We start from the raw sequence: 115,343 nt of genomic DNA on the forward strand, positions 1-115,343 counted from the left end.
ACACCCAACCCGGCGACCTGAGCCAGGACGTGCTCCAACTCGGCCAGGCCCTCGCCGACGTCGCCACCATCGGCATCCTGCAACAACGCGCCATCAAGCACGCCGACCAGCTCAGCGGCCAACTCCAGACGGCGCTCGGCAGCAGGGTCGTGATCGAGCAGGCCAAGGGAATCCTCGCCGCGACCGGGAACATCCCGCTCGACGCGGCGTTCGAACGGCTGCGCGGCTACGCGCGCGCGCACCACCACCGCCTCACCGACCTGGCCCACGCCGTGGCGGCGGGCACGGCGGACACGGCGGCGATCCTGGCCAGGGGACGTCGCTGACCTCCCGTCCGGGCGGAGGCGCCGGGGCCGCGAGGCGGTGGGGCCCCGCGGGTTGTGCGGACGGCCGCGCGGCGGGGGCGGCGCGTGGTGGCGCGTCGACGAGCGGCAGGCTCACCTGGTGGCGTGGAGCCAGCGCGCCGGCTTGCCGAACATCCCGTTCAGCCTGCCCGCCGGCCGCTGCTGCTCGTCCACGAGCGCGGCGAGCGCGCAGATGCCGCCGGTGAGGAGCGGGATCAGCCACTGGCAGGTGTCCAGCTGGCGCCGGAGGCGCCCGGTCTCCCCCGGTGCGGACCGGGCGGGGACGACGCCCTCGACCACCGCGCCGTTCCCGACGGCGGTCAGCTTCCTGCCGAGCGACCGGCTGTAGCCGGTCACGGCCAGCGCGGCGCCGGTGAGGACGAACTTGCCGATGGTCTGCGCGGCCACCCCGCGCCGACCGGCCGCGCGATCCCGGTTGACCGGCAGCAGCATCATCCCGCCCAGCAGGTGCGCCCCGATGGCGACGGCGCAGACCGGCGCCCAGGAGCCCCACCCGGCGTTGAGGCCGGGGACGGCGGGGTCGGCGCCGAGGGCGGGGTCGGCGGCGGTCACCGCCTCGGCGAGCGAGCCGCCGAACCAGGCGGCGAGGCCGATGTCGTGAAGGGCGCGGACAGCGGTGGTGCGCTCGGGCATGGTGTTCCTCCGGTTCCGGGGTCCGCGCGGGCGGGTCGTGCCCTCGCCGCTCGGGCGGCGCGCCACGCGGTCTCGTGCCACGGCTGTCACGACGCGGTCGCCACGACGCGGCGGTCACGGGTGCGGGGGGAGGGAGCGCGATCGCCGTCCCCCGCGCGCCTCGGCCACGCGCCGCCCGTCTCCGGGGCGTGTCGTCGTGCTGGACTGGGCGCACCGGGGGTCCTGGGCGCGGTGGTGGGGCCTGCGGGCCCCGTGCCGGGTGTTCCCGTGGCGTGGCGGTCGAAACACCGCGCCGGGCCCGCCCCGGCGCGGAGCGTGCCCGGCTCGGCACGCTCCGCGCTGTGAGCAACCGCACCAACCGTATCGGTCGGCCTACCGACCGATACGGTTGGTAGGCGGGTACCGTCGACGACGTGGCACGAGAAACGCGGCACGAGGCGGACGTGCGTCTGCTCGACCGGGCGGCGGCGCTGTTCGCCCGGCACGGGTTCGACCACACCTCGATCAAGGACGTCGCCGACGCCGTCGGGCTGTCCAAGGCGGGGCTGCTGCACCACTACCCCACCAAGGACGCCCTGTTCACGGCAGCGGCCGAACTGGGTCGCGGGAAGGCCCACGAGGTCGCCGGGCAGGCGATGCGGCTGCCCGCGGGGCCCGAGCGCGACCGGGCGGCCATCGAGCTGATGACCGACCTCGCGCTGGAGCACCCCGGTCTGATCTCCATGGCCGCCGGGGTGATCACCGAGATGGGCTCGGACAGCGCCCACCCGCTGCTCGTGCCCGACAGCGACGAGCTGTCGATGTTCGCCGTGTTCGACGTCGACCCGCGCGACGTCGACAGCGAGCGCCTCGTGCGCGTGATCGGCGCGCTGAGCGCGCTGGCCGTGCTCAGCCTGGCCGCCAACCACGTCGACCGGAAGTCGGTGTGGCGGCGGCACATCGTGGCCACCTGCCTGGCCGCGCTCGGCCACCCCTCCCCTTGACCCAACCCACACCTCTGAGGCCTGAACGCTCATGGCACGTCTCCTCTACCGGCTCGGCGTCGGCTCGCACCGACGACGGCTCGCCGTAGTCCTGTTGTGGCTGGTGGTGCTGCTCGGCACCGGCGCGGGCGCGCTGACCCTCTCGGGCACCACCGCCAACTCGTTCTCCATCCCGGGCCAGGAGTCCACGACCGCGCTGGACAAGATCTCCGAGGAGTTCGGCTCCAGCGGGGGCGCGACCGCGCGCGTCGTGGTCAAGGCCCCGGGCGGCCAGACGCTGACCACGCCGGAGAACGCGCAGCTGATCGCGGGTCTGGTGCAGAAGCTGTCCGAACTGGACGGTGTGGCCTCGGCGAGCAACCCGCTCGACCCGCAGGCGCCTGCGGTGAACCAGCAGCAGAACACCGCGTACAGCACGGTCACCTACAGCGCCAAGGTCGGTGACATCACCCAGGAGCAGAAGGACGCGCTGTTCAAGGCGGTCGAGGACGGTCGCACGGGCGGGCTGACCGTGGAGGCCGCCGGTGAGGCCACCCAGTCGCCGCCGCACATCGGCGGTGTGGCCGAGGCGCTCGGCGTGATCATCGCGCTGGTGATCCTGGCCATCACGTACGGGTCCCTCGTCACGGCGGGGATGAACCTGCTCACCGCCGCCGTCGGCGTGGGCATCGGCGCGCTCGGCGTCATGATCGCCACCGGGTTCATGGACCTGCAGTCCACCACCCCGATCCTGGCGTCGATGCTGGGCCTGGCCGTGGGCATCGACTACGCGCTGTTCATCATCAACCGCTACCGGCAGGAGCTGCGGCACGGGCGCGACGTCGGCGAGGCCATCGGCATCGCCGTGGGCACCGCCGGTTCCGCCGTGGTCACGGCGGGCATCACGGTCGTGATCGCGCTCGCGGGCCTGGCCGTCGCGGGCATCCCGTTCCTGACCCAGATGGGCGTGGCCGCCGCCGCGACGATCGTGGTGTCGGTGCTGATCGCGATCACGCTGGTGCCCGCCGTGCTGAGCTTCCTGGGGCTGAAGGCGTTGCCGCGCAAGCAGCGCGAGGCCGTGCAGCGCGGTGAGGTCGGCGACGCCGAGGAGCACCACGAGCGCGGGTTCTTCCGGGGCTGGATCAACGGCGTCACCAAGCAGCGGGTCGCCGCGCTGCTGCTGGCCGTGATCGGACTCGGCCTGGTGTCGGTGCCCGCCGCGTCGATGACCACGACGCTGGTGCCGCGCCCGGTGGTCGACTCGACCCAGGAGCGCGCCGAGAAGATCCTGGCCGACGGGTTCGGCGCGGGCTTCAACGGGCCGCTGATCGTGCTGTTCGAGGGCGGGAACCCGGCGCAGGCCGCCGCTGCCGCCGTCGCGGACATCCAGGGGCTGGACGACGTCGCGATGGTGGCGCCGCCGATCCCCGACGCCGACGGCACGGCGGCGATGCTGACCGTGATCCCGAAGTCCGGGCCCGCGTCGCAGGAGACCGAGAAGCTCGTCGAGGACCTGCGGGCGCAGCTCGCGGACGTCGAGGGCAGCACGACCTACGTGACCGGGTCGACGGCGGTGAGCGTGGACGTGGCGGTGACGCTGGACAAGGCGCTGCCGGTGTACCTGGTGCTCGTGGTGGGCCTGGCGCTGGTGCTGCTGGTGCTGGTGTTCCGGTCGATCCTGGTGCCGCTGGTGGGCGTGCTGGGCTTCCTGCTCACGATCGGCGCGTCCCTGGGCGCGACGGTCGCGGTGTTCGAGTGGGGCTGGCTCGCGGACGCGGTCAACCTGGACGGCACCGGGCCGCTGATCAGCCTCACGCCGATCATCGTGATCGGCATCCTGTTCGGGCTCGCGATGGACTACCAGGTGTTCCTGGTGTCGCGGATGCACGAGGCGCACGCGCACGGCATCGCCCCGCGCGACGCGATCCGCACCGGCTTCCGCCAGGCCGCGCCGGTGGTCGTGGCCGCCGCGCTGATCATGTTCTCGGTGTTCGCCGGGTTCGTGCCCTCGGGTGACGCGACGATGAAGTCGATCGCGTTCGCGCTGGCGATCGGCATCGCGGTGGACGCGTTCGTGGTGCGGATGGTGCTGGTCCCGGCGGCGCTGGCGCTGCTGGGCAAGGCCGCCTGGTGGCTGCCGTCGTGGCTGCGGTGGCTGCCGGAGCTGGACGTGGAGGGCGCGGGGCTGGAGCGGGACGGGAAGCTGGAGCCGGAGAAGCCGCTGGCCGACGTGGCGGGCTGACCCTGCTCGACCTGCTCGACCGACGCCGCCGTCCGGGTTTCCGGGCGGCGGCGTCGTCGTTTTCGGGGCTGTTCACGCCGTGAACAGCGCAGGCACGGCCACATCACCGATCGACAACAGCTCAGCTCCCCTGCAGCGCCTTGCGGAGTCGGACCAGGGCGCGGTGCTGGGCCACCCGGATCGCGCCAGGAGTGGAGCCCACCGCGACGGCCACCTCCTCAGCCGACAGCCCGACCACAACACGCAGCAGCAGGATCTCCCGCTGCTTCTCCGGAAGGACCCCAAGCAGCACGGCGATTCCGTGCACGAACGCGAGAAGTCGCTTCGCCCAACAGCGAGTTCAGCTCGATCCGGTCACGGGACAGCGCCGCCGCAGAGAGCGGTTCGACGGGCCTGGTGGTCTGCGCGCGCACAGCGCGCTCCACCAGCGCGGCGATGGACGACGCAGGCACCCGCTCCACAAACCCTCCGGTCTTCGAGGCGCTGACCGAGGAGCGCTGCACGACCCCTGGAACTCGCCCGTCACCCGCTTCCTGGGAGAGCCTGCGGTGCAGGCCCGTCGACAGATCAGTCATGGGCGGCATAGCGAATCCCCTTCCTGGAACGACGTGCGGGCTGCCAACCGGGCGCGGCGCAGTCGTCCTTCCAGTCGCGCCTGCTCCGCCGCCACCTCCGGCACACGTTGGGAAAGCTCAGAACGCACGCGTTCTCGAAGTACTTGAGCAGCGACAGACCGCTCTCGGGCGTCCACTGCCTGCCGACGATCCCGAGCCGGGTGAACAGCTCGAAGCCCTCGTGCACGGCATCCGCCGCCATTTCCTCGGCGTCTGCGGGGAGACGGGACACGTCGTCGGGTAATGCGGTGCCCTCCAGATCTGGATCCGGAGGGTCGACAGCCGATCCCTCCATGCGGTGTCCTTCGCGTCGGCGGTGGGTGATGCCCCTTCAACCACCTCCATGTCATTGCGCAGGCGGCATCCCACGGGGCATTTCGCGGAAATTTGTCGGCCTGCGACCCCGGAGCGACCGGCGTAGCCCTCACCTGCGCGCAGGCGCCGTGGTGATGCGGTCCAGGTCCTGGCGCAGGGCTCACCTCAGATCGGTTGCGCCAGGTCCTCGCGGAGCCGGGCGAGCGCCTGGTGCTGGGCCAGCCTGACGGCTCCCGGCGTGGAGCCGACGGCGGTGGCGGTCTCCTCCACGGACAGGCCGACCGCGACGCGCAGCACGACGATCTCGCGCTGGCGCTCGGGCAGCACGCGCAGCAGCGCGGCCATCCGCTCGGTCGGTTCCCCTTGTGCCGCCGGGGTTTCCTCCCCGGCCGGGACGTGCGGCGCGACCTCGCGGGAGGCGATGCGGTGCACGAGGGCCAGCAGGGGGCGGTCCCGGTGGGTGGGCAGGGCGGCGAGCACGGCGAGGCACACCTGCCCCGCGACGTGGTCGGCCGAGGCGAACGACGAGCCGCGCTGGCCGATCCTGGCCCGGCAGTACCGCACGGCCAGGGGGCGGACGGAGGCGATGACCGCGTCCGGATCGCCTGGGTTCGGCCGGGGATCTGCGGCGGCGCACGGGCTGCTCGGTGGACGGTTTGTCCCCTCCATGCGACGCGTCCTCCAGACCTGCGACGGGTGCTTCCCGTCCCATGTCACCGCAGCCGTCCCGCGAACACCCGGTGTTTCACCGAAATCCGGGAGGATCGCCGCGCGCGCCACCCGAGTGGACCAGCACCAGGGCGCAATGCTGCGGAGAGCGGTTTCCCTGCGGGGTCGGGTGGGGAGGGTCGGGTTGGGAGGGTCAGACGGGCATCGCGGTGACGCGGTCGAGCACGTCGGCCATGAGGTCCTTGAGGTGGCTCAGGATCTCCGGGGACTCGCCGGGGAACGAGCGGATCTCCACGAACGCGCAGTCCGGGCCGACCGGCTTGCCGGAGACCAGCACCAGCACGGCCTCGTTGCCCAGGTAGTAGTAGGCGCCGCTGCCCAGGTCGTCGACCGCGATCGCGTTGCGCTCGGGGTGTTCGAGCGGGTAGTTGTCGAGCACGACCTCCTCGGTGCCCGCGCCGCCGACGGAGAAGTTCACCGTGATCTGGGCGGTGGGCTGGGAGGCGGGCTGGGCGAACACGGCCGAGTAGGACTTGCCGCCCACCGCGTTCGGGGCGTCCCCCTGCGGGGTGCAGCTGAGGTCGGACAGGGCGTAGGTCGCGGAGAGCACGGACAGGTCCACGCTGTCGCAGGCGGTGTAGGGGGCCGGTGGCGCGCTCGACGCGGGGGCGGAGGAGCCGGACGCGGCGGCCTGGCCGTCACCGCCCGTGCACGCCGAGAGCAGCGCACCGGCCGCCGCGAGCACCACTGCGAACATCTTGCGCGTCATCTGCTGGGCCCCTTGCCGGAAGTGAAACTGCGTGACGGTACCAACCGGGGGATGATCCGGAACAGGGCTCGGGAAGAATGCGGGGGCTGGTTAGGGGTTCTGCGAGCGGGGGTGGAGGCGGAGCGTGACCGACGAGGAACTGCTGGTGGAGGTGGCGCTGGCCCGGCTCGACCACCCTGGGCTGGAGCTTGAGGAGATCGCGGCGCTGGTGGTGCGGCGGTTGGGGAGCGCGGTGGAGCTGGAGTTCGCGGCGGAGAACCTGACCGAGCGCGGCGAGCTGCGCGGGGCGCGGTTCGAGTCGGCGGTGGAGCACGTGCTGCGGGTGGTGCTGACGCTGCGGGGGCCTGCGGACTGAGTGGGTTTCGGGCGAGCATGCGGTAACGGAGAGGTCACGATGGCTGGCACTCCACACGCTGCCGGAAGTGCGGTTCCAAGATCATGAACTGTGAAGATCAGGGCAGACGCGCTGCTGGAAAACGTGCTCGACGAGACTCGCGGGCTGTGCCAGGACGAGCGCTCCCGAACTGCGGTGGCCGCAGCGCTGAGCCACATGAACAGCAAACCCCCGAATCGCCGGGGTGGTCGCGCCCTGGTCGAACTGATGGAGACCGCGGTCACCACAGCGACCTCGGCGGCAGAGAGCACCGAGGTCGTCAACAGGCTTGAGGACTGCGTCAACTACGCGGAAAGGAACCTGGCCGCTCCGGACTTCGAGGCGCTGTACCTCGCGGAGAGGAATGTCCGGCTGGACGGGCAGATGGGTTTGGCGCTGCGAACCGTGGAGATCTCAGCGGACTTCTGGATCGCCAAGATTGAGGAGTTCCTCACCGAGTCACCTACGGCAACCGCAGCGGAGGCCTTGGACTGGATGCGGGTCCTCCAGCGTGAACTGCCCTATGCGGAAAGGACGGAAGACCGACCAGCCCGGTACCGCCTGACCGTGGGACGTGCCGAGATGGCGCGCTGGATCAGCGAGGTGCTTTTCGAGCGGCTCGACATCGCGCACCTCGACGAGTCCGTGCGCAGGATCGTGACCAGCCCCGAAGCGCTGGAGGCGCTCGCGGCCGACGAGACCGGCGAGGTGGCCTTGCGCGCGGTGCAACTGCGGCGTCGGCACGAAGGGCTGAGCAAGCTCAGGGAGGTCATCGAGGACGCCGACTCGACAGAGCCTCAGATCCACGAGGAGCTGGAGAAGCACCTGTGGATCTTCGGGGGGCACTACGCGGGAAAGGCCGGTAGACGTCGGTTCGTCGAGGGTGACGAGGTGGACATCCCGTTGCTCCGACCAGACGGGTCGTTGTGCGTGGTGGAGTTGAAGCAGGCGAACGTTCAAGTGCTGACCCGGTACCGGAACTCCCCGATCGTCACGCGGAGGGTCCAGAAGGCAGTCAGTCAGGCGGTCAACTACCTGGTCGGGCTGGACGAGAACCGCAAAGAGATCCTGGGCGATCAAGCAGTGGACACTCGCCGAGCCAACGCGATCGTGCTGATCGGCCACTCGAAGTTCGAACGACCTGCCTACGTCAAGGACCTGAACTCGACCCTGCGCCTGTACAACTCGCACCTGAACCGGGTCGAGGTGCTGACCTACGACCAGCTCCTCGACGCCGCCGAGCGCTCGCTCGCGATGAGCTCTTGACCCGGCCTCCGAGGGGCGGCGGCCTTCCCGCCGCCCCTCCCCCGCCCGCTACAGCTGGATCGACACCGTCTTCTCCTCCGTGTAGGCCAGCAGCGCGTCCGGCCCGTGCTCGCGCCCAAGCCCGGACTGCTTGAACCCGCCGAACGGCACCGGGCCGGGTTCGATGCCGCCCCAGGTGTTCACCCACACCGTGCCCGCCTGGAGCTCCGCCGCGAAGCGGTGGGCCGTTGACAGGTCCTTCGTCCACACCGACGCCGACAGGCCGTAGGTGGTGTCGTTCGCCTGCCTCAGGACGTCCTCCTCGTCGGTGTAGCCGAGCAGCGCGGCCACCGGGCCGAAGACCTCCTCGCGGGCGATGCGCATGTCGTTGCGCACGCCCTCGACCAGGGTGGGCGGCACGAAGTACCCCGTGCGGTCCAGGCGCTCGCCGCCCAGGGTGATCCTCGCGCCTTCCTCCTGCGCCACCGCGAAGTAGCCGGTCACCCGGTCCAGGTGCGCGCGGAACGCCAGCGGGCCCATGGTCGTGGTCTCGTCGAACGGGTCGCCCGGCGTGAACCGGCCCAGCGCGTCCGACAGGTGCGCGGCGAACTCCTCGCGGACGCTGTCGTGCACGAAGATCCGCGTCCCCGCCACGCACGCCTGTCCGGTGCCGAGGCAGAAACCGGCTGCCGCGCCCGCTGCCGCCGCCGTCAGGTCCGCGTCCGGGAGCACGATCACCGGGGACTTGCCGCCCAGCTCCAGGGTGACCCGCTTGAGCGTGTCCGCGCCCACGCGCACGATGCCCTTGCCGACCGGGCCCGAGCCGGTGAACGAGACCTTGTCCACCCCAGGGTGCGACACCAGCGCCTGCCCGGTGAGCGCGCCCGTGCCGGTCACCACGTTGACCGCGCCTGCGGGCAGGTCGGTCGTGGCCAGCAGCTGGGCCAGGCGCAGGGCGCTGAGCGAGCTGTGCTCGGACGGCTTGAGCACCACGGTGTTGCCCGCCGCGAGGGCCGGTGCGAGCTTCCACGACGTCTGGAGCACCGGACCGTTCCACGCCACGACCGACGCGACCACGCCGATCGGCTGGCGCAGCGTGTACAGCAGCTGGCCGGGCGCCCCGCCGGGCGCGGTGTGGCCGGTGAGCTTGGTCGGCCAGCCCGCGTAGTGCCGGTACACCTGCACGGCGTGGTCGACCATCATGCGCGCGCCCACGACCGGCACGCCCATGTCCAGCGCGTCCAGGGTCGCCAGCTCCTCGCGGTGCCGCTCCACCACGTCGGCGATCTGGAGCAGCACCTTCGCGCGCTGCGCGGCCGGGGTGGCCGACCAGGTCCCGAACGCGGTCCGCGCGGCGCGGACGGCCCCGTCGACCTCCTCGGGGGTGGCCACGCCCAGGTGGGTGAGGACCTGCTCGGTCGTGGGATCGGTGGTGGCGAACGTGTCGGGCGAGCGGGGCGCCACCTGGGCGCCGTCGACGAAGAAGCCCTGGACGTCCGCGTCGAGCAGGGCGGGGCGGGGTCTGGTGGTCACTGCGGTGCCTCCTGGTGCCGGTCTTGCGGTCACCACCGAGGCTGGTCGCGGTCGCGGCGGAACGGGTTGCCCTGGTTTTCCTGGGTCTGGCGTGCCCACCCTCGGGGTCGGGGCGCGCGGGGATGAGGGGGGCATGGCCTCCTCACCGTCACTGCAGCTCGCCGACTTCCTGCGCGCCCGGCGCGGACGGGTGCGGCCGGACGAGCTGGGGCTCGAACCCGGCGGGCGGCGGCGGGTGAGCGGGCTGCGGCGGGAGGAGCTGGCGGTGCTGGCCGGGGTGAGCACCGACTACTACCAGCGGATCGAGCAGGGGCGCGGGGTCAAGCCGTCCGACGAGGTGCTGGACGCGCTCGCGCGGGCGCTGCGGCTGACCGACGACGAGCGGCGGCACCTGCACACCCTCGGCCGGGCCGCGCGCAGGCCCGCCGCTCCCCCGCCGCGACCGGTGGAGCGGGTGCCGGAGAGCACCCGGCGGCTGGTGGAGCTGCTGCCCGCGCCCGCGATGGTGCTCGGGCGGCACCTGGACGTGCTGGCGCACAACGCAGTGGCGAACCTGCTCTTCGGCGGGATGGACGACGTGCTGCCGGGTGAGCGGAACATGCTGCGGGCGCTGTTCCTGCACCCCGACGCGCGGCGGGTGTGCCCGGACTGGGCCGAGTCGGCGAGCGAGTACCTCGGGATGCTGCGCGCGGCGGCGGCCGAGGACCCGGACCACCCCCGCGCTCGGGAGCTCGTCGGGGAGCTGAGCCTGGTCAGCCCGGAGTTCCGGCGGATGTGGGCGCGGCACGACGTGCGGGAGAAGGTCAAGGGGGCCAAGTCGTTCGCGCGCACGCCGGTGGGACCGGTGCGGTTGGACTGGGACGCGTACCCGCTGCCGGGGTGCCCCGGTCCGGTGCTGGTGGTGTACACGGCCGAGGCCGGGTCGGTGGACGCCGAGCGGGTGGCGGAGCTGGGGGCGCTGGTGGGCGCGCGGTGACCGGCCGGGACGATCCCGGCCGGTCGGGTGGCGCGGTCGGGTGGCGCGGTCAGGCCAGGTCGGCCGGGTTGGTGTTGGCGCCGCAGAGGATGACGGCGACGCGCTCGGTGGAGGCGGGGCGGTAGGCGCCGTCGAGCAGCGCGGCGTAGGCGGTGGCGCCGCCGGGTTCGAGGGCCTGGCGGTACTCGGACCACAGGAGCCTGCGGGCGTCGGTGATGGACCGGCCGTCGACCAGCAGGGACTCGACGCCGGTGCGGCGGGCCACGTCGAACGCGATGTCCCCCACCCGGCTGGCGCCGAGCGAGTCGGCGGCGACCCCGGAGACCTGGACGTCCACCGGTTCGCCCGCGGCGAGCGCGGCGTGCAGGGTGGGAGCGGTGTCCGGCTCGACCGCGACCACCTTGGCCACGCCCTCCAGCGCCGCCGCGATCCCGGCGATCAGCCCGCCGCCGCCGACCGCGACCAGCACGGTGTCCACGCCGCCGGTCTGCTCGAGCAGTTCCAGCGCCAGGGTGCCCTGACCTGCGCAGACCTCGGGCTGGTCGTAGGCGTGGCAGAGCAGGGCGTTGTGCCGCTCGGCGTAGGCCGTGGCCGCCTCGTAGGCCTGGGCGTACCGGTCCCCCACCTGCTCGACGGTCGCGCCGAGCGCGCGCAGGCGGTCCACCTTGACCTGCGGCGCGGTGGTCGGCACGAACACCCGCGCGGTCGCGCCGCACTCGGCCGCCGCGTCGGCCACGGCCAGCCCGGCGTTGCCGCCGGAGGCCGCGACGACCTCGGCGCCGCGCAGGTCGCCCGCCGACAGGAGGCGGTTGAACGCGCCCCTGGCCTTGAACGAACCGGTGCGCTGGAGGTGCTCCAGCTTGAACCACAGCCCGTCCTGGGGCTGGAACACCGGGGTGCGCCGCACCCGACCGCCGATCCGCCGTGCGGCGGCGTCGACCTCCGACCTCGTGATCATGGGACAAGTCTGCGCCGAACGGCGCATTAGCGCCAGCGATGGGTGCTAAGCTGGCAACAGGTGGGCTTATGGCTGGTGGCCTGATCGTGGTTGGTGAGCGCCGGGGTGACGGGCGCTGTTGTGGCGTGCGCTGAGTTGGTTGGTTGGCGGGTTGGGGCGCGCTGGGGCGGTGGGTGCCGGGCTGGTGCGTGCCTGAGTGGTGGATACGGCGTGGTGGACGCCGGGTGGTGGAGAGCCGGAGTGGTCAGCGCCGGAACGAGGTGCGCCCGTCGGTGACGGGTGCCGAGGTGGGGTGCGCCGGGATTGGTGAGCGCCGGGGCAGTGAGCGCCGAGGTGGGATGCGCCGTGCGTGACGGACGCCGGGTCGGCGAGTGCCGGGTCAGTGCGGACTGGGTCAGTGCGGACCGGGTCAGTGCGGACCGGGGCGGTGAGCCCCGGGTTGGCGAGCACTGGGTCAATCAGCGCTGGGTCGATGAGCGTCAGGTCGGGGTGCGCCGTGGGTGACGGGCATCGGGTCGACGCGCACCGGTTGGCGCTGTTGGCCGAGGTCGTGCGCGCCGGGTCGATCGCGGCTGCCGCGACGCGGTTGTCGTTCACCGCGTCGGCGGTGTCCCAGCAGATCGCGGCGCTGGAGCGCGAGCTGGGCGGCCGGGTGCTGGACCGGCACCCGCGCGGCGTCACGCCGACCCCGCTGGGGGCGGCGATGCTCGGGCACGCGGAGGCGGTCGCGGGTGAGTTGCGGGCGGCCGGGGAGACGGCTCGCGCGCTGCTGGGCGGTGCGCCGGGGCAGGTGACCATCGGGACGTTCTCCACGGCGGGCACGACGCTGCTGCCGTCGGTGCTGGCCGCGTTCCGGCGCGACCACCCCGAGGTGGGGCTGCGGCTGCTCGACCTGGAGCCGCCGGACGGGTACGACCTGGTGGTGACCCGTGAGGTGGACCTGCTGGTCACGCACCGGTACCCCGGTTCGGCGCTGCCGTCCGCGCGAGGGTTGGCGCGGGTGCTGCTGCGGCGCGAGCGGTTCCGGCTGGTGCTGCCGCTCGGGCACAGGTTGGTCGGCGGGCGGCCGTCGCTGGGTGAGCTGGCGGGTGAGGAGTGGATCTCCGGGAGTCCGGGGATGCACAACCGGATCTGCCTCGACCACCTGGCCGACGAGCGCGGCCTCGCGCTGCGGGTGGCGTACGAGACCCGTGACTACCAGGCGGTGCTCGCGCTGGTGGAGGTCGGGCTGGGGGTGGCGTTCGTACCCGAGGACGTGGTGGGGCGGGCGCGGGTGGCGGTGCTGGACTGCGCCGACGCCAACCCGGACCGCGAGGTCCACCTCGTGCACCCGGTGCGACCTTCACCGCTGGTGGCGGATCTGGTGGGGCGGTTGCGGCGGGTGTGACCTCGGGCTGCTCGCGGGCGAGGGCTGCGCGGGCGACGGGGACGTGGGCGGGGTAGGTCGCGGGAGTGGATGGGCCGGTGCCGGAAGCGGCGGGGCTTGGCGCGGCGGGTGCGGGAAGCGGCCGATCCTGGTGCGGCGGGTGCCTGAAGCGGCGGTACCGAGAGCGGCGAGCGCCGGAAGCGGTGGTGCCGAGAGCGGTCGGTCTTGGGCATAGCGGGTGCCGAGAGCGGCGGGGCTTGGCGTGACGGGTGCTGGCGTGACGGGTGCTGGCGTGACGGGTGCTGGCGTGACGGGCGCGGTATCAACGTTCGCAGGGCCTGCGGTGCGACATCCGCGCGTGCTGGACCTGCCGTGTTGTGTCGGTGGATTCGCGACCGGGTGCGGGGTGGGTGCCCGTCGTGCCTCGCGGCTGGTGGCGGACCTGGTCGGGCGGTTGCTGCGGCGCTCGGCGCAGGGGCTACCGGGTGGCCTCGGGGTGGACCTCCACCGCGAGTGCGCGGACCCGGCCGCCGGGGCGGTGGTCGAGCAGTGCGTAGTCCCGCCAGGTCGTGCGGTAGTCGCCCGTCAGCGCGATGGGGGCCTCCCTGCCCCTCGTCGTGCCGGGGCCTGCTCGGTCCGACCAGGCCAGTTCGCCGGTCAGGCGCGTACCCTCGTGCACGCGGAACGCGTCGGCAGCCGTGGGGCGGGTGCTGGTGGGCGGGCGCCAGTCCAGGTCGTCGTTGCTCAGGAGCAGCACCAGGCCGCTCCAGCCCCGGTTCGCCGCGGTGAAGCGCTCCACCCTGGCGACGTCCTTGGCGAAGTCGTAGCGGCGGATGTCGTGCGCGCCCTGGTTCGCCAGGTCGAACGGCTCGTCGTCCACGACGCCGGTCCAGCGCTTCTTCCAGTACTTGATCTCGACGGCGGTGCGCAGGCCGAGATCGGGGCGGTGCAGGAGGAGGTCGAGGCGCTCCCTCGACGTCGGAGCGGGGCGGACCTCAAGGCGGACCCGCAGCAGCGGGTCCGCGAGGTGGGCCTGCCAGGCCAGGGCGTGCTGCAGGTCGGCCTCGCTGTGGAACACGGGGCGCGATCGGGCGAGTCCGGTCAGCAGGTCGTCCAGCGGGATTCCTCCGGCCAAGCGCACGTCGCCCCCCGTCCGAAGAGGCCCGAGGTTATCGGACTCGCCTGTGACAGCCCGTCCGCTGCCGGACAGGTACCGGGTGCGGGCTACGAGAGGACGACATGGGCAGTGGGCGTGGACGGCCGCCGGACGTGGAGCGGGAGGAGCGGTTCCGGGCCTTGCACCGGGAGTGCTACCCCGATCTGCTGCGGTTCGTCGAGCGGCGGGTTGTGGGTGGGGAGGCCGAGGACGTGGTCGCCTCCGCGTTCTTGGTGGCCTGGCGGAGGTTGGACGAGGTGCCGTCGGACGCTCGGCCCTGGTTGTTCGGGGTCGCGCGGCGGGCCATGGCCAACCATCGGCGTGGGGTGCTGCGGCGGCGGGCGCTGGACGTCCGGGTCGCGGTGGTCGGGGAGTCCGGTGGTGAGCAGGTGGACTTCGCGGGTGGGGCGGTGGCGCTGGTCGACCTGGAGCGGGCCTGGCGGGGGTTGTCGGCGGCGGACCGGGAGGTGTTGGCGCTGGTGGCGTTCGACGGGTTGAGCGGGGAGCAGGCCGCGGTGGTGCTCGGGTGCCGTCGCACGACGTTCGCCATGCGGCTCAAGCGGGCGCGCGAGCGGCTCGCCTCCGCCGTCGGGGGCGGCGATCGGGGCTCGGTGAAGGCGAAGGTGGAGGTGCGCGGGTGACGGGGTTGCGGCGGTTGGACCCGGCTGCGGGGCGTGAGCCGAGCGGGGAGGAGTGGATCCGGTCCGAGGCCCGGATCGAGCGGATCATCGGTGGCGAGGGGGAGGCTGCGGCGGTTCGGGAGCGGCGGTCGGTGCGGCGGCGGATCGGGGTGGTGGTGACTGCGGCGGTCGTGGCGGTGGGGCTGGTCGTGGTGGGGCTGGTGCCTGGGGCCACCGACGAGGCGTTCGCGCGGTGGACGCCCGATCCGGACGTGCTGCCGGGGGAACTGGCGATGCCGCAGGTGCTGGCGTGCGCCAAGAGCCTGGGGGCCGAGTTGACCCCGGAGGACGTCGTGCTGGTGGAGCGCCGGGGGATCGCGTCGATCCTGGTGCTGCGCGAGGGCGGCGGCTACGCCGAGTGCATGGTCGTCGGCGAGCGGGTGTTCAACTGGCAGGGCCTGTACGACCGCGAGCCCGAGGCGCTGACCGGGGCCGAGGCGACGGTGGAGACGATGAGCTCCAGCGGCGAGGGTGACGAGCAGTACTCGCGGATCGTCGGGCGCGTGGGGCCCGAGGTGCTGGCGGTGGACGTGCGGATGGGCGACGGGCGGGTCGTGCGCGCGGGGTCGGCGGGGCAGTGGTGGACCGCCTGGTGGCCGGGGCCCGAGGGTGGCGAGGTCGGTGGGACGACGCTCGTGCTGCACACGGCGAGCGGTGCGACCGAGCACGAGCCCGGTGACCTCTGGCCGGGCTGATCGGCGGGCACGGGGCCGCTTTCCCTTGGCGGGCAGGGGAAAGCGGCCTCGGTGCGCGGGTCAGGACGTGGTGCCCACGACCGACGTGCCGTTCTTGGTGATGTAGTAGGTCAGCGTGGTCCCGCTCCAGTAGTGGAACGTCAGGGTGACCCGCTGGCCCGCGTTGACCTCGGCGAAGAACTCGGGCTTGAGCAGCGTGGTGCTCGCCGCGTAGTCGGGGGCGAAGGTGTAGTCGTACTCCTTGAAGGAGGTCCAGTTCTGCGGTCCGGCGTTGGAGCCGTCCGCGTACTTGGCCTCCATCGTGGCCAGGCGGTCGCCCCGGAAGTTCGTGGGGATCGCGAAGGCGCTGGTGGTGCCGGTGGCGTTCTGGAGCACCGGGGTGTCGTAGGTCAGCAGGTCGATGCGCCACGGAACGCCCGAGGAGAACCGGGCGGACAGGGTGGCGTTGACGCCGTAGGCGCGCGCGCCCGACAGCCTGGTGATCAGCGCGGCGGACAGGGTGAGCTGGTCGCCGGAGACCGTGTAGTCGGTGCCGCGCACCAGGTCGGTGGAACCGTTGCGCAGCCCGGAGAACGTGGTCCCGTTCAGGTTCAGCGTGATCGTCTTCGCGGTGATCGCGGAGGCCTTGGCGCTGAACACCTGGTCGGTGGAGGCGGTGCCGGAGCGGGTGGTCCAGCTCGACTTGATCTGGGCGATCAGCTCCGGGTCGCTCCACTGGAACGAGGTGCGGCCGAGGTGCTGGCCGTTGTCCCACAGCATGGTGGTGATCTTGCGCTGCTTGGCGTAGTGGCCGAACAGCTCGAAGAACTTCAGCTTCTCGCCCTGCTGGATGGTGCCGGTGTGCCGGTCGAAGCCGAGCAGGCCGTACTCGCCGAGGATCACCGGGACGCCGCGCGCGACGAACGAGTTGTAGGCGCGGTCGAGGTAGTCGGTGAGGTCCTTCTGCGCGGTGGCGTCGAACCTGGTGCCGCCCGCGACGTTCACGCTGAACGGCCAGTAGCCGTAGTAGTGGACGGTCGCGGCGATGTTGCGGTCGTTGAGCGCGGCGAGCGTGGTGTTCAGCTCGTCGATGCGCGCCTGGTCTGCCGAGGTGTGCAGGGTGGGCAGGACCAGGAGGCGGGTGGCGTTGCCGCCGCCGGAGCCCCGGACGATGCGGTGGAACGAGGTGTTGAGCTCGTTGAGGAGCTGGGCGTTCTGGGCGTCGCCGGAGCTGCCGGTGAACTGGGGCTCGTTGACGCTCTCCAGCAGCAGCTTCGCCGAGGAGTCCTTGAAGGCCGAGGCGAGCTGCGTCCAGGTCGCGTTGTAGCGGGCGAGCACGTTGGCGCGGTCGGTCGGCATGGTGTTGATCCACTGCCACGAGTCGTGGTGCACGTTCAGCAGCACGTAGAAGCCGTCCGCGAGCGCCCAGCCGACGACCTCCTTGACGCGGCTCAGGTACGCGGGCTCGATGGTGTAGTTCGGGCCGGAGCCCTGGTGCTGGCCCCAGGTGACGGGGATGCGGATGCTGTTGAAGCCCTGCGACCGCACGTTGTCCAGCAGCGCCTCGGTGATGCGCGGGTTGCCCCACGAGGTCTCGTCGGAGCCGGTGGCGTCGAGCGAGTTGCCGAGGTTCCAGCCGGGCTGCATGGCCGCGACGGTGGCCATGGCGTCACCGGGCGGCTGGTTCGGCGTGGTCGTGGTGACGGGCGTGGTCGTGGTGGTCGGCGCGACGCCGCCGGTGCACGCGGTCCCGTTGAGGGTGAAGGAGGTCGGGACGCCGTTCGTGCCGCTCCAGGAGCCGTTGAACCCGAACTGGACGGAGCCGTTCGTGGGGATCGCGGCGTTGTAGGAGACGTTGGTGGCGGTGGCGGTCGCGCCGGACGAGGTGACGTTCGCGTTCCAGGCCTGGGAGACGGCCTGGCCGTTCGGGAAGGACCAGGTGAGGGTCCAGCCGTTGATCGCGTCGCCGAGGTTGGTGATGCGCACGTCGCCGGAGAAGCCGTTCTGCCACTGGCTGGTGACGGTGTAGTCGACCTTGCAGCCCGCCGCAGCGGCGGTGGCGTCGGCGGTGGCCTCGGCGGAGGCGGGGCGCGTGGCGGAGAAGCTCGCGCCGACGAGGGTGGCGACGGCGGTGAGCACCCCGAGCCCGACCCACCACCTCGCGGCTCGCGGTGTTCTGCTGCGTGAAGCGGTCATGGCTCTCCCCGAGTCGTCGTCGTCCCAGCGGGTGTCGCGGTGGGTGTCGCGGTGGGTGTCGCAACAGGCCGATCGTCGCGGTGAGCCGCAGGCGGGGCAAGGGTTTCGGGTGGAATCAGGGGGCATCGACGGCGGGGCGTCGAAGGGTTCGACGGCGGGGCGCGACGGGGTGGTCGAACCGGTGTCGAAGCAGGTCGGCGCGGTGAGGTAGGGGGCGGGCAGGAGTGGGCGGGCAGGCGCGGGTGGACGCGGTCGGGCAGGAGGGGTGAGCAGGTGGTGGAGCCGGGTTCGGGGAGCCGGATCGCCGGGGGCATGTCCGGGCGTGGCGGGCTGCGTCCGGGTCGGTTCCGCGCCAGGGTGGCGGGAGGCTTTCCACGGGAGGTGCGGCGGGTGCTGGCATTGCGGGGGATCGTGCTGCCGGAGCGCCAGAAGCGGGTGGTGCGCGTTGACGGGGGGCGGGTGCGGTTCGGGGACGTGGCGGGGTGCGAGGTGGTCGCCGACGGGGTGTGGTTGGCGCCCGGTCTGGTCGACCTGCACGCCCACCCCGGCATGGTGGGGCGTGCCGAGGGGTTCGACGTCGGGCTGTTCCGCGAGCAGATGGCGGCGCACCGGGACGCCGGGGTGCTGCTGGTGCGTGCTCCCGGCCTGCCGGAGGAACCCGGTGACGAGCCGGAACTGCCCCGGTTCCTCGGTAGCGGGCGCTGGTTGGCCACGCCTGGCCGGTTCTTCGCTGGTGCGGGCAGGCGGGTGGAGGAGAGCGGGTTGGCCCGTGCCGCCGTGGAGGAGGCGCTGGGGTCCTCGGGGTGGTGCAAGGTGATCGGCGACTGGTTGCCCGGCGTGCCCGCCGTGCCGCTCGACGTGCTCACCGGGGTCGTGGAGGCGGTGCACGCGGTCGGCGGGCGGGTCGCGGTGCACTGCCAGAGCGCCGAGGGCAGCCGCAACGCCGTGCTGGCCGGTGCGGACAGCCTGGAGCACGGCATGTTCCTCGACCCCGACCTGCTGCCCGTCATGGCCGAGCGGGGGACGGCGCTGGTGCCCACGTTCAGCGGGTTCGCCAGGACCATCGCGGAGCTGGAGGGCGGGCCGCACGGGGAGCTCCGGGACTGGCTGGTCGCCGGGTGGGAAAGCCTGCGCGCGATCGTGCCGCTGGCGCACCGGGCCGGGGTGCGGGTGCTCGCGGGCACGGACGGCGAGCCGCACGGGGCGGTCGCCGGTGAGGTCGAGTGGTTGTGGCGGGCCGGGCTGCCCGGTGACGCGGCGGTGGGCGCGGCGTCGTGGGCGGCCCGCGAGTGGTTGGGGGCGCCGGGGCTCGTGGACGGCGCGCCCGCCGACCTGGTGGCCTTCGACCGGGACCCGACCGAGGACCCGAGCGCGCTGCGCGAGCCCCAGCGGATCGTGCTGCGGGGGCGGCTGGTGCGGTGACGGCGGTCAGGCCGGTTGTGGCTTGTCCACGGACTTCGCGAACAGCGACGACAGGGCCACCAGGGCCAGTGCCACCAGGATCGCCGAGCGCAGGCCGACGTGCTCGCCCACGAAGCCCAGCAGGGGTGGGCCCACCAGGAACGCGGTGTAGCCCGCCGTCGCCACCGCGCTGACCCTGCGGGCCGCGTCGACCGGGTTGTCGCCTGCCGCCGACAGGGCCACCGGGAAGCCCAGGGACGCGCCTAGGCCCCAGAGGAAGACGCCCAGCGCGCCCAGCGGGACGTTCGGGGCCAGGGACACCAGGCCGATGCCGAGCACCGCCAGTCCCGCGCTGGCGACCATCACCCTGGTGCGGCCGAAGCGGTCCAGCAGGGAGCCGCCCGCGAACCGGCCCACGGCCATGGACGCGCCGAAGAACGAGTACAGGAACGCGCCGCTGGCGCTGGACAGTCCGTAGCCGTCGACCGCGATCAGCGGCAGCCAGTCGTTCGCGGTGCCCTCCGCCAGGGCCATGCCCAGCGCGATCGCGCCGATGGCTAGGGTGCGCGGCTCGCGCCACACGCGCAGCGCGGACTTCAGGCCGCCCGCCTCACCGGGTGCTGGGGTCTCCTCGCGGCCGGTGGCGGCGGGCAGGTTGAGCGCGACCCACACGGTGGCGGTGGCGCCCAGGGCGGCGACCGCGCCCAGGTGCGGCAGGACCGGGACGCCGACGGCGGTGGCGGCCAGGCCGAGCAGGCCGCCGGCGCAGATGCCCACGCTGAAGCAGCCGTGCAGGCCGGGCACGACGGTGCGGCCCAGTTCGGCCTCCACCGCGACGCCCTCGACGTTCTGGGCGATCTCCGCCGCGCCTACGCCGAAGCCGAACACCGCGAGCCCTGCGGCGACCACCCAGCCGTCGCCGAGGCCGCCCCCGAGCGCGACCACGGCCAGTCCGGTGGCCATCGCGAACATGCACCAGCGGACGACGAACCTGCCGCCCCGGCTGGCGACCAGGCCGCCGCCGAGCGCGAGACCGACCATGGACCCGGCCGACAGGGCGGCGATGATCAGGCCCATCTGGGCGGTGCTGGAGGCGGTGGCGTCGCGGATGTCCGGGGTGCGGGAGATCCAGGTGGCCATCGAGACGCCGATGACGGCGAACGCCAGGCCGAGCGCGGCCCTGCGGCGGTTCGGGGAGGGGGTGCGGTGGGGCACGGTGGGACTCCGGTGGGGCGCGGGGTGGTCGGTCACGAGGCGGGTGGCGGGCCGATGAGGCGGTGGACGGCCTGGCGGACGCGGTCCACGTCGAACGGCTCGGTGGAGATGTGGCTGTGCAGGATCAGGCCCTCCTGGAGGGCGTCGATCATGGGGGCCAGCTCCGGGGGGAAGTGGCGCGCGAGGGAGGCGCGCGAGCGCAGCATCCAGGCCTGGATCAGCTCGCGGTAGCGCGGTTCGCGCACGGCGAGGGCGTAGAGCTCGGCGGACAGCACCATGTCCCTGCCGTAGCCCTCGCCCTGGGTGGTGATGATCCGGACGACCCCCTCGCGCGGGTCCTCGTCGGGGCCGATGTCGGCCAGGATCCGGTCGAACCTGGCGTGCATCGTGTCGGCCAGCCGGGAGAACGCCGCGTGGAGCAGGTCGTCGCGGGTCGGGAAGTGGTAGGTCATCGAGCCGAGCGGCACGTCAGCCGCCTCCGCGACCGAGCGGTAGGTGGCGCCCTGGGCGCCGTGCTCGGCGATCACCTCCAGCGTCGCCTCGACGATGCGCTCCCTGCGGTCGGGGTCGGTGCGCCGGGTGCGGGTCACCGGGCGGACGCCAGTGCCGGGAGCGCGGCGAGCGGGTCGGCCGCGGCGGGGATGAGGACGGAGGTGGTGACGCCCGCGTCGAACAGCTCGGCGTTGCGGGCGCGCACCTCGTCGGGGGTGCCCGCCAGCGCCAGTTGGGTGACCCACTCCTGGGGGATGCGTTCGGCGAACTCCTCGCGGGTGGCGCAGGAGGCGCGGAGCTGGGCGAACTCGGCGGCGAACGGGAGCGGCGCGAGGTGCGGGGCCCAGTCGGGCTCGCCGATCCAGGCGAGGCCGGGGCGGACCTCGGCGACGGCGGTCGCGGTGTCGGGGTGGACGCTGGCGGCGTTGTAGGTGACCACGCTGTGCGGGGTCGCGGCGATCGTGCCGACGGAGGCGCGGACGTACTCGGGGGTGCAGGGCTCGGCGAGCACGGTGCCGTCCGCGACCCGGCCGGAGAGCGCGAGGGACTTCGGGCCGCGCACGCCCGCGAGCACCGGCGGGACGACCTCGGGCAGGGAGGACGGCTCCAGGCGGGCCTCGGTGAGGGTGACGTAGCGGCCCCTGGTGGTGACCGTCTCGCCGCGCAGGAGCGCGCGGATCGCGGTGAGGTGCTCGCCGAGGAGGGTGAGCGGGCTGTCCGGGAGAGCGCCGACGGAGCGCATCCAGTCGGGCATCCCGTGGCCCACTCCGATGGTCACCCGGCCGGGGAAGAGCTGACCGAGGGTGGCGATCTCCATGGCGGCGAACACCGGGTTGCGGATCGCGGCGGGCAGGATGCCGATGCCCACGGTGATCGACTTCGTGGCGGCGAGGACGGCCGCGGCCTGCGCGACGCCGCCCCGGAAGCCGAGGTCCTCCACCACCCACAGCTCGTCGAAGCCGACCGCCTCGGCCTGGCGCGCGTAGTCCAGGACCTGCCCGTGGGGGAGGTCGCGAAGAAGCATGACACCAACGGAACGCGCAGCCATGAGCCCTCCAATAAGAACGTTCGTATATGAACGCTGGGAGGGGACGTTAGCAGTCCGGCGGCGGCGGGGGAACAGGAAACCGAGGAGTGCTCGGCAGCGGGCCGGGGGTGGACCCCCCGGCCCGCGCGGGTCAGGCCACGACCGCAGGCGCGGGCGCGGTTCCGTCGGAGATGCGCAGCGCGGCCACCAGCTCGCGGTACAGCTCGTCGGTCGCCAGCAGCTCGGCGTGCGCGCCGGACGCCCGGACGCGCCCGTCCTCCATCACCACGATGGTGTCCGCGTCGATCACCGTGGACAGCCGGTGCGCCACGGTCACCACCGCGCCGTGCCTGGCCCGCTCGCGCACGCACTCGTGCACGGCGGCCTCGGTCAGCCCGTCGACCTGGGCGGTCGCCTCGTCCAGCAGCAGCACGTCGGGGGCGCGCAGGACCGCCCTGGCCAGCGCGATCCGCTGGCGCTGCCCGCCGGACATGCTCGACGGGCCGAGCGGGGTGTCCAGGCCGTCCGGGAGGGCGGCCACGACCTCCTCAAGGCGCACCTCGCGCAGCACCCTCCACAGCTCGTCCTCGCCCGCGTCGGGGTGGGTGAACAGCAGGTTGTCCCGGATCGTGCCCGGCAGCACGGGCGTCTCCTGCTCCACGTACGCCAGTCGCGCGCGCAGCTCGGAGTGGCCGTGCTCGCGGTACGGGCGCCCGCCGAGGAGCAGCTCTCCCCCGCTGGGCTCCAGGAAGCGCAGGACCAGCGACAGCAGGGTGGTCTTGCCCGCGCCGGACGGTCCGACGACGGCGGTGTGCCCGCGCCGGGGCACGACCAGGTCGACGCCGCGCACCGCCGGTTCGCCGCCGTACCCGGCGACCACGCCGCGCAGCTCCAGGATCGGGGCGTCGGCGGAGTCGCCGGGGGCGGTGGCGCCCGGCTCGTCCCGCTCGACGTCCAGCGCGTCCACGTCGCGGATGCGCCCGGCCGCCGCGATCCCGGCCTGCAGGGTGGTGACGTTGCGGCTCAGCTCGGTCACCGGGTCCATGAGTCCGAACGCGTACAGCAGGAACGCGATCAGGCTGGACACCTCCAGGCTGCCCTGGGAGACCCGCCACGCGCCGAGGCCGAGCACGAGGATGATCGCGAACTGGATGCCCGACCAGGCCACGGTCCAGGCCAGGGCCTCGCGCCGCACGGCCCGGACGCTGTGCCGGTAGGCGGCGCGCGCGTCGCCGAGGACCCGCTCGGTCTGCCGCGCCTCGGCCCGGCTGGCCTTGACCGTGCGGATCGCGCGCAGCGTGCCCTCCAGCACGCCGCCGAGCTTGCCGACGCGGTCCTGCGCGAGCTCCTGCTCGCGGGCGATGGCGGGCATCAGCACGGCGAACACGACGCCGAGCACCACGACCGAGACGACCGTGGCGCCGAGCAGCGCGAGGTCGAGCACGGCCATCAGCACGAGCGTGCCGACGAGCGTGACCGTGCCGTTGACCAGGCCGATCACGCTGCTGGACGCGGCTTCGCGCAGCAGCACGGTGTCCGAGGTGACCCTGGTGACCAGCTCGCCGCCGGGGCGGCCGGTCACGGCGGGCACGGTGGCGCGCAGCAGCCGCTTGACCATGGACTCGCGGGCGTCGAGCACGACCCGCTCGCCGAGCTCGCCCAGGATCACCCACTGGATGGTCCAGATCACCACGCCCGCGACCAGCAGGGCGAGCATCGTGCCGACCGGACCGGCCAGCGAGCCGCCGGAGCCGAGCGAGTCGAGGACCCACTTGGTGACCATCGGGGTGGCCAGGGTGGCGGCCGAGCCGATCAGGGACAGCGCCAACCCGAGGGCGAGGGTGCCCCTGTGCGGGCGGGCGAACGACCAGAGCACCCGCAAGCGCGGTAGTGCCTGCTTCACCTTCGGGGGGTTCATGCTCAAAAGTAGAACACCAGTGTTCCAAAGTTGTCAAAGATGATTCCGTTTGGGGATGGGCAGTACGGTTCTCCCCATGAGCGAGGCGCGCAGCGAACCCGTCGTGAAGGCCGAGTCCGGTTCACGGGCCAGGACCAGGCGGGCGATCCTGGACGCGGCGGTGCGGGAGCTGAGCGCGAACGCGGCGGTGCCGCTCGGCGAGATCGCGACGGCGGCCGGGGTCGGGCGGACCACGCTGCACCGGTACTTCCCCGAGCGGGCCGACCTGCTGGTGGCGGTGACCGCGTTCATGGAGGAGCAGATCGCCTCGGCCACCGGGCGGGCCCGGTTGGACGACGGGTCGGCGCGGGCCGCGCTCGGGCGGTTGTGCCAGGAGTACTTCGAGCTGGGCGACGTGCTGACGCTGATGTTCACCAGCCCGGTGTCGCCGAGCGGGCGGGAGTGGGATTACGAGATGCCGTCCGACCACCGGGTGCGCGACGCGGTGGACCGGGGGCACGCGGAGGGGGACATCGACGCGGCGCTGAGCCGGGAGTGGGTGCTGAACATGGTGTGGAGCCTGCTGTTCACCACCTGGGACATGGTCAGCACGCAGGGCGCCCCGAAGCACGAGGCGCTGACGCAGTGCCTGCGGACGCTGGACAAGGCGCTGACGCCCTGACCATCCACTTCGGACTTGACTACAACCGGTCGAACGGCTCGGCGTAGGCGAACACCCCGCGCGCGGCCGGGTCGTGCGCGGCGAGCGGGCGGACCTGGAAGTGCTGCCGCCACTCGGGAACCGGCGGTTCGACGCCGACCTCGCCGCACGGCAGGAAGCCGAACCGGTGGTAGTAGCCGGGATCGCCGAGCAGGGCCACCAGCGGTTCGCCGAGCGCGTCGGCCGCGCCGAGCAGGGCGTGCACGAGCGCGCTGCCGACACCGGAGCGCTGCCGGTCCGGGCGCACGGACAGCGGTCCCAGGCCGAGCGCGGGGACGTCGCCGACCGCGCCCCTGGTCGCCACGACGTGGCCGACCACCGAGCCGTCCGGGTCCTGCGCCACCAGGGACAGCGCGGGCAGCCACCCGGCGTCGGCGCGCAGCTCGTCCACCAGCCAGGCCTCCACGGGCGCGCCGTCGCGCAGTTCGGCGGCGGGCTGGTCGGGGCGGGTGAACGCGGCGGCGGTGACCGCGCGGATCGCGGGGACGTCGGCGGGGCGCTCGGGTCGGATCAGCACGGGTGCACTGTCCACCGGCGGTCGGCGCGGGGCAACCGGATTGCGCGGGGTGGCGCGTCTCACGCGGCTCCCCGAGTGTGCGATCGGTCGCAGGCGGCGGCGCGGACGGGGCGGGGCGCGTGCCGAGCGGGCGGCGCGGCGGCAGGTCGGGGGCGCGGGGGCCCGGACCGGCCGGGCCGGGAGCGCTTCGCGGCGCGTGCCTCGGTCGACGTCACCCCGGTCGGGCCGTTCGGCTCACCGGTTCCCGACAGCGGGTGACTACGATCCGGGTCGTGACGACTCCGACCCCCGACGACGAGGTGACGCGCTGGGCGCTGCGGGCGCGCTCCGGTGACCGGAACGCCCTGGAGCAGTTCGTGCGCGGCACCCAGCGCGACGTGTGGCGGTTCACCGCGCACCTCGCCGGGGTCGACGTGGCCGACGACCTGTCGCAGGAGACCTACGCCCGCGCGCTGACGAGCCTGCACCGGTTCGCCGGGCGGTCGTCGGCGCGCACCTGGCTGCTGGTGATCGCGCGGCGGGTCGTGGTGGACCAGGTGCGGATGGCGCAGTCGCGGCCACGCCTGTCGCCGGGGGCGGACTGGGTGCGCGAGGCGGACCGCAGGCCCGCGCCGACCGGGTTCGAGGACGCGGTCGAGCTGAACCTGCTGCTGGACTCGCTGGACCAGGACCGGCGCGAGGCGCTGGTGCTGACGCAGGTGCTGGGGCTTTCGTACGCGGAGGCGGCGGACGTGGCGGGGTGCCCGGTGGGCACGATCCGGTCGCGGGTGGCGCGGGCGCGCGACGACCTGATGCGGGCCGTGGACGTGGGCGAGGCCAGCGAGGTCGGCTGATCCGGGCGGGCGCCCTCCTCGGGACGCCCACCCGGAGCGCCGTCACGCGGCGGGGAACACCTGGACCTCGCCGCCGTCGGCGAACAGCTCGCTGCCGGTGATGAAGCTCGACCGGTCGCTCGCCAGGAACAGCGCGGCCTGCGCGATCTCGGCGGGGTCCGCGACCCGGTTCAGGGGCGTGGAGGCGGCCATCTGCGCGAGGAGCGCGGGCACCCCCGCCGGGTCGCCCGCGATGCCGCGCAGGCCCGGCGTGTCGGTGGGGCCGGGGACCAGCACGTTGACCCGGATGCGGCGCGGGGCCAGTTCGGCGGCCCAGACCCTGGCGTACTGCCGCAGGGCCGCCTTGGACGCCGAGTAGGTGCCGAATCCGGGGTTGCCCCTGCTCGCCGAGGTCGAGCCGGTCACCACGATCGACGCGCCGTCGGGCATGAGCGGCAGCGTCTTCTGCACGGTGAACGCGGCGCCGCGCACGTTGGTGCCGAAGACCTCGTCGAAGCTCTCGGGGCGCAGTTCGGCGATGGTGGCGAGGGTGTCGGCGCCGCCCGCGTTGGCGAACAGCACGTCCAGCCGCCCGGCGGCCTCGGCGATCCTGGCCGCGATGGCGTCCAGGTCGGCCAGGTCGGAGACGTCGCCCCGGATGGCCGTGGCGCCGATCCTCGCGGCGGCTGCGTCGAGTTCGGCCTGCCGCCTGCCGGTGATGAAGACGCGTGCTCCCTCGGCCGCGAAGAGGGTGGCCGCCGCCAGGCCGATGCCGGTCGCTCCCCCGGTCACCAGCGCCACCTTGCCCTCGAGTTCCGCCATGGTCGTGACTCCTCACTGTTTCGGACTGATCGGTCCAATACAAGCAGATGTTGACCGTGCGGTCCAGAAGCAATACCGTCGGGGCGTGCCCAGACCACGGAAGTTCGACGAGCGGCAGGTGCTGCGCTCCGCGACCGAGACGTTCTGGGACTCCGGCTTCGCGGCGACCTCGCTGGACGACCTGATGCGGGCGACCGGGCTGGGCAAGGGCAGCCTGTACGGGGCGTTCGGGGACAAGCGGGCGCTGTTCCAGCGGGTCCTCGACGCCTACTGCGCGGACGCGGCGGCAGGCTTGCGCGAGCGGTTGAGCGGGCCCGCCCCGTCGGCGGCGGAGCGGGTGCGGGCGCTGTTCGACGGGGCGGTCGCGGCGGGCGCGGCCCCGGCCGGTCCGCCGCGCGCGTGCCTGCTGGCGAAGTCGACGGCGGAGCTCGCGGCGCGGGACGCCGACGTGGCCGCGCTGGCGCGGCGGACTTTCGGCACGATCGCCGACCTGCTGGAGGCCGAGCTGCGCGCCGCGCGGGACGCGGGGGACGTGCCCGCCGACCGCGATCCCCGGCGCACCGCCCACCACCTCCTCGCGGTGCTGCGCGGCATGGAGGCGCTGGCCGAGGCCGGGGTGGACGAGGCGGTGCTGCGCGACGCCGCCGACGCCGCGCTGGTGGCGGCCGGTCTCGGCTGACGGCCCCGGTCCGCGCCGACCGGGACCGCCCGCCGGTCACACCAGGCTGCTCCAGTAGTCCCAGAACGCGCCGAGCACCAGCGCGACGATCACCGCGTACCAGAGGGCGAGCACCGCGCTGTGCACCCGCTTGAGCGGCGCGAGCCAGGACCAGGTGTCCAGCGAGCTGTACCAGAACAGCGGGATCGTCACCGCCCACACCACCATGCAGTACGGGCACAGCGCGCCGATGTCGTACAGGCTCGCGGCGATCAGCCAGTGCACGAGCACGACGCCGAGCGCGGCGCCCGAGGTGAACGCCACCCGGAACCAGCGGGGCGGCTCGAACCCGGCCAGCACCACGACCCCGGTGGTCACCACGACGGCGAAGGCCGCGATGCCGATGAGCGGGTTGGGGAAGCCGAACGCGGCGGCCTGCGGGCTGTCCATGATCGAGCCGCAGGCGATGACCGGGTTGATCGAGCAGGTCGGCACGTAGGCCGGGTCCTTGAGCTTCGCGATCTTCTCGATGGTCAGGGCGGCCGAGGCGGTCAGGCCGAGGCCGCCGCCGACGACGCTCAGCCAGGCCAGCGCGCGGTTCACCCGGCCAGCGCCTCGTCCAGGGCGGCGCGCAGCTCGGCGCCGACCGCCTCCAGGGTCTGGCCTGCGGGCTCGAAGCGCTCGCCGTTGACGAAGAACGTGGGGGTGCCGGTGACGCCGAGCGCCTTCCCGTCGGCGACGTCGCGGTCGACGGCGGCCTCGACCGCGTCGGAGTCCAGGTCGGCGCGGAAGCGGTCGACGTCCAGGCCGATCTCCTGGGCGTAGCGCTCGAACACCGCGCGCGCGGCGGTCTCGTCGGAGGCGGTGGCCTGGCCGGTGACGGCCCACTCGTCGAACCCGCCGTACAGCGCGTGGTACATCTCGGTGTGCTTGTCCTGCTCACCCGCGGCCTCGGTGGCGCGGGCGGCGAGCGGGGCCAGCGGGTGGACGTCGAGCGGGAAGTTGCGGGTGGCGAAGGTGATCCGGCCCCGGTAGTCCTCTTCCAGCTGCTCGGTGATGCCGGAGTAGTAGGAGTGGCAGGCCGGGCACTGGTAGTCCAGGAACTCGACCAGGGTGACCCGGTTCCCCTCCACCTCGGACAGGGTGTGCGCGTCGGCGGGCAGCAGCCTGGCCAGGTCGGCCGACCCGTCGCCGGAGGAGCGGTTGACCACCAGGACGCCGCCGATCACCAGCGCCGCGACGAGCACGACGATGCCGGTGAGGACGACGTTGAGCGACGGGCCGCGCTTGGCGGTGACCGGGTTGGACTTGCGCGGCTGTGGCGTTCGTGACATCGGGTTCGCCTCTGGTCGTTCGGACGGGCTCTTCGCCCAGTTGGTCGGTGGGAGCCTGGGGAAGTTCCTGGAACTCCCCGGAACTTTGTGGGCTGTCGAGACGACCGGTGGGACATGAGGGTTGACAGGGCCGCCGCGCTGGCAGGCGGTCTGGCGGTGCTGTGCGTCACGGCTGTGGTGCTGGCCGCCGGGGACGTGCACGAGGCGCTGGGCGACAGCGATCCCGGCCGGGTGGCCGGGTGGCTGCTCGGGGCGGTGCGGCTGGTCGCGGACGGCGCGGGGTCGGTGACGGCGGGCGCCCTGGCGTTCGCCGCGTTCGTGGTGCCGGGCAGGCGGGACGGGAAGCTGGCCGCCGACGCGTACGCGGCGCTGCGGTTGGCGGCGCTGGCGTCCCCGGTGTGGCTGGTCGCGGCGCTGGCGGCGGTGCCGCTGGCGGCCGGTGACGCCTCGGGGCAGCCGCAGTCGGTGGTGTGGGCCAACCTCGCGGGGCTGGTCGACGCGACCGACGAGCCGAAGGCGTGGCTGGTGACCTCGGCGGTGGTGGCGGTCGTGGTGTGGGGCACGCGGGTGACGCTGACCTGGCCGACGACGGTGACGTGGCTGGTGCTGTCGGTGCTGGCGCTGCTGCCGCCGGTGGTGATGGGGCACGTGTCGGGCGGCGCGTGGCACGACGTGGCGACGAACGCGGTGCTGTGGCACGTCCCGGCGGCGGCCGTGTGGGTCGGGTCGCTGGTGGCGCTGCGCTCGTTCCTGCGGCGCGGCGGGCCGGACCGCGAGCGGGTGCTGGGCAGGTACCGGCGGGTGACGGCGGTGTGCCTGGTCGTGGTGGCGCTGAGCGGGTCGGTCGCGGGGCTGGCGCTGGCGACGCCGTCCGGGCTGCTGTCCGGGTTCGGGGCGCTGCTGGGGTTGAAGCTGCTGGTGTGCCTGGTGGTGCTGGCGTCGCGTGGCCGCGCGGTCGGCACGCGGTGGGGCGCGCGGTGGCCGCTGGCCGTCGAGGTGGTGGCGCTGGGCGTGGCCATGGGCGCCTCGGCGGGACTGGCGCACCTGGTGCCGCCGAGGTGGACGTCGACGCGGCCGTCGGTGCAGGAGACCGTGCTGGGGTACGAACTCCCTGCGGGGCCTGGGTTCTCCGAGATCGTGCTGGGCTGGCGGTTCGACCTGGTGATCGGGCTGGGCGCGGTGCTGGCGGCGCTGCTCTACCTGCGCGGGGTGCGGGTGCTGCGGCGGCGCGGGGACGCGTGGCCCGCGCACCGGGTCGCGGCGTGGCTGGGCGGATGTCTGGTGCTGCTGCTGGCGACCTCGTCCGGGGTCGGCCGGTACGCGCCCGCGATGTTCAGCTCGCACATGGTGGCGCACATGTCGTTGAACATGCTGGCCCCGGTGCTGCTGGTGCTGGGCGGTCCGGTGACGCTGGCGCTGCGCGCGCTGCCGCCGGGGCCGCGCGCGTGGGTGGTGGCGCTGCTGCACTGCCGGTGGACGCGGATCGTCTCGCACCCGGCGTTCGCGGCGGTCATGTTCGTCGCCTCGTTCTACGTGCTGTACTTCTCGCCGCTGTTCGGCGAGGCCATGGGGCAGCACTGGGCGCACGTGCTGATGAACGTCCACTTCCTGATGACCGGGTACGTCTTCTACTGGCTGGTGATCGGCGTCGACCGGCCGCCGAGGCCGCTGCCGCACCTGGCGCGGCTGGGGATGCTGTTCGCGGTGATGCCGTTCCACGCGTTCTTCGGCGTGATCCTGATGAACGGGCAGTCGGTGATCGCCGAGTCGTACTACCGGGAGGTGGCGCTGTCCTGGCTGCCGGACCTGATGGCGGACCAGCGGCTCGGCGGCGGGATCGCCTGGGCCACCGGGGAGATCCCGATGCTGGTGGTGGTGATCGCGCTGATGGCGCAGTGGGCGGCGGCCGACCGCAAGGAGAGCGTGCGGATGGACCGGCGCGACGACAACGACGAGGACGAGCGGCTGGCCGCGTACAACGCGATGCTGGCGGAGCTGTCCGAGCGGCGTTGAGGCACGGGCGCGCCGGGGTCGGTCCGGCGCGCTTTTTCGTTGGGACTTCGAGGAAGCAGTGATGAGCACAGCGGTGGCGGGCGAGCCGGTTGAGCTGGCGGTGTCCGGGATGACGTGCGCGGCGTGCGCGACGCGCGTGGAGCGCAAGCTGAACAAGCTCGACGGCGTGCGGGCGTCGGTGAACTACGCGACCGAGCGGGCCGTGGTGCACCTGCCCGAGGGGTTGGACGCGCGGGACGCGGTCGAGGCGGTGCGCAAGGCCGGGTACGACGCGCGGGTGCGGCGGCGGGCCGAGGACGACCGGGCCGGGCACTCGGCGGCGGTGACCGACCTGCGGCGCAGGCTCGTGGTGGCGGCGGTGCTGGCGATCCCGCTGGGGAACCTGTCGATCACCCTGGCGCTGGTGCCGTCGCTGCGGTTCACCGGGTGGGAGGCGCTGTGCGCGCTGCTGGCGGTGCCGGTGGTGTTCTACTCGGCGTGGCCGTTCCACCGGGCGGCGGCGCGGACGTTGCGGCACGGGTCGTCCAGCATGGACACGCTGGTGTCGATCGGGGTGCTGGCGTCGTTCGGGTGGGCGGTGTGGTCGATGGTGGCCGGGTCGTCGGGGCCGGGCTACTGGCTCGGGTTCGGGGTGACCGACGGCGGCGCGGACGCGGTGTACCTGGACGTGGCGGCCGGGGTGACGACGTTCCTGCTGGCGGGCAGGTACTTCGAGACGCGGTCGCGGCGCAACGCGGTCGGGTTGCTGACCGCGCTGGCGGACCTGGCGGCGAAGGACGCGCGGGTGCTGCGCGACGGCGTGGAGCACGCGGTTCCCGCGGCGTTGCTGAAGGTGGGCGAGCTGTTCGTCGTGCGCCCCGGTGAGGCGCTCCCGGCGGACGGGGTCGTGGTCGAGGGCGCGTCCACTGTGGACACCTCGGCGATGACCGGCGAGTCGGCGCCTGCGGAGGTGGCCGAGGGGTCGCGGGTGGTCGGCGGGACGGTGAACCGGACCGGGCGGATCGTGGTGCGGGCCACCGAGGTCGGGGCGAACACGCAGCTGGCGCAGATGAGCGTGCTGGCGGAGCAGGCGGCGCAGCGCAAGGCCGGGGTGCAGCGGTTGGTGGACCGGGTGTGCGCGGTGTTCGTGCCGGTGGTGCTGGCGATCTCGCTGGTGACGCTGCTGGGCTGGTTGGCGACCGGGCACACCGCGCGCGAGGCGTTCACGTCGGCGGTGGCGGTGCTGATCATCGCGTGCCCGTGCGCGCTGGGGTTGGCGACGCCGACCGCGCTGATGGTCGGGGTGGCGCGGGCGGCGGGGCTCGGCGTGCTGGTGAAGGGCCCGCAGGCGTTGGAGGCGACGCGGGCGGTGGACGTGGTGGTGCTGGACAAGACCGGGACGGTGACCACGGGGCGGATGTCGGTGGTGGCGTCGGCGGGGTTCGGCGGGGCGGACTCGGCCGAGGTGCTGCGCTGGGCGGGTGCGGTGGAGTCGGCGTCGGAGCACCCGATCGCGGCGGCGATCACGGCGGCTTCGCCCGCCGCCCCGCCTGCGGTCTCGGGTTTCGAGGCGCTGGTGGGCGCGGGCGCGCGCGGCGAGGTGGAGGGCGCGGAGGTGGTCGTCGGCTCGGCGGCGCTGATGGCCGAGCTGGGCGTGTCGGTGCCGGAGGCGGCCCACGGGTGGCTGGCCGGTCTGGGCGCGGCGACGGGGGTGCTGGTGGCGCGCGGTGGTGGTCTGGTGGGCGGGATCGCGGTGCGCGACACGGTGCGCCCGTCGGCGGCGTCGGCGGTGGAGCGGTTGCACCGCATGGGTTTGCGGACCGTGCTGCTCACCGGTGACAGCGCGGCGGCGGCGCGGGCGGTGGCCGAGGAGATCGGGGTGCGCGAGGTGCGCGCCGAGGTGCGGCCTGCGGACAAGGCGGCCGTGGTGGAGGAGCTGCGGGCGGCAGGGCACCGGGTGGCGGTGGTCGGCGACGGCGTCAACGACGGTCCCGCGCTGGCGTCGGCGGACCTGGGCATGGCGGTGGCGCGCGGCAGCGACGTGGCGGCGCAGGCGTCGGACGTGGTGCTGGTGCGGGAGGACCTGCACGCGGTGCCGGACGCGATCGAGCTGGCGGCGCGGACGCTGTCGACCATCCGGGGGAACCTGGTGTGGGCGTTCGGCTACAACGCGGCGGCGATCCCGCTGGCCGCGTTCGGCCTGCTGAACCCGCTGATCGCGGCGGCGGCGATGTCGCTGTCGTCGGTGCTGGTGGTGACGAACAGCCTGCGGTTGCGGAACTTCCGACCTGGGGGCCGTTGACCCCCGCAGCACCTCGATGTGAACCAGGTCACAGCAGGCCAACGTCCCTGCAGGGCGCGACGTCTTCCCGGTTGCGAGTCGAAGTCGAGGCTTCGACGGCACGCCGTCTGGGGAGGCGGCGTCTTCACTCTTGTTGGGGGACAACGATGAAGGCTCGATTTGCCATGCCCGCACTGGCCCTGGCCGCCCTTCCGGCGCTGCTGTTCCAGGGGGTCGCGGGCGCGGACGGCGTCCCGAGCGGGGACGTGTCGGCGGACGCGACGGTCAAGACGGCGTTCGCGGACCTGGACGGGGACGGGAACGCGGAGCGAATCACCGTCGAGCTGGTCAAGGCCGACGACCCGGCCAGGCAGCGGATCAGCGCGGTGGTCGGCGGGGTCGCGGTCAGCGCGCTGACCACCGCGGACGAGCGGGTCGGCGTGCAGCCGATCCAGGTGGTGGACCTGAACGACGACGGCAAGCAGGAGGTGGTGGTGAAGGAGCTGATGGGCGCGAACACCGACCACTACACCGCGTGGGGCTACCACTACGGCACCCTGTCGCCGGTGACGGACGGCAGTGACTTCACCGGCGCGCCGCTGCGCTTCCACGAGGGCGGCGGGATGTCGGCGCTGTCGTACTTCGGGTGCGAGGGCGAGGGGGCGGAGCGGAAGTTCAAGATCGCGAGCGGACTGGACTCCGAGTTCGACGGGACCTTCGAGGGGACGATCACCAGCTACCGGGTGGAGAACGGGATCGCCGAGAGGATCGAGCAGCGGGCGGTGACCGGGTCGCGGTCGCTGTTCTGGATGGACGCGCGCAGCTGCGCGTGAGGTGAGGTACCGGAGGCGGGGACTCGTCCGGACGAGTCCCCGCCTCCGGCGCGTCCCCGACCCGCTCGGTCGGATCACGTGCTGGGCGGCGGGTTTCGCGGCGGGTCGAGTGGGGCTCAGGTCAGGCTCAGGCAGTGGGCCAGTCGGTCTCGGGCGTCCTCGTCCTCGGTTCTGGCCAGCACCTCGCGGTAGTCCTGGGCGGCGCGGTCGTAGTCGCCGGTTTCCTCCAGGACCAGGGCGCGGTTGTACCTGACCTCCGGGGCGTCCAGCAGGCGCACCGACTCGTCGAAGTCCGCCAGGGCCCTGGGCAGGTCGCCCGCCTCGTACTCCAGGCGTGCGCGGATCGCCCACGCCTGGGCGCAGTCCGGGTGGTCGGCGGTCACGGACTCGGCCACCTCGCGGGCCCGGTCGGGGTTGCCTGCTTCGGCTAACGCGGTCGCCTGGACGCAGCGGAGCATCGGGTTGCCTGGGGATTGCGCCAGGCCCGCCTCCACGTCCCGCAGGGCGCCCGCGTGGTCGCCTAGGTCGCAGCGGAGCTCCGCTCTGCTGAGCCTGGCCTCGGGGTGGGTCGGGTCCAGCTCCAGGACCTTGGTGAACTCGGCCAGCGCGCCTTCCGCGTCGCCCAGGGCGAGTCTGGTGTCGCCCAGGTTGTAGTGGACTTCCGGGAACGGCGGGGAGAGTGGGAGGACGCGTTCGAACGCCTCCAGGGCCTCCTCGTCCCTGCCCAGCTTGCGCAGCATGCTGGCCACGTGGAAGTGGTGCTCCGGGAAGTCCGGGTCCAGGGCTGCCACGGCCTGGTAGTCGGCCAAGGCCTCCTCGACCTTGCCGGTCATGGCGTTGACCTGGGCCCTGTTGTAGCGCAGCACCGAGCGGTGCAGGGGGTGTTCGTCCGGGGAGAGGTCGGCGTCCAGCCTGGCCATGCCCTCCTCCAGGAGGCGCATCGCCTCGGCCGGTCTGCCCTGGCGGACTTCCACCAGGGCAAGGCCGTTGCGGCTGAAGACGGAGTGGAACGCCCGCTCCTTCGGGTCGCCCAGCTGGTCGGCCAGGGCTATCGAGAGGTTCATCCAGCCCCTGGCGCGTTGGAAGTCCCTGCGCTCCGCCGGGAAGTGCCTGGCGTACAGCATGGCGCTGCCGTAGGCCAGGTTCATGTGCACCACCGGGTCCGCCGAGGCCGCCCTGGCCTCGTGGTAGATCTCCTCCGCCTCCTCCGCCCGGCCCACCGAGGCCATCGCGGTGCTGGCGCCCTCGGTGAAGTGCCACCACAGCTCCGGGTCGCGCTCCCGGTCGACGGCCGCCCTTCCCCGGACGCCGAAGTCGATCGCCGCCTGGTACAGGCCTACCTTGCGGCAGTGGTCCATCGCGGTGAGGAGGGGGGCGGTTCCGGGAGTGGCACCGCGTTCGGCGTGGAACGGGATCGCGCCCAGTTCCAGGGATTTCTCCCCGATGGCCACCAGTTCCGCCCTGCGGGCGTCGTGCAGGGCGGCGCGGTGCTCGGCGGAGAGGGAGCGGTAGTCGGCCAGGGATCTCGGGTCGTCCTCGGTGCCGTCGCTGTCCACGTAGGACAGATATGGGGCGTCGGGGACGGGTGGAGCATCCAGCGCAGTGGTGTGGGCGGGGAGGATCTCCTTGAGGGACAGGGGCAGTTCGCCCTTCGGGTCCTCCAGCTCGGCGGTTCCGGTGCAGACCACCAGGCGCAGGTTCGGCAGGTCCGCCCTGCGCAGGAGGACCGCGATGAACTCCTGGTCGGTCGGGTCCGCGTGGTGGGCGTTGTCGATCACCAGGGTGGCGGGGGCGTCCAGGGCCGCGCGCAGGAGGTCGGCCAGGCCGTTGGCGATGTTCAGGGTGTGCAGGCGGGAGTAGAAGCGGGTGCGCTCCTCGGTGCTCACCGTCCACTCCATGCTCGACCACGGGGACGGGACCAGCGCGGCGAGTTCCGGGGCCGCGGTCGCGACCTCGATGTTGTGGCGGGCGGCCAGGTCCGGGTGGCGGGCGAAGAGGGTGGGGCCCACGGCTCGGAGCAGTGCGCCCGCCGCCGAGTACGGGCCGCGCAGGTTGTGGTGGGCGTCGACGCGGGCCAGCAGCGGGGGCAGGTCCAGGGTCGCCACGTGGGCGGCGCGGTCGGCCGCTCGGTCGGCGCGGACCCACAGGTGTCTTGCGGTCACCGGTCACGTCCCTTTCCACGGCGGCGGTCGCGCAGGGCGAGCAGTCCGTAGACGGCGATGGGGATGAGGGAGAAGGTCAGGAACACCGACGAGTCCAGGACCTGGAGCGGGGTGCCGCCCGACGAGAAGCGGGTGAGCACGCCCTTGAACATGAACCAGGTGACCGGGGCCAGTGCCAGGGCGAAGGTGGTCAGGCTGATCGCGTAGCCGACCGGGACGAGCCAGGCGTACCAGTGGGCGACCCTGCGGTCGACCGGGTGCCAGGTGGACTCGTCGACCAGGCGGTGCGGTCTGCGCAGGAGGCGGTTGACGCGGTTGCGCAGGGTGCCCCTGACGGCCGTGTGCAGGTCGACGCAGCCCAGGACGGTGCTGGCCAGGACGTACAGGTCGGTGCGCAGGTAGAACGAGAACTGCCAGGCGACGCGCAGGAGGGTGGCGAACGAGACGGCCAGGCAGAAGCGGCCGGTGAGGGAGAGGGCGCCGTCGGGGGTCCGGGTGAGGTCGGCGGCGGTGGTGAGGGCGGCCATCGCGAGGACGTCGGCGAGCATCCCGGCCAGGATCGGCAGGTAGCGCTTGCGCCTGGGGACGGTGACCAGGCTGTCCATGGACGTCTCCAGGACGATGAAGTACAGCCTGCGGCCGATGCTGAGCCTGGACGGGAGGCCGAGCCTGCGGCCCGCCAGGGCGTGGAAGGACTCGTGCAGGAGCAGGAGCGGGAGGGCCGCGGCGAACAGGGTGGCCTGGATGAGCGAGTAGTACTCGGTGTAGAAGATGTGCCGGAACGTGGGGCGCAGGTCGGGGGCGCGGAACGCGGCGTGGACCGCCCAGGCGATCAGGGCGGCGTAGGCGAGCATCGCGGGGCGGGAGAACAGGACCTGGCCGAGGCGTTGCCAGCGGACGTGCGTCGTGGCGGGCGCGGTGGCGGCCGGTTCCCCGGTGCGCACGAAGTCCAGGTCGTGCAGGACTTCCACGACGTCGTCGATGTCCACCGGTTCGCCGTAGTGGCGCTCGTACCAGGTGGCGGCGCGGGCCGGGGGCTCGCCGTCGGCGATGCGGCGCACGAGCTCGGCGCCGTCCGGCGGGAAGACCGCGTAGGACTCGATGTCCCTGCGGCCCACGGTCACGTCGTCGCCGTCCTCCAGGTACACCAGCGGGTGCAGCGGGAGCGGCCGGTCCAGGTCGGGCACGTGCGGGGTCCTTCCGCTCCGTCGGTCTGCCGGGTGGTCCGGGCGGCGACCGGGGTGGCCGCCGCCCGGACCCGGTGCTCAGCTGGCGGGCAGGGTGGGGACCTTGTACTGCGAGCAGGCCGCCGCGGTCAGCCGGACCGGGCCGACCTTGCGCACGGTGATCTTCTTCATCTTGGGCTTCATCGGGGTACACCTCCAGGGGCGGCGTCCAAGGACGCGCGGAACCGATTCCCGAGGGTTTCGGGAATTGATTTCTGGCGTTTTCCGGTGCGTCGCGCCACTTCGCCGATCAACGCGGCACCGTCAGGACTTTAGGCGTGGGGGCGGTTGTCCACGATCGACCACAAGGGTGAACGGGGAGATGTGGATCACATTCGACTGTCGGGTTGTCCGGCGGGTTGAAGAATTGCCCGGTGGGCGGTTCGGGGGATCGGCGGAGTGGCGTTCCGACGCCTTTGGTCCGGTTGACGCGCCACCGCTGCGGTGGACGGAGCCCCGCGTGGCCTGCAAGTTCGCAGCGCTTGGCCACTGGGGTGACGTCGCGGGCGGTCGCGCCGAAGCTCGCCGGGGTTCGGGGTGGAAGATTGCTGAAAAATTTTCCGGATTGGCGATGGGCAGGGTTGGTCATTGCCATCGGGGGTTCTTCGTGCTGTGGTGGATCGCGCTTCCGACTGCACCGGCGAGTTCCGAGTGGCGGGGGTGACGCTTTGGGCGCGGCGGTTTTCAGAACGCGACGCGGCGGACGGACTCGGGGTGCAGGACGAGGCGGTCCCAGTCCTGGGTGAGGACGTCGGCGAGGTCGGTTTCGCGGGCGGGGTCGGACAGGTCCCAGTAGCGGGCGGCCATGCGGGCGTAGAGGTCGCGGCCCGCGTTCGGCTCGATCACGACGTGGCCGGTGACCGCGACCCAGCGCTCGCGCTCCTCCACCGGGGCGGCGACGATCAGCGAGGCGCGGGGGTCGCGGCGCAGTCGGCGGACCTTGAGAGCGTCCGGGGCGCTGATGAACTGGACGAGGCCGTCGGTGGTGAGGTCGAACCAGATCGGGCGGGCCTGGGGCGGGGTCGGGCCTGCCGCCGTGGTGAGGAAGCCGTGGAGGGGGCGGGCGAGGAACTCGCGGTCGGCTTCGGTGAGGGGGGATTCGGTGGTGGGCATGGGGTTCCTGTTCCCCGGTGGGGCGCGGGGCAATCAGGCCTGCCCGCCGAGAGGGGAAGGCTCGGCGGGCAGGGGCGGTGGGGGCAGGGGTGTCGGGGCAGGGGTGCCGGGAACTCAGGTCGTCGAGCCCAGGAGGGACACCGGGGGTGGGCGGAGGGTGGTGCGGGCCGGGATCGTGGTCGCGGTCAGGGTGAGGAGGAGGGTGGTCGCGGTGATCGTCGCCCAGACCTGCCAGGGGGTTGTAGGGATCGGGGACTCAGTCAGGCCGTAGGACAGGCCCGCCAGGGCCGGGAGGACGGCTGCCGCGCCTACCAGCAGGGCGATCGACGTCAGGAGCAACGCCTCCAGGCGGACGACGCGCAGGACCTGCGCCCGCCTCGTGCCGACGAGGCGGAGCAGGGCGAACTCCTGGCCGCGTCGTGCGGTCGCCATCACCAGGGTGTTCACCACCGAGATGGCCAGGTAGCCCAGGAGCACCACCAGGGCGATCAGGTTCGTCCACGAGTCGCCGTCGCGCTCGGACTCGCCCGCCGACGCCAGGTGCGCGCTGTCCACCGCCCGCACGCCCGTGAAGGGGCCGAGCGCGGCCGTCACGGTCGGTTCGTCGGCGCCTCGCACGAGGACCAGGTGGTCGAGCTTGGTGGTGGTGTGCGGGAGGAGGACGTCGTGCGGGAGGGTCACGTCGCCGTAGCCCAGGCCCCGCGCGTACAGGGCCGTCACCTGCGGGGTGATCTCCGCGCCGTCGCCGAGGACCAGCGGGAGGCGGTCGCCTGGGGACACGCCCAGGGTCGCCGCCGCCTGGGTGCTCAGGGCCACCGAGTCGGCGGTCATCGCGTTCAGGTCGCCCTCTCGGACGTCCAGGTCCAGGACGGTCGCCGGGGTGTCCACGCCCTGGGCGGCGAGCGGGGTCAGGTTCGGCTCGCCGAGGGTGGTGTGCCGGGCCGCCACCTGGCCGCGCACCAGCGGGACCACGTCGTCCGCGACCTCGCGCAGCGCGTCGGTCACCTGCGGCGCCACACCGGCCTCGCCCGCCACGACCACGTCGGCGCGCATCCCCTCGGTGGACTGGGCGCTCGCCGCCGCCGCGACCGTGGTCTGGGTGAACACCTGCACGCCCGCGACCGTGACGGCCAGCAGGATCGGGACGACCACCGACGCGAAGCGGCGGGCGTTCGCCCTGACGGACGCCAGCGCCAGCGGCGCGGCGACCGGGGCCAGCGCGGTCAGCGGGCGGGACACCAGGGACGTCGCGGCCAGCACCAGGCGCGGGCCCAGCAGGGCGGCGCCGATCACGGTCAGCATCGCGGACGCCGCCGCGCCCGCCGCTGCCAGCTCGCCGGGGATGACCAGGGGCAGTGCGCAGAGGACCAGGCCCGAGGCGACGCACGCCCAGCCTGAGCGGGCCCGCAGGGCGCTGACCTGCGGAGGTGCGAGGGCGGACTCGCGCAGGGCGGTCATCGGGTCCGCCGACGCCGGGCGGCGCACGGCCAGCCAGGCGGCGAAGCGGGCGGTTCCCACGACGAGGAGGATCGCGGCCAGCGGGGGCGCCGGGCTCAGTGCCAGGGCGAAGTCGGGTGGGAGCTGGCCGGCGTCGGCGAACGCGTCGCGGAGCAGGCCCGCCGCCCAGATCCCCGGCAGCGCGCCCAGGACGGCGGCGGCGCCCGAGACCAGGAGGACCTCGGTCCCCACCATGCGGTGGATCTGCGCCGGGGTCGCGGCGACCGCGCGCAGCAGCGCCAGCTCCCTGGCGCGCTGGCCGATCGACAGGGCCAGGGTGCTCGCCACGACCAGGACGGCGATCATCAGGGTGGTGCCCGCGAACGAGCTGGACAGCGTGATCAGGTAGCCGCGCGCCTCCCCCGCGTCCAGGAACTCGGCGTCACCCCGCCGCACCCCGGTGTAGGTGGTCGCGCCGGGCAGGGCGGCGGCGATCGACTCGGCGAGCGCGTCGGGGTCGACGCCCTGATCGGCCAGCACGCCGACCACGTCCACCTGGCCGCCCGCCAGCTCCAGGGCCCTCTGGTCGGTCAGGTACGCGGCGGGCCTGCGCGGGACGGACGTGCCGGTCACGCCGGTGACCTCGTACTCCTCGGGCACCCCGCCCACCGCCACCGGCACGCGCGAGCCGGGGGACGCGCCCAGCTCGGCGGCCAGACCGGCGTCCAGGACCAGCTCGGTCGGGGTGGCGGGGGCGCGGCCCCCGACCAGCTCGGACGGGGCCAGCGCCGCCGTCCCCCAGCCGACGGCCTGCGCGGGGACGCCGTCCACGAGCACGGCGGTCGCCGACTCCGGGATCGCCTCGCGCACCCCCGGCACCGCCGCGACGCGGGCGGCGGCGTCGGCGGGCAGCGGGGCGCGCTCGGCAAGGCGCAGGTCGAGGTCCTCCACGACCTCCACGGCCTGGGCGGCGCCCACGACCACGTCCGCGCCCGCGTACCGCTGCGGCGGCACGCCCGAGCGCAGGCCGGACTCCAGCAGCACGCCCAGCGCGGTGAGCAGGGCGGAGGCGAGCAGGACGGACACGACGACGGCCGCGAACGAGCCGAGGCGGTGCCGCACGGAGGCGAGCGCGAGGGTCCGCATCACCACTCCCCCAGCGCCGTCATGCGCTCGGCGACGTGCTCGGCGGTCGGCGCGACCAGCTCGTCCACCAGGCGGCCGTCGCGCAGGAACACCACGCGGTCGGCGACGGAGGCCGCCGCCGGGTCGTGGGTGACCATGAGGACGGTCTGGCCGGTGGCGTCGACCACGTCGCGCAGCAGCGCCAGCACCTGCTTGCCGGTGCGGCTGTCCAGCGCGCCGGTCGGCTCGTCGGCGAACACCACGTCGGGCCGGGTGACCAGCGCCCTGGCGATCGCCACGCGCTGCTGCTGGCCGCCGGAGAGCTGGGACGGCATGTGGCCGAGGCGGTCGGTCAGGCCGACCCTGCGCAGCACCTCGTCGCGCCACGCCGGGTCGACGCGGCCCGCGCCGAGCAGCAGCGGCAGCTCGACGTTGCGCAGCACGTCCAGCGAGGGCACCAGGTTGTAGCCCTGGAAGACGAAGCCGACGCGGTCGCGGCGCAGCGCGGTGAGGCGGTTCTCGTCCAGGCCGGACAGGTCGGCGCCGCCGAGCCGCACGGCGCCCGAGGTGGGGCGCTCCAGTCCGGCGGCGCAGTTGAGGAAGGTGCTCTTGCCCGAGCCCGACGGGCCCATGACGGCGGTGAACGTGCCGCGCTCCAGGGTGAGCGTGACGCCGTCGAGGGCGGTGACGGCGCTCTCGCCCGAGCCGTGCACCTTGGTCACGGCGGTCAGGGCGAGTGCGGCGGTCCCGGCGGGGGCTGCGGGGCGGTCCGGTGAGGTGGTTCTGGGCACGGGGGCAACGCTAGGGAGCGTGCGGGCCCTGAACGATCCACCCAGGGTGACAGTTCGCGGTAGTGCCAGCTATACCCTTGCCGCCATGATGCGGCGGTGGCTGCGGTGGCGGGGCGCCGCGCACTACCTGGGGGTCGGGGCGCTGCGCGGGTTCGGCTCGCTCTGGCTGTTCGCGGCGTTGATGCTGGTCGGGGCCTCGGCGGCGGTCGGGGTCGGGTGGCTATTGGCGCCGAGGGCGCGGGCGGCGCTGCGCGGGTGGGCCGGGCGGGAGCGGGCTCGGATCGAGGGCAGGACCGGGCGGGCGGTGCCCGAGGGGCCGTTGCCGCGCACGGCGTGCTGGTTGGCGCTGGACGGGACGGTGGGGCTGATCGCCTCCGCGTTCGGGGCGGTGCTGCCGCTGGCGGCGCTGAACAGCCTGCTGGTGCCCGCCTACTGGTGGGTGGCGCCTGCGGACGACCCGGTGGCCGCGCCGTGGCCGGTGACCTCGTGGGCGTGGGCGGCGACGATGCCGCTGGCCGCCGCGCTGTACCTGGGGCTGGCGTGGGTGGCCGTGCCGTGGCTGGCGGACCGGCACGCGCGGGTCGCGCGGTGGTTGCTGGCGCCGGGTGGGCGGGTCGCGCTGTCGCGGCGGGTGGCCGAGCTGACCGCGAGCCGCGCCGAGGCGCTGGAGGCGCACGGGGCGGAGCTGCGGCGGATCGAGCGGGACCTGCACGACAGCACGCAGAACCGGTTGGTGGCGGTGGTGATGCACCTGGGCATCGCGGAGCGGGCGCTGCGGCGGGACCCGGAGTCGGCGCTGCCGCTGGTGCTGCGCGCGCGGGACGCGGCCGGGGACGCGCTGTCCGGGCTGCGGGGCGTGGTGCGGCAGATCTACCCGCCGGTGCTGGCCGAGCAGGGGCTGGACGGGGCGGTCGCGGGGCTGGTGGCGGACTGCGGGGTGCCGTGCACGCTGACCACCGAGGGCGTGGGGCGGGCGCCCGCGGCGGTGGAGTCGGCGGCGTACTTCGTGGTCGCCGAGGCGTTGACCAACATCGGCAAGCACAGCGGGGCGGAGCGGGCGAGCGTGCGGATGGCCAAGGCGGACAAGCTGGTGATCGAGATCGGGGACGACGGGCGTGGCGGTGCGGCCGAGGGCGGCGGGTCGGGGCTCGCGGGCATCCGGCGGCGGGTCGGGGCGTTCGACGGGACGACGACGGTGAGCAGCCCGGTCGGCGGGCCGACGCTGGTCAGGGTGGAGCTGCCGTGCGCGTCGTGATCGCGGAGGACGACGCGCTGCTGCGGCAGGGGTTGGTGCTGCTGCTGGAGAGCGAGGGGCTGACCGTCGAGGCGGCGGTGGACGACGGGGACGCCCTGGTCGCCGCCGTGGTGGAGCACCGGCCGGACGTGGCGGTGGTGGACGTGCGGCTGCCACCGGGGTTCACCGACGAGGGGCTGCGGGCGGCGGCCCGCGCGCGGGAGCTGGTGCCGGGGTTGCCGGTGCTGGTGCTGTCGGCGCACGTCGCGGACTCGTCGGCGCAGGAGCTGCTGGCCGGTGGCGCGCGTGGCGTCGGGTACCTGCTCAAGGAGCGGGTGGGGCGGGTGGAGGAGTTCCTGGACGCGCTGCGGCGGGTCGCGGACGGCGGGACCGTGCTGGACCCCGAGGTGGTGACGCAGCTGCTGGTGCGGCGGCGGGTGGACGACCCGGTGCGGTCGCTGACCGCGCGGGAGCGGGAGGTGCTGTCGCTGATGGCGGAGGGGCACGGGAACGGGCGGATCGCGGAGCTGCTGGTGGTGAGCGAGACGGCGGTGAGCAAGCACATCCGGTCGATCTTCGGCAAGCTCGGGCTGCACCCGGACGACTCGGGGCACCGGCGGGTGCTGGCGGTGCTGGCGTACCTGCGGTCGTGAGGGGCGGGCGGCGGGGGCGCCGGTCCGGGACGTCGTCCCTGGGGCGCCCCCGCCGGTTCTCCCCTATCCCACCTGGACTTCGCCGTCCTGGACGACCCAGCGGATCGCGGACGGCTCGGTCAGGGCGGTGATGTCCTCGACCGGGTCGCGCTCCAGCACGACGAGGTCCGCGCGGGCGCCCACGGCCAGGGTGCCGATCTCGCCGACCTCGCCGAGCAGCTCGGCGGCGGAGCTGGTGGCGGCGCGCAGGACGTCCAGCGCGTCCTGGACCTCCCTGCGCAGCAGGAACTCCCGGCTCTGGTGCCGCTGCATCCCGCCGAGCAGGTCGCTGCCGTAGACCAGGCGGACGCCGCCGCGCGCGGCCAGGTCCAGGCCCGCGAGACCGGCGGTGAGCACGTCGTCGACCTTGCGGACGCTGGCCTCGGGCAGGCCGAACCGCGCGCCCTCCTCCTTGAGCGCCCAGTAGGTGACCAGCGTGGGCACCAGGAAGGCGTTGTGCGCCAGGAAGAGCTCGACGCTGCTCTCGTCGAGCAGGTTGCCGTGCTCGACGGAGCGGACCCCGGCCTCCAGGGCGCGGTTGATGGCGCGGGCGGTGTAGGCGTGGGCGGCGACGTAGCGGTTGGCGGCCTCGGCCTCCTCCACCACGGCGCGCAGCTCGTCCATCGAGTACTGGGTCGAGTCGACCCGGTCGGTGGGCGAGCTGACCCCGCCGCCCGCCATGACCTTGAGGTGGTGGGCGCCCTTGCGCAGCTCGTCGCGGGCGGCGGTGCGGACCGCGTCCACGCCGTCCGCGATGCGCCCCAGGCCCGCGCAGCACTGGTGCGAGTCGTGCACGGCGACGCCGGGGGTGCGCACGTCGCCGTGGCCGCCGGTCTGGCTCAGCGCCTTGCCGCAGAAGTGCAGTCGGGGTCCGCGCACCAGGCCGTCGAGCTGGGCCTTGGCCAGGCCCCAGTCGGCGCCGGAGGCGTCGCGGACGGTGGTGAAGCCCCGGTCGAGCATCTCCCCCATGGCGCGGATGCTCTGCGCGGTGACGTAGGACGGGGACAGGGCGGGCAGGGCGCCGAGGTCGGCGGTGGAGGCGGTGACGTGGACGTGCGCGTCGATCAGGCCGGGGATGACGACGGCGCCGCGCGCGTCGAGCACGCGGGTGCCGTCCGGGGCCGGAAGTCGTTGTCCCACCTCGGTGATGCGGCCCTCGGCGACGCGCAGGTCGGCCTCGACGCGCTCGCCGGTGGCGGGTTCGAGCAGGACGGCGTCGCGCAGCAGCAGGCTCATCGGGCCTCCTCCAGGGCGGCGCGCAGCGCGGGGACGGCGAGCGGGGCCAGTTCTTGTGCCGCCGCAACGGTTTCCCCGGTGTACGCGCCTTCGGCGTCGAGCAGGTTGAGCACGCCGAGCACGCGGTCGCCGTCCAGGACGGGCACGTTCACGATGGTCCCGCAGCCGAGGGACTCGATCAGGTCGTGGTCGGCGAAGATCTCGCGCACGGCGGCCCTGTCCGGCCCGAAGTACGGTTCGGCGTGGGTGATGCAGCGGTCGATCCAGCCCGCGGCGACCTCGACGGTCTTCTCGCCGCCGACCGGGTACTGCTCGGGGTGGCTGCTGTGGACGCGGCGCAGGGCCTCGCGCTCGGGAATCCAGGCCAGCACGGTGAACAGCCGCGCGCCGACCTCCTCGCGGACCCGCTGCTCCAGGTCCTCCAGGATCACTTGGCTCACTTGGCCATCTCCTTCGCGGTGTCGGCGGGTCCGCCCCGCTCGGTCAGGTCTTCCAGGGAGCGGCCCGCCGTGGACAGGCCGAACACCACCACGCACACGACGCCGACCACCAGCACCGCCGTGGTGAGGCCGAAGACGCCCGCGAAGCCGAGGCTGGCGGCGGACAGGCCGATGATGGTGGGCGCGAGGATGCTGCCGATGCGGCCGAACGCGCTGGACAGGCCGGTTCCGGTGGCGCGCACCCAGGTCGGGAACACCTCGGGGGTGTAGGAGTAGACGCCCGCGTAGGTGCCGTTGAGGAAGAACGAGAGCACCGCGCCCGCGAGGGTGATGGTCAGCGGGGTCTCGGTCTGGGACAGCCAGAACGCGCTGACCGCCGAGCCGGCGAGGTAGATCGCGATGGTGTTCTTGCGGTCCAGGCGCTCGGAGATCCAGGCGGCGGAGAAGTAGCCGGGGATCTGGGCCAGGTAGATGATGATCGAGAACTCGAAGCTCTTGGTCACCGTGATGCCGCGCTGGACCAGCAGGGTGGGGATCCAGGAGAAGAAGCCGTAGTAGGAGAAGGTGATCACGAACCAGATCAGCCAGATCACGGCGGTGCGCTTGGCCATCGCCGGGCTCCACAGGAACTTCAGCGCGCTGACGAGCGTGACCTTGGGGGTCTGCGCGGCCGGTCCGGTGGCGGTGGCGCTCTCCTCGACCGGCGGGAGCGGCTGGCGGGTGGCCTTCTCGACGCGGGCTTCCAGGTCCGCGACGACCTTCTCGGCCTCGGCGGTCTTGCCCTGCTGGAGCAGGAAGCGCGGGGACTCCGGGAGCGAGCGGCGCCACCACAGCAGCATGACGATCGGCAGCGCGGTGATGAGCTGGGCGATGCGCCAGCCGTCCTCGGAGGCGGGGACGACGAACCTGCCGATCAGGGCGGCCATGACGAAGCCGAACGAGAAGAACCCGGCGAGCGCGCCGACGAACCAGCCGCGCCGCTTGGCGGGGACGAACTCGGACAGGAAGGGGGCGATGATCGCGCTCTCCGCGCCCGCTCCCGCGCCTGCCAGGACCCGTGCGCCGAGGAAGACCTCGTAGTTGGGCGAGAAGGCGGCGACCACGGAGAACACCGCGTAGAAGGCCAGGGCGTACATCATGACCTTCTTGCGGCCGATGCGGTCGCCGAGCAGGCCCGCGATGGCCGCGCCGAACAGGAAGCCGAACGGGGTGGCCGAGCCGATCAGGCCCAGGTGCCCGTTGTCCAGGCCCCACACCTGCTGGACGCTGGGCAGCAGGAAGGCCACGACGGCGGAGTCCATGCCGTCGAAGGTGTAGCCGAGACCGCCGATGAGCAGCAGGCCGTAGTGGGGACGGCTCAGCGGCAGGCGGTCCAAACGGGCCAACAGGGACATGCGAACCCTCCGCGGGTGCTGGTCCAGCCGGATGTTGGCAGGCAACGTATAGTGCAGATTCGCCCATTTGCAATAGATGTTGCAGATTCACCGTGTTACGGGATTGTCGCGCCGGTCCACTCGCTGGGACCGCGTAGCGTGTCGCCCGTGCCGACCGGGACCCCTTCCAGCACCGACAGCTTCGACGAGTGGTTGCGCGGGCGCGTGCCGGAGCGGGGGTTGCGGCCCAAGGCGGCGGCGGTGCTGGAGCTGCTGCTGTCCCAGCCGAGGCGGGCGTCGTTCGGGTCGACGGCGGAGCTGGCGCAGCTCGCCGGGGTGAACGTGGCGACGGTGACGCGGACCGCGCAGGCGCTCGGGTACGCGGGGTGGCCCGCGTTGCAGCAGGAGCTGCGGGCGCGGTACCTGTCGTCGCTGAGCGCGCCGCAGGTGGCGGCCGAGCACCTGGACGCGGGGCTGGCGGGAACGGGGTCGGGGTCGCCGGGGGTGGCGTCGCTGCGGCGGGACCTGGACGGGTTGGCGCTGCTGCACCGCAAGGTGGACGAGGGCGTGCTGGACGTGGTGGCGCGGGCGATCGCGGGGGCGCGGCGGACGCTGGTGATCGCGGCGGGCAGCTACGCGGCGGTGGGGACGGCGCTGGCGCACAACGCGCGGTTGGCCGGGTACGACGTGGTGGCGGTGTCGGGCGGGGACGCGGAGCTGGCGAACGCGGTGGCGGCCGTGGACGAGCGGGACGTGCTGATCGCGGTGAGCTTCTGGCGGTTGTACGAGAGCACCGTGCTGGCGGCGAACGAGGCGCGGGAGCGGGGGGCGCGGGTGTTCGCGGTGACGGACGCGGCCAGCCCGGCGCTGTCGTCGGCGGCGGAGGAGGTGCTGCTGGTGCCCGCGGAGGGGGTGGCGTTCTTCCCGTCGCTGACGGCGGGGGTGGCGGTGGCGCAGGCGGTGGTGGCGCAGCTGGCGGCGATCGACCCGGAGCGGACGGCGGCGTCGATAGAGACGGCGGAGGGGATGTGGTCGCGGTTCGGGTTGCTGCACCGGCGGGTCGGGGGGTGATTCTTTTCCGGGTGACGAGCGGCGCTCCATTCCATGAGGCCGATTCGATACCGCCCGGCCAGCGGTTCCGAACGGGGCAAACGGTCACGACGATGGGGTGATGACCGGAGCGGAGCACTACACCAGGGCGCAGGACTGCCTCACCGAGGCGGACGAGACCAGCGACGCCGCCGCGCGCGGGGAACTGCTGACGCGGGCTCAGGCACACGCCACGCTGGCACTGGCGGCGGCAACGGCGCTGGGCTCGGAGTCGCAGGGCGGGCAGCGGGACACGGCGGGACACCCGGCGATGGCGAACCGGGACCTGAAGCAGTGGAAAGCGGCGGCGGCGGTGCCGGAACGGCGGACAGAGCCGGAGGCGAGCACGGCCACCACCGCCGGGTGAAGGGCGGGCGGGTCAGCCCTCGGGCTTGTCCGCCTCATCCGGGACGGCGCGCCCGGCGAAGACGTGGTCGTGCACTGCCTTGGCCTGCGCGATCACCTTCGGGTTCTCCTCGCCGAAGGTGATCTGGCGCAGCATGAACAGCAGTTCGACGTTCTCCTCGTCCAGCCACAGGCGTGGGAAGCTGACCGGGAGCACGAAACCGACGTGGATCTTCACCACGTCCACGTCTCGGATGTCCGCCACCGGAATCCGCTTGGTCCGCCACTCGGTGCGCAGCCCCACCACGCCTTCCTCCAGCACCACGTGCTGACGCAGGCCCAGCACGACCATGAGAACGGCGAAGGCGGCGAACAGGAAGAACAGAGAAGCCGCCCAGTAATCGTCGTAGACGATGCAGACAGCGGCGACAACCGCCATGACGAGGGCGATGCAGGACAAGCCCGATGTGGCGATCCAGCGGAACGGGCTTCGAAGAATCACGGGATCAACCTACTCAGTTCAGGTTCGGGACAGGGCGGGGTGGTGCGCACGAACCTCTCGTGCGCACCACCCTTTGGTCAGAACGCGCAGGCAACTCGCCGAGCGGTTTGCTTCGCGACGCAGAAAGCAGCCTTGACGACCCCTGGGTCGACGACCGTGCTGACGACGTTGACAGCCGCCATCTGCTTTTGGGTGTAGGTGTTCTTGTTCACCGGGCGGTTCGCCTTCTGCAGCGCCTTGGGCGTGTTGGAGACTCCAGCGCGAAGCCCTGTCCCACCGACCTTGGTGGCGAGCCCCACGGGAACCGTGAACAAGCCGAACGTGCCCACTGTGAGCACCAGGTCGGCCGCGTTCGCCTTGAGCGACTTGCGGAAGCCCTGTTCAGCGATGCGCTGCAGGGCATTGACCGCGTAAGCTCCTGCAGTGAAAATACCGCAGGCCAGCAGGCCCGTGAGCATGCAGCCCACGGCGGCGCCAGCACTGGCGATCGTGCCTCGGTTCTTTATGACGAAGCTGCCCACCTTCCCCCAGTCCGGCCAGTTGCCGTCGAGGTCGAGCTGGTTGATCGGGTCGCCGTTGGCGTAGTCGTAGTCGTTGGCGCTACCGCCGTCCACCGGGTCGACCGACAGGAACCGCCCCAGCAGCGGGCTGTACGGCCGCGCGCCCATCTGGACCAGCGACAGCGCCCCCGCGTGCTCGTACGGCCGCTGGTGCTGGCCGAGCCACCCGTAGTCGGCGCCGCCCGGCAGGTTGTCCGGGACGGCGTCGGGGTCGGGCGTGCCGTTGGGCTTGAGCGGTTCGCCGAACGGGCTGTAGAAGCGCAGATCTCCGACCTGCTCGCCCTTCGCGTCGGTGGTGAGCACCAGGTCGCCGCGCACGCTCGGGTGGTCGTAGGTGGTGCCGTCACCGCGCAGGGTGAGCAGCGCGCCACCGGGCAGCGACACGGTCCTGGACACGACCTGGCCTGCCGCGTCCAGGATCACGTCCGCGGTGTCCCCGTCCGCGGTGTGGCCGTAGCTGTTGCCCCTGCTCTTGCTATCGACGACCTCGACGCGCTCCACGATGCGGCCCTGCGCGTCACGCCGGTAGGTCACCTCGGCGGGATCCGCGCCCTCCGAGCGGGCCGAGGTGTTGCGGCCCTCGGAGTCCCACTCCAGGTGGGTGGTCGAGCCGCCCGAGGTGAAGCGGGTGGTGTTGCCGCTCTCGTCGTAGCGGATGTCCGTCACCTGGGTGTCCCCCACCACGGCGACGAGCCGGTCCGCGCTGTCGTAGCAGTAGCCGGTCTCGGTGGTGCCGGACGCGGCGCGGTCCACCAAGCGGACCCGGTTGGTGTTGCGACCGGCGTTGCCGACCGTCCCCTCGGGACACCCCTGGGGAGCGGGTGAGGTGAAGTCGTAGCTGTAGTGGTGGCCTGGGACGTAGGCCTCCACGAGCCTGCCCGCCGCGTCGTACGAGTAGTTCGGACCGTCGGGACGGGCGTCCACGCCGCCCAGCGACTCGTCCACGACCATGCCGGACTTCGACCTGGTCACCGAGGAGACCACGTCGCGGCCGTCCGAGGTGCGCCACGCCAGCGACGTGACCCGCCCGGACGCGTCCTGTCCGAGTGAGCGGAGCGCGGAACCGTTGCCGTAGGTGACACCGGACAGCTCACCGGCGCTGTCGTAGGTGGCGGTGGCCACCAGCTCTCCGCCGACGCGGAGAGTGAGCACACGACCTGCGTCGTCGTAGGTCGTCTCGGTCGCGGGCAGGACACCGGCCTGGCCAGGCGCCTTCGTGGTCTCTCGGACCACCCGGCCGCCGAGGTCCAGCTCCGGGGTGGTGGTCAGGCCGTGGACGTCGGTGTAGGAGGCGATCCGGCCCAGCAGGTCGACCCTGGTGGTGATGGTCCCCGAGGAGTCGGACACCGAGGTCGCCAGCGGGTCGCCGCCGACTGCGTAGTCGTAGGACACCACGCGGGCGGGCGTGGAGCCGCTCGCCGGGTGCGCGATCTTCGTCATCCGCCCCCGGCTGTCGTACGCGGTGCAGGTCCAGCCACCGGGCGCGGCCTCGGCGACCACCCGGCCCCGCAGGTCGTAGACCCGCTCGTCGACCCGACCGGAGACGCCACCAGAGGTCTTGCTCAACCCGGACTGGACGACCGGTGCGGCCCCTGGCTGGCAGGGGTTGGCTCGGGCCTCGGTGTTGCCGTAGTAGGTGTGGGCGATCTGCGCGCCGCTGGGGAGCTGTCGTGAGGACCTGCGCCGCAAGCCCTCACCGGGCTTCTCGTACCCGGTGCCGTTGACCAGGTTCAGGCCTGCTGGGTCGAGCGCCGTCGAGGTGACCAGGCCGTAGGCCGGGTCGTGGCCGTCTCCGGTGTAGGAGGTGGTGGTCCTGCGGTCAGGCCTGCTGTCCGAGTCGGAGACGGTGGACGAGGTGGTCAGACCGTAGTCGGGGGTGAGCACGTCGGCGGGCACGGCGGTCGCCGCCTCCCCGTCGCGCTTCCACAGCACGGAGGCCGCGCCGGTGTCCCTGGTCAAGTTGCCGGTGAGGGCGCGCTGCGAGTACTCGACACGCACCCGGTGGCTGCCCTGGGACAGAGTGCTCTTCACCTTGGGCGTGTTGACCGCACCCGCCGCCGCGCTGTGCCCGGAGACCTCCTTCTCGGTGAGCGGCCGGTCGTACACGGCCACCTCGTCGAGCACGGCGTCCGTGGTGGTGCCGCCGGGACGGTTGCCGATGGTCAGCGGGATCGCGTTGGTCTTGGCCTTGACCTCGAACTTCTTGTCACCGGACTTCTTGCCGTTGAGGTAGAAGGTGACCTTGTTGTCGGCGTCGCGGGTCACGACGAGGTGGTTCCACTGGTTCAGCGACACCGATCCCTCGGACAGCGCCCGCTGCAGGCCGCCCGTCTCGCCGATCTGCCGGAACTCCAGCTTGCCCTCGGGGGTGAGGGTGAACTCGTACGGCATGGCGTTGTTGTCGCCGCCGTTCCAGCGGCTGATGATGTCGTGCCAGCCACCCTTGGCGTCGTTCGGGCGCGGCTTGACCCAAGCCTCCAGGGTGAGCGGGCCCGCCAGGTCGAACGGTTCGGGCGCGACCTGCGCCTGGCCGCCGCGGAAGTCCACCGCCGCGCTCTGGTCGTCCGGGAGCGCGCCGGTCTGCCACTGCTTGACGGTGCCCGCGTAGGCGCCGTCGCGGCCGTGGCCGGAGGAGTCCTTCAGGACGGTGGTGTTCTCGCCGAGCCGCCAGTAGCCGACCGGCGCGGACTGCAGGACCGACGACGAGTAGGTGCGGTCGAGCACCAGGTTGTCGTCGACGTAGACGCGCACGCCGTCGGACGGGTCGTCCTCGGCGGTGGAGAACTCGTAGGAGCCTGCCGTGCCGACCTGGAGCGCACCGGTGAGGCGGGCGGACAGGGCCGAGGTGAAGTCGACCTTGTCGACGGGCTTGCTCGCCCGCCAGTCCACGTTGACCGGCGAGGTGGAGTAGGCCGCGGCCTCACCGGAGAACGACGGGTTGGTCCACCAGGTGGCACCCAGGCCGGTGAAGCCCTCGTCGTAGCCGGTCCTGGTGGTCGGAATCTTGTCGCAGCCCTCGGGAGCAGGGGCCAGCGGCCTGCGGTCGCCGCCGAAGCAGCGGGCGGGCGCGGGGCCGTAGCTCTCGATCGGGTTGCCCTTGGAGTCGTGGACCGTGGTGGACTTGCGGCCCGCCGGGTCGGTGACGGACAACTGCTTGTCGTCCTCGGCCCACTCGTAGGACTTGGTGCGGCCGGTTCCGTCGGTGTCGGTCAGCGTGCGGCCACCGAGGTCGCGGGTGACCTTCCGGGAGAAGCCGGGTCCGGTCGCCATGCCGACGATATCGACCTCGGTCCAGTCCTGGCCGTAGGTGTAGGTGTGCTGGGCGCGCCGCGTCGGGTTCTGCTCGAAGCCGCTGGGCTCCGGGAAGGAGAGCTCGGCGACCCGCTTGGTGGGCAGGCCGTCGTAGTGGACGCGGTGGTTCGGGCCGAACGTGTTGCGCTTGGCGCCGTCGACGACGATCCAGTCGATGGCCAGCGGGGTGCGCATCTGGTCGATCAGGTGGTGCTCGTTGAACCCGAAGTCGTGGTTCTCGTCTCCGGGGTTCTGGAAGCGGCCCAGCTTTCCGTTGAGGTAGAACAGGTTGGTGGTCGCGCCGTCCGGGAGCTTGACCGCGCACAGGTAGCCCGGCGGGGTCGGGTGGTAGTTGCCCACGGGCGCGCACGCCTGGTCACCGGCGTAGTGCAGGGTGATCGCCCGGTTCGACACCGGGTCGGTGATCCTGGTCAGCCTGGGGATCGGGCTGATCAGGTCGGACTGGGTCCACTCCAGGCGCGCCGCCGCGGGCTTGCGGGCGTCGGCGGGCGAGGTGACCGCCTCCAGCTAACCGGAAGCGCCGAACACGTGGGTGGCGCCGTCGGTGTCGATCAGCGTCAGCTTGCCGTCGGCGTCGCGGGAGAGCGTGCCGTACTCGCCCGCGGGCGGGCGGTAGCCCCCGTCGGAGGTCTTGGTGTACGTGTGCGTCGCCCCGCTGTTGTCCAGGACGGTGACGCCGGACTCGGTCGGGGTCGCCTTGGTGTAGCCGGCGCCCAGCGCCGCGACGTCGGCGGACAGCACCCAGCCGGGCGGCAGCGCGGACGCGGTCGGGGTGAACCAGGAAGCGGGCACCGGGATGGCGGCGGCGTCGCCTTGGCGCGCCCAGAGCGCGATGTCGGCCGGGCCGGAGAACTCCCGGTACTCGATCCGGATCGGGTAGGTGACGCCCGCGGTGAACTGCTTGGTCACGGCGCCGTCGAACTTGGCCGGGCCACCGCAGGTGCAGTTGTTGGTCCACTGGTCGAAGACCTTGTCGTCCCCGATCCACACCCGCAGGCCGTCGTCGTACTGGCCCCCGAAGCTGTAGGAGCCGGTCTCGGGCACCTTGACGAAGCCCTGCCAGCGGACCCGGAACCCGTCCTTGCCCACCACCGGTTCGTAGGGGGACTGGTCCCCCCAGTTGAACGACACCTGCGCGTCGGTGCGCACCAGGACCGGTTCCTCGCCGTCCGTGATGCCCTCCAGCGAGTCGCCGGTGAAGTACGAGCCGACCAGGCCGGACTCCTCGACCAGCAACGAGTTGTAGGCCAGGTTCAGCCCGACCTCGCCGCCGACGGTGTTCATCTTCGGCGTCCCCAGGCTGGTGGTGAGGTTGCCGTTGGCGAGGTTGACGCTCAGCGGACCCGCGCTGTCGGTGGCCACGACGGGCTGGGCGCCCAGCCGGAGGTCGACGCGCAACTGGCGGACGGGCGCGTGCTGGGACTGCGAGTCCTGGTCGCGGTCGCGGCTGCGCACGGTCCAGGTGTAGCCGACACCGTCCTTGAGGACGCCGTTCGGCACGGTCCACTCGGGCTTGTCGAGCCAGCCGGACCTGGCGACGAGGCCGGTGCGGCCGTCCTTGCCGGTGGCGATGGAGAACTCGTACTGCGCAACGTCGCCGGCGTCAGGGTCGGTGACCGCGCCCGAGGTGAGCACGGGCTGCTTGGTGGAGACCACGGCGCGGTCGACCGGCTTGTCCGGGGCGGGGACCGGCGGGGTCTGGTTGACCGGGGTGAAGTTCCACACCGGTGAGTAGGACCAGGAGCCGGACGGCATGTAGTCGTCGCGCACGCGGGCCTGCCAGAAGTACTTCTGGTTCCAGCGCAGCGATTCCTTCGGCGGCTGCCAGCGGGCCTCGGACTGGCCGGGCTGGATCTCCGACTGACCGGACGCGAAGTAGGTGTCCATGACGTTCGACTCGGTGGAGACGAAGTACTGGACGATCCGCTTGTCGTTGTTGGCGTCGTTGCTGCTGACGCGCAGCGGCACCTCACGGCTGTGCGTGGTGCAGTCGGAGCAGCCGAGGTTGACGGGCTGGGTGGGCTGGTCGTTGTAGCTGATGATCATGACCGAGGCGCCCTTGGAGCCCGCTTCGGCGGCCGCCATCTTCTTCCAGCCGTCCTGGCCGTCGGTGGTGTCGATCATGAATCCGTGGTACTTGCCCTTGCCCGAGGCCCAGTCCGCGACCCAACCGGTCACGTCGATCTCGGTGGGCTTGCCGCCGACACCGGTGGAGTTCGCCTGGTAGGAGCCGAGGCAGGGCTGGTTGTTCCAGGTGATCGACGTGCGGCCCCAGTCGCACGCCACGTCGCGGAGCCGGACGTTGGTCGGCCTGGACAGGTTGGAGTAGACCCAGTAGCCGGCCCAGGTGGCGCTGATGATCTGCTTGCCCCACACGTGCGGCAGGAAGTCGTAGAAAGCGTAGGTGCGGTTGTTGCCCGCGCCCGGCCAGTAGCCGACCTTGTTGATGTAGCCCAGGTCGGCTTCCCAGTCGACGTCGTAGTTGTTGTCGCGCCACAGGTCGTGGTCGGTGACGTAGGCGTCGAAGGCCGCGAGCAGGGTGTGCAGGCCGGGATCGACCTTGATCGGGAACTTGCGGTCGCTCGCGTTGACCCACGCGTGGTCAGCCGAGAGGACGACCTTCCAGCGGTCGCCGTCGCGCTCCAGGCGCTGGGTCGCCGGGCCGGTGCGCCACTCGCCGGAACGCTCGTCGCGGACGTCGTCCCACATCTTCGGGGCGGCCACGGCGAACTTCGCGGCGCCGTCGGCGTCCTTGACCAGGATCGCGCCGTCGCTCTGCTGCTCGGGGGTGTGGCCTGCCGGGACGTTCAGGGTGAAGCGCCACTCGGTCTCCTCGACGGCGCGGTTCAGCACGAACACGTGCTTGGCGCCGGAGGACATGGAGTGCAGTTCGAGGTCGACGCCGGGCTGCACGTCGCGGTAGGTGGCGATCTGGCCGTTCAACTCGGCGACCCGGTCGGCCAGGCCCTCGAACACCAGGGATGCCTGCGCGTTGCTGTCGTAGGCGGCCACTGCGATCGCGGCGTCGCCGTCGGTGCGCGCGGGCAGGCTCACCTGGGCGGGGGCCTGCTTGGGCTTGACCTCGCCGTTCTCGTTCTCCAGCGTGAGGTCGACGGGCACGAGGTCGCCGTCCCCGTCCTCGGGGACGTTGACGACGTCCTGGAAGAGCTTGGCGGCCTTGCTGCCATCGGGGTTGACGTAGATGTCGGCGGTGGGCTTGCGCTCCACCAGCTTCGACTCGCCCTCGACGTAACCGGTGAGCTCACGGTCGTCGGTGCGAGCGGGGGCGTCGGGGTCGTTGAGCTTGAGCGGCGCAGCCCCTGGTTGGGCGTGCTCACCACCGGGCCACTCGGGGGCTACGGCGTCACCGGGGTGGCTGGGCAGTGGCGCGAGGTCCTCGGACCTGATGGGCTGCGCGGGAGGGGCAACCGGGACCTGCTGGGCGTTGGCCACGGGCTGGCTCAGGCTGACGCCGAGCACGATCGCGGTGGCCAGCGCGATGGATCTGCGGAGGACGGGGTGTGACCGGGGTGGTGTTGTTCTGCGACGCAAGACGCTTCCCCTTGCCAGGAGCACTGGCGAACCCTTGTGAGGCTCGCGTGAAGTCGATCAAAGCTGGCACAGCTTGCTTGCGCTGTGCAGCCAGGTCAACACGCTGAGCTCACAAGTGATCAGGCACACGGAAACGTGCCGGAAGGGGACGAGAAGAGCGATTCAGATCACCCTCGGCGGGCGCGGCGACGGCCGGACGGCCTACGTCGACGCGCCCGCCGAGGACGCTAGAAGATGATGAGCAGGAGCACCAGGATCGCCACCACGGCGCCGATGGCGACCGGGATCAGCGGCAGGCTGCCCGCGCGGCGGCGGTGGTGCGGGTGGACCGTGGTGGTGCGGAACCAGCTGCCGGGGACGTGCCTGCGGTGCTGACGGACCCAGGGCATGACGCCCTCCTCCCGATGTGGTGGCTTTGTGTCACGGACCAGATACCCGGACGTGGACAATTGCACACCTCATCGGGTGAAAAACTGCTTCGGAAATAGCTCGTGAAAATGACCGGCAATGGGTTTGACCGTGCGGTGGGCGAAGGAACCGCGGGCTCAGCCCACCCCGATCAGCACCTCCGGCCTCGCCGTCGGGTCGAGCCACGACAGCAGGTGGTTCACCACCGGGGCGTCCGCGCTGACGCAGCCCGCCGTGGGACCTCCGGTCCACACGTGCAGGAAGAACGCCGAACCCCGTCCCGGCACGGCCGGGGAGCGGTTGTAGTCGATCACGATCGCGCGGGTGTACGCCTCGCCCGCGTGGGACAGGCGTTCGCTCTTCGACTCGTCGAAGGGGCACGTGCCCGGCGCGCAGCGCTGATGGGTGTTGTACAGCGGGGAGTCCTGGTCCGAGACCCACCAGTCGTCGCCGTCGACCCTGCGGTACGGCAGCCTGCCCTCGGGCAGCGGCGGGAGGGTGCCGAAGGACTCGGTCAGCCGGTGCGCGCCCGCCGGGGTCCGGGCGGTCCACTCGTTCGCCTCGCCGACGCCCGCCGCGCCGACGAACACGGGCGCGGGGCCCAGTTCCAGCCGCCAGCCCGCGCCGCCGTCCCTGCGCCAGCCGGTGAGGGTCCCGGTCGTGGCGTCGGGGCGCTCGACCACCACCGCCACGACCTGGTCCGCTCCCCCGCCGTACGGCAGCGGCAGGGCCGCCGCCATCGCCACCTGAGCCGTCGCGGGCGTCATGCCTGCCACCAGCACCCCCAGCACGCCGAGAACCACCACCGGACCACGTCGGCCCAGCCTGGCACGGGGAGGCCTCACTTCCCGCGCACGCGCGTGGAAGGCGGTGAGGCGTTCACACGAACGTCCGATCCAGCCCACGGGGACCCCCTGGCTCGTCGCGCCCGTCGACGGGCGGCCCCGGCGAGCACGTTCGCCGGGTGCGCACCTCGCCTACCCGGTGGTCACCCGTCCGACGCAAAACGGCCCCGTTCCGGTGAACGGGGCCGTTCCGACGTCGGCGGGACCTGGGCGGAGGCCTCGGGTCAGTCCTCCTTCGAGGCCCGGTAGTCCTGCATCACCCGCATGATCTCCTTCGCCGACTCGCGCAGGTGCGCCAGCTCGGCCGCGTCGAACTCGCGCCGCTTGGTGTCCACGACGCAGTGCGCGCCGATGACCTGCCCGTTCGGGGCCACCAGCGGCACGCCCGCGTAGCTGCGCGCGCCGATGACGGTCACCGCCGGGTTGTCCTCCCACGACGGGTCGACCGTCGCGTCGGTGACCGTGTAGTCGCAGCCGGTCAGCACGACGCGCGAGCAGAAGCTCCACTCGGCGGGCACCCCGGCCTCGATCATGCCGGTGGCGGTGCCGTGCGAGGCGATGGCGTGCGTGGTGGTGTCCATGACGAAGGTGGCCAGGCCGATCTTCATGCCGAGCTTGTCGGCGGCCCGCTTCACCAGCGCGTCCAGCTTCCCGCGCAGCGCGGGGTTGGTGGTGTCGTACCGGGTGGCTTCGGTCAGCCGTTCGAGGTTCACGAGGGGGACGAGCAGGGTCATGTGGACGCTCCTGGCTGAGGTGTGCGGGCCCGGCGGCAGCCCACGTGTGTCGCACCTGCTTTCGACGTCGTCCGGCACGGGTTGAGGGAAAACCCGCTCACCCGCCCGTGTCACCCGTTCGGGTGGCCGTTAATCCACAGCTGCGGAAAAGGGTTCAGGTGCGTTTCGGTTTCGCCGTTCCCACCGGTACCACCAGCCGGGGTCCGCCCGGCCCACAGCAACAGGAGTGGGCGATGCCCTTCTGGAAGTCCCGACGCCGGACGGCGGACGTCCCCGACGTGAGGTCGACCGTCGCCGAGGCGCAGCAGAACGCCGCCGCGGTCACCGCGGTGGTCAAGGCGCTGGACGGGGCCACCACCAGCGCGCAGGCGGTCAAGGTCGCCCTGGACGCGGTCCGCCAGCAGTTCGGGTGGGTCTACGGCTCCTACTGGCGCATCGACAAGGCGGGCCGGACGCTGCGGTTCGCGGTCGAGTCCGGCGACGCGGGCGCGGAGTTCCGCAAGGTCACCCAGGAGGCCTCGTTCGCCGAGGGCGTCGGCCTGTCCGGGCGCGCCTGGCGCACCAGGGGCCTGGTCTTCGTGGAGGACCTGGGCACGGTCAAGGACTGCGTGCGCGCCCCCGCCGCGCAGCGGGTCGGCGTCAAGTCCGGCATCTGCTTCCCGCTGATGTCCAAGGGCCGGGTCGTCGGCACCATGGACTTCTTCACCCTGGAGCACCTGACGCCGTCCGAGCAGCGGCTGGACGCGCTGCGCAGCATCGGGCTGCTCGTCTCGCAGGCGCTGGAGCGGGTCACCGACTCCGAGGTCCAGGCCGCCGCGGCGCTGGACCTGCAGGCGGTCAACACCGTGCTGCGCGGCCTCGGCACGGCCACCTCCGAGGAGGAGGCCACCCGGCAGGCGCTGGACACCGTGCGCAGCGAGTTCGGCTGGGCCTACGGCTCGTTCTGGGCGGTGGACCCGACCGGGCAGGAGCTGCGGTTCGTCACCGAGTCCGGCGACGCGGGCGAGGAGTTCCGCAAGATCACCCGCGAGGCCTCGTTCCGCGAGGGCGTCGGGCTGGCCGGGCGCGCCTGGAAGTCCCGCGAGATGCTCTTCGTGCGCGACCTCGCCGAGATGACCGACTGCGTGCGCGCCCCCGTCGCCCGGCGCGCGGGCGTGAAGTCCGGGGTGTGCCTGCCGCTGGTCGTGCACGACGTGGTCATCGGCACCATGGACTTCTTCACCCTGGAGGAGGTCGAGCTCAGCGACAGCCGCGAGAACTCCTTGCGCAACACGGCTTTCCTGGTGTCGCAGTCGCTGGAGCGGATCAGGGAGACCACCAGGATCAGCTCGGCGGGCGCGGAGCTGGTGACCTCCATCGAGGAGGTCGAGCGCAACGTCGTGCAGGCGACCGGCGTGGCCGCCGAGGCGGCGACGCTGACCACCGACGCGAACCAGGCCGTCGACCGGTTGGCCCAGTCCAGCAACGAGGTCGGCGACGTCGTCAAGGTCATCAACAGCATCGCCGAGCAGACCAACCTGCTGGCGCTGAACGCCACCATCGAGGCCGCGCGCGCCGGTGACGCGGGCAAGGGCTTCGCGGTCGTGGCGAACGAGGTCAAGGAGCTGGCCCAGGGCACGGCTCGGGCGACCGAGGACGTGGCGCGGCTGATCAGCGCCATCCAGTCCGACGCGGGCAGCGTGGTGACCTCGCTGGCCGCGATCGGCCAGATCGTGGACCGGATCAACGAGACGCAGACGATGATCGGCGGTGTGCTGACCGAGCAGGCGGCCGTGACCCGCGACATCGTGGGCGGCAGGTAGACCGGTACCCGCAGGCGGCCCCGGCCCGCAGGACTCCTCGGAGTGCTGCGGGCCGGGGCTCTTCGGCGCGTGCGGCGGCGCTCGTCGGACACCCAGCGCGGCGCCCGACCGACCGACCGCAGTGGACCCGTCGGGTCGTCAGCGGAGCTGGCCGCCGTGCGCCTGCGCGCCGATCGGGATCGGGCCGCTGGCCGGGTTCACGCCGGGCACCGGGATCGGGCCGCTCGAGGGGTTGTTGCCCACCAGCGGGATCGGGCCGCTCGCCGGGTTCGCGCCGGGGTGCTCGGAGGTCCGGTAGCGGGCCACCGTCGGCACCACGTCCTGGCCGAACGGCGCGGCCTCGGGGAACTGCACGTCCACCGCGACCTCGTCGCCGCCGATCTCGCGGGTGATCCACTGGCCGGACTCGACCAGCGCCTTGAGCGTGCGGGTGGGCAGCGACTCGACCCGGCGCAGGTACCAGCCGTCGTCGGGCAGCGGGCCCATCCGGCCGCCCAGCCTGCTCTTGACCTCCTTCACCCGCGCCCACAGCTCGTTGACCAGCGCCTGTCGGTCCGCCGGACCTTCGAGGCCCGCGCGCAGCCGGTCCTCGATGCCCCGGTTCACGCCGTCCTCGTCGGGCATCAGCATGGTGACCCACGCGCGGGACTTCTCCCGGTACTGCAACTGCTGCATCAGGCCCTCGTGCGCGGAGAAGTCCGCGAACCGGAACCTGCGGCCGGACCAGCGCGAGCGCAGCGTCCCGGCCAGCGACAGCGCGCTCTTCACCCCGGTGTTCAGGCCGCGCCCCGGCCAGAAGTGCAGCGAGTTCCCGGCGTCGCCGATCAGGAAGCCGAACGTGGTGCGGCCCAGCTGCGCGGTGAAGCGGGCGTTCTGGCTCATGCTCAGCTTGAACATGGTGATGCCGAGGATGTCCTGCGGCTGCGCGCCGAAGTACCGGGCGCCGTCGAGGATGCGCGGCCACAGGAACGACAGGCGGTCGATCGACGGCTTGAACACGGCGCGGTGCCGGTCGCAGACGAACCGGTCGCCGCGCGGGCGCATGGTGCAGCGGTAGCGGGCGATGCAGTCGACCGGCGAGTGCTCGCCGATGGCGACGATCTCCGAGGCCTCCTCGGCGGTCAGGCGCATGTTGATGAAGCCGCCGCCGAGGGAGTTGAACAGGTAGCGGTTCTGGGCCACGGTCAGCGGGACGGTGTGCTCGTCGGGCAGCACGCCCCGGATGCGCACGCCCAGCACGGTCTCCACGAGCTGCTCGCCGTCGACCGAGTAGAAGTTCCGGTCGGGCGCGCCGAAGTGCTCGGACAGTGCGGCGCGGGTGGGCGAGTTGGCGCCGTCCGCGACGGCCAGGATGTGCGTGGGGCCCCAGGTCTCGGGCGGGGTGTACGGGCCGGGGACGAGCTCCATGCCGTAGACGTCCTGCGCCATGTCGAGCAGGCAGTCCTCGATCCAGCGGATGCGCAGGTTGCGGGGCCTGCCCCGGTCGGCGGGCGAGTCGGGGCCGAGCGGCCACATCTCGGCGTACCGGCCGGGCGCGAACAGCCTGCGCCGCACGGCTTCCGGCAGGGTGGACCAGACGTTGCTCTGCAGGGTCACGACCTGCTCGCGGCGCACGTTGCCCTCGGCGAGGTCCATCCAGACCACGCGGTTGCCCTGCCTGCGCCAGCGGCGGTCGTGCACCCGGATGACGACCTGGTCGCCCATCATGGCGCGCAGGGTGCAGGCGAAGATGAGGCCGACCGGTCCGCCGCCGACGACGTCGACCCGCAGCGGCTCGCGGCCCTCGGGCAGCGGCTCCAGCTTCTTGAACAGGCCGGTGGCCCAGTCCCCCGCCGGGACTCCGGACGCGGCGGACTGGCCCTGGGGGGCGGCCGGCTGGCCCTGGGGGGCTTGGTTCTGCCGGCCGGTCTGGTTCTGGGCGCCAGTCTGGTTCTGGGCGCCGGTCTGGCTCTGCGGGCCGGACTGGCGGGACTCGCGCTTGATCAGGGTGGTCGGGTCGGGTTCGGGGCTGGAGAGGGGCATGATCTTCACGGCCTCTCGGGGGTGGTCGGCGGTAGACACCCTCCTGGAACGAGCGCGGGGCCGGATTGGTTCAACGTTCAGCCGTTGAACGTTGAGAATTCCACCGGAGCGCGAAGAAGGGCGCGCCGGGGAACCCCTCGGTCCCCGACGCGCCCCGGTGCTGAGCGGTGGCTGATCAGCCCTTGGAGGTGGCCAGCGCCTGCTTGATCTTCAGCTTGCCGCCGGTGTGCAGCAGCGAGCCGGTGAAGACCTTGCTGGCGAACAGGAGCATCAGGACGCCTGCGGCGGCCAGCAGGCCGAGCGAGACCAGCGCCTCCCACGCGGCGGCCTCGCCGCTGAAGACCCGCAGCGGCATCGCGACCGGCGCGGTGAACGGCACGTAGGACATGATCGTCATGGCCAGCTTGTTCTGGAACAGGAACAGCACGCCGAAGTAGGGCAGCATCACCAGCATCACCACGGAACCGGTGCTGGAGCCCAGGTCCTCCTGCCTGCTGATCAGCGCGCCCGCCATCGCCCACATGCCCGCCAGCAGCACGAACCCGAGGATCAGGAACGGGATGAACCAGCCGATGGCCGGGGCGACCACGCCGAGCAGCTCGTCCTGGCCGCCGAGCTTGAGGGCGATCGGGGCGACGGCGGCGAGCACGACGAGCTGGCCGATGGTGAGCACCGCGTTGCCGACGATCTTGCCCGCGAGCAGGGCGCGCACCGGGATCGTGGACACCAGGATCTCCACGATGCGGGTCTGCTTCTCGCTGACCGTGCTCTGCGCGATCGCCATGCCGCCCATGCCGAACATGAGGAACATCAGGCCGAACACGGTGACCACGGCCTGCTGCTGACCGCCGCTGATCTCGCCGGGCGCGATCAGGTCGACCGGCGGCACCTGGGCCAGCGCGACGACCACCTCGGTGTCGGCGTTCTCCAGGGCGACCACGCGCAGCCCGGAGGGGGTGCGCTCCTGCGGGTCGGGCACGACGGCGGCGGAGACGTCCTCGGAGCGCAGCAGCTCCTCGGCGGCGGCGAGGTCGGCGACCTCGCGCAGCTCGAAGTCACCGGCGGACAGCGCGGCCTTGGCCTCGGAGCCGACGACCGCGACCTTGGTGGGGCTGCTGAAGACCGAGGGCAGCACGGTCAGCGCGAACAGGGCGGCGATGGTGATGCCGAAGCTGATCCAGAAGCCCTTGGTGCGCACGTAGGTGCGGATCTCGCGCTCGGCGATGAGCTTCGTCGCGGCGGTGAACGACAGCGCCATCACACGACCTCCTTGAAGATCTCGTCCAGGGTGGGAACGACGGGGCCGAACGCGCGGACCGGGCCGCGCTCCAGCGCGGCGCGCAGCACCGGCTGCTCGTCGCCGTCGACCTCGAACACGGCGGTGGGACCGTCCAGTTCGGACACCCGGACGCCGGGGACGTCGCGCAGGAAGCCCGCGTCGCCGTCGACGGTGATCTCGAACCGGGTGGTGCCGTGCTGGCGGCGCAGCTCGTCGCGCTCGCCCTGGGCGGTGATGCCGCCCTTCGCGATGATGACGACGTCGTCGCACAGCCGCTCGACCAGGGACAGCTGGTGGCTGGAGAACAGCACCGGCACGCCGGAGGCGGCGCGCCCCCGCAGCACCTCCAGGACGGTCTCGACCGCGATCGGGTCCAGGCCGGAGAACGGCTCGTCCAGGATCAGCACGTCGGGCGAGTGCACCAGCGCGGCGGCGATCTGCACGCGCTGCTGGTTGCCCAGCGAGAGCGACTCCAGGGCGTCGCCCCTGCGGTCGCTCAGCTCCAGCTGCTCCAGCAGCGCGTCGGTCGCCTTGCGGGCGGCGGCGCGCTCCATGCCGTGCAGCCTGCCGAGGAACTCGACCTGCTCGCCGACGGCCATCTTCGGGTAGAGGCCGCGCTCCTCCGGCATGTAGCCGAACTTCTGCCGGTTGTCGCCGGTCACCGGCGCGCCGTTCCACTCGACGGTGCCGGAGTTGGGCTCCAGCACGCCGAGGATGATCCGCATGGTCGTGGTCTTGCCGGAGCCGTTGGCGCCCAGGAACCCGGTCATGCGACCGGGGCGGACCTGGAACGACACACCGTCCAGCACCTTGTTGCCGCCGAATGAGCGGCTGATGTTGTTGACGCTCAGCACGGGGAGAACGCTACGGGGCGTGGCGGGGGTGGCGCGTCAGGCGCGCGACCCATTGGTGGGGTCCTCCGCGCGGAGGACCCAGGGGGTCGCGCGGGGCGGGGGTCCTCCGCGCGGAGGATGTGGATCACGGCCCGCGCGGTGCGAGCACGGCGGGACGCGGCGGGAGGCGGCGGGGCGCGGGGCGGGCGGTCGATGCCGGACCGGCGGGCGGCCGGGGCGGCCGGGTGCGCGGAGAGCGCTTTCCCTGGTGCACAAGGGAAAGCGGGCGCGGACCATACCAAAGATGATCTTGTGGGGACAGCGTGTCGACCATCACCGGACAACCTCGCCCGCACCCGGTGACCGGGCGCTCACCTGACGTAGTGTCACCACCGCCGCCGCCCCGGCGGTGCTCGCGAGCACGGCTGCTGGAGGTCCACGCGCATGTCACCGCTCCCCGGTCCGGACGCCGCCGCGCTGCGCGCGCTGGGCGTGGCCGACGAGGTCGCCGAGCTGCTGGCGGGCTCGGAACTGCTGCTGGACGCGGCGGGTGAGCCCGTGGTGCTCACCGCCGAGGTGGACGACGAGACCGGCCGCGCGCGGGCGCTGGCGACGTTCCTGGGGCCCGCCTCCGACGCGGCCGTGGCCGAGGTGGTCGAGGCCGCCGCCGTCCGGCACCCGGAGGCCGCGGAGGTCGTGCTGGTGCTGCCGCCCGGCCGCACCCCGCCCGCGTCGGGGGCCCCGCTGCTGCGCTACGCCCTGGCCACCGACGGGATCGGGCGGGCGCCGGACGTCGAGGGCTGGGCGGTGCGGCACGCGGACGACAACGACGCGGTCGACGTGGTGCCGCTGTACGCCGAGGCGCTGCCGGACGGGGTCGACGCGGACCCGTGGGAGCTGCAGGAGCTGTGCCTGGAGCTGTTCGACGAGGCCTTGGAGGAGGGCGCGGTGTTCGTCGCGCACGGCCCCGACGGGTTCGCCGGGCACCTCACGCTGGTGCTCGACGAGGACGAGCTGAGCGGGACGACCCGGTTGGAGGTGTTCGACCGGTACGTGCTGGGCGAGGTGGGCGCGAGCCCTGCGGTCGAGCTGCTGACGTGGGCGGCGGTGGAGCACGCGCGCGCCGAGGGGATGGCGCTGCGGGCCTGCGTGCACGGCGACGGGCCCGAGGTGGAGGCGGCGCTGGAGTCGTTGCTGGAGCTGGGCTGGTGGCGGGACGAGGTGTGCTGGGCGGTCCCGCTCGCGGGTGGGGCGGGCGCGTGACCAGCGCCGTGACGGCGACCGACCTGGCGCTGTTCTGCTGGCCGCTGGGCGTGGACGAGCACGACGCCGCCGACGTGCCCGCCGTGCCGCTGCCCAGGCGGCCGTCGTCCGCGCGCGGGGAAAGCGAGGGCGGGGAAGCCGAGCGCGCCACCCCGGTCGGCGCGGGGTGGTCGAACGGCGGCGCCCACCCGCGAGGCTCGCGGGTGGGCGCCGGTCGTGCGGTGGGGCTCAGCCCCGGCTGAGGCTGGAGCGGCCCGCGTAGCGCGCCTGCGAGCCCAGCTCCTCCTCGATGCGGATGAGCTGGTTGTACTTGGCGGTGCGGTCGGAGCGGGACAGCGAGCCGGTCTTGATCTGGCCGCAGTTCACCGCCACCGCGAGGTCGGCGATGGTGGTGTCCTCGGTCTCGCCGGAGCGGTGGGACATGACCGCCGAGTACGCGGACTTGTGCGCGCGCTCGACCGTGGCCAGCGTCTCGGTGAGCGTGCCGATCTGGTTGACCTTCACCAGGATCGAGTTGGCCAGGCCCTGCTCGACGCCCTCGGCCAGCAGCTTCTCGTTGGTGCAGAACAGGTCGTCGCCGACCAGCTGCACGCGGTCGCCGATGGCCTCGGTGAGCTGCTTCCAGCCCTTGGTGTCGTCCTGGTCCATGCCGTCCTCGATGGACAGGATGGGGAACTTGGCCACCAGCTCGGCCAGGTAGGCGACGTGCTCGTCGACGGTGCGCTTGACGCCCGCGCCCTTGTAGTCGTAGACGCCGTCCTTGAAGAACTCGGAGGCGGCCAGGTCGAGCATGATCGCCACGTCGTCGCCGGGGGTGTAGCCGGACTTCTCGATGGCGTTGACGACGAACTGCAGCGCCTCGTCGGCGGAGGTGAGGTTCGGCGCGAAACCGCCCTCGTCGCCGACGTTGGTGTTGTGGCCCGCCGCGCTGAGCTCCTTGCGCAGGGTGTGGAAGACCTCGGAGCCGACGCGCACGGCCTCGGCGAAGGTCGTCGCGCCCACCGGCGCGATCATGAACTCCTGGAAGTCGAGCGCGTTGTCGGCGTGCTCGCCGCCGTTGATGATGTTCATCATCGGCATGGGCAGCAGGTGCGCGAACACGCCGCCGACGTAGCGGTAGAGCGGCAGGTGGTGCTGCGCGGCGGCGGCCTTGGCGGCGGCGAGCGAGACGCCGAGGGTGGCGTTCGCGCCGAGGCGCGCCTTGTTGTCGGTGCCGTCCAGCTCGATCAGCACGCGGTCCAGGTCCGACTGGGCCTCGGCGGACAGGCCGACGACGGCCTTGGCGATCTCGCCGTTGACGGCGTCGACGGCGGCGCGCACGCCCTTGCCGTGGTAGCGGCCCTTGTCGCCGTCGCGCAGCTCGACCGCCTCGCGGGTGCCGGTCGACGCGCCGGAGGGAACCGCGGCCCTGCCCAGCGCACCACCCTCCAGCTCCACGTCGACCTCGACGGTCGGGTTGCCCCGGCTGTCGAGGACCTCACGGCCTGCAACGCGGACAATCGCAGTCATCTCGCTCCTCGGTTCTGTGGAAACCACGACCGGGCAGCGGTATCCGCCGCGTCCGGTCGAGCACGCTCCTGTTGTGGACGGCGCGTTCCCCGCCGTCGCGCCCGCTCCCCCAGGATGGGCCACGCGGGACGCTCCCGCCGCTCCTGGGCGGTGGTCGGACCGACGGCCCGGCGACGCCCTGAACGGGTGAAATCGCCCTCGGAAGGGGGATGCGGCGCGTCACCGGAGCGGCGGCCCGTGCTGGGCTCGCGCACCCCGGTCCGGCTCGGCGCACGGGTCGGCGTCAAGAGGACGTTCACCCTGGCGACCCCCGTGCGAGCTGTCGGCGCCTGTTCTTCTGAATCCTAACAGTGCCTGGTCGGCAGGGGTGGCGACACCGTCGACCGACCCGGTGCGGATGTGCCGGATGCGGCGGCGGGCTCCACCGGTCGGCTCTGGCGGTGTGGTGCCGGACGGCTCTGGCGCACAGGTCCCTCGGGACGCTATGGCCGGACGGTTTATCGGTTGAGTGACACCCGATCGTGAGCGGAAGATCCGGATTTCGCCCCGACTGCCGGGGTTCCCGGCCAAGGAAGCGGTGTCCATGTTCTACGGGGCGCGTGAGCTGTTCGACGGCGAGTGGTGGGAGACCGGGGCCGAGGCGGACCTCGCCGCCTTCCTGCGCACCGGTTCCGGGCTGCTGCTGGTGGTGACCGGCGAGGCGGGCGAGTCGGCGGCGGTGGCCCGCGCGGGCGCGCTGGCCGATCCCGAGTTCCGCGCCTCCCCTTGGGGGCGCGTGGTGGTCGCGGACGCGCCCGAGGAGGTGCTGCCCCCGCTCGGGTCGGTCGACGTCGTCGTGCCGCTGCGGACCACGCCCTCCTCGCTCGCGCTGGCGCGGGTGGCGCACGGGCTCGGCGTCGACTCCGACGTGTGGCGCGGTGAGCGCGATGTGGTCTCCCGGCTGCACTGGCGCCTGGCCGACCGGCTCGCCGCGACCGGACCGGTGACCGTCGTGCTCAACGGGGTCGACGTGGCGGCCGACCCGTTCCGGGTGGCCGTGGACGTGGTCGGGCCGCTGCTGCGCCTGGGCGCGCGGGTGGTGCTGGCCGGGGCCGAGGACGCGCTGTCCCGGCTGCCGCTGCGGTTCAGGGCGCCGACCACCCGGTCGCGCGCCGCCGCGCCGCGCCGGGCGCAGGTCTCGGCGGGCGACGCGGAGGAGTTGGCCGTGCTGCGCGCGGCGGCGCTCGCGCGGGGCAGGGGCGTGCCGCGCGAGCTGTGGGCGGCGATGGCCTCGGCGGTGGCGGACGCGCCCGTGCCCGAGGCCGCCGTGGAGCGGGTCGTGGGACGCGCGGACCTGCTCGTCGAGCGCCTCGGCTGGGGCGGGTCCGAGCACCGGCCGGCGCACGAGGGACCCGCGCGACTGGCCGGGTTCGACGTGGTGGCCGCGCACCGCCGCATCGCCGAGCGGCTGCTCGCGCCCGAGCCGCACGACTACGTGCGGATGCACCTCGTCGAGCACGCCGTGCTGGGGAACGTGGTGGACGACGCGCACCTGCCCGCCTGGTTCCTGCCGTGGAGCACGCCCGGTTCGGTGCGCGCGGCCCTGGGCGTGCCGCCGCCCCCGGACGCGGAGCTGCTGGACTGGGCGCGGGTGGAACCGCTGGTGCGCTCGGTGGGACCGCGGGGCGGTGAGATCGCGCTGGACCTGGCCCGTGCCGCGCGGAACCTCCCGCCGCTGGTCGTCGGCGGACCTCGGGTGCTGACCGGCACGCCGGAGCTGGCGGCCGTGCGGTGGGCGCGCTGGCACCGGCCCGACAACGTGCTCGCCGAGGCCCGGCACTGGTCGATCGCGCCGCGCGGCGGTGCGCGGGAGGGGTCCCCCGCCTCGGCCCGGCCTGCGCGCGCCACGTGGTCCGCGCCCCTGGTCCCGCTGGTCGCGGGCGATGGCGGGCCGCTGCTGGCGGTGCTGCGCGAGTGGGAGGCCGTGGCGCTGCTCGACGTGACCACCGGGGAGTGGAGCGGCACCGGGCTGGGCTCGCCCGACGAGCCGGTCTCGGCGATCGCGCCGGTCCCGGTCGACGGGCGCGACCTGGTGGCGACCGCCCTCGCCGGATCGGTGCGGCTGTGGGACCCGGACACCTGCGAGCGGGTCGGGCCGGAGCTCGCCGTCGACGGCTGCTCCGGGATGGCGGCGGCGGGCGGGCTGCTGGCGTGCGCGACCGGGCGCGGGCTGGAGCTGTGGGACGTGGTCGCGGGCGAGCGGGTGCGGGTGGTCGACGGGGCGTGCCGGGACGTGGTCGCGCTGGGGGCCCGCCTGCTGGGCGTGCTCGACGCGGACGGCTCGGCGCGGGTGCTGGACCCGGCCGGGGCGGTGGTGGGCCGGGTGCCCGGCGCGTGGTCGCGGGTGGTGGCGGTCCCGTTCGCCGGGCGGACCCTGCTGGCCTGCGGCGACGACCGGGACGTGCGGCTGTGGGACCCGGCGGGGGAAGGCGCGGCGCTGACCGGGGCAGGCCGGGTGGAGGCGGCGGTCCCGCTGCCCGACGGGCGGGTGCTGCTGGCGTGCGCGGCGCCCGGTCTGCGCGAGGTGCGGCTGGTCGACGCGGTGACCGGGGAGGTGGTGGCCTCGTGCGGCGAGCTGGTCGCCGACCTGCTGGCGGTCGCGACGGTGCCGCTGCCGGACGGGCGGGCGCTGCTGGTCACCGGGGACGGGGACGCGCTGCGCGCGTGGGACCCGGTCGGACCGGGACCGGTCGTGCCCGCCGAGGACGTCGTCCGCGTGGCGCCCCTGCCCGAGCGGGGGCTGCTGGCGGTCGGGCACCGCGACGGGACCGTCCTGCTGCGGGACGCGCGCACCGGGGAGCAGGTCGGCGCGCCCCTCTCGGCCGAGGTCGGGGAGACCCTGTGGTCGATGGTCGTGGTGCCCGCCTCGGAGGGGCGGGTGCTGCTGGCCGCGAAGGCCGGGGACGTGGCGGTGGAGCTGCTGGACGTCGACACCGGGCTGCGCGCGCGGCTGCTCCTGCCCGCCGGGGAGGACCGGGGAACGGACCGACTGGTCCCGGTGCCGGTCGCGGACGGGCGGACGCTGCTCGCGACCGTCTCGCGGGACGTGGTGGTGCGGCTGTGGGACGTGGACACCGGCGAGGTGCTGGCCCGGTTCGACCCCGGCCACGGGGGCTTGTGCGCGACGGCGGCGTTCGACGGCCTCCTGCTCACCTCGGGCCCGGACGGGCTGGTGCGGTTCTGGGACCCGCTGACCGGGGAGCCCGCGCGGGAACCGGCGGAGTGGGGCCCGCCGACCCGGGAGCACGAGTGGGACCCGGCGGAGCTGGTGACGGGCGCGGGCCCCTCGGGCGTCACGGCGATGACCGGGGTTCGGCTGGACGGGCGGCTGCTGCTGGCGTGCGCCTGCGACGGGGTGGTGGCGGCCACCGGGGAGCTGGTGCGCGAGCGGGGCCGCTTCCCGGACTGGGTGCACGACCTGGTCGCGGCGCCGATGCCGGACGGGCGCGTCGTGCTGGCGGCGGTGGAGGACCCCGAGGCGAGGTTGTGGGACCTGGCGAGCGACCACGTGCTGCGCTTCCCCGTGCCGCCGTCCTCGCACGGCCTGGGCGCGCTGACCTCGGACGGCGCGGCGCTGCTGGTGGTGGGCACGCCCGCGCTGACCGCCGTGCTGGAGCTGCGCTGACCGCGCCCACGGTCCACGGCGCCCACGGCCCACGACGCCCACGGCCCACCGCGCCGACGGGGCTCAGCCCTGCCCCGGCGCGACCACCCCGTGCTCGTAGGCGTAGACCACCGCGTGGGTGCGGTCGCGCAGGCCGAGCTTGGCCAGCACGCGCGACACGTGCGTCTTGACCGTCGTCTCCCCCAGGTGCAGCTGGGCGGCGATCTCGGCGTTGCTCGTCCCGCGCGCCAGGTGCACCAGGACCTCGTACTCGCGGTCCGTCAGGTCCGGCGGGCGGTTCGGCGTCGGGGCCGTCGCGGGAGCGGTCTGCCGGACCGGCGCGGCGAAGCGGGCCAGGACGCGGCGGGTCACCTCCGGGGAGAGCAGCGCGTCGCCGCGCGCCACCACCCGGATCGCCTCGACGAGGTCCTCGGGCGAGGCGTTCTTGAGCAGGAACCCGCTCGCGCCCGCGCGCAGCGCCTCGAACAGGTAGTCCTCGCGGTCGAACGTGGTCAGCACGACCACCCGCACCGGGTGGTCGGCGGGCGCGGGGCCGAGGATGCGGCGGGTGGCCTCGATGCCGTCGAGCACCGGCATCTGCACGTCCATCAGCACCACGTCCGGCGCCAGCTCGGCGACCAGCTCGACCGCCCGCTCCCCGTCCCCGGCCTCGCCGACGACCTCGATGTCCGGCTCCGCGCCCAGGATCACCCGGAACCCGGCGCGCACCAGCGCCTGGTCGTCCACCAGCACGACCCGCAACCCGCCGCTCACTCCACGACCTTCCCGGCGGGCAGCAGCGCGCGCACGCGGAAGCCGCCGCCGCGCTTGGGGCCGACCTCCAGCTTCCCGCCGTGCACCGCGACCCGCTCCGCCATCCCGCGCAACCCGAACCCACCGCCGTCGACGGGCGGCTTGCCGCCGATCCCGTCGTCGCCGACCTCGACCTCGACCACGTTCTCCAGGTACCGCAGGCGCACGTCCACGCGCCGCGCCGAGGAGTGCTTCACCACGTTGGTGAGCGCCTCCTGCACCACCCGGTACGCCGACAGCGCCACCGCCTCCGGCACCGGCCGGGGCGTGCCGTACACGCCGAACTGGGTCTCCAGCCCGGACTCCCGCGCGTGCCCGACCAGCTCGGGCAGCTGCTCCAGGCCCGGCGAGGGGGGCCGGTCGCCGCTCTCCGGCTCGCCGTCGGCGCGCAGCACGCCGAGCAGGCCGCGCAGCTCGGTGATGGCGGTGCGCGCGGTCTCCTCGACGGTCCGCAGCGCGGTGCCCGCCAGTTCCGGGTCGGTCCCGAGCACCCGCCGGGCCGCGCCCGCCTGCACGCCCATGACGGACACGTGGTGGGCGACGACGTCGTGCAGGTCGCGCGCGATGCGCAGCCGCTCGGCGACCAGCGCGCCCTTGGTGGCCTGCTCCTGCGACCACCGCAGGTGCTCGGCCTGCTCGGCGAGCTGCGCCTCGCGGCGGGCGGCGACCCAGGAGACGTTGCCGAAGAAGTAGGCGCCGGAGAAGTACACGACGTTGTAGACGAGGTTGTACAGCACCGCCGCGAGCAGCGGGTTGAGCGGCCCGCCCGCGCCCTGGAACTCGGCGGGCGGCTGGAAGACCATCTTGACCAGGGCGAACCCCAGCCAGCCGAACATCACGACGATCACCGCGATCCGCGACCACTTGGCCAGGACCCGGTTGCGCTCCCAGGCGCCGACGGCGTGCATGGCCAGGAACAGCAGCACGCTCGGGATGGCGTTGTCGCTGTTGACCGCGCGCATCTGCACGGCGATGAACAGGACGCCGACGGCGGCGAGCACGGCCACCGGGTAGCGGCGGCGCAGGGCCATCGGCAGGCACAGGGCGACGGTGAGCAGGACCTGCTCGGGCACGGACGGCGGGGTGCCCGCGTAGACGCCCATGCCGACGCTGTTGAACAGCACCAGGAAGAACAGGGAGAGCCCGACCATCAGGGCCGCGCCCCAGACGTCGCGCCGCTGCTCGGCGCGGGTGGGCGGCGGGCGGCGCCAGGTGTCCCAGTCGGTCTCGGAGGGTGTCGCGGTCGGCACGGGGCAACGCTAACCCGAAGCGGTGATCTCCCGGACGGGAATCGGGTAGTTCCGTTCGTTTCCGTTACGAACGATCGCCTCGAAGGTCCGTTCGAGTGACGGACGGCACGCGCGGTCGGTGCCGAAGTCCTCTGCACGGCAGTGCATCCCCGGCGCCCGCCACGACGTACCAGGGGGCGGACGAACACCGAGGAGGAATCATGAGTTCACCGAGCACCCGCCCGCGCGCCCTGCTCGCCGCCGCGGCCGTCGCCGGTCTCGCGCTCACCGGCGCGGCCACCACCGGGACCGCGAGCGCCGAGGCGCTCCCCGAGTGCGGGGCGGACCGGCTGAGGGCGCGGGTCGACGCGGTGCCGTGGGTGCCGGAGCCGGGCGTGCGGCTGTTCGCGTTCGGCGTCGACCGCACGGCAGGCCCGGCTTGCTCGATCGTGGGCGGGGAGCTGCGCGACGTGCGGTTCCACGCCGAGGACGGGAGCGTCCTGGACGTGCCCCTGACCAGCAGCGCCCAGCCCCCGTACGAGGTGATCGAGCGGGACCCGGCGCAGGCCTTCATGTCCGCGTTCGACACCGGCGCCGGGCCCTACCCGGTCGCCACCGTCTCGTTCACCATGCCCGCGCTGGACGCGCGGCTGACGGTCCCGTGGCCGTCGGCGCTGCACGGCCCGGTGCGGCTGGGGGCGTTGAAGGGGCAGGTGGGCTGATGACCACCCGGTCCCGCCCGCGTCGCGAGACGGGGCGGGACCGGAGGGTAACCGCTCGACCATCGAGAGTTAGCGATTGACTTTCGATAGATAGCGAGCGAGACTCGATGTATGTTGACCGAAAGACTCGCGGTGGCCAGCCTCCGCGTCTTCCTCGTGCTGCTCTTCGCGCTCCTGGTGGTGTTCCAGACGCTGTCGATCCCCGGCCAGTTCGAGCACATGGCCCGCACCAACCCGGAGGGCGCGGCCCAGCGGTGGCCGCTGACGATCCTGGGCGTGCTGCTCGTGCTGTGCGCGCAGGTCGTGGTCGTGGCCACCTGGAAGCTGCTCACCCTGGTCAGCCAGGACCGGATCTTCACCGACGCGGCCCTGCGCTGGGTGGACGCGATCGTGTGGGCGATCGGCACGTGCTGGGTGCTGGTGGCCGGGTTCTTCACCTGGGTGGTGCTGCGCGCGGACGACCCCGGCGGCCCCATGCTGTTCCTGCTGGTCACGCTGGGCGTCACGGTGGTGGGCCTGCTGATGGTGGTGATGCGCGCGCTGCTGCGCAAGGCGACCGCGCTGCGCACCGACCTGGACTCGGTGATCTGAGGTGGCCATCGTCGTGCGGATCGACGTGGAGCTGGCCAAGCGCAAGCTGAGCGTGGGCGAGTTCGCCGAGCTGGTCGGGCTGACCCCGGCGAACGTCGCGGTGCTCAAGAACGGGCGGGCCAAGGCGGTGCGGTTCAGCACCCTGGAGGCGATGTGCCGGGTGCTCGACTGCCAGCCCGGCGACCTGCTGGAGTGGGTGCCGGACGAGGAGTGACGGGGGGCGTGCCCGAAGCACCCCCGAAGCGCCCCGGCCCGGCCGTGCACCCCTTCCCGCGCGCGGCTCCGTGTCACCAGGAGCGCGACCAAGCGCGCGATGAAGGAGGAGACGTGGGTTCAGCGAGGACCGGACCGCTCAGGGCGCTCGCCGCCACCGCCGCGACGGGCGCGCTGCTGACCTCGGTGGTCGCCGGGGTGGCGGGCGCGGACGCGGCGGCGCCGCCCGACTGCCCGGCGGACGACCTGAAGATCCAGGTGCGGCAGGGGTACTCGCCCTCGCCGACGCGCGCCGTGTTCACGGCCGAGGTGAACACGAAGTCGGGCAACATCTGCATGGTGGACCTCGGCGTGGTGACCGACCTGACGTTCTACACCTCGGACCTGGAGGTGCTGACCGTCCCGGTGACGCGGTACCCGCCGCAGGAGGACGCGGACCCCAAGTCCCTCACCGACGACTTCCGGGGGCCGGTGGTCTACTTCTGGTCGCCGACCGGGACCGGCGGGCCGACCTACCCGGTGGGGTACGTGTCGTTCAAGCTCCCGGTGTCGGGCAAGCAGGTGGCCGCGCCGTGGCCCGCGTCGGACGCCCCGGTCCGGGGCCCGCTCGGGGTGAACGCGCTGATGGCCGGGGTGAGCTGACCTTTCCGGCCTTGCCCGCCGGACGCGTGGCGACGCGCGTCCGGCGGGGCGGTGGTCAGAGCCCGTTGAGGTAGTCCGCGACGGTGCGGATCGCGGCCGGGTTGCGCGGGCCCTGCACGAGCGCCGCGTACGGCAGGACCAGGAAGCGGCCGTTCTTCACCGCCGGGACCTGCGCGAGCGGCGGGTAGGTCTCCAGGAACCTGATCTTGTCCTCGGCGCTGGGCACGTCGTAGTCGTTGATCACGATGACGTCCGGGTTCGCCTCGACCACGCTCTCCCAGGTCACCGTGGTCCAGCTGTCGAGCACCCCGGACATGACGTCGTCGCCGCCGCCGCGCGTGATGATCTCGTTGGAGGCGGCGTACTTCCCGCCGGTGAACGGCTTGTCCGTGCCCGAGTCGTACAGGAACACCCTGGGGCGCGGGCGGTCGGCCGGGACGGAGGCCTCCGCCTGCCGCACGACCTCCTGGTACTCGGCGACCAGCCGCTCGGCGCGCTCGGGGACGCCGAAGATCCTCCCGAGGTTGCGCAGGTCGGTGTACAGGGCTTCGAGGGGCGGCATGGTCCCGCGCGAGGTGGTCCCCACGCCGTTGCGGCAGGACTCGCTGAGCACGTACGAGCGCACGCCCAGCTCGTCCAGGTGCGCCGGGGTGAGGCCCCGGTCCTCGCTGAAGCCGTAGTTCCAGCCCGCGTAGACGAAGTCGGCCCCGGCCTCCAGGATCGACTCCTTGCTGATCCGGTCGACGCCGAGCCGGGGCGCGCGCTCGTACTCGGCCTTCCAGGGCGAGCCCTCGATGTCGTTGTTCTTGCTCGCCGCCATGACGTACCCGGCGAGGCGGTCGGTCAGGCCCAGCGCGAACACCGTCTCCACGATGCCGCTGTCGTAGGCGACGACGCGCTCGGGGGCGCGGTCGAAGGTGAGCTCACGGCCGCAGTTGGTGACGGTGACCGGGTATCCCTGCGGCTGCGGCGTGTCGTCCTGCGGGCGCACGGAGGCGCCGCACGCGGACAGGAGCAGGGCGCTCAGCGCGAGCGCGGTCAGCGTCGCGGCGCGGGTTCGTGGCACGGGTGGGGCCTCTCGATCGGCGCGGGGACTGGTCGTCACAGCGCGGTGTCGTAGAACAGGTGCGGGCGGCCGGTGACCGGGTGCGGCAGGACGTGCGCGCGCACCCCGAACACCTCGGCCAGCAGCTCCTCGGTGAGCACCTCGGCGGGTGGGCCGGAGGCGACCACGGCGCCGTCCGCGAGCACGTGCAGCAGGTCGCAGTGCGCGGCGGCGAGGTTGAGGTCGTGCAGCGCGACCAGCGCGGTGACGCCGGTGGCGCGCACGATCGCCAGGACCTCCAGCTGGTGCCGGATGTCCAGGTGGTTGGTGGGCTCGTCGAGCACGAGGACCCGAGGGCGCTGGGCGAGCGCGCGGGCGATCAGCACGCGCTGCCGCTCCCCGCCGGACAGGGTCAGGAAACCCCGGTGCGCCAAGTGCTCCGCGTCGACCTGGGCGAGCGCGTGGGCGCACACCTCGCGGTCGTGGTCGGTGTCGCCCTGGAGGGAGGACTTGTGCGGGGTGCGGCCCATCGCCACGACCTCGGCGACGGTGAAGTCGAACTCGACGTGGTGCTCCTGCGGCAGCGCGCCGACCAGCCGCGCGGTCTCCTTGTGCGGCAGCGACAGCAGGTCGTCGTCGCCGAGCCTGATGAGCCCGGCGGTCGGCCGCAGCGCGCGGTAGGCGCAGCGCAGCGTGGTCGACTTGCCGCTGCCGTTGGGCCCCACCAGCGCGACGACCGCGCCCGCAGGCGCGTCGACGGTCACCGACCGCACCAGCACCGCGCCCGCCACCTCGACGGCCAGGTCCTCCACGCGCACCCGCATCAGCGGCCTCCGAACACGTAGGCGCGGCGGCGCATCAACCACACGAACACCGGGACGCCGATGGCCGAGGTGAGCACGCCCAGCGGCAGCTCCTGGGGCGCGACGACGGTGCGCGCCAGCAGGTCGACCCACACCAGCAGCACCGCGCCCGCCAGCGGGGCGACCGCGAGCAGCGCGCGGTGGCCCGCGCCGACGACCATGCGGGTCACGTGCGGCACCATCAGCCCGACGAACCCGACCGCGCCGCTGACCGCGACCAGGCATCCGGTGACCAGCGCGCAGACCACGAACAGCTTGCGCCGCAAGGAGGACGGGTCGACGCCGAGCGCGGACGCGGTCTCGTCGCCCATCGCCAGGGCGTCCAGGGGGCGCGCGGTGAGGAGCAGGAACACCAGTCCGGCGGCGGTGACGGCGGCGGCGACCGGCAGCGAGGCCCAGGTGACCCCGCCGAGGCCGCCGAGCAGCCAGAACAGCGCGGACCGGGCCGCGTCGCCGTGCGGGGCCAGGAAGACCAGGACGGTGGTGATCGCGGAGAACCCGTAGGCCAGCGCGGTGCCGGTGAGCACGAGCCGCAGCGGGGTGACCGCGCCCCGGCTGCGGGCGGCCAGGTGCACCAGGGCCGTCGCCCCGAGCGCGCCGAGGAACGCCGCCGCCGACAGGGCGTGCACGCCCAGCGCGCCGAAGACCCCGAGCACGATCACGGCGGTGGCGCCGACCGACGCGCCCGAGGACACGCCCAGCACGAACGGGTCGGCGAGCGCGTTGCGCACCAGCGCCTGGCTGGCCGCGCCGACCGCCGAGAGGCCCGCGCCGACCACGGCGGCGAGCAGCACGCGCGGCAGCCGCACCTCCCAGACGATCTGGTAGGCCGAGACCTCGCCGGACTCGATCCAGCCGCCGAGCACCCCGGCCCGCACCAGGTGCAGCACCTGCCCGAAGGGCAGCCCGGCCGCGCCGAGGGCGAGCCCGCAGGTGATCGAGACGACCAGCGCGGCGGTGAGGGAGAGCACGACGACCGGGACCGGCAGCCCGCGCGGAACCGCTGCGGCCATGGGTGTTCCGCCTTCCGGGACCTGGCCGCGCGAAGACGCCCGCGCGCGGTCCGGCCGCGTGGCGGCGCGCACCCCGTCCCAGGCTCCCACCGCGGACCACGACGGTGATTCAGGAGCGTTCGGCGCCCACCCAGGCATTCGGGCTCGCCGTCGCGCGGGACGGCCTACCGTTGCGGGTCAGCGCCGGAATTCGACCGGTCTTCCCCTGCGCGGGCGCTTGTTGCGGTGATACGCGAGTGATCGTCTGCTACGCGCGGTGGTGGTGTCAACTCGTCCGGGCGGCCACCGCCGGGCGGGGCGCGCGGCCGGGCGCTCGGGGGACCGCTGCCGGTCGTCGCCGGGGGTGTCGTGGGCGGGAGCGGCTGCGGGTTCCGGGAACGAGGGGGTTTCCGGGGGCGCGGCGCTCCCCCGCGCGCCTGCCGTCTGCGCGGGCGGGGAGCGGGGCACGCGGTGTGCGGCGCTCGTCGGGTGAGCGGGAGGTGGCGCACCGCCGGAGGTCGTGCGGCGCGGTGACCGGGTGCGTGGACGGGGCCGTCGACCGGCGGGTGGGCCCGGCCCCCCGGCGCCGGCCGATAACCGACTTCCTGGCCGTTCGGGTCTCCGGGTTGCCCTCCGGTGGCCGTTGTGACCGCTTGTCGCGGGTGGGCAGGCTGGGTGGGGTCCGGGTGCGAAGGAGGGGGAACCTGTGCGACGGATCTCTGCGGTGCTCGGCGCTCTGGTGGCTTGCGGGGCGCTGGTGACGGGTGTGGCGAACGCCGGGGACGAGCGGCGGGGGGACGCCGGGTACCGGGCGGACATCGCCTGGGCCCCGTGCGTCGAACTGGCCGACGTGGAGTGCGGGACCGTGGCGATGCCGGTGGACTGGGGCGATCCGCGCGGTGAGAAGTTCGACCTGGCGCTGGCCAGGCGCAAGGCCACCGATCCGGCCGCGCGCGAGGGGGTGCTGCTGGTCAACCCCGGCGGGCCGGGTGATTCCGGTGTGGACTACGTGCTGGGTGGTGGCCCGCCTTTCAGCGCCGAGCTGCTGGCGAGGTTCGACGTGATCGGCGTCGACCCGCGCGGGGTGGCGCGCAGCAATCCGGTGCTGTGCTCGAAGGGGCTGGTGGAGGCGCGGCCCCTGTCCGATCCGGTGGACCAGGCCGGGTTCGCGGCGTTGAAGCGGTACAACCGGGAGCTGGCCGCCGACTGCCGGGAGCGCACGGGGCCGCTGTTCGACCACGTCGACACGCTCAGCGGCGTGGAGGACATGGACGCGGTGCGGCGCTCTCTCGGCGAGCGGGAGGTGTCGTACTACGGCGTGTCCTACGGGACTCTGCTGGGGCAGCAGTACGCGCGTCGGCACGGTGATCGACTGCGGGCGATGGTGCTCGACAGCACCATGGACCACGACCAGGACACCTGGGAGTTCAGCGGGACCCAGGCGGTGGGCGCGGAGGGGTCGTTCCGCGAGTTCCTCGCGTGGTGCGGGCGGAACGCGTCGTGCGCGCTGCACGGGCGGGACGTCCCGGCACTGTGGGCGGAGCTGCTGGTGCGGGTCGACCGGGGTGAGCTGACCCACCCGAACGTGCCGGGGGTGGTGCTCGACCGGGACCTCCTGCGCTGGATCGTGGTGAGCACCCTGTACGCGCCGACGTGGGCGGAGCTCGCGGGTTTCCTCGCGGCGCTGGAAGCGCAGCGCGGTGGCGCGGTCGCGGCCGTCGCCGAGCCGGAGCTGCTGCCGAACGCGCTGGAGGTGTTCTGCCAGGACTGGCGCCTCCCGGTGCGCGACCACCGGGAGTTCGCCCGGCTGAGCGCGCGGGCGGACCGGCTGGCGCCGAACATGCGGGGGACCGTGCTGGCCGAGCAGTCGTTGCGCTCGTGCGTGGGCCGCGAGGGGGCGGCGGACACCCCGCAGCGGCCGTGGCGGGTGGCGCCGGGGACGCCGAAGGTGCTGGTGGTGAACGCGCTGCACGACCCGGCGACGCCGCACGCGTGGGCGGTGGACGTCCACCGGCAGGCGCGCGGCGCGGCGGTGCTGCTGACGTACGAGGGCTGGGGGCACGGGGTGTACGGGCGCGGCGCGTGCGCGGACGGGGCCGTCGACCGGTACCTGGTGGACCTGGTGGTCCCGCGCGACGGGACCCGGTGCGCCGGGACCGAGCCGCAGACGCCCGCCGCGTCGACCGGGCTGCCGGAGGTGGTCCGGCCTGGGTGGGGTGGCTGACGGGTGGGGCGCGTCGGGGTTGCCCCCGGCGCGCCCGCCGCGTTCGGGTTCCCGATCAGTGCGGTTCCCGAGGCGTTCGGGGGTCCGGGGTGCCCTCCGTTGGCCGCTGCGACCGGCTGTCGCGCTCGGGCAGGCTGCGGGTGTCCGGATGGCGACGGAGGGGGAACCTGTGCGACGGATTTCTCGGGTGCTCCGCGCGGTGGTGGCTTGCGGGGCGCTGGTGACGGGTGTGGTCACCGGCACGGCGGGCGCCCAGGTCGAGCAGCGGGGGGACGCGGGGTACCGGGCGGACATCGCCTGGGGGCCGTGCGAGGAGATGCCCGCCGTGGAGTGCGGGACCGTGGCGATGCCGGTGGACTGGGGCAAGCCGCGCGGTGAGAAGTTCGACCTGGCGCTGGCCAGGCGCAAGGCCACCGATCCGGCCGCGCGCGAGGGGGTGCTGTTCGTCAACCCCGGCGGGCCCGGTGGTTCGGGCGTGGACTTCGCGATGATGGCCGACTCGTACTTCAGCGCCGAGCTGCTGGCGAGGTTCGACGTGATCGGCGTCGACCCGCGCGGGGTGGCGCGCAGCAACCCGGTGGTGTGCTCGGTGGAGAAGCTGGCGGCGCGGCCGTCGAGCGCCCCGGTGGACCAGACCGGGTTCGAGGCGCTGAAGCGGTACAACCGGGAGCTGGCCGCCGACTGCCGGGAGCGCACCGGGCCGCTGTTCGACCACGTCGACACGCTCAGCGGCGTCGAGGACATGGACGCGGTGCGGCGCTCCCTCGGCGAGCGGAAGATGTCGTACTACGGCGTGTCCTACGGGACTCTGCTCGGGCAGCAGTACGCGCGGCGGCACGGTGACCGGGTGCGCGCGATGGTGATCGACAGCAACATGGACCACGACCAGGGGACCTGGGAGTTCAGCACCAAGGAGGCCGTGGGCGCCGAGGACTCGTTCCTGGAGTTCGTGGCGTGGTGCGGGCGGGACGCGTCGTGCTCGCTGCACGGGCGGGACGTCCCTGCGCTGTGGAAGCAGCTGCTGGACCGGGCCGAGCGGGGCGAGCTGACCCACCCGAACGCTCCGGGGCTGGTGCTGGACCGGACCTCGTTGCGCGGGCTGATGCTGGGCGCGCTGTACGGGCCGCAGTGGGCGGCGATCGCGGACTTCCTGGTGGCGCTGGAGGCGCAGGGCGGCGCGGCGGTCGTGGCGGCGGCGGAGCCGGAGGTGGCGGAGAACGCGTTCGAGGTGTTCTGCCAGGACTGGAACCTGCCGGTGCGCGACCACCACGAGTTCGCCCGGCTGCGCGCGCGGTCGCTGGAGGTGGCCCCGAACATGGAGGGCTCGCCGCTGGGCGATGACGCGATCGCGGGGTGCCAGGGGCGCTCGGACGCGGTGGACAACCCGCAGCGGCCGTGGCGGGTCGCGCCGGGGACGCCGAAGGTGCTGATGCTGAACGCGCTGCACGACCCGTCGACCCCGTACGCGTGGGCGGTGGGGGCGCACCGGCAGGCTCGGGGCGCGGCGGTGCTGCTGACGTACGAGGGCTGGGGGCACGGGGTGTACGGGCGCGGCGCGTGCGCGGACGGGGCCGTCGACCGGTACCTGGTGGACCTGGTGGTCCCGCGCGAGGGGACCCGGTGCGCCGGGATCGAGCCGCCCGCCGCGACCGGCTCGCGGGCGTCGGTCCCCGGTGGGGTGGGGGTGGAGCGGCCCACCTGGGGCTGAGCCACCGCAGCACGTCGTGAGGGCGCGTCGGGACCCCGGTCCCGGCGCGCCTTCGCGCATGGGCGGATCGGGTGCGGTAGGGACTTTGGACCTTCCCTCCCGACCCCTCTTCCTGTCACTCTCCTGTCGTTACCACGTGCGCCCTCCCCGTCACCCGACGTGCTTCCGGTCACCGGTAGGGCGGCTTCCAGAAAACGCATCTTGCCTTTAGTTTAGGTAAGGCTAACCAAAGTGCGATCTGGGGAGAGTGGCACGCCAGTGGGTGGCAACGGGGTATCCACACGCGACTTCGCGGGCAGGACAGCGCTGGTCACCGGGGGTGCGAGCGGGATCGGGGCGGCGGTCGCCTCGGCGCTCGCCCAGGCCGGGGCGCGGGTCGCCTCGGTCGACCTGAACGAGGTGCCGTCGCACGGGAACATCACCGGCTACACCGCCGACGTCACCGATCCGGATTCCGTCGAGCGGGTGATCGTGGCTGCGGAGCGCGATCTCGGGCCCGTCGACGTCGGGGTGTCGGCGGCGGGGGTGCTGCGCGGCGGGGAGCTGTGCGACGCCTCGCACGAGGACTGGGCCGCCACGTTCGCGGTCAACGCCACCGGGGCGTTCACGGTGCTGAGCTCGCTCGCCCGGCGCATGGTCGCCCGGCACTCGGGGGCGCTGGTGCTGGTGGGGTCGAACGCGGCGGGCGTGCCGCGCAGCGGGATGGGCGCCTACGCCGCGTCCAAGGCCGCCGCGACCATGATGGCGCGCTGCCTGGGGCTGGAGGTCGCCGAGCACGGGGTGCGGTGCAACGTCGTCTCGCCCGGCTCGACCGACACGCCGATGCAGCGCGCGCTGTGGACCGACGGGAACGGCCCCGAGCGGGTGATCGCCGGGGATCTCGCGCGGTACCGGGTGGGCATCCCGCTGAAGCGGATCGCGGACCCCTCGGACATCGCCGACGCCGTGCTGTTCCTCGCGTCCGACCGGGCTCGGCACATCACCATGCAGGACCTGTTCGTGGACGGCGGCGCGACGCTCCGGGCGTGACCTGCGGTGACGAAGGGTGATCAGGAACACCGTTGCCGCACGGCAAGGTAATTAGGTTAGGCTAACCAAAGTTAACGGGAAGTGACGTGGTCATCACCGCGGACCACTCCCCCGCCCCCTCGCGCACCAGCCGGAAAGGACGTTCTGCCTTGCCTCCAACCGCACTGGTCAGGCCACGCCCAGCGCACCGGGCCGCCGACCTGCTGGCCGCCTACCTGCCGGGGTCGTTCTACTTCTCGTCGGCGCGCGGGGCGCTGCTCGCGGACGGGGTCCACGCGAACGTCGACGCCCCGAAGGGCGAGCGCGCGCACGCCGCAGCGCGGGCGCTGCGGGAGGCCGCCGAGCTAGGGGTGGAGAACCCCGTGGTGGTCGGCGCGCTGGGCTTCTCCAGCACGGCGGACAGCAGCCTCGTGGTGCCCTCGGTGGTGCGGAGGGCCGAACCCGCCCCCGCCGCGACGACCGCGTGGGCGCACCGGACCGCACGGGCCGCGAACGGCGGTGACGCGAACGTCGGGCAGGCGAACGGCGACGCGGTGACCGGGGACGCGAACGGCGGGATGGCGAACGGCGGGACGGCGGACGGCGGGATGGCGGACGGGGACGCGATCCGCAGGGACGCGGTGACCGGGGAGTCGGCCGACAGCGGCGCGGCGCGCGGCAGCGCGCTCCACGGCGACTCGACCTACCCCAGCACGATCAACGGCGGGACGGCGCACGGCAGCCCGGCCAACGGCAACGCAGTCAACAGCGGCGCGGCCGACAGCAGCCCGGCCCACGGCAGCCCCGCCCACGGCGGCGCGGCCGACAGCAGCCCGGCCTACGGCAGTGCGACGAACGGTGGCGCGGCCAACGGCGGTCCGATCCACGGCAGCCCGCTCCACAGCGCCCCCTGGACCACCCCGACCACCCCGACCGCCAGCGCGCTCCCCTCCGCGCCCGGCTGGACCGTGTCCCCCTCCCCCTCCCCCGCCGCCTACGCCGACGCCGTCACCCGCGCGCTGGAGCTGATCGGCTCCGGTGAGCTGGCCAAGGTGGTCGTCGCCCGCGCGCTCGACGTCACCGCCCCGCACCGCCTGGAGGTGCCGGAGCTGCTGGCCCGCCTGGTCGCCGCCGACCCGGCCGCGCACGCGTTCGCCATCGACGTCTCCGCCCCCGGCGACCCCGCGACCCGCACGCTCGTCGGCGCGAGCCCCGAGCTGCTGGTGTCGCGCCGGGGCGACCGGGTGGTCGCCAACCCGCTCGCGGGGTCGCTGCCGCGCACCGGGGACCCGGTCGAGGACGCGCGCCGGGTGGCCGCGCTGCTCGCCTCGCCGAAGGACCTCGCCGAGCACGAGCACGTGTCCGCGCAGGTCGCCGAGGTGCTGGGCCGGTTCTGCGCGGAGCTGGACGTGCCCGCGCCGGTGGTGATCGCGACCCCGACCATGCTGCACCTGTCGACCACCATCACCGGTCGCCTCACCGACCCGGACGACCCGGCCTCGTCCGCGCTGGGCCTGGCCGAGGCGCTGCACCCGACCCCCGCCGTGTGCGGGGTGCCGACCGAGCGGGCCGCGCGCGCGATCACCGAGCTGGAGCCGCAGGAGCGCGGCTACTACGCCGGGCTGGTGGGCTGGACCGACCTGGCCGGTGACGGCGAGTGGGTGGTGACGATCCGCTGCGCCGAGGTGTGCGGCGACACCGCCCGCCTGTTCGCGGGCGCGGGCGTGGTCGCCGGGTCCGCGCCGTCGGCCGAGGTCGTGGAGACGGGCGCGAAGTTCGGGACGATGCTGCGCGCGCTCGGACTGGGGGACCTCGCGTGAGCGCCGACCGGAACGCCGCCGACCGGAACCCCGCGAGCCCGAACCCCGCGAGCCCGCTCCCTGCCGCTTCCCCCGCCGGGCAGGGCGCTCAGCGGGACCACACGCCCTGGCCGCCGGAGTTCGCCGAGCGCTACCGCGCCGCCGGGCACTGGACCGGTCAGACGTTCGGCGCGCTGCTCGCGGACGCCGCGCGCGAGCACCCGACCCGCACCGCCGTCGTCGGCGAGCGCGACGGGGTCACCTCGCGCTGGTCGTACGCGGAGCTGGACGAGCGCGCCCACCGGGTCGCCGCCGGTCTCGTCGCGCGCGGCATCGGACCCGGTGACCGCGTCGTGCTGCAACTGCCCAACGTCCCCGAGTTCCTGCCGGTGGTGTTCGGGCTGTGGCGGGCGGGCGCGTGGCCGGTGTTCGCGCTCCCGGCGCACCGGCGGAGCGAGCTGACGCACTTCGCCCGCCAGTCCGAGGCCGTCGCGATCATCACCACCGGCGTGCACGAGCGGCACGACCACGCGGCGACCGCGCGGGCGGTGGCGGCCGAGGTGGCCTCGGTGCGGGACGTGCTCGTGGTGGGCACGCCCGAGTTCACCGACCTGGCGTCGACGCCGCCGCGCGAGCTGCCCGAGCCCGATCCGTCGGGTGTGGCGTTCCTCCAGCTCTCCGGTGGCAGCACGGGCTTGCCGAAGCTGATCCCGCGCACCCACGACGACTACCTGTACAGCGTCCGGGAGAGCGCCCGCATCTGCGGGCTGACGTCGGAGAGCGTGTACCTGGTCGCGCTTCCGGTGGCGCACAACTACCCGATGAGCAGTCCGGGGATCCTCGGCGCGATCCACGCCGGGGCGACGGTCGTGCTGGCCCCGCGCCCGGACGCGGACACCGCGTTCCGGCTGATCGAGGCCGAGGGCGTCACGATCACCGGCGTGGTGCCGCCGCTGGCCGCCGCGTGGACGCAGGCCGCCGCGCGCACCGACCGCGATCTGTCCACTTTGGACGTTCTGCTGGTCGGCGGCGCGAAGTGCGGGCGGGAGCTGGCCGCGCGGATCGGTCCGGCGCTGGGCTGCCGGTTGCAGCAGGTGTTCGGCATGGCCGAGGGCCTGGTCTGCTACACCCGCCTCGACGAGCCGGAGGAGCTGGCGCTCACCACGCAGGGCCGCCCGATCTCGGACGACGACGAGGTGCGCGTGGTCGACCCGGACGACCCGGCCGCGCCCTCGCACGCCGAGGTGCCGCCTGGCGAGGTGGGCGCGCTGCTGACCAGGGGGCCTTACACGATCCGGGGCTACTACCGGGCCGACGCGCACAACGCGACCGCGTTCACCGAGGACGGCTTCTACCGGACCGGGGACCTGGTGCGGCGCCTGCCGTCCGGGCACCTGGAGGTGGTGGGCCGGGCCAAGGAGCAGATCAACCGGGGCGGGGAGAAGGTCGCCGCCGAGGAGGTCGAGGACCACCTGATGGCGCACCCGCTGGTGCTGGACGCGGCGGTGGTCGCGGTGCCGGACGCCTACCTGGGCGAGCGGACCTGCGCCTACGTGGTGCCGGTGCCGGGCGGCGATGAGCCGACCGGGCCGCAGCTGCGCCGGTTCGTGCGCGAGCGGGGCGTGGCCGCGTTCAAGGTGCCGGACCTGGTGCGGGTGGTGCCGGAGTTCCCCGCGACCGGGGTGGGCAAGACGAGCAAGCGGGAACTGCGCGCGGCGCTGGCCGCCGCCGAGGAGGGGTGAGGGCGTTGTCGTTGCCGAGGATCGAGCCGTACGCGCTGCCGACGGCGGCCGAGCTGCCCGAGGGGCGGGTGTCCTGGACGCCGGACCCGACGCGCGCCGCGCTGCTGGTGCACGACGCGCAGCGCTACTTCCTGGCGCCGTACGCGGGCGCCCCGGTTCCGGAGATGGTCGCGAACATCGCGGCGCTGATCGCGGCGGCCCGCGAGGTGGGCGCGCCGGTGTTCTACACCGCGCAGCCGGGCCACCAGGCCGACCGGGACCGGGGGCTGCTGACCGAGTTCTGGGGCGCGGGCATCGGCGCGGTGATCGACGCCGACCCGTCCGCCGCCGACGTGGTGCCGGAGCTGGCGCCCCGCGAGGGCGACGAGGTGCTGGTGAAGTGGCGCTACAGCGCGTTCCAGCGCAGCGCGTTCGCCGACCGGCTCGCGGAGCTGGGCCGCGACCAGCTGCTGATCACCGGCGTGTACGCGCACATCGGCTGCCAGGCCACGGCGGTCGAGGCGTTCATGCGCGACGTGCGGCCGTTCCTGGTGTGCGACGCGGTCGCGGACTTCTCCCGCGAGCGGCACGACCAGGCCTGCGAGTACGTCGCGCAGCGGTGCGGCGTCGTGACCACCACGGCCGACGCGCTGACCGCGCTGTCGGCCCCGATTCCCGCTGGAGCGCAGGGATGAGCGAGCAGTCGTTGACCGCCGAGCGGGTGCGCGCGGACGTGGCCGAGGTGCTGGGCGTGGCGCCCGAGGAGCTGGCCGGGGACGCCGACCTGCTGGACCTGGGCCTGGACTCGGTGCGGGTCATGGGGTTGGTGGAGCGCTGGCGCGCGGCCGGGGCCGAGGTGGAGTTCCCGGACCTGGCCGAGCAGCCGGAGCTGGCGCACTGGACGGCGCTGGTGGTGGGCTCGTGAGCGGGACTGCGGGCCGTCCGCGCCGGGTCGACCACCGGAGCAGGCACCACGAGCGGATCGCCGAGGTGCGCGCCGGGCGGGCCGGTGGGGCGGAGAAGGTCGGCTACCCGATCCGGGTGCGCGCGGCCGAGGTGGTGCGCACCGCGCCGCTGGGCACGGGGCTGATCCGGGTCACGCTCGGCGGGCCAGGCACCGAGGGCTTCGAGGCGCACTCGCCCGACGAGCACGTGAAGCTGATCTTCCCGGACGAGCGCGGCGAGCTGCGGCTGCCCGAGCCGAACGGGGACATGCTGCGCTGGCCCAGGCCCGCGCCGGTCTCGCGCGAGTACACGGTGCGGCGCTACGACCCGGTCAGCGGCGAGCTGGACGTGGACGTGGCGCTGCACGCGGGCGGTCTCGGCTCGGACTGGGCGCTGGCCGCGAAGCCGGGCGACGTGGTGCACGTGGCCGGTCCGCCCGGCGGGCTGATCGTGCCGCACGACTACGACCGGTACCTGCTGGCCGGGGACATCACCGCGCTGCCCGCGATCGCCCGGTGGCTGGAGGAGCTGCCGCGCACGGCGGCGGGCTGGGCGTTCGTCGAGGTCGCGGACGCGGACGAGGAGATCGAGCTGTCCGCGCCGGAGGACGTGCGGGTGCACTGGCTGCACCGGGGCGACGTCCCGCCGGGGAGCAGCGACGTGCTGGAGCGCGCGGTGCGCACCGTCGCCAGGCCCGAGGGCACGCGGTTGTACGCGTGGATCGCGGGCGAGGCCGGGGTGATCAAGCCGTTGCGCCGCTGGGTGCGCGACGAGCTCGGACTGTCCAAAGAGGACCACGACATCACCGGGTACTGGAAGCGCGGCGTCGCGGACTTCGACGAGGACGACGAGCACGAGCAGCCGGGCCACGGGCGCCACGAGCACGACCACGGAGACGGGCCCGCCTCGTGAGCGGGCCGAGCAAGGCCGACGCCGCAACCGAATGAGGAAAACAACGATGTCCACCACTGCCAGATCCCCCCGCGTCGCGGGCGCGCTGCTGCTCTCGCTGGCCCTCGCGGTCGGCTGCTCGTCCGGCACGTCCGGCGAGGGCGCGGGCGGCGACGCGCAGTCCACCGCCGACGCGAACCAGACGCGCGTGGTGACCGCCGACAACGGCGAGATCACCGTCCCGGCCTCCCCCAAGCGCGTCATCGCGACCGGGTACGCGGTCCCCGCGCTGCTGGAGGCCGACGCGCCGCTGGTGGGGATCTCCGCCTGGTCGCGCGGCGTCCCGATGATGGACGCCGACGACAAGAAGAAGTACGAGGAGCTGCCGAAGGTCGCGGGCGAGGCCGCCTCGGAGACCAACTACGAGGCGATCGCCGAGGCCGAGCCCGACCTCATCGTGATCGGCGTGCCCAAGCCGGTGCTGGCCGACATCGACCTCAAGCGGCTGGAGTCGATCGCGCCGGTGGTGGCGATCGGGCCGTCGGTGCCGTCGATGTGGCGGGACCTGTCGCGCAAGCAGGCCGACGCGGCGGGCGCGGTCGAGAAGTTCGACTCGGTCAAGGCCGAGTACGAGGAGCAGGCCGCCGACCTGGCCGCGAAGTACGCGGACGTGCTGCCGAAGCTGAAGCTGGCGCACGTGGGCGCGTACGGCGAGGTCGCCAAGGGCAACTTCCAGCGCGAGTTCAACGGCTCCTGGGGCACCAACATCGCCCAGGACCTGGGCGCGAGCTACTACGGCGAGGTCAAGGTCAAGGGCGGCGGCTCGCGCGACGTCAGCGAGTACCCGTCGATCGAGGAGCTGCCCGCCGCGTTCGCCGAGGCCGAGGCGATCACCTACTCGGTGAAGGCCGACGGCTCGGTGCCCGCCCCGGTGCAGTACGTCATGGACTCGCCGCTGTGGAAGGAGCTTCCCGCCGTGAAGGCCGGGAAGACCTTCCCGCTGCGCTACACCGAGGCCGCGACCTACGAGGCCGCGAAGCTGACGCTGAAGGCCGCGGACGAGGCGTTCGCGCCGCTGCTGGCCAAGTGAGCCGTGCGACGCGGGCGGCGGCCGGGGCGCGGGTCGCGCTCCTGGCCGCCGCCGTCGTGCTGCTGGGCGTGGCCGCCGTGGTGAGCCTGGGGGTGGGGGCGCGCTCGATCGCCCCCGGTGACGTGGTGCGGGTGCTGCTGTCCCCGGACGGCTCGCCCGACGCGATGATCGTGTGGGACGTGCGCGCGCCGCGCGCGGTGCTGGCGGTGGCCGCCGGCGCGGCGCTGGCGGTGGCGGGCGCGCTGGTGCAGGCGCTGTCGCGCAACCCGCTGGCGGAGCCCGGGGTGCTGGGCGTGACGGCGGGGGCCGGGTTCGCGATCACGGTGGGCTCGGCGCTGGGGCTGGCGGGCGCGGCCGGTGAGCTGGCGCTGTCGGTGCTGGGGGCCGTGCTGGCCGCGCTGCTGGTGTACGCGGTCGGTCGGACCTCGCCGCTGCGGCTGGTGCTGACCGGGGTGGCGCTGACCTCCGTGCTGTCCGGCGTCGGCCTGGGGCTGCGGCTGCTGGTGCCGGAGGTGTTCGACCAGTACCGGTTCTGGGCGGTGGGGTCGCTGGCCGGGCGCGAGCAGGCGCCGACGACCGTGCCGCTGCTGGCGATCGCGGTGGCCCTGGTGGGCGCGCTGGCGCTGAGCAGGCAGCTCAACGCGGTGGCGCTGGGCGAGGGCGTGGCGCGGGCGCTGGGGGCGAACGTGGCGCGGGTGCGGTTGGGGGCGCTGGTGCTGGTGACCGTGCTGGCGGGTGCGGCGACGGCGGTGGCCGGGCCGATCCTGTTCGTGGGGTTGATCGTGCCGCACCTGGCGCGGCGCGCGGCCGGGGCCTCGGTGCCGTGGCTGGTGGCGCACGCGCTGGTGCTGGGGCCGGTGCTGCTGCTGCTGGCGGACACCGCTTCCCGCGTGCTGCTGCCGACCGGCGAGGTGCCGGTGGCGATCGTGACCGCGTTCCTGGGCGGGCCGGTGCTGGCCTGGGCGGTCCGCAAGTACGGGGCGGCGGAGCTGTGAGCGCGTCGGTGGCGGTGCGCGCGGGCCGGTTCACCGCCCGCGTCGAGCGGCGCGTGCTGGTGCTGACCGGCTGCATGGTGCTGCTGATCCTGGGTCTGGGGCTGCTGGGGCTGTGCTACGGGGCGTCGTGGGCCTCGCCCGCCAAGGTGCTCTCCGCGCTGACCGGGAACGGCGGGGTGGTGATCCGCGAGTGGCGGGCGCCGCGCGTGGCCGCCGGGCTGGTGTTCGGGGCGGCGCTGGGGCTGGCGGGCGCGGTGTTCCAGAACCTGACCCGCAACCCGATGGGCAGCCCGGACGTGATCGGGCTGGACGCGGGCGCCTACACGGGTGCGCTGATCGCGATCACCGTGCTGTCGGGCACGCCCGGTCAGCTCGCGCTCAGCTCGGTGCTCGGCGGGGCGGTGGCCGCCGCGGCGGTGTACCTGCTGTCGCTGGGCGGCGGGCTGTCCGGGTTGCGGCTGGTGGTCATCGGCATCGCGGTGAACGCGGTGCTGACCGCGCTGAACTCGTGGATCGTGCTGCGCGCGGAGCTGGAGGTGGCGATCGCCGCCGTGGGCTGGAGCGCCGGTTCGCTCAACGGGGTCGGCTGGGAGGACCTGGGCATCCCGTTCGCGGTGGTCGTGGTGCTGCTGGGGTGGCTGGCGGCCCGCTCGCGGGACGTCGGCCAGGCCGGGCTCGGCCCGGAGCTGGCGGTCACCACCGGGGTCCGGCTGGAGCGGCTGCGGTTGGAGCTGGTGGTGGTCGGCGTCGGCCTGACCGCGACGGTGACCGCCGTCGCCGGGCCGGTGGCGTTCATCGCGCTGGCGGCGCCGCAGATCGGGCGCAGGCTGGCCCGCTCCCCCGGCATCCCGCTGCTGCCCGCCGCGCTGACCGGCGCGGTGCTGCTGCAAGGGGCCGACCTGCTGGCGCAGGTGCTGCTGGCCCCCGTCTCGCTGCCGGTGGGCGTGGTCAGCACGGCCATCGGCGGCTGCTACCTGATCTGGCTGCTCACCAAGGAGGTGCGGCGGTCGTGACCGCGCGCTTGACCGCCAGGGACGTGACCCTGCGCTACGGGGAGCGGGTCGTGTCGACCCGGCTCGCCCTGGACGTGCCGGACGGGGCGTTCACCGCCGTCGTCGGGCCCAACGCCTGCGGGAAGTCGACGCTGCTGCGCGCGTTCGTGCGGCTGCTCAAGGCTTCCGGCGGGGAGGTGGCGTTCGACGGGAGGCCGGTCGGCGACTACCCGACGAAGGCGCTGGCCCGCTCGCTCGGGTTCCTGCCGCAGGAACCCGTCGCGCCGGAGGACATCCGGGTGCGGCAGCTGGTGGCGCGCGGGCGGTTCCCGCACCAGTCGCTGCTGTCGACCTGGTCGGCCGACGACGAGGCCGCCGTCGCGCGGGCCGTGGAGGCGGCCGGGGTGGCGGAGCTGGTGGACCGGCCGGTGCGGGAGCTGTCCGGCGGGCAGCGGCAGCGGGTGTGGGTGGCGGTGGTGCTGGCCCAGGACACGCCGTACCTGCTGCTGGACGAGCCGACGTCCTTCCTGGACCTGACGCACCAGTACCAGTTGTTGGAGCTGCTGGCGGGGCTGCGCGACGAGGGGCGGACCGTGATCGCGGTGCTGCACGACGTCAACCAGGCCTGCCGGTACGCCGACCACCTCGTGGCGATGCGCGACGGTCGGGTGGTCGCCGAGGGCGCGCCGTCCGAGATCGTGGACGCCGCGCTGGTGCGGGAGGTGTTCGACCTGCCGAGCGTGGTGGTGCCGGACCCGGTGACCGGCACGCCGATGGTCGTGCCGGACCTCAGAGCCGGCTGACCTTTTTTGCACGTCCCGTTCCCGAACCACCGAGCCCACCACGGCCCACCCACCCGACGAGAACGGGAGCCCGAGTTGAGCACTGCCCGAGTCCAGCCCGCCGAGAAGAGCACCACCGAGCTGCTGGAGCTGACCGGCGCCCAGCTGGGCGTGTTCAACGCCCAGCGCCTGGAACCGGACTCGCCGCACTACGTGGTGGGCGACGTGGTGGAGGTGCGCGGCGGCGGCCCGGTGGACGCCGGGCTGCTGGCGCGCGCCGTGCGGGCCACGACGGCGGAGGCGGAGTCGTTGCGGCTGCGGGTGTTCGACACGGCGGACGGGCCGCGCCAGGTGGTGTCGGCCGAGCCGGTTCCGCTGCCGCCGGTGGTCGACCTGTCCGGTGAGGCGGACCCGGTGGCGGCGGCGCACGCGCTGGTGGAGGCGGAGCGGGCGCGCACCGCCGAGCACTGCCGGGGGATGGTGGACCGGGCGCTGTGCTCGCGCGTGGTGATCCGGTTGTCGGACGACGAGGTCTGGTACACCCAGCTCGGGCACCACCTGGTGTTCGACGGGTACACGGCGGCGATGCTGGCCCGCCGCACCGCCGCGCACTACACGGCGCTGGTGCGCGGGACGGCGGTGGCGAAGTGCCCGTTCGGCCGGTTCGCCGACCTGGTGGGGGCCGATCTGGCGTACCGGTCGAGCCCGCAGGCCGAGGCGGACCGGGCCTACTGGGTGGAGCGGTTCACGCCGCTGCCCGAGGTGGGAACCCTGGCCGAGCCGGGGGTTTCCGGCGCGCCGACGCGGACGGTGACCGCGCGGGCGGTGCTGCCCGCGTCGGCGGTGGCGCGGCTCAAGGAGGTCGCGGAGGGCTGCTCCAAGGAGGTCGGTGGCGCGGGCGCGACGTGGGGCGACGCGCTGATCGCCTGCTACGCCGCGTACCTGCACCGGGTGCTGGGGCAGGGCGAGGCGGTGTTCGCGCTGCCGCTGATGTGCCGCACCGGGAGCGCGGCGCTGCGCACCCCGGCGATGGCGGTGAACGTGCTGCCGCTGCGGGTCCCCGTGCGGGGTGGGGACCGGCTGGGCGAGCTGACCGGGCGGGTCGCGGCGCTGATGCGCGAGGTGCGGGCGCACCAGCGGTACCGGGGCGAGGACCTGCCGCGCGACCTGGCCGCGCCGGGGGCGGGCGCGCTGCTGCACGGGCGCGGGGTGAACCTGAAGGCGTTCGACCTGAAGCTGGACTTCGCGGGCGCGGCCGGGACGATGCGGAACGTGGCGGGCGGTCCGCCGGAGGACATGGGGCTCAGCGTGCTGCCGACCGGGGACGGCGGGCTGCTGCTGGGGTTCGAGGTGGACGGGCGCACGCACGACCAGGCTGCCGTCGACCGCAGGCTGGCCGGGTTCACCGCGCTGGTGACCGGGTTGTGCGCGGCGGACGCGCCGCCGGTCGCGCGGGTGGACCTGATCGGCGGGCGGGAGCGGGACGAGCTGCTGGCGCGCTGGGCGACGCCCGCGCTGCCCGGTCCCGTGGTGGACGTGCCTGAGCTGCTGGCGGGGTTGGACGCGGACGCGATCGCGTTGGCGCACAACGGGGTCTCGCTGTCCGGGGCGGAGCTGTCGGGGTGGGCGCACCGGGTGGCGCGGGTGCTGCGGGCGCGCGGGGTCGGGCCGGACGACGTGGTGGCGCTGGTGGTCCCGCGCTCGGTCGGGACCGTGGTGGGGCTGCTCGGGTCGCTGGTGGCGGGGGCGGCGTTCCTGCCGCTGGACACCGCGCACCCGGAGGCTCGGTTGCGGGAGCTGGTCGGCGGGGCGCGGATCGCGCTGGTGACGGCGGAGCTGGCGCACCTGGTGCCGGACGGGGTCGAGTCGGTGGTGCTGGACTCGGTCGAGGTGGCCGAGGAGCTGACCGGGTACTCGTCGGAGGCGTTGGCGGAGCACGAGCTGGCGGCTCCCCGGCACCCCGAGCACCTGGCGTACGTGCTGCACACCTCAGGGTCGACCGGGAAGCCCAAGGGGGTGCTGGTGCGGCGGGGCGGGTTGGCCGCGCTGCTGCACCACCACCGGGGGATCACCGCGCCTTCGGCGGAGCGGGCGGCCGGGCGGCGGTTGCGGGTGGCGCACACCTACTCGTTCGCGTTCGACTCGGCGCTGGACCAGCTGGCGTGGTTGCTGTGCGGGCACGAGCTGCGGTTGTACGACGCCGAGGTGGCGCGGGACGCGGACGCGCTGATGGGCGCGCTGCGGCGGGACCGGGTCGACGTGGTGGACACGACCCCGTCGCTGGCCGCGCCGCTGGTGGCGGCCGGGTTGCTGGAGGGGGATTCCCGGCCGGTGCTGCTGGTGCTGGGCGGCGAGGCGACGCCGCCCGCGCTGTGGCGCAGGGTCGTGGCGTCGGGGGTGGCCGCGCGCAACGCCTACGGGCCGACCGAGTCCACTGTGGACGCGACGGTCGCGGTGCTGTCCGGGGACGACCCGGTGATCGGGCACCCGGTGTCCGGCACGCGGGTGTACCTGCTGGACGGGGCGCTGCGGCCGGTCCCCGAGGGCGTGGCCGGTGAGCTGCACCTGGCGGGGCCGCAGCTGGCGCGCGGGTACCTGGGGCAGCCGGGGGCGACGGCGGAGCGGTTCGTGGCCGACCCGTTCGGCGGCCCCGGCGAGCGGATGTACCGCACCGGCGACCTGGCCAGGTGGACCGCTCGGGGGCTGGAGTACCTGGGGCGGCGGGACGGTCAGGTGAAGGTGCGCGGGCACCGGGTGGAGGTCGGCGAGGTCGAGGCGGCGCTGGGGGCGCTGCCGGGTGTGGCGGCGGCTGCGGCGGACGTGCGCGCGGACGGCGGACCGGCGCGGCTGGTCGGGTACGTGGTGCCCGAGGTGGGCGCGGCGCTGACGGCGGAGTCGGTGCGGGACGCGCTGGCCGCCGACCTGCCGGACCACCTGGTGCCGTCGGTGGTGGTGCTGCTGGAGGCGCTGCCGGTGACGGTGAACGGCAAGCTGGACCGGGCGGCGCTGCCCGCGCCGCGCGTGACCGGCGGCGGGACGGCTCCGCGCACCGAGGCGGAGCGGTTGCTGTGCGCGGCGGTCGCCGAGGCGGTCGGGGCCGGGTCGGTCGGGGTGGACGACGACTTCTTCGCGCTGGGCGGGGACAGCATCACCGCGATCGGGGTGAGCGCCGCGCTGCGCGCGCACGGGCTCGAACTGCGCCCGCGAGACCTGCTGGGCAGGCGGGACCTGGCGGCGCTGGCGGCGTCGGCGCGGCCGGTGGGCGAGGTGGCGGCGGTGGCCGACGAGCCGACCGGTCCGGTGCCCGCGCCGCCGATCGCGCGGGCGCTGCTGGACGCCAACGCGCCGGAGGACTTCGCCGGGTACGCGCAGTGGAGCGCGCCGGTGGTGTCCGGTGTGGACGGTGCGCGGCTGGTCGCCGGGGTGCGGGCGGTGCTGGACCACCACGACGCGCTGCGGCTGATCGCGACGCCTGCGGGGCTGGTGGTCCGGCCGCGCGGGGCGGTGGCGGCGGAGACCGTGGTGCGCGAGTGGCCTGCGGGGGCGGTGGCGGCCGAGGTCGCGGCTGCGTTGGCGGGTGAGCTGGACCCGAGCACGGGTGACCTGGTGCGGGTGGCGCTGATCAGTGTTGTGGCGGGCGGTGGCGCGGGCGCGGCGGGCGCGGGAACCGGTAGCCGGGCGGAGGACGGCACGGCGGGCGACCGCACGCGGGCCAGCAGCGCGATGGGCGGCGGTGCGGCGGGCACGAACGCAGACGCGACCACGCGGACCGGCGGCGCGGCAGGTGGTGGTGCGCTGGCCGGTGGCGTGTTCGGCGATGCCGCGCGGAGTGGTGGCGCGCTGGGTAGCGGCGCGTCCGGCGGCAGCACGCCGGGCGGTGCCGTGCGAAGGGCAACCGCGCCGGGTGGCGAGGCGCTGAGTGGTGGCGCGCTGGTTCCCGGTGTTCCAGGCGGCGGAGTGCTGAGCGGCGGGGTGCCCGGTGGCGAGGCGCCGAGCGGCGGGCTACCCGGCGGGGACGTGCCCGGTGGCGTGCCGACCGGCTCCGTCCTGGTCGTCGTGCTGCACCACCTGGTGGTCGACGGCGTCTCGTGGCGGGTGCTGCTGCCCGACCTCCAGGCCGCGTGCGCCGGGCGCGCGCTGCTGCCCGTCGGGGCGTCGTGGCGGCGGCACGCGCTGGCGCTGGCCGAGCAGGGGGCGACCGGGGCGCGGCGGGACGAGCTGCCGCACTGGCGGGCCGTGCGCGGTGACGGGTTCCGGCTCGGCGCGCGGGACCTCTCCGCCGCCGACACCGCCTCCACCGCGTCCGTCACCTCCACGACCGCCCCGCCGGAGGTCGCCGGGCCGCTGCTCGCCGACCTGACCGCCGCCTACCGGGCCGGTGCGGACGAGGTGCTGATCGCCGCGCTCGTGCTCGCGCTGCGGATCTGGCGCGGCGCGGACGACGCGGTCCCGGTCAGCACCGAGGGCCACGGGCGGGAGCTGCCCGGCGCCGACCTGTCGCGCACGGTCGGCTGGTTCACCAGCGAGTACCCGGTGCTGGTCCCGGCCGACTCGATCCGGTCCGCCGAGGCGCTGGCCGACGCGCTCGCGGGCGGGCGCGCCGCAGGCGCGCTGGTGCGGGCCGCCAAGGAGGCCAAGCGGTCCGCTCCCGACCACGGCACGGGGTACGGCGTGCTGCGCCACCTGGACCCGGTCGCCGCCGAGGAGCTCGCCGGTCCCCCGCCGCAGCTGCTGCTCAACCACCTCGGCCGGTTCGCGCCGCTGCCCGGCGACGGGTGGCGGTTGCCGGAGCGGGACGCGTTCTCCGTGGTCGAGCCCGGTGGCAAGGCGCTCGAACAAGTGCTGGCGCTCAACAGCTTCGTGCACGCGGACGGCGCGCTCGCCGTCGAGTGGACGGCCGCCAGCGGGGTGCTCGGCGCGGACGCGGTGACCGGGCTCCAGGACGCGTGGGCGCGGGCGCTGGGAGCGCTGGCCGCGCACGCCGGGCGGATCGGGCCCGACGGCGGCGCGCTCACCCCGTCCGACGTCCCGCTCGTCGGCCTGGACGCCGAGGAGCTGGCCGTCGTGGAGCGGGACGGGCGCGTGGTGGACGTGCTGCCCGCGACGCCGCTCCAGGTCGGGCTCGCGTTCCACACCCTGGTGCGCGCCGACGACGAGGCCGACGTGTACGTGGTGCAGGCCGTGACGCACCTGGCCGGTCGGCTGGACGCGGACCGGTTGCGCGAGGCCGCCGCCGAGCTGCTGCGGCGCACCCCGGCGCTGCGGGTGCACCTGCACACCTCCGCGTCCGGCGAGGTCGTGCAGGTCGTGCCCGCCGCCGTGCGCCTGGACTGGCGGCGGGAGCGCGGGGACGCGTTCGAGTCGGCCTGCCGGGAGGAGCTGGCGCGGCCGTTCCACCCGGACCGGCCGCCGCTGATCCGGTTCCTGCTGTGCTCGCTGTCCGAGGACGAGCACCGGCTGGTGATCACCAACCACCACGCGCTGCTCGACGGCTGGTCGATGCCGCTGGTGGGCCGGTCGCTGCTGGCCCTGTACGCCGAGCTCGGCGGTGGGCCCCGTGTTCCGCTCGCGCCGCCGCTCGGGGAGTTCCACCGCTGGCTGGCCGGGCGCGACCGGGCCGCCGCGACGAGGGCGTGGCACGACGAGCTGGCCGGGGTGGACGAGGGCACCCGGCTCGCCCCCGCGAGCACGGGCTCGCGGGTCGGCAGGCCGGAGCGGGTCTCGTTCGGGCTGGGGCAGGAGTTCAGCGCCCGGTTGACCGCGTTCGCGCGCGCCAGGGGAGTCACGGCGGCGACGGTGTTCCAGGCCGCGTGGGGCCTGCTGCTGGGCACGGTCACCGGTCGGCGGGACGTGCTGTTCGGCTGCCCGGTGTCCGGCAGGCCCGCCGAGGTCGACGGGGTCGCCACCGTGGTCGGGCAGCTCGGCGGCACGATCCCGGTGCGGGTGCGGTTCTCCCCCGCCGACACCGGGGCCGAGCTGCTGGCGCGGGTGCACGAGCACGGCGCGGCGCTGGTGGAGCACCACCACGTCGGCCTGCCCGAGCTCCAGCGCGCGGTCGGGGTGGGCGAGCTGTTCGACACCATGCTGGTGGTGGAGAACTTCCCGCTCTCCAACCGCGACCGCACCACCCTCGCGCCGGGCCTTGACCTGGTCGGGGTGGACATCACCGACGCGACGCACTACCCGCTGACCGTCGTGGTGATCCCCGGCGCGGAGATCACCGTGGGGCTGGGCTACCAGGCGCACGCGTTCGACGCGGACGCCGTGCGCGGCTACGGCCGGTGGCTGCTGCGGGTGCTGGAGGGGCTGGTCGACGGGCCGGAGCTCCCGTTGGGGCGCTTGGCCCTCCTGCCCGACGACGAGCGGGAAGCCGTGCTGCGCCTGGGGGTGGGCGCGGAGCCGTCGCGCGAGCGGGCCGGGTGCCTGGTGGAGTTCGGGCGGTGGGTGCGGCGCGAGCCGGACGCGGAGGCGGTGGTGTGCCGGGCGCGCTCGCTGAGCTACGCCGAGCTGGACCGGCGGGCGAACCGGGTGGCGAACGCGCTGATCGCGGCCGGGGTGCGCCCGCAGGACAGCGTGGCGGTGCTGCTGCCGCGCGACGTGGACCTGGTGGTGGCGCTGCTCGCGGCGTTCAAGGCGGGCGCGGTGCACGTGCCGATGGACCCCGGCTACCCGCGCGAGCGGCTGGCCGTGATGTGCGCGGAGGTCGCGCCCGCAGCGGTGATCACCACCGCCGACGTGTTGGCCGCCGGGCTCCCGGTGGACGCGCCCGCCCTGGTGCTGGACGAGTCCGAAGTGGACGGACCGGCGGAGTGGGACGCCGACCCGGTCTCGGCGCGCGCCGGGTTCAGCGAGGACTGGTTGGCGTACGTCATCTTCACCTCCGGCACCACCGGGCGCCCCAAGGCGGTCGGGGTGCCGCACCGGGGCGTGCCGAGCCTGCTGGCCCTGCAGGAGGACGTGGTCGGGGTGACCGGGCGCGACCGGTACCTGCACTTCGCGTCGACCAGCTTCGACGTGGCGTTCTGGCAGTTCATGGTGCCGCTGCTGTCCGGCGGCACGTCGGTGATCGCGCCGGAGGAGGTGCGGGTGCCCGGCGACGAGCTGCTGGAGTACGTGCGGGAGCACCGGGTGACCGGGGTGAACCTGCTGCCCTCGTTCCTGGCCGCGATGCCGGACGACGCGGCGGTCGACCCGGACGTGTTCTTCGTGGTCGGCGCGGAGCGGCTGGACCCGGAGCTGGCGCGCCGGTGGGGCGGTCGGCGGGCGCTGTTCAACGCGTACGGGCCGACCGAGGTCACGGTGAACTCGGTGACCTGGCGGTACTCCCCCGACGACCCCGGCCCGCTGCCGATCGGGCGGCCGGACCCGCAGGTGCGGGCGTACGTGCTGGACGGCGCGCTGCGGCCGGTCGGCGTCGGCGTGGTCGGCGAGCTGTACCTGGCGGGCCCGAAGCTGGCGCGCGGGTACCTGAACCGGCCGGGGCTGACGGCGGGCGCGTTCGTCGCCGACCCGTTCGGGCCGCCCGGCGAGCGGATGTACCGGACCGGGGACCTGGTGCGCTGGCGGCCGGACGGGAACCTGGTGTTCCTGGGCCGGGTCGACCACCAGGTGAAGGTGCGCGGGTTCCGGATCGAGCTGGCCGAGGTGGAGACCGCGCTGACCCGGCAGGACGGGGTGCGGGCCTGCGCGGTGGTCGCGCGCGGGAACCGGTTGATCGGGTACGTGATCCCGGTCGACGGGGTGGAGCTGGACCTGGCGGCGGTGCGGGCGGCGCTGGCGGAGGAGCTGCCGGAGCACGTGGTGCCGTCGGCGCTGGTGGTGCTGGACGCGCTGCCGCTCACGCCCGGCGGGAAGCTGGACCGGGCCGCGCTGCCCGAACCGGCGCGGGTCGCGGCCCCGTCGCGGGAACCGGTGACGCGCGAGGAGTCCGCGCTGCTGGCGGTGGTGCGGGAGGTGCTGGGCGCCGGGGTCGGGCTGGACGACGAGTTCCTGTCGGTCGGCGGGGACAGCATCGTGACGCTGCAGGTGGTGTCGCGGGCCCGGCGGGCCGGGCTGGTGCTGTCGGCGCGGGACGTGTTCGACGGCGGCACGATCGCCGGGATCGCGGCGCGCTGCGGGCGGGAAGCCGTTGCGGTGGCGGAGAAGCCGGTGGTCGGGGACGTGCCGCTGCTGCCGGTGGCGCGGGAGCTGCTGGCGCGCGCCGGTGAGCGGGCGGCCGGGTTCTGCCAGTGGACGCAGGTGTGCGTCCCGGCGGGCGCGGACGCGGCGCGGTGGGAGCGGGTGCTGGACGCGGTGCTGGAGCGGCACGACGTGCTGCGGGCCCGGCTGGTCGGGCAGGTGCTGCGGATCGCGCCGGTGGGCGGGGTGCGCGGGGCCGACGTGCTGTCGGTCGTGTCGGGCGAGGACCCGGATTCCGCCGTGGCGCGGGAGTTGGCGCGGGTGCGGGCGGAGCTGGACCCGGCGCGCGGGCCGCTGCTGCGCGCGGTGTGGGTCGACGCCGGGCCGGAGCGGCTCGGGCGGTTGCTGCTGGTGGCGCACCACCTCGTCGTGGACGGGGTGTCATGGCGGGTGCTGCTGGACGACGTCGCGCAGGCGTTCGACGGCGGGGAGCTGGTGCGGCAGGGGCGCTCCTACGCCGGGTGGGCGCGGGAGGTCGTCGGCTCGTCGCGGGACGCGGAGCTGCCGCACTGGCGGGCGGTGCTGGCCGACCCGCCCGCGCCGCTGTTCCCGGAGCCGCTGGACCCGGTGCGGGACACCGCGTCCACGGCCGTGCACCACGTGGTGGAGGTGGGGGCCGAGGTGACGCGGGCGGTGCTGACGGCGCTGCCCGCCGCCTACCGGACCACGCCGGACACGCTGCTGCTGACCGCGCTGGCGGACGCGGTGGCGGCCTGGCGCGGTGGGGCGCGGGACGTGCTGGTGGCGCTGGAGGGCCACGGTCGGCCGCGCGAGGCGGACCTGGCGCAGGCGGTCGGCTGGTTCACCGCCGTGCACCCGGCGCGGGTGAGCTGGCCGGACGACGACCCGGTGCGCGCGGTGAAGGCGGTGAAGGAGCACCTGGCGGCGCACGGCGACGGGCTCGGGCACGGGCTGCTGCGGTTGGCCGGGGAGCTGCCGGACGCGGTGGAGCCGGAGGTGGCGTTCAACTACCTCGGCCGGTTCGCGCCACCGTCCACTGTGGAGGGTGCGTGGCAGGTTCCGCCGGGGGCGGAGCCGCTGGGGTCCGGCGGCGGGGACGACATGCCGCTGCCGCAGGCCCTGGTGGTCAACGCGATGGTGCGGCACGAGGTGCTGGCGCTGCGGCTGACCTGGCCGTCCGGGCTGCCGGGCGGGGAGCGGGTCGCCGAGCTGGGCGCGCTGCTGGTGGCCGCGCTGGGGCGGCTCGCCGAGCCGGAGGTGCTGGAGCGGGCCGGGTTGACGCCGTCCGACCTGCCGCTGGTCCCGCTGGAGCAGGCGGACGTGGACGCGCTGGAGGACGCGCTGCCGGTGGCCGACGTGCTGCCGCTGACGCCGCTGCAGGAGGTGGTGCTGCGCTGGTCGCGGGCCGAGGTGGCGCGCGGGGCGCACGACCCGTACACGGTGCAGGCGGCGTTCACGATCACCGGCGGGCTGGACGTGGAAGCGCTGCGGCTGGCCGGGACCGGGCTGCTGGAGCGGCACCCGAACCTGGGCGCGGTGTTCCCGGCCGACCTTCCGGCGCAGGTGCTCCCGGCGGATCCGAGGCCGGGGTTCCGGGTGGTCGACGGGCCGGTCGAGCGGGTGCTGGCCGACGACCTGGCGGAACCGTTCGACCTGGCGGTGGGACCGCCGCTGCGGCTGACCGTCGTGCCCGGCGACGGGGGCGCGGTGCTGGTGCTGACCAGCCACCACGTGCTGTCGGACGGCTGGTCGGCGCCGCGCATCCTCGGGGAGCTGTTCGCCCTGTACGCCGGGCGCGAGCTGCCCGAGCCCGTGCCGTTCGCCCGGTACCTGCGCTGGTTGGCGGACAACCCCGTCGACGAGGCGCGCTGGCGGCGGGAGCTGGCCGGGCTGGGCGAGGGCGACTACCTGGTCGGCTCGCGGCCCCGGCTGGTCGGGGCCGAGGACGCGGTGCTGCTGGACGTGCCGCCGGACGTCGTCGCCGCGCTGGGTGAGGCGGCGGCCCGGCACGGGGTGACGCCGGGAACCCTGGTGCAGGGCGCGTGGTCGGCGGTGCTGGCCGCGGCGTCCAGGCGGTCCGAGGTGTGCTTCGGGACGATGGTCGCGAACCGGGCGGGCGAGGTCGACGGGGTCGAGGAGATCATCGGCCTGCTGGTCGGCACGGCCCCGGTCCGGGTCGACCTGACCGGGCCGCTGGGGGCCGCGCTGGTCGAGGCGCAGCGGCGGCAGCAGGACCTCGTCGGGCAGCAGCACGTCGGCGTCGACGCGCTGGAAGCCCTGGTGGGGCACCGGTTGTTCGACACGCTGCTGGTGTTCGAGAACTACCCGTTCGACCCGGCCGCGCTGCGCGAGCCCGCGCCGGGGCTGGAGATCACCGGCAGCCGGTTCCGGGAGCGCACGCACCACCCGCTGACCGTGACGGTCATGCCGGAGGGCGATGGGTGGCGCGCGGTGCTCGTGCCGCAGGCCGGGGTGTTCGCGGACGGCGAGGTGCGCGGGGTCGCGGACCGGTTCGGCGCGGCGCTGCGCGGGATCGCGGGCGCGCTCGACGGCGACGCGGCCGGGTTCGTGGCGGCTCTCGCGCGGGGCGGTGCGTCGTGACCGGCCCCGGCGGGCGGATCGACCGGCCGCTGCTGCGGACGGCGTTCGTGCTGGTGCTGGGCACGTTCATGGCCACCCTGGACGCGACGATCGTCGCGGTCGGCGTGGACCGGCTGGCCGAGGACTTCGGCGCGGGCGTGACGCAGGTGCAGTGGGTGACCACCGCGTACCTGCTGGCGGTGGTCGCCTCGGTGCCCGCGTCCGGGTGGCTGGCCGACCGGTTCGGCGGGCGGCGGGTGTGGCTCGGCGCGCTCGGGGTGTTCCTGCTCGGGTCGGCGCTGTGCGCGGTGGCCTGGTCGCTGCCGTCGCTGGTGGTGTTCCGGGTGGTGCAGGGCGTCGGCGGCGGGCTGCTGCCGCCCACCGGACAGGCGCTGCTGGCGCGGGTGGCCGGGCCGGGCCGGATCGGGCGGTTGATCAGCATCGTCGGCGTGGTGCCGCTGCTGTCCCCCGTGCTGGGGCCGCTGGCGGGCGGGACGCTGCTGGCGGTCGCGGACTGGCCGTGGCTGTTCCTGGTGAACCTGCCGATCGGCGCGGTGGCGGCGGTGCTGGCGGTGCGGCACGTGCCGTCCGCGCCGCCCTCCGCCGCGCGGGCCCGGTTCGACCTGGTGGGCGCGCTGCTGCTGGCGCCGGGGCTGGCGCTGCTGGTGCTCGGCCTGACCGGTGACGGCGGCCCGACGGTGTCGGCGGCCGGGATCGGGCTGGGGGTGCTGGCGCTGGTGGCGTTCACCTGGCACGGCCTGCGGGCGCGGGACGTGCCGCCGCTGGTGGACCCGAGGTTGTTCACCCGGCCGCCGTTCGGGGTCGCGGCGCTGGCGCTGCTGCTGCTGGGCGCGTCGGTGTTCGGCACGATGTTCCTGCTGCCGCTCTACCTGCAGAGCGGCGGCGGGCTCACCCCGTGGCAGACCGGTCTTCTCCTTGCCCCGCAGGGGATCGGGGCCGCCGCCGGGTCGGTGCTGGTGAACCGGCTGGTGGACCGGACCGCGCCGCGCTCGCTGGTGCTGTGCGGGATCGGCCTGGTCGCGCTCGGCACGGTCCCGTTCACGCAGCTGCACCACGCGCCGCCGGACGCGCTGGTCGCGGGCGCGCTGCTGGTGCGCGGGGTCGGCGCGGCGCTGGTGAGCGCGCCGGTGCTGGCCACAGTGTACCGGAGCCTGCCGCCCGGCGGGCTGCCCAGGGCGGCGGGCGCGCTGAACCTGCTCAACACCGTCGGCGGCTCGCTCGGCACCGCGCTGCTCGCGGTGCTGCTGGGCGGGCGGCTGGCGGAGCGCGGCGCCGACGTGGCCGCCGCGTACGCCGACACCTTCTGGTGGGTGCTCGCCCTGGTGCTCGTCGCGGCGGCCGGGGCGACCCGGCTGCCCGCCTCCCCTCCCGTCTCCCCGAAGGACGCCAAGGATGACTGAGACGCTGACCGATGACGCCCTGACGACCGCGTTCGCCGCGCTGGAGCCGCCCGCGCCGTCGGACCTGATCACCGCGCTGCCCGCGCCCGCCTCCGTCCCCGGTCACCGGGCCGCGATCGCGGACGTGCTGGACGGCCGGGATCCCAGGCTGCTGGCCGTGGTGGGCCCGTGCTCGGTGCACGACACCGACGCCGCGCTGGAGTACGCGGCGCTGCTCGCCGAGGCCGCCGCCCGGTTCGAGGACGACCTGCTGGTGGTGCTGCGCGGGTACCTGGAGAAGCCGCGCACGGTGTCCGGCTGGACCGGGCTGCTGCCCGACCCCGGCATGGACGGCGGCGGGGACGTGGCGCGCGGGGTGCGGGTCGGGCGCGAGTTCCTGGTCGCCGCCGCGCGGGTGCTGCCGGTGGCGTACGAGTTCGTGGACCCCATGCTCGCGCCGTACGTGGCCGACGTGGTGTCGTGGGGCGCGGTGGGGGCGCGCACGGTCGCCAGCCAGCCGCACCGGCACCTGGCGTCGGCGCTGGGGATGCCGGTGGGGATGAAGAACTGCGTGTCCGGGGCGCTGGACACGGCGGTGGCGGCGGTGCGGGCGGCCGGGTTGTCGCACGTGTTCCCCGGCGTCGGGGTGGACGGGCGGCTGTCGGTGCTGCGCGGGAGCGGGAACCCGGACGCGCACCTGGTGCTGCGGGGCGGGACGTCGCCGAACTACGACGCGACGTCGGTGGCCACGGCGCTGGAGGCGCTGCGGGGGGCGGGGCTGCCGGAGCGGGTGGTGGTGGACGCCTCGCACGGCAACAGCGGGAAGGACCACGACCGGCAGCCCGCGGTGGTGGCGGACCTGGCCGGGCAGGTCGGGGACGGGAACCGGGCGCTGGTCGGGGTGATGCTGGAGTCGTACCTGGCGGACGGGGCGCAGGCGCTCGTGCCGGGCGGCGCGGTGCGGCGGGACGTGAGCGTGACGGACGGGTGCCTGTCGTGGCCCCGGACGGCGGCGCTGCTGGAGGAGCTGGCGGTGGCGGCCCGGCGGAGGCGGTGAGGCTGCGGAGGCGGTGAGGCGGCGGGGTCGCCCCCGAGCGGTCGGGCGGCCCCGGAACCGAGGCCACCCGTGCGACCCGACCAGGTCGCGCGGGTGGCCTTCGCGCTGTTCGCGGTGGGTTCGCCCCGGTGGTCGGGTGCGGCGGTCGGGTGCGGGCGCGCGAACCGGGAGCGCTCCCATGAAGAACTCGAAGTTATACCATCTTACTTCCGCTATCCGACTCCGGGGTCGCCCCGACGCTTCCGTCAATCCGTCAACAGCGTGGAGAAACCAAAAACCCCGATGCGACGGCCACCGCACCCCGAACTCCCCGGTCTTCGGAATGGCGAAACAACGCGCCCGGAACGCCGCCCACCCCGGTGACACCCCCGTCCACCTGCGGACGAGCAGGTCAGCGGCGTGCTCCCCCGCAGCTCAAAGCCCCCCGAGGACGCGCGCCGAACGAAAAGCGTAAATGTTCCCGAAACCAAAACGTCGTTATCCCGCAACCCGCGCACTATCCGCCCAGAGGAATAGCATATCTGGACACATCCGCTTACCCGCCGTTAGGGTCGGCCGCGAATACCGCTATTCGATCGCCCGGTGGGACGGGCGGGAACCGGTCCGCCGGTTCACCCCGCTCCGCCACCGGGGGCGGGGCCCCTGAGGAAGGCGGCGCAGTGATCGAGCGGGACCAGGAGCTGGGACTGCTGCGCGCGCTGCTCTCGGACGCGGTCGACGGGCGCGGTGGGGCCGCCGCCGTCACCGGGCCGGTGGCCACCGGGAAGAGCGAGCTGCTGGGCGCGTTCGCCGAGCACGCCGCCGCCTCGGGCGCGGTCGTGCTCACCTCGGTGTCCGCGCGCGGCGAGGGCGCCGTGCCGTTCGCCGCGATCGGGCAGGCGGTCCAGGGGCCCTCGGTCGACTCGCCCCGGTTCCGGGAGGTGCTGCGGCTGCTCGACGGGGCCGGGTGGGCGGACGCGGACGCGGCGGGCGGCGGGGAGCCGTCCGCGCGGGTGGGGCAGCTGATCGCCGGGACGCTGTGGCGCGCGGTGCTGGAGGTCTGCGCGCGCCGACCGCTCGTGCTGATCGCCGACGACGCCGACCTGGCCGACGAGCACTCGTTGCGCTGCCTGTCGTTCCTGGCCCGGCGGGCGCGCGGGGCGCGGGTCGTCGTGGTGCTGGGCGCGCAGACCGGGACCCGGCGCGCCAACCCGTTCCTGCTCGGCGAGGTGCACCGGCAGCCGCTGTGGCTCCAGGTCCGGCTCGCGCCGCTGTCCCCCGGCGCGGTGGCGGAGGCGGTGGCGCGGCGGTTCGGGCCGTCGGCGGTCGGGGCGGGCGCGGAGTGGCACGCGGTGAGCGGCGGGAACCCGCTGCTGCTCAAGGCGCTGCTGGAGGACGGGGCGACGCGGGACGGGGCGCGGCCCGCGCCGGGCGCGGCGTTCGCCGAGGCGGTGGGGGCGGTGCTGCACCGGTGCGACCCGGAGTTCGCGGACGTGGCGGTGGCGTCCGCCGTGCTCGACCGGTCCGCCGAGCACGGGCAGGTGGCCGACCTGCTGGGCGTGCCGCCGGAATCGGCGCTGGCCAGGACCAGGGCGCTGGACGCGGCCGGGGTGACGGCGGGCGGGCGGTTGCCGCACGTCGCCGCGCGCGCGGCGGTGCTCGCCCCGCTCCCGCCCGAGGAGCGGGCCGCGCTGCACCTGCGGGCGGCCCGGCGGCTGTACTACGGCGGCGCGGCCCCCGGCCCGGTGGCCGACCTGCTGCTGGCGGGCGGGGACGCGCTGCCGGAGTGGAGCGGGTCGCTGCTGCTGGAGGCCGGGACCGCCGCGCTGCGCGAGGACCGGGTCGGGCGGGCGGCGGAGTACCTGGAGCTGGGGGCGCGGGTGGCCACCGGGGCGCGGGAGCGGGTCGCGGCGCTGAACCTGCTGGTCACGGCGCACCTGCGCGGGGGTGGGGCGGGGTGCGCGCGGCACGTGGACCGGTTGCTGGAGGCCACGGCGGAGGGCGGGTTCCCCGGACCGCTGGCCCCGGTGGTGTGCCACCTGGTGCGGGCGGGCCGGTTGGACGACGCGGCCACGCTGCTCGGCAGGCTCGCGCCGCCGGGCGGTCGGGCGCCGCTGCGGTTGCGGGTGGAGCTGCCGTTCCTGCGGACCTGGCTGGCCTACCACGCGCCAGGGCTGCCCGCGCGCGGCCCGGAGCTGCTGGACGACGGCGACGCGGAGCACCTGCTGCGCGAGGCCGGGATGTCGCCGCAGGCGCAGGCGGTGCGGGTGCTGGAGATCGCGCTGGCGGGCGGGGACCCGGAGGAGGCGGTCGAGCACGCGGAGCACGTGCTGCACGGGTGCGCGCTGACCGACCGGACCGCCGAGGTGCTGTTCAGCGTGCTGACCGCGCTGGTGGACCTGGACCGGTGGCGGGAGGCGCTGCCGTGGTGCGAGGCGCTGCTGGCCGAGGCGAGGGCTCGGGACGCGGGGGCGTGGACGGCGGTGCTGCTGGGGGTGCGGGCCGACATCGCGCTGCGGGCCTGCGAGTACGGGGCCGCGATCGAGCACGCGCGGCGGGCGCTGGCGGGGGTGCGCGCCGAGTCGTGGGGCGCGCTGGCGGGGCGACCGCTGGCGACGCTGCTGCACGCGGGCACCGTGTCCGGGCGGGAGGGCGGCGGCGTCGAGCTGCCCCGGCGGCAGGTGCCGGAGGTGGTGTTCCGGACCACGGCCGGGCTGCGGTACTGGCTGGCCGAGGGGTGGCACGACCTGGCGGCGGGCCGGTTGCACGCCGCCGCCACCGCGTTCCGGGCGTGCGGGGAGCTGGCGGTGGCGTGGGGGGTGGACGCGGTGGGGCTGCTGCCGTGGCGGACCGGGGTGGCGCAGGTGCTGCTGCGGCGGGGGAAGGTGGGGCAGGCGCGGGCGGTGCTGGAGGAGCAGCTCGCGCGGGCGCACCGGGGGAACGGGCGGGTGCGCGGGGTGACGCTGCGGCTGCTGGCGCAGACGGCGGAACCCGCGGCGCGGCCCCGGTTGCTGCGGGAGGCGGTGGAGGTGCTGGAGCGGTGCGGGGCGGTGGTGGAGCAGGCGCACGCGCTGGCCGACCTCGGGCAGGCGCTGAACCGGCTGGGGGACTTCGACCGGGGGCGGTCGGCGGTGCGGCGGGCGTGGTCGCTGGCGGAGCGGTGCGGGGTGGGGGCGCCCGGCGAGCGCGGCCGGGCCGGACGGTCGGAGCTGGTGGCGCGGCGGGCGGTGGAGACGCGGGTGCTCAGCGAGGCGGAGCGGCGGGTCGCGGAGCTGGCGGCGGGTGGGGACAAGAACCAGGAGATCGCGCGGAAGCTGTTCGTCACGGTCAGCACGGTGGAGCAGCACTTGACGCGGGTGTACCGGAAGTTGCGGGTGACGCGGCGGACCGATCTGCCCAGGGCGCTGGAGCTGCTGGAGGTGGACAGCGCGCTGAACGCGGCGGGGTCCGGGTGAGGCGCGCGGCGCGCGGGCGGGGCCGGGGTGTCCACGTCGGACTGGACTCCCCCGCGCGGGGGGTGGGGCGGCCGAACGGTTGCTTCCGCGAGCAGCAGGTGGACGCCTACCGTTCGGCCGGGGGAATCCACGGGAGGGGCAGCCGATGCGCGATCGCAGCGCCCGCGCGGAGTCCGGCGGGCAGGAGGTCGGGCGGGAGGTCGGGCGGCGGGAGGCTCGGGGGCGGCCGGTCGAGGCCGGGTTGCTCGGACTCCAGCGCACGCTGGGGAACCGGGGCGTGACCGCGCTGGTCGGCCGGGTGGGCGGGGAGGGGGACCCGTTCGCCGGGCTGCCCGCGAACGCCGTGGCGGTGCACCGGGAGCGCGGGGTGTTCATGACCGTTCCGGGCGGGGTGGGTTCCGTGGTGGGCATGGGGGACCCGGAGTTCTTCTCCACCGGGGACGGCGCTCCCAGGGGGAGCGTGGAGCTCGGCGGGGTCGCGAGCACGGCGGAGGTCGTCTGCTACGGGACCATCGGGAACAAGACCGGCGGGCCGAGGATTCCCAGCACCAGCTACCTGATCGCCTGGTACCTGACCCGGTACGGCCACGCGCGGCTGTTCGAGGTGCGCACCGTCGCGAGCGAGGTGCTGTCCGGGCAGCTGTGGAACCTGGGGATGCGCAACGATCCCCAGGCGTTGAACGACATGGTCGGGGACCGGGTGGCGGTGCTGGCCGCCGCGACGCGGCAGTGCGCCGCGCACGGCTGGACGCTCCGGGACTGACCACCGCGCTCGGCGGCGGTCGGCCGCACCGGGGGGCGGGCGGGGCGCGCTAGCCGAGGTGGGCGAGCAAGGCGGTGGTGCGGGTTCGTTCGGCCGGGGCGCCGAAGGGCGCGGCCATGAACTCGGTGGCGCCCGCGTCCCGGAAGCGGGTCAGTGCGCGGGTCACGGCTTCCTCGTCGCCGACGAGGGCGACGTCCGCCGGTCCCGCCGCGCCTTCCCGGTCGAGGACGGCCCGGTACTCGGGGACCTGGCCTGCGAGCCCGAACCGGTCGGCGACGCGGGCGCGGGCGTCGTCCGGGTGGTCGGTCACGCACACCGGCAGTCCGGCGACGACCCGGGGCGCGGTTCGGCCCGCCCGTGCGGCAGCCGCCGCGAGCCGGGGGACGATGTGCTCGCCGAGGTTCCTGGGGCCGGCCATCCAGGTGATCGCGCCATCGGCGGCTTCTCCCGCGAGGTCGACCATGCGCGGTCCGAGTGCGGCGAGGAGCACGGGCGGGGCGGGCGTCGGCGGGACGGCGACGGCGCCGGCCGCGGTGATCCACTTCCCCCGGTGCTCGACCGGCTCGCCGCGCAGGAGGGGGCGGAGCGCGGTGAGGTGCTCGCGCATCCGGTCGACGGGGTGGTCGGTGGGCAGCCCGAACGCGCCGGACACCATCATCCCGATGCCCGCGCCGATCCCGAGGGTGAGGCGCCCGCCGGTGGCGGCCTGGGCGGTGAGCGCCTGGGCGGCCAGCACCAGGGGGTGGCGCTGGGGGACGGGGACGACGGCGGTGCCGAGCTCGACGCCCGGTGCGGCGGCGCCCGCGACCGCGATGGCGGTGAGGGCGTCCCAGCCGGTGGCCTGGCTGATCCAGGCGCGGGCGAGCCCGGCGTCGGCCGCTTCCCGCGCCTGGTCGACGAGGTCGTCGAAGGCGGTGGTTCCCCGGACGTCGCCGATCGCGGTGCTGATCTTCACCTGGAGCCCTCCCCGATGAAACGGGGTGGGCACCCCGTTTCTGGTCGGTACGATACGGAGGGTCCACCCCACTTGGCAAGGAGCAGCTGTGGCACCGAACTCGCGCTCGGACGCGCGCCGCAACCGCGACCGGCTGCTGGCAGCCGCGCACGAGGTGATCGCCGAATCGGGCCCCGGCGCGTCGCTGGAGGAGATCGCCCGCAGGGCCGGGGTCGGCTCGGCCACCCTGCACCGGCACTTCGGCGGCAGGGCGGAGCTGCTGGAGGCGGTGCTGCGCGACCGGGTGGAGGCGTTGTGCGCGCGGGCGGAGGCGCTGGCGGGCGAGCTGCCGCCGGGTGAGGCGCTGGCGGTGTGGTTGCGCGAGGTGGTGGCGCACGCGGCGACCTCGCGGGGGTTGGGGGCGGCGCTGACCGGGGGTGGTTACGAGCCGGTGTTCTCCCCGCACACGGCGGTCCGCGCGGCGGCGCTGGGGTTGCTCGCGCAGGCGCGGTTGGAGGGCTCGGTGGCGCGGGGGGTGACCGTGGACGACGTGCTGCAACTGGCGAACGGGGTGGCGCTGGCGGCGGAGTCGCAGGGTGATCCGGCGGGGCGGGCGGAGGTGCTGATGGGGTTGGCGACGAACGGGTTGCTGGCGCGGTGAGCGGGTCGGGGCGGTGGGAGACGACGGCGGAGCTGGTGCGCGCACTGGTGGCGGAGGCGCACCCGGACCTGGCCGGGGCGCCAGTGCGGCGGGTGGAGTCGGGGTGGGCGAACCAGGTGTGGCGCCTGGGCGAGGACCTGGCCGTCCGCCTGCCGGTGCTGGAGACGTCACCGGCGTTGCCGGCCAAGGAGTTCCGCTGGTTGCCGGGGTTGGCCCCGCTCCTCCCCCTGGCGGTCCCGACGCCGCTGCGCTTCACCGGGCCTTCCGCGCGCTTCCCCAGGCCGTGGTCCGTGGTGACCTGGGTTCCGGGGACACCGGCGGACACCGGCGAGCTGACCGCGCCGACCGAGTCCGCGACCGCCCTGGCCGCTTTCCTGCGCGCCCTGAACCGCCCGGCGCCCCCGGACGCTCCCGACAACCCGTCCCGCCGCGCTCCGCTGAGCGCCCGGTCGGGCGACTTCGCCGCGTACCTGGAGCGGGTCGGCGACGAGGTGGATCCGGTTGCCCTGCACCGGATCTGGGCCGACGCGGTGGAGGCTCCGGAGTGGCGGGGCCCCGAGGTGTGGCTGCACGGCGACCTGCACCCGGCGAACGTGGTCACCGACGGCGGTCTGCTGACCGGCGTGGTGGACTTCGGCGAGCTGTGCGCGGGCGACCCGGCGGTGGACCTGTCGGCGGCCTGGAAGCTCTTGCCGCAGCAGGTGATCCCGGGTTTCTTGGCGCTGTGCCCGCACGGTGACGAGGCGACCGTCCGGAGGGCGCGGGGCTGGGCGCTGCTGTCCGGCTTGCTGATGGTCTCGGTGGGGCGGGCCTGGACGCGCGGCGAACCGGGCGGCCAACCGACCTGGGGCGCGGCGGGGCGCCGAACCCTGCGGCGGTTGCGGGGGCTGCCGGACCGCTGATCGCCCTCCCCCGCCACCCCTTCCCGGCTACCGTGGTCCTCCCCCGACCCCGAGGTGCCCCGATGCCCCAGCCCGACGCCCTGCCGCCATTACCCGCCAAGCCCCGCCGCCTCCCGCCCGAGCCCACCAGGTTCGTCGGTCGGGACGCCGAGCTGGAGCGCCTCGACGTGGCGCTCCTGGCGGCTCAGGACGAAGGCGTGCCGCCGGTTCTCGCGCTCGCCGGGGCCGGTGGGGTGGGCAAGACGTGGCTCGCCGTGCGGTGGGCGCACCGGAACGCCGGGCGCTTCCCCGACGGGCAGCTCTTCGTCGACCTGCGCGGGTTCACGCCGGACGGGGGGCCGATGGAGACCTCCGTCGCGGTGCGCGGGTTCCTGGACGCGCTGGGGGTCGAGCCGTCGCGCATCCCGGCCGACCTGCACGACCAGGCCGGGCTCTACCGGAGCCTGCTGGCCGACCGGCGCGTGCTGGTGGTGCTGGACAACGCGGCGTCCGCCGAGCAGGTGGCGCCGCTGCTGCCCGGTGGCCGCTCCAGCGCGGTCATCGTCACCAGCCGCAACGCCCTGCGCCCGCTGTTCGTCCAGCACGACGTGCACCACGAGCGCCTCCCGCCCCTGACTGCCGACGAGGCCGAGGCGCTGCTGACGGCCCGCCTTGGCGCGCAGCGGGTGGCGGAGGAGCGCGAGGCGGTGGCCGAGCTGGTGTCGTTGTGCCGGGGGTCGGCGCTCGCACTGGCGCTGGTGGCCAGCCGGGCCCGGTTGCGGCCCAGAGCGCCGCTGGCCGGGTTCGCCGCCGAGCTGCGCGAGTCCGGGCTGGCCGCGCTGGACGACGACGACCCCGCGGTCAGCCTGCCCGCCGTCCTGTCCTGGTCGTACGACGCGCTCCCCCCGGAGCGCCGCCGCCTGTTCGCGCTGATCGGCCTCTCCCCCGGCCCCGACCTGTCCCGCGAGGCCACCGCGAGCCTCGTCGACCTCCCGCCCTCCGCCGCCGCGCAGGCGTTGCGCGCGCTGGAGGAGGCGTCGCTGCTGGAGCAGGACGAGCGGGGCCGCTACTCGATGCACGACCTGGTGCGGGTGCACGCGCTGGCCGTGGCCCACGAGGCGCTGGACGCGGACGAGCGGGAGGCCGCGCTGACCCGCCTGCTGGACCACTACGCCCGCACCGCCCACGCCTGCGACCGCCTCCTCGCCCCGCACCGCCAACCGCTCCCCCTCCCGCCACCGGCGCGCGGCGCGCTGGTGCGGCCACCGGCGGGCACGACCGAGGCGATGTCGTGGCTGGCCGAGGAGCACCCGAACCTGCTGGCCGCGCAGGAGAGCGCCGCGAGCGCGGGCGAGCACCACACGGCGTGGCTGCTGGCCTGGGGCGCGGACTCGTTCCACGGCCGCTGCGGCCACCTGCGCGACCGGGTGCTGACCTGGCAGCGCGCGGTCGAGTCGGCCGAGCACCTGGCCGAGCCGATGCCGCTGATCCGCGCCAACCGCTTCCTCGGCCGCGCGCTGGCCCACCTGGGCAGGCGCCGGGCGGCGGTGGTGCACCTGCACAAGGCCCTGGAGCTGGCCGAGGCCGGGGACGACCGCTCGGAGCGCGCCCACTCGCACCGGATGCTGGCCTGGGTGCGCTGCGAGGTCGGCGACGACGAGCGCGGACTGGCGGACGCGCGGCTGGCCTGCGAGCTGTTCCGCGACCTGGACCAGCCGGTGTGGGAGGCGGCGGCCCTGACCTACCGGGGCCTGCTGACCGCGCGCCTGCTCGACCGGGCCGCCGGCCGCGCCGACTGCGAGGCCGCGCTGGAGCTGTACCGGGCCCACCCGAACCCGGACGGCGAGGCCACGACCAGGCACTACCTGGCGGTGATCGAGCACGGCGACGGCAGGCACCGGGAGGCGGCCGAGCACTGCGCCGAGGCGCTGCGGTTGTACCGGGGGCTGCACAACACGAACATGACGGCGGACGTGCTGGAGCAGCTGGGCGAGGCGCGCGCGGCGCTGGGCGCGGAGGACTCGGCGCGGACGGCGTGGAAGGAGGCGCTGGTGCTGTACGAGGGGCAGGGCCGGGAAGACGCGGCGGAGCGGGTTCGGGGGTTGCTGGGGTGAGCGGTGACGCGATCGAGCTGACCACCGACGAGCTGCGCGCGGTCACGGCCTACGCCGTGGCCTGCGCCGAGCCCGCGCTCGCGCGGTACGAGGCCCGGCGGCCCGGTGACGACCGGCCGCGCGCGGCGGTGGACGCGGCGCGGGCGTTCGCGGAGGGCGGCAGGCGGACCAAGGCCATCCGGGACGGGGCGTGGGCGGCGCAGCGGGCGTGCGGGGAGGCGCGGGACGCGGGTGACCCGGTGGCCGCCGAGGCGGCGCGGGCGGCCGTGGCGGCGGCGGGCGCGGCGTACCTGCACCCGCTGGCCAAGGCCACCCAGGTGCCGCACGTCCTCGGCTCCGCCGCGCACGACGCCCTGTCCGCCGAGCTGGACTCGGGGGACGCCGCCGAGGTGCTGGCGCGGGCGGAGGCGCTGGCAGGCGCGACGGTGGTCGCCGTGCTGCGGCGCTACCCGGACGCCCCGGCCGGTCGGGGGCGGGCCGGGGAGCTGACCCGCCTCCTGGACGCGGCGCTGCGGCGGCGTGCGGACGGCTAGCGGTTGGCTAGCAGGCGGTGAGGGGACGGCTAGCGGTTGGCCTTGCCGTCCAGGCGCAGCTCGTTGCTGGGATCGCTGTGCGCGGTGCCGGTGCCGACGTGCTTGTCGTCGATCCGGGTGCCCTTCTTGATCACGTGCACGAGCGCCATCGCGTGCCCGCGCCCCAGCTCGTAGTCGTCCTTGAGCCACTGGACGATCTCGCCCGCCTTGGCGTCGGCGCCGTACCCGCGCTCGCGGGCCTCGGCGACCAGGTCGGCGGGGATCTTGCCGGTCTTGACCTCGATCGCGTCCAGGTAGGCCTGGAAGGACACGGTGCGCTCCTGGGGGGGTGGTGACGGGTGTGGTTCCGGGGCGCCACTCTAGGAGGTCGGGCGGGCGCGGGCTTCTCCGGAACTGATCGATTCCGGGGAAGCCCGCGGCGGCCTAACCGCGCGCCGCCCCGACCGCCTCCAGCGCCGCCGGGACGCCGTTCGACCAGGGTGCGCCGTGCCCCGGCAGCACCCACTTCGCCTCGACGTCCGCCAGGCGCGCCAACGACTCCAGCGCACGCTCCGGCTCGTCGGTGAACGGCGCGGGTTGCGGGCCGAGCTCGCCGGTCAGGACGTGGCGGGTGGTCAGCGCGTCGCCGACGAGCAGGGCGTCGGCGATCGGGACGTGCACGGCCAGGCTGCCCGGCGAGTGGCCGGGCAGGGCGATCACGCGGGGCGCGCCGGGCAGGTCCAGCACCTGGCCGTCGTGCACCTCGACCACCTCGGTGAGGTAGGTGGTGCGCAGGCCGCCCTTCCTGACGCCGTACCAGAGGAAGCCCAGCAGGGGGCCGAGCTTCGTGCCGCCCCACTCGGGCTTCGACTTCACCTCGCCCCTGGCCCGCGCGGCGTCGGCGGGGTGGACGTGGACCGGGACGCCGTGGTCGCGGCGCAGGCGCTCGGCGAAGCCGATGTGGTCGGTGTCGCCGTGGGTGAGGACCACGCCGCGCACGTCGGCCGGGGTGCGGCCGATCGACTCCAGTTCGGCGAGCAGGTCGCGCCAGTGGCCCGCCATGCCCGCGTCCACGACGGTGATCCCCTCGTCGGTGACGATCAGGTAGGCCGCCACGACGTCGTTCCCGATGCGGTGGAGGTGGGGGCCGAGTCTCATCGCTGTCGCTCCAGGGTCGCTAGACTGTGATGGCTAACTTACGTAGCCATCATGGCTAACGTCAATAGCCATCATTCGCGGAGAGGAGACGCCCGTGCCGACGCCCGATCGCACGTCCGTCGCCGAGATCGTCCGGGCGGGGCGGGACCTGCTGGAGTCGCGCGGCGCCGCCGGGCTGACCATGCAGGCG

Annotated in this window: 92 protein-coding genes and 2 pseudogenes (1 of these 94 cut by a window edge); 51 read left to right on the top strand and 43 right to left on the bottom strand. The window is 74.3% G+C overall.

Features of this window, described 5'->3' with window-relative positions:
• The coding region (locus tag LV78_RS00480; protein WP_253842509.1) for an ANTAR domain-containing protein at positions 1 to 326 on the top strand (326 nt) is incomplete at its 5' end.
• A gap of 111 nt (positions 327 to 437) precedes the next feature.
• Here the strand turns inward: LV78_RS00480 and LV78_RS00485 are convergent.
• Positions 438 to 998 carry a hypothetical protein gene (locus tag LV78_RS00485; protein WP_253842510.1) on the bottom strand — a complete coding sequence of 187 codons (561 nt, stop codon included), beginning with the start codon at positions 996 to 998 and terminating at the stop codon, positions 438 to 440.
• Between the two features lie 413 nt (positions 999 to 1,411).
• Between LV78_RS00485 and LV78_RS00490 the strand changes: the two genes are divergently transcribed.
• Together LV78_RS00490 and LV78_RS00495 are read left to right on the top strand one after the other, a co-directional pair.
• Positions 1,412 to 1,981, top strand: a complete 570-nt coding sequence (locus tag LV78_RS00490; RefSeq protein WP_253842511.1) for a TetR/AcrR family transcriptional regulator — start codon at positions 1,412 to 1,414, stop codon at positions 1,979 to 1,981.
• Positions 1,982 to 2,012: 31 nt separating this feature from the next.
• Positions 2,013 to 4,202, top strand: a complete 2,190-nt coding sequence (locus LV78_RS00495; protein ID WP_253842512.1) for an MMPL family transporter — start codon at positions 2,013 to 2,015, stop codon at positions 4,200 to 4,202.
• A gap of 121 nt (positions 4,203 to 4,323) precedes the next feature.
• Here LV78_RS00495 and LV78_RS00500 read toward each other — a convergent pair.
• From LV78_RS00500 to LV78_RS00515, 4 genes and pseudogenes are all read right to left on the bottom strand, one after another.
• Positions 4,324 to 4,491, bottom strand: a pseudogene (locus tag LV78_RS00500) (sigma factor-like helix-turn-helix DNA-binding protein); the annotation flags it as partial.
• 278 nt (positions 4,492 to 4,769) lie between these two features.
• Positions 4,770 to 5,018 carry a hypothetical protein gene (locus tag LV78_RS00505; RefSeq protein WP_253842513.1) on the bottom strand — a complete coding sequence of 83 codons (249 nt, stop codon included), beginning with the start codon at positions 5,016 to 5,018 and terminating at the stop codon, positions 4,770 to 4,772.
• A gap of 278 nt (positions 5,019 to 5,296) precedes the next feature.
• Entirely contained in the window at positions 5,297 to 5,800 is a 504-nt protein-coding gene (locus LV78_RS00510; protein WP_253842514.1) for a sigma factor-like helix-turn-helix DNA-binding protein, read from the bottom strand.
• Between the two features lie 193 nt (positions 5,801 to 5,993).
• Positions 5,994 to 6,569, bottom strand: a complete 576-nt coding sequence (locus LV78_RS00515; protein WP_253842515.1) for a hypothetical protein — start codon at positions 6,567 to 6,569, stop codon at positions 5,994 to 5,996.
• 124 nt (positions 6,570 to 6,693) lie between these two features.
• Between LV78_RS00515 and LV78_RS00520 the strand changes: the two genes are divergently transcribed.
• Positions 6,694 to 6,924: a hypothetical protein gene (locus LV78_RS00520; RefSeq protein ID WP_253842516.1), complete on the top strand. Its 231-nt coding sequence runs from the start codon at positions 6,694 to 6,696 to the stop codon at positions 6,922 to 6,924.
• A 90-nt stretch (positions 6,925 to 7,014) separates the two neighbouring features.
• Positions 7,015 to 8,208: a Shedu immune nuclease family protein gene (locus LV78_RS41440; protein WP_253842517.1), complete on the top strand. Its 1,194-nt coding sequence runs from the start codon at positions 7,015 to 7,017 to the stop codon at positions 8,206 to 8,208.
• A 48-nt stretch (positions 8,209 to 8,256) separates the two neighbouring features.
• Here LV78_RS41440 and LV78_RS00530 read toward each other — a convergent pair whose 3' ends face one another.
• Entirely contained in the window at positions 8,257 to 9,720 is a 1,464-nt protein-coding gene (locus LV78_RS00530) for an aldehyde dehydrogenase family protein (RefSeq protein WP_253842518.1), read from the bottom strand.
• 133 nt (positions 9,721 to 9,853) lie between these two features.
• On the opposite strand from LV78_RS00530, the gene LV78_RS00535 reads away from it, so the two are divergent.
• A complete protein-coding gene (locus LV78_RS00535; RefSeq protein ID WP_253842519.1) occupies positions 9,854 to 10,696 on the top strand; it encodes a helix-turn-helix transcriptional regulator in 843 nt (280 codons plus the stop codon).
• Between the two features lie 49 nt (positions 10,697 to 10,745).
• Here LV78_RS00535 and LV78_RS00540 read toward each other — a convergent pair whose 3' ends face one another.
• Positions 10,746 to 11,654 carry a threonine/serine dehydratase gene (locus LV78_RS00540; RefSeq protein ID WP_253842520.1) on the bottom strand — a complete coding sequence of 303 codons (909 nt, stop codon included), beginning with the start codon at positions 11,652 to 11,654 and terminating at the stop codon, positions 10,746 to 10,748.
• A gap of 496 nt (positions 11,655 to 12,150) precedes the next feature.
• Between LV78_RS00540 and LV78_RS00545 the strand changes: the two genes are divergently transcribed.
• Entirely contained in the window at positions 12,151 to 13,041 is an 891-nt protein-coding gene (locus LV78_RS00545) for a LysR family transcriptional regulator (RefSeq protein ID WP_253842521.1), read from the top strand.
• A gap of 457 nt (positions 13,042 to 13,498) precedes the next feature.
• On the opposite strand, the gene LV78_RS00550 is transcribed toward LV78_RS00545, so the two are convergent.
• Complete coding sequence (locus tag LV78_RS00550; RefSeq protein WP_253842522.1) at positions 13,499 to 14,161, bottom strand: hypothetical protein; 663 nt, start codon at positions 14,159 to 14,161, stop codon at positions 13,499 to 13,501.
• A gap of 98 nt (positions 14,162 to 14,259) precedes the next feature.
• Here LV78_RS00550 and LV78_RS00555 point away from each other — a divergent pair, with 98 nt between their 5' ends.
• Together LV78_RS00555 and LV78_RS00560 are read left to right on the top strand one after the other, a co-directional pair.
• Positions 14,260 to 14,817: an RNA polymerase sigma factor gene (locus tag LV78_RS00555; protein WP_253842523.1), complete on the top strand. Its 558-nt coding sequence runs from the start codon at positions 14,260 to 14,262 to the stop codon at positions 14,815 to 14,817.
• Positions 14,814 to 15,551 carry a hypothetical protein gene (locus tag LV78_RS00560; RefSeq protein ID WP_253842524.1) on the top strand — a complete coding sequence of 246 codons (738 nt, stop codon included), beginning with the start codon at positions 14,814 to 14,816 and terminating at the stop codon, positions 15,549 to 15,551. Before LV78_RS00555 ends, LV78_RS00560 begins: the two co-directional genes overlap by 4 nt.
• A gap of 60 nt (positions 15,552 to 15,611) precedes the next feature.
• Here LV78_RS00560 and LV78_RS00565 read toward each other — a convergent pair whose 3' ends face one another.
• The gene (locus LV78_RS00565; protein WP_253842525.1) at positions 15,612 to 17,726 is read right to left on the bottom strand and encodes a cellulase family glycosylhydrolase; all 2,115 of its coding nucleotides are present in this window, start codon (positions 17,724 to 17,726) and stop codon (positions 15,612 to 15,614) included.
• A gap of 390 nt (positions 17,727 to 18,116) precedes the next feature.
• Here LV78_RS00565 and LV78_RS00570 point away from each other — a divergent pair, with 390 nt between their 5' ends.
• Positions 18,117 to 19,148: an amidohydrolase family protein gene (locus tag LV78_RS00570; protein ID WP_253842526.1), complete on the top strand. Its 1,032-nt coding sequence runs from the start codon at positions 18,117 to 18,119 to the stop codon at positions 19,146 to 19,148.
• 6 nt (positions 19,149 to 19,154) lie between these two features.
• Here the strand turns inward: LV78_RS00570 and LV78_RS00575 are convergent, their stop codons facing one another.
• The 4 genes from LV78_RS00575 to LV78_RS00590 form a co-directional block, all read right to left on the bottom strand.
• The gene (locus tag LV78_RS00575) at positions 19,155 to 20,342 is read right to left on the bottom strand and encodes an MFS transporter (RefSeq protein ID WP_253842527.1); all 1,188 of its coding nucleotides are present in this window, start codon (positions 20,340 to 20,342) and stop codon (positions 19,155 to 19,157) included.
• Between the two features lie 32 nt (positions 20,343 to 20,374).
• On the bottom strand, positions 20,375 to 20,932 hold the full coding sequence (locus LV78_RS00580; protein ID WP_253842528.1) for a TetR/AcrR family transcriptional regulator: 558 nt from the start codon (positions 20,930 to 20,932) through the stop codon (positions 20,375 to 20,377).
• Positions 20,929 to 21,858, bottom strand: coding sequence for an LLM class flavin-dependent oxidoreductase (locus LV78_RS00585; protein WP_253842529.1), 930 nt, complete (start codon positions 21,856 to 21,858; stop codon positions 20,929 to 20,931). Before LV78_RS00585 ends, LV78_RS00580 begins: the two co-directional genes overlap by 4 nt.
• A 154-nt stretch (positions 21,859 to 22,012) precedes the next feature.
• A complete protein-coding gene (locus LV78_RS00590; RefSeq protein ID WP_253842530.1) occupies positions 22,013 to 23,779 on the bottom strand; it encodes an ABC transporter ATP-binding protein in 1,767 nt (588 codons plus the stop codon).
• 76 nt (positions 23,780 to 23,855) lie between these two features.
• Here LV78_RS00590 and LV78_RS00595 point away from each other — a divergent pair, with 76 nt between their 5' ends.
• Positions 23,856 to 24,440: a TetR/AcrR family transcriptional regulator gene (locus LV78_RS00595; protein WP_253842531.1), complete on the top strand. Its 585-nt coding sequence runs from the start codon at positions 23,856 to 23,858 to the stop codon at positions 24,438 to 24,440.
• Positions 24,441 to 24,459: 19 nt separating this feature from the next.
• Here the strand turns inward: LV78_RS00595 and LV78_RS00600 are convergent, their stop codons facing one another.
• Positions 24,460 to 24,996 (bottom strand): GNAT family N-acetyltransferase, encoded by a 537-nt coding sequence (locus tag LV78_RS00600; protein ID WP_253842532.1) that lies wholly within the window; start codon positions 24,994 to 24,996, stop codon positions 24,460 to 24,462.
• 272 nt (positions 24,997 to 25,268) lie between these two features.
• Between LV78_RS00600 and LV78_RS00605 the strand changes: the two genes are divergently transcribed.
• Positions 25,269 to 25,829 (top strand): sigma-70 family RNA polymerase sigma factor, encoded by a 561-nt coding sequence (locus LV78_RS00605; RefSeq protein ID WP_253842533.1) that lies wholly within the window; start codon positions 25,269 to 25,271, stop codon positions 25,827 to 25,829.
• 42 nt (positions 25,830 to 25,871) lie between these two features.
• Here LV78_RS00605 and LV78_RS00610 read toward each other — a convergent pair whose 3' ends face one another.
• Positions 25,872 to 26,630: an SDR family NAD(P)-dependent oxidoreductase gene (locus LV78_RS00610; protein WP_253842534.1), complete on the bottom strand. Its 759-nt coding sequence runs from the start codon at positions 26,628 to 26,630 to the stop codon at positions 25,872 to 25,874.
• Between the two features lie 85 nt (positions 26,631 to 26,715).
• Here LV78_RS00610 and LV78_RS00615 point away from each other — a divergent pair, with 85 nt between their 5' ends.
• Positions 26,716 to 27,309 (top strand): TetR/AcrR family transcriptional regulator, encoded by a 594-nt coding sequence (locus LV78_RS00615; protein WP_253842535.1) that lies wholly within the window; start codon positions 26,716 to 26,718, stop codon positions 27,307 to 27,309.
• Between the two features lie 36 nt (positions 27,310 to 27,345).
• Here LV78_RS00615 and LV78_RS00620 read toward each other — a convergent pair whose 3' ends face one another.
• Both LV78_RS00620 and LV78_RS00625 read right to left on the bottom strand, forming a co-directional pair.
• Complete coding sequence (locus tag LV78_RS00620; protein ID WP_253842536.1) at positions 27,346 to 27,891, bottom strand: vitamin K epoxide reductase family protein; 546 nt, start codon at positions 27,889 to 27,891, stop codon at positions 27,346 to 27,348.
• A complete protein-coding gene (locus LV78_RS00625; protein ID WP_253842537.1) occupies positions 27,888 to 28,622 on the bottom strand; it encodes a DsbA family protein in 735 nt (244 codons plus the stop codon). Before LV78_RS00625 ends, LV78_RS00620 begins: the two co-directional genes overlap by 4 nt.
• A 114-nt stretch (positions 28,623 to 28,736) precedes the next feature.
• Between LV78_RS00625 and LV78_RS00630 the strand changes: the two genes are divergently transcribed.
• The 3 genes from LV78_RS00630 (at position 28,737) to LV78_RS00640 (ending at position 33,728) form a co-directional block, all read left to right on the top strand.
• Entirely contained in the window at positions 28,737 to 30,635 is a 1,899-nt protein-coding gene (locus tag LV78_RS00630) for a cytochrome c oxidase assembly protein (RefSeq protein ID WP_253842538.1), read from the top strand.
• Positions 30,636 to 30,696: 61 nt separating this feature from the next.
• Positions 30,697 to 32,916 carry a heavy metal translocating P-type ATPase gene (locus LV78_RS00635; protein ID WP_253842539.1) on the top strand — a complete coding sequence of 740 codons (2,220 nt, stop codon included), beginning with the start codon at positions 30,697 to 30,699 and terminating at the stop codon, positions 32,914 to 32,916.
• 164 nt (positions 32,917 to 33,080) lie between these two features.
• Positions 33,081 to 33,728 carry a hypothetical protein gene (locus LV78_RS00640; RefSeq protein WP_253842540.1) on the top strand — a complete coding sequence of 216 codons (648 nt, stop codon included), beginning with the start codon at positions 33,081 to 33,083 and terminating at the stop codon, positions 33,726 to 33,728.
• Between the two features lie 116 nt (positions 33,729 to 33,844).
• On the opposite strand, the gene LV78_RS00645 is transcribed toward LV78_RS00640, so the two are convergent.
• The 5 genes from LV78_RS00645 to LV78_RS00665 all read right to left on the bottom strand — a co-directional run bounded on the left by LV78_RS00645 (position 33,845) and on the right by LV78_RS00665 (position 41,582).
• Complete coding sequence (locus LV78_RS00645) at positions 33,845 to 35,890, bottom strand: tetratricopeptide repeat protein (protein ID WP_253842541.1); 2,046 nt, start codon at positions 35,888 to 35,890, stop codon at positions 33,845 to 33,847.
• Positions 35,887 to 37,077 carry a hypothetical protein gene (locus tag LV78_RS00650; RefSeq protein WP_253842542.1) on the bottom strand — a complete coding sequence of 397 codons (1,191 nt, stop codon included), beginning with the start codon at positions 37,075 to 37,077 and terminating at the stop codon, positions 35,887 to 35,889. The genes LV78_RS00645 and LV78_RS00650 overlap by 4 nt, the downstream gene beginning before the upstream one ends.
• 723 nt (positions 37,078 to 37,800) lie before the next feature.
• The gene (locus tag LV78_RS00655; RefSeq protein ID WP_253842543.1) at positions 37,801 to 38,229 is read right to left on the bottom strand and encodes a pyridoxamine 5'-phosphate oxidase family protein; all 429 of its coding nucleotides are present in this window, start codon (positions 38,227 to 38,229) and stop codon (positions 37,801 to 37,803) included.
• A gap of 114 nt (positions 38,230 to 38,343) precedes the next feature.
• Entirely contained in the window at positions 38,344 to 40,812 is a 2,469-nt protein-coding gene (locus tag LV78_RS00660; RefSeq protein ID WP_253842544.1) for an ABC transporter permease, read from the bottom strand.
• Positions 40,812 to 41,582 carry an ABC transporter ATP-binding protein gene (locus LV78_RS00665; RefSeq protein WP_253842545.1) on the bottom strand — a complete coding sequence of 257 codons (771 nt, stop codon included), beginning with the start codon at positions 41,580 to 41,582 and terminating at the stop codon, positions 40,812 to 40,814. The genes LV78_RS00660 and LV78_RS00665 overlap by 1 nt, the downstream gene beginning before the upstream one ends.
• 85 nt (positions 41,583 to 41,667) lie before the next feature.
• On the opposite strand from LV78_RS00665, the gene LV78_RS00670 reads away from it, so the two are divergent.
• Together LV78_RS00670 and LV78_RS00675 are read left to right on the top strand one after the other, a co-directional pair.
• Positions 41,668 to 42,837, top strand: a complete 1,170-nt coding sequence (locus LV78_RS00670) for a sensor histidine kinase (protein WP_253842546.1) — start codon at positions 41,668 to 41,670, stop codon at positions 42,835 to 42,837.
• Complete coding sequence (locus tag LV78_RS00675; protein WP_253842547.1) at positions 42,825 to 43,469, top strand: response regulator; 645 nt, start codon at positions 42,825 to 42,827, stop codon at positions 43,467 to 43,469. The genes LV78_RS00670 and LV78_RS00675 overlap by 13 nt, the downstream gene beginning before the upstream one ends.
• A 63-nt stretch (positions 43,470 to 43,532) precedes the next feature.
• Here LV78_RS00675 and LV78_RS00680 read toward each other — a convergent pair whose 3' ends face one another.
• From LV78_RS00680 to LV78_RS00690, 3 genes are read right to left on the bottom strand one after another with little or no spacing between them, the layout of a single operon-like run.
• A complete protein-coding gene (locus LV78_RS00680) occupies positions 43,533 to 44,744 on the bottom strand; it encodes a metal-dependent hydrolase family protein (protein WP_253842548.1) in 1,212 nt (403 codons plus the stop codon).
• The gene (locus tag LV78_RS00685; protein WP_308208665.1) at positions 44,741 to 45,175 is read right to left on the bottom strand and encodes a GAF domain-containing protein; all 435 of its coding nucleotides are present in this window, start codon (positions 45,173 to 45,175) and stop codon (positions 44,741 to 44,743) included. The genes LV78_RS00680 and LV78_RS00685 overlap by 4 nt, the downstream gene beginning before the upstream one ends.
• A gap of 5 nt (positions 45,176 to 45,180) precedes the next feature.
• Entirely contained in the window at positions 45,181 to 46,578 is a 1,398-nt protein-coding gene (locus LV78_RS00690; protein WP_253842550.1) for an MFS transporter, read from the bottom strand.
• Between the two features lie 138 nt (positions 46,579 to 46,716).
• Between LV78_RS00690 and LV78_RS00695 the strand changes: the two genes are divergently transcribed.
• Positions 46,717 to 47,628 (top strand): MurR/RpiR family transcriptional regulator, encoded by a 912-nt coding sequence (locus tag LV78_RS00695; protein WP_253842551.1) that lies wholly within the window; start codon positions 46,717 to 46,719, stop codon positions 47,626 to 47,628.
• A 100-nt stretch (positions 47,629 to 47,728) separates the two neighbouring features.
• On the top strand, positions 47,729 to 48,013 hold the full coding sequence (locus LV78_RS00700; protein WP_253842552.1) for a hypothetical protein: 285 nt from the start codon (positions 47,729 to 47,731) through the stop codon (positions 48,011 to 48,013).
• Positions 48,014 to 48,025: 12 nt separating this feature from the next.
• Here LV78_RS00700 and LV78_RS00705 read toward each other — a convergent pair whose 3' ends face one another.
• The 6 genes from LV78_RS00705 to LV78_RS00730 all read right to left on the bottom strand — a co-directional run bounded on the left by LV78_RS00705 (position 48,026) and on the right by LV78_RS00730 (position 57,904).
• Complete coding sequence (locus tag LV78_RS00705; RefSeq protein ID WP_253842553.1) at positions 48,026 to 48,493, bottom strand: EbsA family protein; 468 nt, start codon at positions 48,491 to 48,493, stop codon at positions 48,026 to 48,028.
• A gap of 77 nt (positions 48,494 to 48,570) precedes the next feature.
• Complete coding sequence (locus LV78_RS00710; protein ID WP_253842554.1) at positions 48,571 to 52,758, bottom strand: LamG-like jellyroll fold domain-containing protein; 4,188 nt, start codon at positions 52,756 to 52,758, stop codon at positions 48,571 to 48,573.
• A gap of 114 nt (positions 52,759 to 52,872) precedes the next feature.
• Positions 52,873 to 55,917 carry a PA14 domain-containing protein gene (locus LV78_RS00715; RefSeq protein WP_253842555.1) on the bottom strand — a complete coding sequence of 1,015 codons (3,045 nt, stop codon included), beginning with the start codon at positions 55,915 to 55,917 and terminating at the stop codon, positions 52,873 to 52,875.
• A gap of 227 nt (positions 55,918 to 56,144) precedes the next feature.
• Positions 56,145 to 56,306, bottom strand: a complete 162-nt coding sequence (locus tag LV78_RS00720; protein WP_015801570.1) for a hypothetical protein — start codon at positions 56,304 to 56,306, stop codon at positions 56,145 to 56,147.
• A 156-nt stretch (positions 56,307 to 56,462) separates the two neighbouring features.
• Complete coding sequence (locus LV78_RS00725) at positions 56,463 to 57,131, bottom strand: L,D-transpeptidase family protein (protein ID WP_253842556.1); 669 nt, start codon at positions 57,129 to 57,131, stop codon at positions 56,463 to 56,465.
• A gap of 263 nt (positions 57,132 to 57,394) precedes the next feature.
• Complete coding sequence (locus tag LV78_RS00730; RefSeq protein ID WP_253842557.1) at positions 57,395 to 57,904, bottom strand: GAF domain-containing protein; 510 nt, start codon at positions 57,902 to 57,904, stop codon at positions 57,395 to 57,397.
• A gap of 233 nt (positions 57,905 to 58,137) precedes the next feature.
• On the opposite strand from LV78_RS00730, the pseudogene LV78_RS00735 reads away from it, so the two are divergent.
• Together LV78_RS00735 and LV78_RS42160 are read left to right on the top strand one after the other, a co-directional pair.
• A pseudogene (locus tag LV78_RS00735) lies at positions 58,138 to 59,193 on the top strand (GAF domain-containing protein); the annotation flags it as partial.
• Positions 59,194 to 59,298: 105 nt separating this feature from the next.
• Entirely contained in the window at positions 59,299 to 59,706 is a 408-nt protein-coding gene (locus LV78_RS42160) for a methyl-accepting chemotaxis protein (protein WP_443612911.1), read from the top strand.
• A 138-nt stretch (positions 59,707 to 59,844) separates the two neighbouring features.
• Here the strand turns inward: LV78_RS42160 and LV78_RS00740 are convergent, their stop codons facing one another.
• The 3 genes from LV78_RS00740 to LV78_RS00750 all read right to left on the bottom strand — a co-directional run bounded on the left by LV78_RS00740 (position 59,845) and on the right by LV78_RS00750 (position 63,861).
• A complete protein-coding gene (locus LV78_RS00740) occupies positions 59,845 to 61,767 on the bottom strand; it encodes a hypothetical protein (protein ID WP_253842559.1) in 1,923 nt (640 codons plus the stop codon).
• Positions 61,768 to 61,903: 136 nt separating this feature from the next.
• The gene (locus LV78_RS00745; protein ID WP_253842560.1) at positions 61,904 to 62,986 is read right to left on the bottom strand and encodes an ABC transporter permease; all 1,083 of its coding nucleotides are present in this window, start codon (positions 62,984 to 62,986) and stop codon (positions 61,904 to 61,906) included.
• Positions 62,986 to 63,861, bottom strand: a complete 876-nt coding sequence (locus LV78_RS00750) for an ABC transporter ATP-binding protein (RefSeq protein ID WP_253842561.1) — start codon at positions 63,859 to 63,861, stop codon at positions 62,986 to 62,988. The genes LV78_RS00745 and LV78_RS00750 overlap by 1 nt, the downstream gene beginning before the upstream one ends.
• Before the next feature lie 423 nt (positions 63,862 to 64,284).
• Here LV78_RS00750 and LV78_RS00755 point away from each other — a divergent pair, with 423 nt between their 5' ends.
• Complete coding sequence (locus tag LV78_RS00755) at positions 64,285 to 65,103, top strand: hypothetical protein (RefSeq protein ID WP_253842562.1); 819 nt, start codon at positions 64,285 to 64,287, stop codon at positions 65,101 to 65,103.
• The gene (locus tag LV78_RS00760) at positions 65,100 to 65,345 is read left to right on the top strand and encodes a hypothetical protein (RefSeq protein ID WP_253842563.1); all 246 of its coding nucleotides are present in this window, start codon (positions 65,100 to 65,102) and stop codon (positions 65,343 to 65,345) included. The genes LV78_RS00755 and LV78_RS00760 overlap by 4 nt, the downstream gene beginning before the upstream one ends.
• Here LV78_RS00760 and eno read toward each other — a convergent pair.
• A complete protein-coding gene (gene eno, locus LV78_RS00765; RefSeq protein ID WP_253842564.1) occupies positions 65,332 to 66,612 on the bottom strand; it encodes a phosphopyruvate hydratase in 1,281 nt (426 codons plus the stop codon). The genes LV78_RS00760 and eno overlap by 14 nt on opposite strands.
• A 577-nt stretch (positions 66,613 to 67,189) precedes the next feature.
• Between eno and LV78_RS00770 the strand changes: the two genes are divergently transcribed.
• Positions 67,190 to 70,276 (top strand): WD40 repeat domain-containing protein, encoded by a 3,087-nt coding sequence (locus LV78_RS00770; protein WP_253842565.1) that lies wholly within the window; start codon positions 67,190 to 67,192, stop codon positions 70,274 to 70,276.
• Positions 70,277 to 70,339: 63 nt separating this feature from the next.
• On the opposite strand, the gene LV78_RS00775 is transcribed toward LV78_RS00770, so the two are convergent.
• Together LV78_RS00775 and LV78_RS00780 are read right to left on the bottom strand one after the other, a co-directional pair.
• Complete coding sequence (locus LV78_RS00775) at positions 70,340 to 71,029, bottom strand: response regulator (protein WP_253842566.1); 690 nt, start codon at positions 71,027 to 71,029, stop codon at positions 70,340 to 70,342.
• The gene (locus LV78_RS00780) at positions 71,026 to 72,318 is read right to left on the bottom strand and encodes a sensor histidine kinase (protein ID WP_253842567.1); all 1,293 of its coding nucleotides are present in this window, start codon (positions 72,316 to 72,318) and stop codon (positions 71,026 to 71,028) included. Before LV78_RS00780 ends, LV78_RS00775 begins: the two co-directional genes overlap by 4 nt.
• Positions 72,319 to 72,518: 200 nt before the next feature.
• Between LV78_RS00780 and LV78_RS00785 the strand changes: the two genes are divergently transcribed.
• The 4 genes from LV78_RS00785 to LV78_RS00800 all read left to right on the top strand — a co-directional run bounded on the left by LV78_RS00785 (position 72,519) and on the right by LV78_RS00800 (position 74,465).
• Positions 72,519 to 73,019, top strand: coding sequence for a hypothetical protein (locus LV78_RS00785; protein ID WP_253842568.1), 501 nt, complete (start codon positions 72,519 to 72,521; stop codon positions 73,017 to 73,019).
• Between the two features lie 111 nt (positions 73,020 to 73,130).
• Positions 73,131 to 73,610, top strand: coding sequence for a DUF2975 domain-containing protein (locus LV78_RS00790; RefSeq protein ID WP_253842569.1), 480 nt, complete (start codon positions 73,131 to 73,133; stop codon positions 73,608 to 73,610).
• Between the two features lies 1 nt (position 73,611).
• Positions 73,612 to 73,824: a helix-turn-helix domain-containing protein gene (locus LV78_RS00795; RefSeq protein WP_253842570.1), complete on the top strand. Its 213-nt coding sequence runs from the start codon at positions 73,612 to 73,614 to the stop codon at positions 73,822 to 73,824.
• A gap of 113 nt (positions 73,825 to 73,937) precedes the next feature.
• Positions 73,938 to 74,465 carry a hypothetical protein gene (locus tag LV78_RS00800; protein ID WP_253842571.1) on the top strand — a complete coding sequence of 176 codons (528 nt, stop codon included), beginning with the start codon at positions 73,938 to 73,940 and terminating at the stop codon, positions 74,463 to 74,465.
• 55 nt (positions 74,466 to 74,520) lie between these two features.
• Here LV78_RS00800 and LV78_RS00805 read toward each other — a convergent pair whose 3' ends face one another.
• From LV78_RS00805 to LV78_RS00815, 3 genes are read right to left on the bottom strand one after another with little or no spacing between them, the layout of a single operon-like run.
• Positions 74,521 to 75,531, bottom strand: a complete 1,011-nt coding sequence (locus LV78_RS00805) for an ABC transporter substrate-binding protein (protein ID WP_253842572.1) — start codon at positions 75,529 to 75,531, stop codon at positions 74,521 to 74,523.
• 35 nt (positions 75,532 to 75,566) lie between these two features.
• Positions 75,567 to 76,334 carry an ABC transporter ATP-binding protein gene (locus LV78_RS00810; RefSeq protein WP_253842573.1) on the bottom strand — a complete coding sequence of 256 codons (768 nt, stop codon included), beginning with the start codon at positions 76,332 to 76,334 and terminating at the stop codon, positions 75,567 to 75,569.
• The gene (locus LV78_RS00815; RefSeq protein ID WP_253842574.1) at positions 76,334 to 77,386 is read right to left on the bottom strand and encodes a FecCD family ABC transporter permease; all 1,053 of its coding nucleotides are present in this window, start codon (positions 77,384 to 77,386) and stop codon (positions 76,334 to 76,336) included. Before LV78_RS00815 ends, LV78_RS00810 begins: the two co-directional genes overlap by 1 nt.
• Before the next feature lie 685 nt (positions 77,387 to 78,071).
• Between LV78_RS00815 and LV78_RS00820 the strand changes: the two genes are divergently transcribed.
• The 17 genes from LV78_RS00820 (at position 78,072) to LV78_RS00905 (ending at position 108,893) form a co-directional block, all read left to right on the top strand.
• Positions 78,072 to 79,589 carry an alpha/beta hydrolase gene (locus LV78_RS00820; RefSeq protein WP_253842575.1) on the top strand — a complete coding sequence of 506 codons (1,518 nt, stop codon included), beginning with the start codon at positions 78,072 to 78,074 and terminating at the stop codon, positions 79,587 to 79,589.
• 169 nt (positions 79,590 to 79,758) lie between these two features.
• The gene (locus LV78_RS00825; RefSeq protein WP_253842576.1) at positions 79,759 to 81,297 is read left to right on the top strand and encodes an alpha/beta hydrolase; all 1,539 of its coding nucleotides are present in this window, start codon (positions 79,759 to 79,761) and stop codon (positions 81,295 to 81,297) included.
• 258 nt (positions 81,298 to 81,555) lie between these two features.
• A complete protein-coding gene (gene dhbA / locus LV78_RS00830) occupies positions 81,556 to 82,326 on the top strand; it encodes a 2,3-dihydro-2,3-dihydroxybenzoate dehydrogenase (RefSeq protein WP_253842577.1) in 771 nt (256 codons plus the stop codon).
• A gap of 149 nt (positions 82,327 to 82,475) precedes the next feature.
• Positions 82,476 to 84,125 carry an isochorismate synthase gene (locus tag LV78_RS41950; RefSeq protein ID WP_372494756.1) on the top strand — a complete coding sequence of 550 codons (1,650 nt, stop codon included), beginning with the start codon at positions 82,476 to 82,478 and terminating at the stop codon, positions 84,123 to 84,125.
• On the top strand, positions 84,122 to 85,846 hold the full coding sequence (locus tag LV78_RS00845; RefSeq protein WP_253842578.1) for a (2,3-dihydroxybenzoyl)adenylate synthase: 1,725 nt from the start codon (positions 84,122 to 84,124) through the stop codon (positions 85,844 to 85,846). Before LV78_RS41950 ends, LV78_RS00845 begins: the two co-directional genes overlap by 4 nt.
• 5 nt (positions 85,847 to 85,851) lie before the next feature.
• Positions 85,852 to 86,520 (top strand): isochorismatase family protein, encoded by a 669-nt coding sequence (locus tag LV78_RS00850; RefSeq protein ID WP_253843210.1) that lies wholly within the window; start codon positions 85,852 to 85,854, stop codon positions 86,518 to 86,520.
• Positions 86,517 to 86,750, top strand: a complete 234-nt coding sequence (locus tag LV78_RS00855) for a phosphopantetheine-binding protein (RefSeq protein ID WP_096493185.1) — start codon at positions 86,517 to 86,519, stop codon at positions 86,748 to 86,750. The genes LV78_RS00850 and LV78_RS00855 overlap by 4 nt, the downstream gene beginning before the upstream one ends.
• Positions 86,747 to 87,682 (top strand): siderophore-interacting protein, encoded by a 936-nt coding sequence (locus tag LV78_RS00860; RefSeq protein WP_253842579.1) that lies wholly within the window; start codon positions 86,747 to 86,749, stop codon positions 87,680 to 87,682. The genes LV78_RS00855 and LV78_RS00860 overlap by 4 nt, the downstream gene beginning before the upstream one ends.
• Positions 87,683 to 87,728: 46 nt before the next feature.
• Positions 87,729 to 88,751, top strand: coding sequence for an ABC transporter substrate-binding protein (locus LV78_RS00865; protein WP_253842580.1), 1,023 nt, complete (start codon positions 87,729 to 87,731; stop codon positions 88,749 to 88,751).
• Positions 88,748 to 89,746 (top strand): FecCD family ABC transporter permease, encoded by a 999-nt coding sequence (locus LV78_RS00870; RefSeq protein ID WP_253842581.1) that lies wholly within the window; start codon positions 88,748 to 88,750, stop codon positions 89,744 to 89,746. The genes LV78_RS00865 and LV78_RS00870 overlap by 4 nt, the downstream gene beginning before the upstream one ends.
• A complete protein-coding gene (locus tag LV78_RS00875; RefSeq protein ID WP_253842582.1) occupies positions 89,743 to 90,759 on the top strand; it encodes a FecCD family ABC transporter permease in 1,017 nt (338 codons plus the stop codon). The genes LV78_RS00870 and LV78_RS00875 overlap by 4 nt, the downstream gene beginning before the upstream one ends.
• Complete coding sequence (locus LV78_RS00880; RefSeq protein WP_253842583.1) at positions 90,756 to 91,541, top strand: ABC transporter ATP-binding protein; 786 nt, start codon at positions 90,756 to 90,758, stop codon at positions 91,539 to 91,541. The genes LV78_RS00875 and LV78_RS00880 overlap by 4 nt, the downstream gene beginning before the upstream one ends.
• A 75-nt stretch (positions 91,542 to 91,616) precedes the next feature.
• Positions 91,617 to 102,260, top strand: a complete 10,644-nt coding sequence (locus LV78_RS00885) for a non-ribosomal peptide synthetase (RefSeq protein WP_253842584.1) — start codon at positions 91,617 to 91,619, stop codon at positions 102,258 to 102,260.
• Complete coding sequence (locus tag LV78_RS00890) at positions 102,257 to 103,660, top strand: MDR family MFS transporter (RefSeq protein WP_253842585.1); 1,404 nt, start codon at positions 102,257 to 102,259, stop codon at positions 103,658 to 103,660. The genes LV78_RS00885 and LV78_RS00890 overlap by 4 nt, the downstream gene beginning before the upstream one ends.
• A complete protein-coding gene (locus LV78_RS00895; protein WP_253842586.1) occupies positions 103,653 to 104,696 on the top strand; it encodes a 3-deoxy-7-phosphoheptulonate synthase in 1,044 nt (347 codons plus the stop codon). The genes LV78_RS00890 and LV78_RS00895 overlap by 8 nt, the downstream gene beginning before the upstream one ends.
• Positions 104,697 to 105,355: 659 nt before the next feature.
• The gene (locus LV78_RS00900) at positions 105,356 to 108,130 is read left to right on the top strand and encodes a helix-turn-helix transcriptional regulator (protein ID WP_253842587.1); all 2,775 of its coding nucleotides are present in this window, start codon (positions 105,356 to 105,358) and stop codon (positions 108,128 to 108,130) included.
• Between the two features lie 145 nt (positions 108,131 to 108,275).
• Positions 108,276 to 108,893, top strand: a complete 618-nt coding sequence (locus LV78_RS00905) for a hypothetical protein (RefSeq protein ID WP_253842588.1) — start codon at positions 108,276 to 108,278, stop codon at positions 108,891 to 108,893.
• A 49-nt stretch (positions 108,894 to 108,942) separates the two neighbouring features.
• Here LV78_RS00905 and LV78_RS00910 read toward each other — a convergent pair whose 3' ends face one another.
• Entirely contained in the window at positions 108,943 to 109,848 is a 906-nt protein-coding gene (locus LV78_RS00910) for a TIGR03564 family F420-dependent LLM class oxidoreductase (RefSeq protein ID WP_253842589.1), read from the bottom strand.
• An 88-nt stretch (positions 109,849 to 109,936) separates the two neighbouring features.
• Between LV78_RS00910 and LV78_RS00915 the strand changes: the two genes are divergently transcribed.
• The 4 genes from LV78_RS00915 (at position 109,937) to LV78_RS00930 (ending at position 114,016) form a co-directional block, all read left to right on the top strand.
• The gene (locus LV78_RS00915) at positions 109,937 to 110,488 is read left to right on the top strand and encodes a TetR/AcrR family transcriptional regulator (protein ID WP_253842590.1); all 552 of its coding nucleotides are present in this window, start codon (positions 109,937 to 109,939) and stop codon (positions 110,486 to 110,488) included.
• Positions 110,485 to 111,390, top strand: coding sequence for a phosphotransferase (locus tag LV78_RS00920; protein ID WP_253842591.1), 906 nt, complete (start codon positions 110,485 to 110,487; stop codon positions 111,388 to 111,390). Before LV78_RS00915 ends, LV78_RS00920 begins: the two co-directional genes overlap by 4 nt.
• A gap of 62 nt (positions 111,391 to 111,452) precedes the next feature.
• On the top strand, positions 111,453 to 113,483 hold the full coding sequence (locus LV78_RS00925) for an ATP-binding protein (RefSeq protein ID WP_253842592.1): 2,031 nt from the start codon (positions 111,453 to 111,455) through the stop codon (positions 113,481 to 113,483).
• Positions 113,480 to 114,016 carry a putative immunity protein gene (locus LV78_RS00930; protein WP_253842593.1) on the top strand — a complete coding sequence of 179 codons (537 nt, stop codon included), beginning with the start codon at positions 113,480 to 113,482 and terminating at the stop codon, positions 114,014 to 114,016. The genes LV78_RS00925 and LV78_RS00930 overlap by 4 nt, the downstream gene beginning before the upstream one ends.
• Positions 114,017 to 114,045: 29 nt before the next feature.
• Here the strand turns inward: LV78_RS00930 and LV78_RS00935 are convergent, their stop codons facing one another.
• Together LV78_RS00935 and LV78_RS00940 are read right to left on the bottom strand one after the other, a co-directional pair.
• Positions 114,046 to 114,327, bottom strand: a complete 282-nt coding sequence (locus LV78_RS00935) for a DUF4287 domain-containing protein (protein ID WP_253842594.1) — start codon at positions 114,325 to 114,327, stop codon at positions 114,046 to 114,048.
• Positions 114,328 to 114,439: 112 nt separating this feature from the next.
• A complete protein-coding gene (locus LV78_RS00940) occupies positions 114,440 to 115,153 on the bottom strand; it encodes an MBL fold metallo-hydrolase (RefSeq protein WP_253842595.1) in 714 nt (237 codons plus the stop codon).
• A 94-nt stretch (positions 115,154 to 115,247) separates the two neighbouring features.
• Between LV78_RS00940 and LV78_RS41445 the strand changes: the two genes are divergently transcribed.
• Positions 115,248 to 115,343, top strand: partial view of a TetR/AcrR family transcriptional regulator gene (locus tag LV78_RS41445; protein ID WP_253842596.1) — the beginning only. It continues 507 nt past the right edge of the window; only the first 96 of its 603 coding nucleotides appear in the window; its start codon is at positions 115,248 to 115,250; its stop codon lies beyond the right edge, outside the window.

It is taken from the genome of Actinosynnema pretiosum (assembly GCF_024171695.1).
GTDB classification, from domain to species: Bacteria; Actinomycetota; Actinomycetes; order Mycobacteriales; family Pseudonocardiaceae; genus Actinosynnema; species Actinosynnema pretiosum.

Excerpts from the sequence above, each read along its gene's own strand:
- LV78_RS00485 (WP_253842510.1), bottom strand. The coding sequence starts at position 998 with ATGCCCGAGCGCACCACCGCTGTCCGCGCCCTTCACGACATCGGCCTC.
- LV78_RS00495 (WP_253842512.1), top strand. The coding sequence starts at position 2,013 with ATGGCACGTCTCCTCTACCGGCTCGGCGTCGGCTCGCACCGACGACGG.
- LV78_RS00505 (WP_253842513.1), bottom strand. The coding sequence starts at position 5,018 with ATGGCGGCGGATGCCGTGCACGAGGGCTTCGAGCTGTTCACCCGGCTC.
- LV78_RS00510 (WP_253842514.1), bottom strand. The coding sequence starts at position 5,800 with ATGGAGGGGACAAACCGTCCACCGAGCAGCCCGTGCGCCGCCGCAGAT.
- LV78_RS00515 (WP_253842515.1), bottom strand. The coding sequence starts at position 6,569 with ATGACGCGCAAGATGTTCGCAGTGGTGCTCGCGGCGGCCGGTGCGCTG.
- LV78_RS00535 (WP_253842519.1), top strand. The coding sequence starts at position 9,854 with ATGGCCTCCTCACCGTCACTGCAGCTCGCCGACTTCCTGCGCGCCCGG.
- LV78_RS00540 (WP_253842520.1), bottom strand. The coding sequence starts at position 11,654 with ATGATCACGAGGTCGGAGGTCGACGCCGCCGCACGGCGGATCGGCGGT.
- LV78_RS00555 (WP_253842523.1), top strand. The coding sequence starts at position 14,260 with ATGGGCAGTGGGCGTGGACGGCCGCCGGACGTGGAGCGGGAGGAGCGG.
- LV78_RS00565 (WP_253842525.1), bottom strand. The coding sequence starts at position 17,726 with ATGACCGCTTCACGCAGCAGAACACCGCGAGCCGCGAGGTGGTGGGTC.
- LV78_RS00585 (WP_253842529.1), bottom strand. The coding sequence starts at position 21,858 with ATGCTTCTTCGCGACCTCCCCCACGGGCAGGTCCTGGACTACGCGCGC.
- LV78_RS00590 (WP_253842530.1), bottom strand. The coding sequence starts at position 23,779 with ATGAACCCCCCGAAGGTGAAGCAGGCACTACCGCGCTTGCGGGTGCTC.
- LV78_RS00595 (WP_253842531.1), top strand. The coding sequence starts at position 23,856 with ATGAGCGAGGCGCGCAGCGAACCCGTCGTGAAGGCCGAGTCCGGTTCA.
- LV78_RS00610 (WP_253842534.1), bottom strand. The coding sequence starts at position 26,630 with ATGGCGGAACTCGAGGGCAAGGTGGCGCTGGTGACCGGGGGAGCGACC.
- LV78_RS00625 (WP_253842537.1), bottom strand. The coding sequence starts at position 28,622 with ATGTCACGAACGCCACAGCCGCGCAAGTCCAACCCGGTCACCGCCAAG.
- LV78_RS00630 (WP_253842538.1), top strand. The coding sequence starts at position 28,737 with ATGAGGGTTGACAGGGCCGCCGCGCTGGCAGGCGGTCTGGCGGTGCTG.
- LV78_RS00635 (WP_253842539.1), top strand. The coding sequence starts at position 30,697 with ATGAGCACAGCGGTGGCGGGCGAGCCGGTTGAGCTGGCGGTGTCCGGG.
- LV78_RS00640 (WP_253842540.1), top strand. The coding sequence starts at position 33,081 with ATGCCCGCACTGGCCCTGGCCGCCCTTCCGGCGCTGCTGTTCCAGGGG.
- LV78_RS00655 (WP_253842543.1), bottom strand. The coding sequence starts at position 38,229 with ATGCCCACCACCGAATCCCCCCTCACCGAAGCCGACCGCGAGTTCCTC.
- LV78_RS00660 (WP_253842544.1), bottom strand. The coding sequence starts at position 40,812 with ATGCGGACCCTCGCGCTCGCCTCCGTGCGGCACCGCCTCGGCTCGTTC.
- LV78_RS00670 (WP_253842546.1), top strand. The coding sequence starts at position 41,668 with ATGATGCGGCGGTGGCTGCGGTGGCGGGGCGCCGCGCACTACCTGGGG.
- LV78_RS00680 (WP_253842548.1), bottom strand. The coding sequence starts at position 44,744 with ATGAGCCTGCTGCTGCGCGACGCCGTCCTGCTCGAACCCGCCACCGGC.
- LV78_RS00690 (WP_253842550.1), bottom strand. The coding sequence starts at position 46,578 with ATGTCCCTGTTGGCCCGTTTGGACCGCCTGCCGCTGAGCCGTCCCCAC.
- LV78_RS00700 (WP_253842552.1), top strand. The coding sequence starts at position 47,729 with ATGACCGGAGCGGAGCACTACACCAGGGCGCAGGACTGCCTCACCGAG.
- LV78_RS00720 (WP_015801570.1), bottom strand. The coding sequence starts at position 56,306 with ATGCCCTGGGTCCGTCAGCACCGCAGGCACGTCCCCGGCAGCTGGTTC.
- LV78_RS00730 (WP_253842557.1), bottom strand. The coding sequence starts at position 57,904 with ATGACCCTGCTCGTCCCCCTCGTGAACCTCGAACGGCTGACCGAAGCC.
- LV78_RS00745 (WP_253842560.1), bottom strand. The coding sequence starts at position 62,986 with ATGGCGCTGTCGTTCACCGCCGCGACGAAGCTCATCGCCGAGCGCGAG.
- LV78_RS00755 (WP_253842562.1), top strand. The coding sequence starts at position 64,285 with ATGTCACCGCTCCCCGGTCCGGACGCCGCCGCGCTGCGCGCGCTGGGC.
- eno (WP_253842564.1), bottom strand. The coding sequence starts at position 66,612 with ATGACTGCGATTGTCCGCGTTGCAGGCCGTGAGGTCCTCGACAGCCGG.
- LV78_RS00785 (WP_253842568.1), top strand. The coding sequence starts at position 72,519 with ATGAGTTCACCGAGCACCCGCCCGCGCGCCCTGCTCGCCGCCGCGGCC.
- LV78_RS00790 (WP_253842569.1), top strand. The coding sequence starts at position 73,131 with ATGTTGACCGAAAGACTCGCGGTGGCCAGCCTCCGCGTCTTCCTCGTG.
- LV78_RS00810 (WP_253842573.1), bottom strand. The coding sequence starts at position 76,334 with ATGCGGGTGCGCGTGGAGGACCTGGCCGTCGAGGTGGCGGGCGCGGTG.
- LV78_RS00815 (WP_253842574.1), bottom strand. The coding sequence starts at position 77,386 with ATGGCCGCAGCGGTTCCGCGCGGGCTGCCGGTCCCGGTCGTCGTGCTC.
- LV78_RS00855 (WP_096493185.1), top strand. The coding sequence starts at position 86,517 with ATGAGCGAGCAGTCGTTGACCGCCGAGCGGGTGCGCGCGGACGTGGCC.
- LV78_RS00865 (WP_253842580.1), top strand. The coding sequence starts at position 87,729 with ATGTCCACCACTGCCAGATCCCCCCGCGTCGCGGGCGCGCTGCTGCTC.
- LV78_RS00895 (WP_253842586.1), top strand. The coding sequence starts at position 103,653 with ATGACTGAGACGCTGACCGATGACGCCCTGACGACCGCGTTCGCCGCG.
- LV78_RS00905 (WP_253842588.1), top strand. The coding sequence starts at position 108,276 with ATGCGCGATCGCAGCGCCCGCGCGGAGTCCGGCGGGCAGGAGGTCGGG.
- LV78_RS00925 (WP_253842592.1), top strand. The coding sequence starts at position 111,453 with ATGCCCCAGCCCGACGCCCTGCCGCCATTACCCGCCAAGCCCCGCCGC.
- LV78_RS00940 (WP_253842595.1), bottom strand. The coding sequence starts at position 115,153 with ATGAGACTCGGCCCCCACCTCCACCGCATCGGGAACGACGTCGTGGCG.